This is a genomic window from Luteococcus japonicus (assembly GCF_003752415.1).
Lineage (GTDB): Bacteria > Actinomycetota > Actinomycetes > Propionibacteriales > Propionibacteriaceae > Luteococcus > Luteococcus japonicus.
The window spans coordinates 3109959-3222505 of record NZ_RKHG01000001.1; the positions used below are offsets into that span (position 1 = coordinate 3109959).

General features: G+C 68.3%; 110 protein-coding genes, 1 tRNA gene, 6 pseudogenes and 2 riboswitches (2 of these 119 cut by a window edge). Of the genes and pseudogenes, 82 read left to right on the forward strand and 35 right to left on the reverse strand.

The window, feature by feature from the left end:
* Together EDD41_RS14810 and EDD41_RS14815 are read right to left on the reverse strand one after the other, a co-directional pair.
* A protein-coding gene (locus EDD41_RS14810) for a carbohydrate ABC transporter permease (RefSeq protein WP_211336671.1) crosses the window boundary here: on the reverse strand, window positions 1-198 show its beginning. The gene continues 711 nt to the left of window position 1, outside the view; 198 of the gene's 909 nt are visible here — the first part of the coding sequence; its start codon is at window positions 196-198; the stop codon falls past the left edge of the window.
* Window positions 199-208: 10 nt separating this feature from the next.
* Window positions 209-1462, reverse strand: coding sequence for an ABC transporter substrate-binding protein (locus EDD41_RS14815; protein WP_123576431.1), 1254 nt, complete (start codon window positions 1460-1462; stop codon window positions 209-211).
* Window positions 1463-1631: 169 nt separating this feature from the next.
* Between EDD41_RS14815 and dxr the strand changes: the two genes are divergently transcribed.
* On the forward strand, window positions 1632-2867 hold the full coding sequence (gene dxr, locus EDD41_RS14820; RefSeq protein WP_123576432.1) for a 1-deoxy-D-xylulose-5-phosphate reductoisomerase: 1236 nt from the start codon (window positions 1632-1634) through the stop codon (window positions 2865-2867).
* Window positions 2864-4153 carry a M50 family metallopeptidase gene (locus EDD41_RS14825; RefSeq protein ID WP_094765442.1) on the forward strand — a complete coding sequence of 430 codons (1290 nt, stop codon included), beginning with the start codon at window positions 2864-2866 and terminating at the stop codon, window positions 4151-4153. The genes dxr and EDD41_RS14825 overlap by 4 nt, the downstream gene beginning before the upstream one ends.
* A 3-nt stretch (window positions 4154-4156) precedes the next feature.
* Here the strand turns inward: EDD41_RS14825 and EDD41_RS14830 are convergent, their stop codons facing one another.
* The 6 genes and pseudogenes from EDD41_RS14830 to cobI all read right to left on the reverse strand — a co-directional run bounded on the left by EDD41_RS14830 (window position 4157) and on the right by cobI (window position 10360).
* The gene (locus EDD41_RS14830) at window positions 4157-4849 is read right to left on the reverse strand and encodes a precorrin-8X methylmutase (protein WP_211336672.1); all 693 of its coding nucleotides are present in this window, start codon (window positions 4847-4849) and stop codon (window positions 4157-4159) included.
* Window positions 4830-6074, reverse strand: coding sequence for a CbiX/SirB N-terminal domain-containing protein (locus EDD41_RS14835; protein ID WP_094765444.1), 1245 nt, complete (start codon window positions 6072-6074; stop codon window positions 4830-4832). Before EDD41_RS14835 ends, EDD41_RS14830 begins: the two co-directional genes overlap by 20 nt.
* A pseudogene (gene cobJ, locus EDD41_RS14840) lies at window positions 6071-7910 on the reverse strand (precorrin-3B C(17)-methyltransferase); the annotation flags it as partial. The gene EDD41_RS14835 and the pseudogene cobJ, both read right to left, overlap by 4 nt.
* Window positions 7864-8733: a precorrin-6y C5,15-methyltransferase (decarboxylating) subunit CbiE gene (gene cbiE / locus EDD41_RS14845; protein ID WP_123576435.1), complete on the reverse strand. Its 870-nt coding sequence runs from the start codon at window positions 8731-8733 to the stop codon at window positions 7864-7866. The gene cbiE and the pseudogene cobJ, both read right to left, overlap by 47 nt.
* The gene (gene cobM / locus EDD41_RS14850) at window positions 8706-9596 is read right to left on the reverse strand and encodes a precorrin-4 C(11)-methyltransferase (protein ID WP_123576436.1); all 891 of its coding nucleotides are present in this window, start codon (window positions 9594-9596) and stop codon (window positions 8706-8708) included. The genes cbiE and cobM overlap by 28 nt, the downstream gene beginning before the upstream one ends.
* On the reverse strand, window positions 9593-10360 hold the full coding sequence (gene cobI, locus EDD41_RS14855; protein ID WP_245995669.1) for a precorrin-2 C(20)-methyltransferase: 768 nt from the start codon (window positions 10358-10360) through the stop codon (window positions 9593-9595). The genes cobM and cobI overlap by 4 nt, the downstream gene beginning before the upstream one ends.
* A gap of 50 nt (window positions 10361-10410) precedes the next feature.
* Window positions 10411-10480, reverse strand: a riboswitch (cobalamin riboswitch).
* Between the two features lie 254 nt (window positions 10481-10734).
* Between cobI and EDD41_RS14860 the strand changes: the two genes are divergently transcribed.
* From EDD41_RS14860 to EDD41_RS14890, 8 genes are all read left to right on the forward strand, one after another.
* Entirely contained in the window at window positions 10735-13647 is a 2913-nt protein-coding gene (locus tag EDD41_RS14860; protein ID WP_123576437.1) for an ExeM/NucH family extracellular endonuclease, read from the forward strand.
* A 75-nt stretch (window positions 13648-13722) separates the two neighbouring features.
* Window positions 13723-14865 carry a flavodoxin-dependent (E)-4-hydroxy-3-methylbut-2-enyl-diphosphate synthase gene (gene ispG, locus EDD41_RS14865; RefSeq protein WP_123576438.1) on the forward strand — a complete coding sequence of 381 codons (1143 nt, stop codon included), beginning with the start codon at window positions 13723-13725 and terminating at the stop codon, window positions 14863-14865.
* A gap of 79 nt (window positions 14866-14944) precedes the next feature.
* Window positions 14945-15733, forward strand: coding sequence for a GNAT family N-acetyltransferase (locus EDD41_RS14870; RefSeq protein WP_123577154.1), 789 nt, complete (start codon window positions 14945-14947; stop codon window positions 15731-15733).
* Window positions 15734-15932: 199 nt separating this feature from the next.
* Window positions 15933-17693: a proline--tRNA ligase gene (locus tag EDD41_RS14875; protein WP_123576439.1), complete on the forward strand. Its 1761-nt coding sequence runs from the start codon at window positions 15933-15935 to the stop codon at window positions 17691-17693.
* A 53-nt stretch (window positions 17694-17746) separates the two neighbouring features.
* The gene (locus EDD41_RS16960; protein WP_170165403.1) at window positions 17747-17896 is read left to right on the forward strand and encodes a VOC family protein; all 150 of its coding nucleotides are present in this window, start codon (window positions 17747-17749) and stop codon (window positions 17894-17896) included.
* A gap of 48 nt (window positions 17897-17944) precedes the next feature.
* Window positions 17945-18199: a type II toxin-antitoxin system Phd/YefM family antitoxin gene (locus EDD41_RS14880; protein WP_211336674.1), complete on the forward strand. Its 255-nt coding sequence runs from the start codon at window positions 17945-17947 to the stop codon at window positions 18197-18199.
* On the forward strand, window positions 18196-18600 hold the full coding sequence (locus tag EDD41_RS14885) for a type II toxin-antitoxin system VapC family toxin (protein WP_123576440.1): 405 nt from the start codon (window positions 18196-18198) through the stop codon (window positions 18598-18600). The genes EDD41_RS14880 and EDD41_RS14885 overlap by 4 nt, the downstream gene beginning before the upstream one ends.
* Entirely contained in the window at window positions 18597-19382 is a 786-nt protein-coding gene (locus tag EDD41_RS14890; RefSeq protein ID WP_123576441.1) for a sulfite exporter TauE/SafE family protein, read from the forward strand. The genes EDD41_RS14885 and EDD41_RS14890 overlap by 4 nt, the downstream gene beginning before the upstream one ends.
* A gap of 3 nt (window positions 19383-19385) precedes the next feature.
* On the opposite strand, the gene EDD41_RS14895 is transcribed toward EDD41_RS14890, so the two are convergent.
* Window positions 19386-20339: a DUF4439 domain-containing protein gene (locus EDD41_RS14895; protein WP_123576442.1), complete on the reverse strand. Its 954-nt coding sequence runs from the start codon at window positions 20337-20339 to the stop codon at window positions 19386-19388.
* 120 nt (window positions 20340-20459) lie between these two features.
* Between EDD41_RS14895 and EDD41_RS14900 the strand changes: the two genes are divergently transcribed.
* The gene (locus tag EDD41_RS14900; RefSeq protein WP_123576298.1) at window positions 20460-21428 is read left to right on the forward strand and encodes an IS481 family transposase; all 969 of its coding nucleotides are present in this window, start codon (window positions 20460-20462) and stop codon (window positions 21426-21428) included.
* A 334-nt stretch (window positions 21429-21762) separates the two neighbouring features.
* Here the strand turns inward: EDD41_RS14900 and EDD41_RS14905 are convergent, their stop codons facing one another.
* Window positions 21763-22845 (reverse strand): IS110 family RNA-guided transposase, encoded by a 1083-nt coding sequence (locus EDD41_RS14905; RefSeq protein ID WP_123574949.1) that lies wholly within the window; start codon window positions 22843-22845, stop codon window positions 21763-21765.
* Window positions 22846-23090: 245 nt separating this feature from the next.
* On the opposite strand from EDD41_RS14905, the gene rimP reads away from it, so the two are divergent.
* From rimP to rbfA, 5 genes are all read left to right on the forward strand, one after another.
* Window positions 23091-23669 carry a ribosome maturation factor RimP gene (gene rimP, locus EDD41_RS14910; RefSeq protein ID WP_094764174.1) on the forward strand — a complete coding sequence of 193 codons (579 nt, stop codon included), beginning with the start codon at window positions 23091-23093 and terminating at the stop codon, window positions 23667-23669.
* Entirely contained in the window at window positions 23669-24646 is a 978-nt protein-coding gene (gene nusA, locus EDD41_RS14915; RefSeq protein ID WP_094764175.1) for a transcription termination factor NusA, read from the forward strand. Before rimP ends, nusA begins: the two co-directional genes overlap by 1 nt.
* Window positions 24643-24897, forward strand: coding sequence for a YlxR family protein (locus EDD41_RS14920; protein ID WP_094764176.1), 255 nt, complete (start codon window positions 24643-24645; stop codon window positions 24895-24897). The genes nusA and EDD41_RS14920 overlap by 4 nt, the downstream gene beginning before the upstream one ends.
* Window positions 24898-25091: 194 nt before the next feature.
* Window positions 25092-28109, forward strand: coding sequence for a translation initiation factor IF-2 (infB, locus tag EDD41_RS14925; RefSeq protein ID WP_123576443.1), 3018 nt, complete (start codon window positions 25092-25094; stop codon window positions 28107-28109).
* An 81-nt stretch (window positions 28110-28190) separates the two neighbouring features.
* Window positions 28191-28622: a 30S ribosome-binding factor RbfA gene (gene rbfA / locus EDD41_RS14930; RefSeq protein WP_094764178.1), complete on the forward strand. Its 432-nt coding sequence runs from the start codon at window positions 28191-28193 to the stop codon at window positions 28620-28622.
* Between the two features lie 11 nt (window positions 28623-28633).
* On the opposite strand, the gene EDD41_RS14935 is transcribed toward rbfA, so the two are convergent.
* Window positions 28634-29992, reverse strand: a complete 1359-nt coding sequence (locus EDD41_RS14935) for a sn-glycerol-1-phosphate dehydrogenase (protein WP_123576444.1) — start codon at window positions 29990-29992, stop codon at window positions 28634-28636.
* Window positions 29993-30071: 79 nt separating this feature from the next.
* On the opposite strand from EDD41_RS14935, the gene truB reads away from it, so the two are divergent.
* Window positions 30072-30971, forward strand: coding sequence for a tRNA pseudouridine(55) synthase TruB (truB, locus tag EDD41_RS14940; RefSeq protein WP_123576445.1), 900 nt, complete (start codon window positions 30072-30074; stop codon window positions 30969-30971).
* Here truB and EDD41_RS16965 read toward each other — a convergent pair.
* Window positions 30965-31213 (reverse strand): HPr family phosphocarrier protein, encoded by a 249-nt coding sequence (locus EDD41_RS16965; RefSeq protein ID WP_170165404.1) that lies wholly within the window; start codon window positions 31211-31213, stop codon window positions 30965-30967. The genes truB and EDD41_RS16965 overlap by 7 nt on opposite strands.
* Window positions 31214-31391: 178 nt before the next feature.
* Between EDD41_RS16965 and EDD41_RS14950 the strand changes: the two genes are divergently transcribed.
* The 6 genes from EDD41_RS14950 to EDD41_RS14975 are packed head-to-tail and all read left to right on the forward strand — an operon-like array spanning window position 31392 to window position 36686.
* Complete coding sequence (locus EDD41_RS14950; protein WP_170165405.1) at window positions 31392-33296, forward strand: BglG family transcription antiterminator; 1905 nt, start codon at window positions 31392-31394, stop codon at window positions 33294-33296.
* A 1-nt stretch (window position 33297) separates the two neighbouring features.
* Window positions 33298-33744 carry a transcriptional regulator GutM gene (locus EDD41_RS14955; protein WP_123576447.1) on the forward strand — a complete coding sequence of 149 codons (447 nt, stop codon included), beginning with the start codon at window positions 33298-33300 and terminating at the stop codon, window positions 33742-33744.
* 31 nt (window positions 33745-33775) lie between these two features.
* The gene (gene srlA, locus EDD41_RS14960; RefSeq protein ID WP_123577158.1) at window positions 33776-34327 is read left to right on the forward strand and encodes a PTS glucitol/sorbitol transporter subunit IIC; all 552 of its coding nucleotides are present in this window, start codon (window positions 33776-33778) and stop codon (window positions 34325-34327) included.
* Window positions 34324-35337, forward strand: a complete 1014-nt coding sequence (srlE, locus tag EDD41_RS14965) for a PTS glucitol/sorbitol transporter subunit IIB (protein WP_094764184.1) — start codon at window positions 34324-34326, stop codon at window positions 35335-35337. The genes srlA and srlE overlap by 4 nt, the downstream gene beginning before the upstream one ends.
* 27 nt (window positions 35338-35364) lie before the next feature.
* The gene (locus tag EDD41_RS14970; protein WP_094764185.1) at window positions 35365-35730 is read left to right on the forward strand and encodes a PTS glucitol/sorbitol transporter subunit IIA; all 366 of its coding nucleotides are present in this window, start codon (window positions 35365-35367) and stop codon (window positions 35728-35730) included.
* Window positions 35727-36686, forward strand: a complete 960-nt coding sequence (locus EDD41_RS14975) for an SDR family NAD(P)-dependent oxidoreductase (protein ID WP_123576448.1) — start codon at window positions 35727-35729, stop codon at window positions 36684-36686. Before EDD41_RS14970 ends, EDD41_RS14975 begins: the two co-directional genes overlap by 4 nt.
* 10 nt (window positions 36687-36696) lie before the next feature.
* Here EDD41_RS14975 and EDD41_RS14980 read toward each other — a convergent pair whose 3' ends face one another.
* Complete coding sequence (locus EDD41_RS14980) at window positions 36697-37002, reverse strand: AzlD domain-containing protein (RefSeq protein ID WP_094764220.1); 306 nt, start codon at window positions 37000-37002, stop codon at window positions 36697-36699.
* Entirely contained in the window at window positions 36999-37661 is a 663-nt protein-coding gene (locus EDD41_RS14985) for an AzlC family ABC transporter permease (protein ID WP_094764187.1), read from the reverse strand. The genes EDD41_RS14980 and EDD41_RS14985 overlap by 4 nt, the downstream gene beginning before the upstream one ends.
* Window positions 37662-37774: 113 nt before the next feature.
* Between EDD41_RS14985 and EDD41_RS14990 the strand changes: the two genes are divergently transcribed.
* Complete coding sequence (locus tag EDD41_RS14990) at window positions 37775-38677, forward strand: bifunctional riboflavin kinase/FAD synthetase (RefSeq protein WP_094764188.1); 903 nt, start codon at window positions 37775-37777, stop codon at window positions 38675-38677.
* A 1-nt stretch (window position 38678) separates the two neighbouring features.
* Here the strand turns inward: EDD41_RS14990 and EDD41_RS14995 are convergent, their stop codons facing one another.
* The 5 genes from EDD41_RS14995 to EDD41_RS15015 all read right to left on the reverse strand — a co-directional run bounded on the left by EDD41_RS14995 (window position 38679) and on the right by EDD41_RS15015 (window position 42941).
* The gene (locus tag EDD41_RS14995) at window positions 38679-39797 is read right to left on the reverse strand and encodes a sodium ion-translocating decarboxylase subunit beta (RefSeq protein ID WP_094764189.1); all 1119 of its coding nucleotides are present in this window, start codon (window positions 39795-39797) and stop codon (window positions 38679-38681) included.
* Between the two features lie 8 nt (window positions 39798-39805).
* Window positions 39806-40318, reverse strand: a complete 513-nt coding sequence (locus tag EDD41_RS15000) for a biotin/lipoyl-containing protein (protein ID WP_123576449.1) — start codon at window positions 40316-40318, stop codon at window positions 39806-39808.
* 4 nt (window positions 40319-40322) lie between these two features.
* The gene (locus EDD41_RS15005; RefSeq protein ID WP_123576450.1) at window positions 40323-40718 is read right to left on the reverse strand and encodes an OadG family transporter subunit; all 396 of its coding nucleotides are present in this window, start codon (window positions 40716-40718) and stop codon (window positions 40323-40325) included.
* Window positions 40719-40729: 11 nt separating this feature from the next.
* Window positions 40730-42274: an acyl-CoA carboxylase subunit beta gene (locus EDD41_RS15010; protein ID WP_123576451.1), complete on the reverse strand. Its 1545-nt coding sequence runs from the start codon at window positions 42272-42274 to the stop codon at window positions 40730-40732.
* A gap of 184 nt (window positions 42275-42458) precedes the next feature.
* On the reverse strand, window positions 42459-42941 hold the full coding sequence (locus EDD41_RS15015) for a GNAT family N-acetyltransferase (RefSeq protein WP_094764193.1): 483 nt from the start codon (window positions 42939-42941) through the stop codon (window positions 42459-42461).
* A gap of 333 nt (window positions 42942-43274) precedes the next feature.
* Here EDD41_RS15015 and rpsO point away from each other — a divergent pair, with 333 nt between their 5' ends.
* The 7 genes and pseudogenes from rpsO to EDD41_RS15055 all read left to right on the forward strand — a co-directional run bounded on the left by rpsO (window position 43275) and on the right by EDD41_RS15055 (window position 53906).
* Window positions 43275-43538, forward strand: coding sequence for a 30S ribosomal protein S15 (gene rpsO / locus EDD41_RS15025; protein WP_094764194.1), 264 nt, complete (start codon window positions 43275-43277; stop codon window positions 43536-43538).
* A 341-nt stretch (window positions 43539-43879) separates the two neighbouring features.
* Window positions 43880-46087, forward strand: coding sequence for a polyribonucleotide nucleotidyltransferase (locus tag EDD41_RS15030; RefSeq protein ID WP_094764195.1), 2208 nt, complete (start codon window positions 43880-43882; stop codon window positions 46085-46087).
* A gap of 108 nt (window positions 46088-46195) precedes the next feature.
* Window positions 46196-47479: a M16 family metallopeptidase gene (locus tag EDD41_RS15035; RefSeq protein ID WP_123576453.1), complete on the forward strand. Its 1284-nt coding sequence runs from the start codon at window positions 46196-46198 to the stop codon at window positions 47477-47479.
* A gap of 195 nt (window positions 47480-47674) precedes the next feature.
* Window positions 47675-47848: pseudogene (locus EDD41_RS17645) on the forward strand (transporter substrate-binding domain-containing protein); the annotation flags it as partial.
* A gap of 43 nt (window positions 47849-47891) precedes the next feature.
* Window positions 47892-48545 carry an amino acid ABC transporter ATP-binding protein gene (locus EDD41_RS15045; RefSeq protein ID WP_425454338.1) on the forward strand — a complete coding sequence of 218 codons (654 nt, stop codon included), beginning with the start codon at window positions 47892-47894 and terminating at the stop codon, window positions 48543-48545.
* Between the two features lie 75 nt (window positions 48546-48620).
* Window positions 48621-52499 (forward strand): Pls/PosA family non-ribosomal peptide synthetase, encoded by a 3879-nt coding sequence (locus EDD41_RS15050; protein ID WP_123576455.1) that lies wholly within the window; start codon window positions 48621-48623, stop codon window positions 52497-52499.
* 81 nt (window positions 52500-52580) lie between these two features.
* Entirely contained in the window at window positions 52581-53906 is a 1326-nt protein-coding gene (locus tag EDD41_RS15055) for a M1 family metallopeptidase (protein WP_123576456.1), read from the forward strand.
* Here EDD41_RS15055 and EDD41_RS15060 read toward each other — a convergent pair.
* Window positions 53863-54399: a 4'-phosphopantetheinyl transferase family protein gene (locus EDD41_RS15060; protein ID WP_123576457.1), complete on the reverse strand. Its 537-nt coding sequence runs from the start codon at window positions 54397-54399 to the stop codon at window positions 53863-53865. The two genes, EDD41_RS15055 and EDD41_RS15060, sit on opposite strands and share 44 nt — an antisense overlap.
* 7 nt (window positions 54400-54406) lie before the next feature.
* Window positions 54407-57148: a pullulanase-type alpha-1,6-glucosidase gene (gene pulA / locus EDD41_RS15065; protein ID WP_123576458.1), complete on the reverse strand. Its 2742-nt coding sequence runs from the start codon at window positions 57146-57148 to the stop codon at window positions 54407-54409.
* A 120-nt stretch (window positions 57149-57268) separates the two neighbouring features.
* Here pulA and dapB point away from each other — a divergent pair, with 120 nt between their 5' ends.
* Window positions 57269-58009, forward strand: a complete 741-nt coding sequence (gene dapB / locus EDD41_RS15070) for a 4-hydroxy-tetrahydrodipicolinate reductase (protein ID WP_123576459.1) — start codon at window positions 57269-57271, stop codon at window positions 58007-58009.
* 3 nt (window positions 58010-58012) lie between these two features.
* Here the strand turns inward: dapB and EDD41_RS15075 are convergent, their stop codons facing one another.
* Window positions 58013-58642 carry a GNAT family N-acetyltransferase gene (locus EDD41_RS15075; RefSeq protein WP_123576460.1) on the reverse strand — a complete coding sequence of 210 codons (630 nt, stop codon included), beginning with the start codon at window positions 58640-58642 and terminating at the stop codon, window positions 58013-58015.
* 179 nt (window positions 58643-58821) lie between these two features.
* Here EDD41_RS15075 and EDD41_RS15080 point away from each other — a divergent pair, with 179 nt between their 5' ends.
* From EDD41_RS15080 to EDD41_RS15090, 3 genes are all read left to right on the forward strand, one after another.
* Window positions 58822-60507 (forward strand): ribonuclease J, encoded by a 1686-nt coding sequence (locus EDD41_RS15080; RefSeq protein ID WP_245995671.1) that lies wholly within the window; start codon window positions 58822-58824, stop codon window positions 60505-60507.
* A gap of 139 nt (window positions 60508-60646) precedes the next feature.
* Window positions 60647-60832, forward strand: a complete 186-nt coding sequence (gene rpmB / locus EDD41_RS15085; protein WP_094764205.1) for a 50S ribosomal protein L28 — start codon at window positions 60647-60649, stop codon at window positions 60830-60832.
* Window positions 60833-60935: 103 nt separating this feature from the next.
* Window positions 60936-63164 (forward strand): ATP-dependent DNA helicase RecG, encoded by a 2229-nt coding sequence (locus EDD41_RS15090; protein ID WP_123576461.1) that lies wholly within the window; start codon window positions 60936-60938, stop codon window positions 63162-63164.
* Window positions 63165-63302: 138 nt separating this feature from the next.
* On the opposite strand, the pseudogene EDD41_RS18235 reads toward EDD41_RS15090, so the two are convergent.
* Window positions 63303-63536 (reverse strand): annotated as a pseudogene (locus tag EDD41_RS18235) (FtsX-like permease family protein); the annotation flags it as partial.
* Here EDD41_RS18235 and EDD41_RS17650 point away from each other — a divergent pair.
* Window positions 63466-63627 carry a hypothetical protein gene (locus EDD41_RS17650; RefSeq protein WP_245995672.1) on the forward strand — a complete coding sequence of 54 codons (162 nt, stop codon included), beginning with the start codon at window positions 63466-63468 and terminating at the stop codon, window positions 63625-63627. The pseudogene EDD41_RS18235 and the gene EDD41_RS17650 sit on opposite strands and share 71 nt — an antisense overlap.
* A gap of 501 nt (window positions 63628-64128) precedes the next feature.
* Here EDD41_RS17650 and EDD41_RS18240 read toward each other — a convergent pair.
* The 4 genes and pseudogenes from EDD41_RS18240 to EDD41_RS15110 form a co-directional block, all read right to left on the reverse strand.
* Window positions 64129-64293, reverse strand: a pseudogene (locus EDD41_RS18240) (winged helix-turn-helix domain-containing protein); the annotation flags it as partial.
* Between the two features lie 106 nt (window positions 64294-64399).
* Window positions 64400-64678 (reverse strand): annotated as a pseudogene (locus EDD41_RS18245) (response regulator transcription factor); the annotation flags it as partial.
* 9 nt (window positions 64679-64687) lie between these two features.
* Window positions 64688-65191, reverse strand: coding sequence for a DedA family protein (locus tag EDD41_RS15105; RefSeq protein ID WP_148060585.1), 504 nt, complete (start codon window positions 65189-65191; stop codon window positions 64688-64690).
* A 78-nt stretch (window positions 65192-65269) separates the two neighbouring features.
* Complete coding sequence (locus EDD41_RS15110; RefSeq protein WP_094764209.1) at window positions 65270-65689, reverse strand: pyridoxamine 5'-phosphate oxidase family protein; 420 nt, start codon at window positions 65687-65689, stop codon at window positions 65270-65272.
* A gap of 74 nt (window positions 65690-65763) precedes the next feature.
* Between EDD41_RS15110 and EDD41_RS15115 the strand changes: the two genes are divergently transcribed.
* Window positions 65764-66351, forward strand: coding sequence for an RsmD family RNA methyltransferase (locus EDD41_RS15115; RefSeq protein ID WP_123576463.1), 588 nt, complete (start codon window positions 65764-65766; stop codon window positions 66349-66351).
* Window positions 66341-66871 carry a pantetheine-phosphate adenylyltransferase gene (gene coaD, locus EDD41_RS15120; protein ID WP_123576464.1) on the forward strand — a complete coding sequence of 177 codons (531 nt, stop codon included), beginning with the start codon at window positions 66341-66343 and terminating at the stop codon, window positions 66869-66871. The genes EDD41_RS15115 and coaD overlap by 11 nt, the downstream gene beginning before the upstream one ends.
* A gap of 25 nt (window positions 66872-66896) precedes the next feature.
* On the opposite strand, the gene EDD41_RS15125 is transcribed toward coaD, so the two are convergent.
* On the reverse strand, window positions 66897-67523 hold the full coding sequence (locus EDD41_RS15125; protein ID WP_123576465.1) for an IMPACT family protein: 627 nt from the start codon (window positions 67521-67523) through the stop codon (window positions 66897-66899).
* A gap of 110 nt (window positions 67524-67633) precedes the next feature.
* Here EDD41_RS15125 and EDD41_RS15130 point away from each other — a divergent pair, with 110 nt between their 5' ends.
* The 4 genes from EDD41_RS15130 (at window position 67634) to mutM (ending at window position 70063) form a co-directional block, all read left to right on the forward strand.
* Window positions 67634-68188 (forward strand): YceD family protein, encoded by a 555-nt coding sequence (locus EDD41_RS15130; RefSeq protein WP_123576466.1) that lies wholly within the window; start codon window positions 67634-67636, stop codon window positions 68186-68188.
* Between the two features lie 79 nt (window positions 68189-68267).
* Entirely contained in the window at window positions 68268-68459 is a 192-nt protein-coding gene (gene rpmF / locus EDD41_RS15135) for a 50S ribosomal protein L32 (RefSeq protein ID WP_094764214.1), read from the forward strand.
* A gap of 1 nt (window position 68460) precedes the next feature.
* Window positions 68461-69216 carry a ribonuclease III gene (gene rnc / locus EDD41_RS15140; RefSeq protein ID WP_123576467.1) on the forward strand — a complete coding sequence of 252 codons (756 nt, stop codon included), beginning with the start codon at window positions 68461-68463 and terminating at the stop codon, window positions 69214-69216.
* On the forward strand, window positions 69209-70063 hold the full coding sequence (gene mutM / locus EDD41_RS15145; protein WP_123576468.1) for a bifunctional DNA-formamidopyrimidine glycosylase/DNA-(apurinic or apyrimidinic site) lyase: 855 nt from the start codon (window positions 69209-69211) through the stop codon (window positions 70061-70063). The genes rnc and mutM overlap by 8 nt, the downstream gene beginning before the upstream one ends.
* Before the next feature lie 19 nt (window positions 70064-70082).
* Here mutM and EDD41_RS15150 read toward each other — a convergent pair whose 3' ends face one another.
* Together EDD41_RS15150 and EDD41_RS16970 are read right to left on the reverse strand one after the other, a co-directional pair.
* Window positions 70083-71051 carry an IS481 family transposase gene (locus EDD41_RS15150; protein ID WP_123576298.1) on the reverse strand — a complete coding sequence of 323 codons (969 nt, stop codon included), beginning with the start codon at window positions 71049-71051 and terminating at the stop codon, window positions 70083-70085.
* 262 nt (window positions 71052-71313) lie between these two features.
* Window positions 71314-71451 carry a hypothetical protein gene (locus EDD41_RS16970; RefSeq protein ID WP_170165406.1) on the reverse strand — a complete coding sequence of 46 codons (138 nt, stop codon included), beginning with the start codon at window positions 71449-71451 and terminating at the stop codon, window positions 71314-71316.
* A gap of 80 nt (window positions 71452-71531) precedes the next feature.
* Between EDD41_RS16970 and EDD41_RS15155 the strand changes: the two genes are divergently transcribed.
* From EDD41_RS15155 to EDD41_RS15210, 12 genes are all read left to right on the forward strand, one after another.
* Window positions 71532-71717, forward strand: coding sequence for a hypothetical protein (locus EDD41_RS15155; protein ID WP_148060586.1), 186 nt, complete (start codon window positions 71532-71534; stop codon window positions 71715-71717).
* Window positions 71718-71936: 219 nt separating this feature from the next.
* Window positions 71937-72515, forward strand: a complete 579-nt coding sequence (locus tag EDD41_RS15160) for a GtrA family protein (protein WP_123576470.1) — start codon at window positions 71937-71939, stop codon at window positions 72513-72515.
* Between the two features lie 4 nt (window positions 72516-72519).
* Window positions 72520-76074, forward strand: coding sequence for a chromosome segregation protein SMC (smc, locus tag EDD41_RS15165; RefSeq protein ID WP_123576471.1), 3555 nt, complete (start codon window positions 72520-72522; stop codon window positions 76072-76074).
* Window positions 76075-76186: 112 nt separating this feature from the next.
* On the forward strand, window positions 76187-76405 hold the full coding sequence (locus tag EDD41_RS15170) for a hypothetical protein (protein ID WP_123576472.1): 219 nt from the start codon (window positions 76187-76189) through the stop codon (window positions 76403-76405).
* Between the two features lie 20 nt (window positions 76406-76425).
* Complete coding sequence (gene ftsY, locus EDD41_RS15175) at window positions 76426-77550, forward strand: signal recognition particle-docking protein FtsY (protein ID WP_245995673.1); 1125 nt, start codon at window positions 76426-76428, stop codon at window positions 77548-77550.
* A 74-nt stretch (window positions 77551-77624) separates the two neighbouring features.
* Window positions 77625-78986: a sn-glycerol-1-phosphate dehydrogenase gene (locus tag EDD41_RS15180; RefSeq protein ID WP_123576473.1), complete on the forward strand. Its 1362-nt coding sequence runs from the start codon at window positions 77625-77627 to the stop codon at window positions 78984-78986.
* Window positions 78987-79187: 201 nt separating this feature from the next.
* Window positions 79188-80192 carry a glycosyltransferase family 2 protein gene (locus EDD41_RS15185; RefSeq protein WP_123576474.1) on the forward strand — a complete coding sequence of 335 codons (1005 nt, stop codon included), beginning with the start codon at window positions 79188-79190 and terminating at the stop codon, window positions 80190-80192.
* A complete protein-coding gene (locus EDD41_RS15190) occupies window positions 80192-80545 on the forward strand; it encodes an EamA family transporter (RefSeq protein ID WP_211336676.1) in 354 nt (117 codons plus the stop codon). The genes EDD41_RS15185 and EDD41_RS15190 overlap by 1 nt, the downstream gene beginning before the upstream one ends.
* A 1-nt stretch (window position 80546) precedes the next feature.
* Window positions 80547-80876, forward strand: coding sequence for an EamA family transporter (locus tag EDD41_RS15195; RefSeq protein WP_123576475.1), 330 nt, complete (start codon window positions 80547-80549; stop codon window positions 80874-80876).
* A 10-nt stretch (window positions 80877-80886) separates the two neighbouring features.
* On the forward strand, window positions 80887-82713 hold the full coding sequence (locus tag EDD41_RS15200) for a DUF6020 family protein (protein WP_148060587.1): 1827 nt from the start codon (window positions 80887-80889) through the stop codon (window positions 82711-82713).
* Window positions 82714-82780: 67 nt separating this feature from the next.
* Window positions 82781-84382, forward strand: coding sequence for a signal recognition particle protein (gene ffh, locus EDD41_RS15205; protein ID WP_094764448.1), 1602 nt, complete (start codon window positions 82781-82783; stop codon window positions 84380-84382).
* Window positions 84383-84420: 38 nt separating this feature from the next.
* A complete protein-coding gene (locus EDD41_RS15210; protein ID WP_245995674.1) occupies window positions 84421-85611 on the forward strand; it encodes an amidohydrolase family protein in 1191 nt (396 codons plus the stop codon).
* Here EDD41_RS15210 and EDD41_RS15215 read toward each other — a convergent pair.
* On the reverse strand, window positions 85577-86806 hold the full coding sequence (locus EDD41_RS15215; RefSeq protein WP_123576477.1) for an Nramp family divalent metal transporter: 1230 nt from the start codon (window positions 86804-86806) through the stop codon (window positions 85577-85579). The genes EDD41_RS15210 and EDD41_RS15215 overlap by 35 nt on opposite strands.
* Window positions 86807-87014: 208 nt before the next feature.
* Between EDD41_RS15215 and rpsP the strand changes: the two genes are divergently transcribed.
* The 7 genes from rpsP to EDD41_RS15250 all read left to right on the forward strand — a co-directional run bounded on the left by rpsP (window position 87015) and on the right by EDD41_RS15250 (window position 92747).
* Window positions 87015-87494 carry a 30S ribosomal protein S16 gene (rpsP, locus tag EDD41_RS15220; RefSeq protein ID WP_094764450.1) on the forward strand — a complete coding sequence of 160 codons (480 nt, stop codon included), beginning with the start codon at window positions 87015-87017 and terminating at the stop codon, window positions 87492-87494.
* 2 nt (window positions 87495-87496) lie between these two features.
* Entirely contained in the window at window positions 87497-87763 is a 267-nt protein-coding gene (locus EDD41_RS15225; protein ID WP_123576479.1) for an RNA-binding protein, read from the forward strand.
* Window positions 87764-87875: 112 nt separating this feature from the next.
* Window positions 87876-88412: a ribosome maturation factor RimM gene (gene rimM / locus EDD41_RS15230; protein WP_123576480.1), complete on the forward strand. Its 537-nt coding sequence runs from the start codon at window positions 87876-87878 to the stop codon at window positions 88410-88412.
* Entirely contained in the window at window positions 88412-89110 is a 699-nt protein-coding gene (trmD, locus tag EDD41_RS15235) for a tRNA (guanosine(37)-N1)-methyltransferase TrmD (RefSeq protein ID WP_123576482.1), read from the forward strand. The genes rimM and trmD overlap by 1 nt, the downstream gene beginning before the upstream one ends.
* Before the next feature lie 201 nt (window positions 89111-89311).
* The gene (locus tag EDD41_RS15240; RefSeq protein ID WP_123576484.1) at window positions 89312-89977 is read left to right on the forward strand and encodes a succinate dehydrogenase cytochrome b subunit; all 666 of its coding nucleotides are present in this window, start codon (window positions 89312-89314) and stop codon (window positions 89975-89977) included.
* Window positions 89974-92001 (forward strand): fumarate reductase/succinate dehydrogenase flavoprotein subunit, encoded by a 2028-nt coding sequence (locus EDD41_RS15245; protein ID WP_123576486.1) that lies wholly within the window; start codon window positions 89974-89976, stop codon window positions 91999-92001. The genes EDD41_RS15240 and EDD41_RS15245 overlap by 4 nt, the downstream gene beginning before the upstream one ends.
* A complete protein-coding gene (locus tag EDD41_RS15250; protein ID WP_094764456.1) occupies window positions 91998-92747 on the forward strand; it encodes a succinate dehydrogenase/fumarate reductase iron-sulfur subunit in 750 nt (249 codons plus the stop codon). The genes EDD41_RS15245 and EDD41_RS15250 overlap by 4 nt, the downstream gene beginning before the upstream one ends.
* A 95-nt stretch (window positions 92748-92842) precedes the next feature.
* Here the strand turns inward: EDD41_RS15250 and EDD41_RS15255 are convergent, their stop codons facing one another.
* Window positions 92843-93925: a hypothetical protein gene (locus EDD41_RS15255; RefSeq protein WP_123576488.1), complete on the reverse strand. Its 1083-nt coding sequence runs from the start codon at window positions 93923-93925 to the stop codon at window positions 92843-92845.
* 124 nt (window positions 93926-94049) lie between these two features.
* Window positions 94050-94535, reverse strand: a complete 486-nt coding sequence (locus tag EDD41_RS15260; protein WP_123576490.1) for an RNA polymerase sigma factor — start codon at window positions 94533-94535, stop codon at window positions 94050-94052.
* Between the two features lie 244 nt (window positions 94536-94779).
* Here EDD41_RS15260 and rplS point away from each other — a divergent pair, with 244 nt between their 5' ends.
* The 8 genes from rplS to EDD41_RS15300 all read left to right on the forward strand — a co-directional run bounded on the left by rplS (window position 94780) and on the right by EDD41_RS15300 (window position 100805).
* Window positions 94780-95127 (forward strand): 50S ribosomal protein L19, encoded by a 348-nt coding sequence (gene rplS, locus EDD41_RS15265; protein ID WP_123576492.1) that lies wholly within the window; start codon window positions 94780-94782, stop codon window positions 95125-95127.
* A 121-nt stretch (window positions 95128-95248) separates the two neighbouring features.
* Entirely contained in the window at window positions 95249-96043 is a 795-nt protein-coding gene (gene lepB, locus EDD41_RS15270) for a signal peptidase I (protein ID WP_245995675.1), read from the forward strand.
* Between the two features lie 6 nt (window positions 96044-96049).
* Entirely contained in the window at window positions 96050-96685 is a 636-nt protein-coding gene (locus EDD41_RS15275; RefSeq protein ID WP_123576494.1) for a ribonuclease HII, read from the forward strand.
* Window positions 96682-96996 (forward strand): DUF2469 domain-containing protein, encoded by a 315-nt coding sequence (locus EDD41_RS15280; protein WP_094764462.1) that lies wholly within the window; start codon window positions 96682-96684, stop codon window positions 96994-96996. The genes EDD41_RS15275 and EDD41_RS15280 overlap by 4 nt, the downstream gene beginning before the upstream one ends.
* 93 nt (window positions 96997-97089) lie before the next feature.
* A complete protein-coding gene (locus EDD41_RS15285) occupies window positions 97090-97500 on the forward strand; it encodes a YraN family protein (protein ID WP_094764463.1) in 411 nt (136 codons plus the stop codon).
* Window positions 97497-99023, forward strand: coding sequence for a YifB family Mg chelatase-like AAA ATPase (locus EDD41_RS15290; protein WP_123576496.1), 1527 nt, complete (start codon window positions 97497-97499; stop codon window positions 99021-99023). Before EDD41_RS15285 ends, EDD41_RS15290 begins: the two co-directional genes overlap by 4 nt.
* Window positions 99020-100165 (forward strand): DNA-processing protein DprA, encoded by a 1146-nt coding sequence (dprA, locus tag EDD41_RS15295; protein ID WP_094764465.1) that lies wholly within the window; start codon window positions 99020-99022, stop codon window positions 100163-100165. Before EDD41_RS15290 ends, dprA begins: the two co-directional genes overlap by 4 nt.
* A gap of 13 nt (window positions 100166-100178) precedes the next feature.
* Window positions 100179-100805, forward strand: coding sequence for a hypothetical protein (locus EDD41_RS15300; protein WP_123576498.1), 627 nt, complete (start codon window positions 100179-100181; stop codon window positions 100803-100805).
* Window position 100806: 1 nt separating this feature from the next.
* Here EDD41_RS15300 and EDD41_RS15305 read toward each other — a convergent pair whose 3' ends face one another.
* Window positions 100807-103017, reverse strand: a complete 2211-nt coding sequence (locus EDD41_RS15305) for an FG-GAP-like repeat-containing protein (protein WP_170165407.1) — start codon at window positions 103015-103017, stop codon at window positions 100807-100809.
* Window positions 103018-103376: 359 nt separating this feature from the next.
* Between EDD41_RS15305 and EDD41_RS15310 the strand changes: the two genes are divergently transcribed.
* From EDD41_RS15310 to EDD41_RS18250, 7 genes and pseudogenes are all read left to right on the forward strand, one after another.
* Window positions 103377-104174 (forward strand): phosphotransferase family protein, encoded by a 798-nt coding sequence (locus EDD41_RS15310; RefSeq protein WP_148060588.1) that lies wholly within the window; start codon window positions 103377-103379, stop codon window positions 104172-104174.
* Window positions 104175-104190: 16 nt separating this feature from the next.
* A tRNA-Leu gene (locus EDD41_RS15315) sits at window positions 104191-104274 on the forward strand.
* 106 nt (window positions 104275-104380) lie between these two features.
* A riboswitch (cobalamin riboswitch) is annotated at window positions 104381-104604 on the forward strand.
* A gap of 466 nt (window positions 104605-105070) precedes the next feature.
* Window positions 105071-105220: a class Ib ribonucleoside-diphosphate reductase assembly flavoprotein NrdI gene (locus EDD41_RS17660; RefSeq protein ID WP_245995782.1), complete on the forward strand. Its 150-nt coding sequence runs from the start codon at window positions 105071-105073 to the stop codon at window positions 105218-105220.
* Window positions 105202-105552, forward strand: coding sequence for a hypothetical protein (locus EDD41_RS17665; protein ID WP_170165160.1), 351 nt, complete (start codon window positions 105202-105204; stop codon window positions 105550-105552). The genes EDD41_RS17660 and EDD41_RS17665 overlap by 19 nt, the downstream gene beginning before the upstream one ends.
* 15 nt (window positions 105553-105567) lie before the next feature.
* Window positions 105568-105717 (forward strand): annotated as a pseudogene (locus EDD41_RS17900) (ribonucleotide reductase N-terminal alpha domain-containing protein); the annotation flags it as partial.
* Between the two features lie 36 nt (window positions 105718-105753).
* On the forward strand, window positions 105754-105918 hold the full coding sequence (locus EDD41_RS17905) for a hypothetical protein (RefSeq protein ID WP_281273186.1): 165 nt from the start codon (window positions 105754-105756) through the stop codon (window positions 105916-105918).
* 27 nt (window positions 105919-105945) lie between these two features.
* Entirely contained in the window at window positions 105946-107103 is a 1158-nt protein-coding gene (locus tag EDD41_RS18250) for a DUF5703 family protein (protein ID WP_245995676.1), read from the forward strand.
* Here the strand turns inward: EDD41_RS18250 and EDD41_RS15340 are convergent.
* The gene (locus tag EDD41_RS15340; protein WP_094764470.1) at window positions 107045-108034 is read right to left on the reverse strand and encodes an aldo/keto reductase; all 990 of its coding nucleotides are present in this window, start codon (window positions 108032-108034) and stop codon (window positions 107045-107047) included. The genes EDD41_RS18250 and EDD41_RS15340 overlap by 59 nt on opposite strands.
* A gap of 40 nt (window positions 108035-108074) precedes the next feature.
* On the opposite strand from EDD41_RS15340, the gene EDD41_RS15345 reads away from it, so the two are divergent.
* The 6 genes in view from EDD41_RS15345 to hisG are tightly spaced (at most 56 nt apart) and all read left to right on the forward strand, a layout consistent with a single transcriptional unit that may run on beyond the window.
* The gene (locus EDD41_RS15345; RefSeq protein ID WP_123576505.1) at window positions 108075-108794 is read left to right on the forward strand and encodes an MSMEG_4193 family putative phosphomutase; all 720 of its coding nucleotides are present in this window, start codon (window positions 108075-108077) and stop codon (window positions 108792-108794) included.
* 10 nt (window positions 108795-108804) lie between these two features.
* A complete protein-coding gene (locus tag EDD41_RS15350) occupies window positions 108805-109398 on the forward strand; it encodes a DUF3090 domain-containing protein (RefSeq protein WP_123577170.1) in 594 nt (197 codons plus the stop codon).
* A gap of 4 nt (window positions 109399-109402) precedes the next feature.
* Window positions 109403-110122 carry an SCO1664 family protein gene (locus EDD41_RS15355; RefSeq protein ID WP_094764472.1) on the forward strand — a complete coding sequence of 240 codons (720 nt, stop codon included), beginning with the start codon at window positions 109403-109405 and terminating at the stop codon, window positions 110120-110122.
* A gap of 56 nt (window positions 110123-110178) precedes the next feature.
* Complete coding sequence (gene mshC / locus EDD41_RS15360) at window positions 110179-111429, forward strand: cysteine--1-D-myo-inosityl 2-amino-2-deoxy-alpha-D-glucopyranoside ligase (RefSeq protein WP_094764473.1); 1251 nt, start codon at window positions 110179-110181, stop codon at window positions 111427-111429.
* Window positions 111430-111457: 28 nt separating this feature from the next.
* Complete coding sequence (locus EDD41_RS15365; RefSeq protein WP_123576507.1) at window positions 111458-111724, forward strand: phosphoribosyl-ATP diphosphatase; 267 nt, start codon at window positions 111458-111460, stop codon at window positions 111722-111724.
* A 50-nt stretch (window positions 111725-111774) separates the two neighbouring features.
* A protein-coding gene (gene hisG, locus EDD41_RS15370) for an ATP phosphoribosyltransferase (protein ID WP_094764475.1) crosses the window boundary here: on the forward strand, window positions 111775-112547 show its 5' portion. The gene runs 91 nt beyond the window's last position; only the first 773 of its 864 coding nucleotides appear in the window; the start codon lies at window positions 111775-111777; the stop codon falls past the right edge of the window.

A 112547-nucleotide genomic window follows, 5' to 3' on the forward strand; every position in this document is an offset into this window, starting at 1 on the left:
GCTCAGCCCGATCATGTGCCAGTCGCCGTAGCCCTTGAAATTGGTGAAGGTGTAGAACAGGCCGGTCAGGAAGGGCACCATGAGCAGGCCGGTGAAGAGCAGGAAGGCGGGGATCAGCATCGCCAGATAGGCGGGTTCGATCCGGCGACGGCCGCGCTCGGCGGTCATGTCCGGGGTGTCGGGTGCGATGGTGGACATCGACGTCTCCTTACTGGGTGCGCTGCAGGCGGGAGACGACCTTGTCCCACTGCTCGTCGAGGGTGGAGGCGAACTTCTTGGCGTCGCCGTCGATCAGGAACTGCTGCATATAGGCGTTCAGCGTGACCGCCTGTGGGAAGTTGTGGTCCGAGTAGGTGCTCACCTGGTTCCTGTCGAAGTAGGGGACCAGACCCTGCAGTGCCGGGTCGGTGGCCTTCATCCCCTTGAGCGTGGGGAAGGCGACCTGCTCGTCGCAGTAGGCCTTGAGGTTCGCGGGCTTCATCAGGTGCTCGATGAAGGCGAGCTGCTCCGCCTCGTGACGGGGCTCGACGCCCATGGTGAGGGCGACATCGACGCCGGAGACCACCTTGGTGTCCTTGGCATCCTCGGCCGGGGTCGCGAAGGTGCCCAGGTTGATCTCCTTGTTGTAGGAGCGGATCGCGGGGATGGCGTAGGTGCCGTGCAGGTACATGGCCGCCTCGCCCTTGGCGAAGGCCTGGTTGGCGTCGTTGTAGCCCAGTGCGTACCTGTTCTTGTTGCCGTAGCCGGCGAGCTTCTTCATCTTCTCCATGACGGGCAGGAGGTCGGTGAAGCTGTGCTCGCCCTTGGCTCGGGCCGCGTACCAGGCGGCGACACCGTCGGTCAGGTGGCCTGCGCTGATGGAGCTGAACATGGGGGCGCCGGTCCAGTTGTCCTTGAAGCCCCAGACGAAGGGGTCGATCTTCTTGGCGGTGAGCTCGTCACACAGCTCGACGAACTCGGCCCAGGTGGTGGGCGGCTTCACGCCGGCCTTGTCGAAGACGTCGACGTTGTAGATCACGCCGGAGCCGTTGTTGGCGAAGGGCAGGCCGTTGACCTGGCCCTCGCCGCCGGTGCCCAAGGTGGGAAGGATCTCCCCGATGCCGGGCTGGACGGCCTCCATCAGGGAGGTCTTGGAGAAGTCGTAGAAGACATTGGTCTTCGCCAGCGAGCCGTAGCCGTAGTCACCGTTGATGGTGATCAGGTCAGGGAAGTTGTCCTTGACCAGGCGGACGCGCAGGGCCGTGATGTTGTCGGCCTGGAAGTTCTGGTTCACCTGGGTGCCGGGATTGGCCGCGTTGAACTGTTCGCAGATCTTGTCGAAGAGCTTGATGGCTTCGGACTTGAACTGGAAGAGTTCGAGTTGCATCGGTCCGCCGGAACCAGACGAGCAGCCGCCGAGCGCAAGGCCTCCCGCGGCGCCCAGCGAGCCGAGGACCAGACCCCGGCGTGTGATGGATGACATGCCTTCTCCTTCGGAGGGATGGTGACGGGACGACATAGTCCAAATACTTTCGTCACAAAACTTAAATCCATCCCTCACGTTACACGAGGGGGTCCTGGCCATGGCACACCCGGGTGGTGGGTCAGCGAGCAGCTGGCCACCCCGGAAAGTGTCAGCGGGCTGTGTCAGGATGAATGACGTGGCAGAACATGAGACTCGCAATGTGGTGATCCTGGGCAGCACGGGATCGATCGGTACCCAGGCCCTGGAGGTCATCTCGACGCGTCGGGAGCGATTCCGGGTGGTGGGGCTGGCCGCGGGGGGCTCCGACGTGGCCCAGTTCGCCGCCCAGATCCTGGACTTCCAGCCGCGGGTGGTCGCGTTGGCGAAGGCCACGGCGGGTCAGGACCTGCAGTTGGCGCTCTACGCCGAGGCCAAGAAGCGTGGCTGGAGTGAGGGTGAGCTCACCCTGCCCAAGATCCTGCTGGGTCCCAATGCCGCCACCGAGCTGGCCGGCATGGAATGCGACGTCGTGCTCAACGGCATCACCGGCGCCGCGGGCCTGCAGCCGACGCTGGCGACGCTGTCCGCCGGGACGACCCTGGCGTTGGCCAACAAGGAGTCCCTGGTGATCGGCGGACGGCTGGTCACCGAGGCCGCCGCCCCCGGCCAGATGGTAGCCGTCGACTCCGAGCACTCGGCCTTCGCCCAGTGCCTGCGCGCCGGCACCGCCGACGAGGTCCGTCGACTCATCCTCACCTGTTCCGGCGGCCCCTTCCGTGGCCGCAGCCGAGAGGAACTCACCGACGTGACACCAGCCCAGGCCAGCGCCCACCCCAGCTGGGACATGGGACGGGTCATCACCATCAACTCCGCCACGCTGGTCAACAAGGGCCTCGAACTGCTGGAGGCCGGCCTGCTCTACGGCGTGGGCCTGGACGACATCACCGTCGTCGTCCACCCGGGCTCGATCGTGCACTCCATGGTGGAATTCCACGATGGTGCCACCATCGCCCAGGCCAGCCCGCCGGACATGAAGCTGCCCATCGCCCTCGGCCTGGACTGGCCACACCGCATCGCGGACGCCTCCAGGCCCAATGACTGGTCGAGCCCCGTGGACTGGCACTTCGAACCCGTCGACAACGACGCCTTCCCGGCCGTCGAGCTGGCCCGGCACTGCGGCAAGCTCGGCGGCTCCGCGCCGGCGGTCTACAACGCCGCCAACGAGGTGCTGGTCGACGCCTTCTGCGACGGACGGATCGGTTTCGTGGACATCGTCGACACCATCGCCGTCGTCGTGGAGGACCACATGAAGCTCACCGGCGAGCCCGGCGGACACCTCACCGATGAGGAGATGAGCGTCGAGGGTGTGCTGGCCGCGGACGCATGGGCCCGTCAACGTGCCGCGGAGGTAGTTGGGGCATGAGCCTGCTGGTGACCGTGCTGGCCGCGATCGGCTTCTTCGCGCTGATCATGGCCTCCATCGCGCTGCACGAGATCGGGCACCTGCTGCCCGCCAAGCTCTTCGGCGTCAAGGTCACCCAGTACTTCGTCGGTTTCGGCAAGAACCTGTGGCGCACTCGCCGCGGGGAGACCGAGTACGGCATCAAGCTGCTGCCTCTGGGTGGCTATGTCCGGCTGGTGGGGATGTACCCTCCACGGCGCGCCGGATCCACCGCGACCCCGGGGCTGCTGGCCCGGCTCGCCGATGAGGCGCGTGACGTGGAGTACGAGGACATCTCCCCGGCCGACGAGGGGCGGCTCTTCCATCAGAAGCCCGTCTGGCAGAAGGTCATCGTGATGGCCGGTGGACCCCTGATGAACCTGCTCTTGGCCTTCGTCATCCTGGGCGGCATCAATGGCATCCACGGCCAGTACCGCACCCAGCTGGTGGCGGACCAGGTCAGCGAGTGCGTCGTGCCCGTCACCCGCAGTGACCGCACCTGCCGCGAGGGAGACCCGGCGGCACCCTCCCGCGTCGCCGGCATCCAACCGGGAGACCGGATCCTTGCCTTCAACGGTGTCCAGACGCAGTCCTGGGACCAGCTCAGCGACATGATCCGGGCCAATGGAGCCGGGCCGGCGCAACTGGTCGTCGAGCGCGACGGCCAGCAGATCACGCTGCCCAGCACCCACACCATCGTCACCGGCATGAGGGGCCGGCTGGACCCGTCGAAGACCGTCGAGGCCGGCTTCCTGGGCGTCACGCCCCGCGCCGAACTCGAACGCGGCGGCCTGGTGGTCACCGCCCAGGACCTGTGGCTGCAGACCCGTCGTTCGGTGACCGCGTTGGCCACCTTCCCGGTGAAGGTCTGGAATGTGGCCACCGATCTGGCCACCGGCCAGCAGCGCGACGCGAACGGCCCGATCTCCATCATCGGTGCCAGCCGTGCCGCCGGTGAGATCGCCGGCACTCACCAGCTGACCACCGGGGACAAGATCGCCTCCTGGTTCGGAATGCTGGCCTCGGTGAACCTGTTCGTCTGCCTGCTCAACTGCATCCCCCTGCCGCCCCTCGACGGCGGACACATCGCAGGAGCCCTCTACGAGGGTCTCAAGCGTGGGGGAGCGCGACTGCTGGGCCGCCCGGACCCCGGCCACGTCGACACGGCCCGGATGCTGCCCGTGGCCTACGGCGTAGGCGGCTTCCTCGCGGTGGCCGGGGCGGTACTGATCCTCGCGGACCTGATCAGCCCCATCAAGCTCTTCTAGCGTTCAGCCGCGGATCCGGTCCAGCATCGCCTGGTTGGTGTGCTCGTCGGTGGAGGCGATCGCGTTCACCGCGCTCACCGCGATGGCCGAACCACCCCGCCGCCCCTTCAGGGTCAGGAATTCCAGCCCCAGGTCATTGTCCGCCAGGGCCTGTTTCGACTCCGCAGCCCCGACGAACCCGACAGGAATGCCCACCACGGCAGCCGGGCGGATCCCGGTGTCCCGCACGACCTCCAGCAGCCGGAACAGGGAGGTGGGAGCATTGCCGATCGCCACCACAGCGCCGTTCAGCAGCCCCTGCTGCGCCCACAGCTCCACGGCGGTCATCGTCTTGGTGATGCCCTTGGCCTTCGCCAGCTCCGCCACCTCCGGGTGCTGCAGCAGGCAGACCACCTGGTTGTCCTTCGGCAGGCGGGAGCGGATGATGCCGGTGGCCACCATCGTCGAGTCGCACAGGATCGGGGCGCCGTCCAGCAGCGCCTCACGGGCGGCGGAGACCACGCCGTCGCTCCAGGCCAGGTCATCGACGATGTCGGTCTGGGCGCTGGCGTGGATCATCCGCACCGCGACCGGGGCCAGGTCGTCGGGCAGCCGCACCAGATTGGCCTCCGCCCGGATGATCCGGAAGCTCTCGTCGTAGATCGCCGAGCCGTCGGTGATGTAGTCGTACTGCACGTCAGTCCTCCTCGGAGGCATGCGCCTCGCTGTCCAACAGGGTCATCACACGGTGGCGCAGCGCGATCGAACCGCGCGGGTCCCGCCGGCCCACCACGCCCAGCGTGAAGGCCCCGTGGCGGGCCGTCGCCGGGGTCCAGGCCGTTCCTGCCCGGGCGTCGTCAGCGCGCACACAGAACACGCCCTGCTCCTCGCAGGCATCGCTGACCAGGGCGTTCGCAGCAGCATCGTCACAGGCCGCCAGCACATACCAGGCGCCGTGCACGTCCTCTGCGGCCACCGGGCGCTGCTCCCAGCGCACGCGCCCGTCCGCGGCGAGGTCGGTGACCCGTGGCGACGCGACGGGGGCGACGACGGTGACATCGGCACCGGCATCCAGGAACTTGTCGATCCGACGGCTGGCGACCCGCCCGGCGCCGGCCACCAGCACCCGGCGTCCCGACAGGTCCAGACCGGCCAGGTAGACCGGCGACCCCTCGGCCTCCTCGGTGCTGGCCCGCAGTTCGGCCTCGCCCTCCCGGAAGCGTTCGGCCACCACGCGTGCCAACCCCTCGCAGGGCCCGATCACCCCGGCCACGCGGACCTGCACCTCGGGGTTTGCGGACTGCCAGGCTGCGGACTGTTCGGCCAGCCACTTCTCCAGCCGGCCGGTGAACAGGAAGTTGGGGGCCACCACGATCTGCGTCGCCCCGTGCTGCCGTGCCCGGTCAAGGGCACTGGCAAGGTCTGGCTGCACCACCTGGATGAATCCCGGCACCACGTCCGGCGCGCCACGGCGCTCCTGCACCAGGCGTGCCAGGGCACAGTGGTCCGCATTGGCCTGCGCCATCAGCGAACCGCGGCCCACCAGCACGACGGATGTCTCGGCCTGGCTCCAGGCCTCGTCGCCGTGGGCGAGGGCCTCCTCGATCCGGTCGTCGAGGACCGCAAGCAGGTGGCCGTGTGCGCCCAGGTGCGCGGTCTGCACCACGCGGCCGGGCCGTCCCTGTCCCGCGAGGATCTCGGCGGGGATGTCGTGCTGGACATGGGCTCCGGTGCCCACCATCAGCGGCACCACCACCACGGGGCCGGTGTCGGACAGTTCGGCGACGACCTCGTGGATGGAGGGCTCCACCAGCTCCACGAAACCCGCCTCGACCCGGGTGCCGGGCAGTTGGGCGCGGACCTGCGCCACCAGATCGTGGCACTGGCCGACGCCGGCACCGACCCGGGTGCCGTGCGCGGCGATCACCAGTGAGGTGCTCATGCGGAGGCTTCCGGATCCTGTGCGGTGGCGGGGGCGACCAGCCAGCCCCGGGCATCGCGCTCCCGAGTGTCCTCGCCACCCATCCATTGGTAGTCGCGCGGGGTGACGATGCGCTGCTCACCGTCGCCGGTGCTCACGAAGCGGGTCCGGGAGGACCCGACGACCACCAGCGAGTTCATGTCCACCCAGTCCGGTTGGAAGTTCGCCAGCGTGGAGGTGATGACCTTCTGCCGCTGGCGGGTGGCCTGCTGCACGACGGCCACTGGTGTGGTGGGCGGGCGGTGCGCACCCAGGATCTCCAGCGCGCGGGGCAGGTGCATCCGTCGGGTCCGGGAGCGCGGGTTGTACAGGGTGACGACGAAGTCACCGATGGCCGCCCCCTCCAGCCGCTGCTCGATCACGCGCCAGTCCGTGTGCAGGTCGCTCAGCGAGATCGTCGCGTGGTCGTGCCCGAGCGGCGCGCCCAGGATGGCTGAGACCGCCAGTTCCGCGGTGACGCCGGGAATGACCTCCAGGTCGATCCCGCCGGTGCCCTGCTCCAGCACGGGGGAGGCCATCGCGTAGATGGCCGGGTCCCCGCCGCAGACCAGCACGACACGCTTGCCGGCTCGGGCCTCGTCGATGGCCTGCGCGGTGCGCTGCGCCTCGGTGCCCATCTTCGACGACTGGACGGTGGCACCGGCCCGGGCCAGGTCACGGATCTGCTTCACATAGGGGCCGTAGCCGAGCACCAGGTTGGCCTGCTGGATGGCCTTGCGGGCCCGCGGGGCGAGCAGGTCCCGGGCACCGGGGCCGAGGCCGACGACCTGCAACAACCCGCGCACGGGAAGCCGGCCGATGGCGCAGGTGGCCTCCGGGGTCTTGTGCTTCTCGACCACCAGGCTGGCGCCGTGGGCCATCACCGACGCCTCGCTCACCGAGGGAGCGCCGACGGCGTCCAGGGCGTGCTGCGACGGGTTGGGTGCCTCGAAGCGGTTCAGTTCCTCACTGGTGTAGTCCACCAGCGGAACGCCCAGCTGGTGTGCCAGTTGCAACAGGCCCAGCTCGCCGGCCTTGGCCTCGTGTGTGGTGATGGCGACGACGCTCGCGGGGTGCAACCCGGCATCGGCCAGGGTGGCGTCGAAGAGCGCACGCAATGACTCGACGCTGGTGCCCTTGTTGCAGCCCATCCCGACGACCAGGGACTTGGGGTGCAGGGTCACGGTGGGCAGGCTCCCCGCCTCCGGCTCGTTCCCGTCGGTCACCACGATGCGCGCGACCGGGCCGACGGCATCCTCGCTGACGCTGGGCGCCAGCTGGGCGACGGGCCATCCGAGGCCGCGGTCCAGCAGCACCGGACGTCCGTCGAGCATGGCGCGGGTGACGGCGGCGACGTCGCCCTCGTGCGCCCAGTCCAGGGTGTCGAGGGCCTGCAGGCCGGTGGCGTCGGTGGCGGTGGTGAGCACCGCGGTGCCACCCAGCGCCTCGCTGATGGCGGCGGCCAGTTCGTTGGCGCCGCCGACGTGTCCGCCGACCAGGGGCACGGCGAAGCGGCCCGCCTCGTCGACGACCACGACACCGGGGTCGGTGTGCTTGTCCTCGAGCAGCGGGGCGATCAGCCGGGTGGTGGCGCCCAGGGCGAGGTGGGAGACGATCAGGTCCGCCTCCCGCCAGGCCTGCGGGAGCATCTCACCGGCGGGGCCGTCGAGGTGCGTGGAGCTGATGTCCAGCGCGGCGTCGATGGCCGCGGCATGGTCGCGGGCGGGCTGGGAATTGGTGACCTGGGCGATCCGGGCGCTGCTCCAGTTCCTCATGACAGGACTCCTTCGTCGATCGTCCAGGTGGGGGTGCCGGGGGGTGTGGGGTTCTCGTCGAGGTCGACGACGGCGGCCCCGTTGTGCCGGGCCAGTTCGCCCACCTGGCGGCCGGTGCCGCCGCGCACCCACAGGGTGTCGCCGAGCCGGGGGAGGAGGCGGCAGAAGATCCGCGCCGCCTCGTCGTCGACCTGCGGAAGGGGTGCCTCGGGGCGCGGTGCACCCAGCCGCCACCCGACGGAGCCGGTCAGCGCTGGGTCGAGCACCAGCACCACATTGGGCTGCGCGATGTCGTCGAGTTCCAGTGCCTCGGCCCCGGTGAGGCGCCGGACCCGCTGGTCGGTCTCGCCGAGGCGTTCGCACAACCAGTAGGTGCGCCGCAGGTCCGCCAGGCCGGCCGCGAGTTCGCGGATGCCCTGGTCCGGGCCGGTCATCACGGCCACCTTGCCCCAGGCACGGCACACGGCCAGACCGGGCGCGAGGTCGCGGCCGTGGACACTGACCACCTCCGCGTCGTCCCACGGCAGGCCCGCGGCGGCGAAGGCCGCGGCCACCGAACTGGGTTCGGGCACGACCTCAAGGTCCAGTCCGGCGGCACGCAGGCGTCGCACGATCCCGAACAGGCCGGGGTCTCCGGAGGCGATCACGACGATCCGGGCGTCGTCCCCGGCCTCGACGATCTTCGGCACCGCCGTCGAGAGCGCGCCGAGCACGATGCGTCGCTCCTCGGGCACCTCCAGAGCGTCGAGGTGGCGCCGGCCGCCCACCACCAGGTTCGCAGTGGCGGCCTCGTCGCGCAGGGCCTGGCTGGATTGGCCCAGGTAGCCATGGACGCGGATCATCGGGTCTCCTCGTGCGTCGAGCATGTCGAGGGGTCGGCCAGCGCCCCACGTCGGCGCAGCTCGTCCTGCGCCTGGGGGTCGGCGGGGCGGTACTCGTGACGGAAGCCCGGGTGGTAGAGGTGTGAGCGCTTGACCATCGGGCCCTCCGCCAGCGCCGGGCCCACCAGCACCACGGTGTGCTTCCACAGGTGGTGCTCCTTCATGGTGGCGTGCAGCTCCCCGAGGGTGCAGCGCAGCATCATCTCGTCGGGCCAGCTGACCTGGTGGCCGACGATGCACGGCGTCTGCGGCGGGTAGCCGCCGGCCAGCAGTTCCTCCTGGAGCACCTTGTTCCGGGCGGCGGAGAGGTAGAGGGCCATGGTGGCGCCGTGCTGGGCGAAGCCGCGCACCGTCTCCTTCGGCGGCATCGGCGTACGACCGCCCTCGAGCCGGGTCAGGATCAGCGACTGGCTGACCTCTGGCATGGTGATCTCGACGTCCATCCGGGCCGCCGCGGCGGAGAAGGCACTCACGCCGGGCACCGTCTCGTATGCGACGCCGAGCCGGTCGCACAACTGGCGCTGTTCGGCGGTGGCGCCGTAGATCGACGGGTCGCCGGTGTGCACGCGGGCGATGAGCTGACCGTCCAGGGCACGCCGGTAGTGCGGCTCCAGGTCTTCCAGCGGGATGCTGGCGGAGTCGATGACCTCCGCGCCCGGCTTGTGGTCTGCGACGATGCCGGGGTGTACCAGGGACGAGGCCCAGATGATCACGTCGGCCTGCGCGATGATGCGCGCGCCGCGCACGGTGATCAGGTCTGCGGCACCGGGGCCGGCACCGACGAAGACGACGCGTCCGGGGGCTTCCTGCACGTTCCCCGAGCTTGTCGAGGGGGCATTGGCGGTCACAGGGCACCTCCGGTGCTGGTTCGCTCCGGCGTGGTGAGCACGGCGGAGAAGTAGGGGGCGGTGGCCTCGGCGTCGAGGTCCGCGAGGTCTGCCAGGGTCTGCTCCGGCAGCGAGACATTGGTCCCGACGACGGCGCTTCGTCCGTGCTCGTCGAGGATGGCGCGCAGGGCCGGCAACTGTCGCCCGCCCTTGTAGATGCAGACCGAGTCGGCGACTTCGAGGACCTCGCCCAGACCTGTCAAGTCACGGGTGGCGGGGACCAGGGCGAGCACCTCGGTGCCCTCACACAGCGGAGTGCCGGAGTTCGCCGCGAGCGCCTGCATGGCGGTGATGCCGGGCGCCAACCGCACCTCGACGTCGGAGAGACGCTCCCTGACGGTGCCGGTCAGGTAGCTGAAGGTGGAGAAGACGCTGGGGTCGCCGACCGTCGCCATGGCCACCACGCCCGCGCCGGCCTCGAAGTGGGTGATGGCGGCATCGGCGGAGGCCTGCCAGGACTCGCGCCGCTTCTCGGTGACACCCTTGCGGTCTCCCATGGAGAAGGGGATCCGCTCGATGCGCGCCTCTGGTGCGACGGCGGTCACGATCTGTTCGGCGCGTCCGGGGCCGTCCCCGGAGGCTTCGGTGGCGGGCACCAGCACGACGTCGGCCTCGGCCAGCAGCCGCGCTGCCTGCAGGGTGACGAGTTCCGGGTCTCCCGGTCCAACTCCCACGCCGACGAGCACACGGCGGGGGCCATTGTCGGCATGCACGGTTCTGCTCACTGCTCCTCCTGGGGTCGCTCGCCCACATCACGGATTGCGAAGGACCGAGTGAGTTCCTGACTCCGCGCCCCTGGGGCGCTCACAGTGGCGGGACCGTGCCGGATTCACACCGACTTCCTCGCTCTCGATCGTCGACATCCTTGCATGGCCCGCAGCCAGCGCATGCACCGGGTGCCTTCTTGCGCGGAGAGCGGGCGGTCAGCAAGAAGGCCGGGCCGTCGGTTCGCGATCCCCGGAGATGGCTTGGGTGACATGTTCGTGAACTGTTTCACGCAACCCTTTCAGGGGCTTCTCAGGAACAGCCTCCGCGGGCTAGCGTGCAAGCAGATTCGACCCCCATGCCCGTTTCCTCATGAACCCCACGGAGAATTCCCATGTCTCAGCGCACATCGCCGCTGCGCCGGCGCGGCCTGGTGGCCGCCCTCGGCCTCGGTCTGGCGGCCTCAGGGCTCGGCACCGTGCCGGCCCTGGCAGCCACCGACCACGTCGTCGTCAACGAGGTCTACGGAGGGGGCGGCAATGCCGGAGCCACCCTGACGCATGACTTCGTCGAGCTCTTCAACCCCACCGCCTCGCCGGTCGACCTGAGTGGTCACCAGCTCCTCTACTACTCGGCCGCCGGAAACCCCGGCAACACCTGCACCCTGTCCGGCGTCGTCCAGCCCGGCCAGCACTTCCTGGTGCAGCAGGCCAAGGGGACCGCCGGCACCGAGGCCCTCCCGACGCCCGATGCCACCTGCACTGCCGCGATGAGCGCCACCGCCGGCACCGTCGAGCTGAAGGCCCCGGACGGCAGCACCGTGGACCTGGTGGGCTTCGGCACCGCCACCAAGGTGGAGGGCACCGCCGCACCCGCACCCTCGGCCACCCGCTCCATCAGCCGAACCGACGCCGCGGACACCGACGTCAACTCCGCGGACTTCACGGCCGGAACCCCCAGCCCCAGCAGCCAGGGCAGCGCGTCGACCCCCGACCCGACGCCCACCCCCACGCCGACGCCGACGCCTACCCCCGAGCCGGCCACCGAGGTCTCCATCGCGGACATCCAGGGCACCGGCAACGGCACCACGATGGCGGGCCAGACGGTCACCACCAAGGGTGTCGTCACCGCGAGCTACCCGACCGGCGGTTTCAACGGCTTCTACCTGCAGACCCCCGGCTCCGGCGGCACCACGAAGGCGGCCGGTCAGGCCTCCGACGGCATCTTCGTCCACACCGGGACCGCACCCACCGCGAAGGCGGGGGAGTGCTACAGCGTCACCGGTATCCCGGCCGAGTACAACGGCCTCACCCAGCTGACCAAGCCCGTGCTCACCCCCGCCACCGACTGCGCCGAGGTGAAGCCCACTGAGCTCGCCTCCCTGCCGGCCACGGATGCGGACAAGGAGCCCTACGAGGGCATGTTGGTGCTGCCCACCAACAAGTTCACCATCACCAACAACTACGCCTTGAACACCTACGGCCAGATGGGTCTGGCAGCCGGTGACGATCCGCTGTGGACGCCCACGGACCGGGTCGCGCCCGCGGGGGCGGCGGCCTACGAGGCGGAGCAGGTCAAGAAGTACATCACCCTTGACGACGGCTCCAGCTGGGACTACATGCGCAACACCACGGCGCAGAACAGCCCCCTGCCCTACCTGAGCCAGGACGAGCCGATGCGCACGGACTCGGCGGTCACCTTCGCCAAGCCGGTGATCCTGGACCACCGCTTCCAGTGGAACTTCCAGCCCGTCGGCCAGATCGTCGGCGCCACCGACTCCGATGACCCGGTGACCACCGAGAACACTCGTCCGACCGCAGCTCCCGCCGTCGGTGGCGAGCTGAAGGTGGGCGCGATGAATGTGCTCAACTACTTCACCGACCTGGGTCAGGACCAGACCGGCTGCGGTTCCTACAAGGACAAGGACGGCACGCCCGTCACGGCCAACGGTTGCACCGTGCGCGGCGCCTACACGCCGGCCGCGCTGGCGGACCAGCAGGCCAAGATCGTTGCCGCGCTGGAGATGCTGGACGCCGACGTCGTCAGCCTGATGGAGGTCGAGAACTCGGCCGCCTTCGGCCATGACCGTGACGCGGCGGTGAAGACCCTCGTCGATGCCCTGAATGCGAAGGTCGGTGCCGGAACCTACGCCTACGTGCCCAGCCCGACGGTGGTCCCGGACAGCGAGGACGTGATCCGTCTGGCCCAGATCTACAAGCCGGCCAAGGTCAAGCCCGTCGACTCCTCGGTGATCCTGATGGACCCGGCCTTCGCCAATGCCCGCCAGCCGCTGGGGCAGAAGTACGAGTCCGTCGCCACCGGCAAGAGCTTCGTGATGGTGGCCAACCACTTCAAGAGCAAGGGCTCCGGTGCGGACGACGGCACCGGCCAGGGCCTGTCCAATCCCTCGCGTGAGGCCCAGGCCAGGGCCCTGACCGCCTGGACCCAGCAGATGTGGCCCGGCCAGGCCGTCTTCCTGACCGGCGACTTCAACGCCTACACCGAGGAGACCCCCGCGGGCATCATCGAGGCAGCCGGATTCACGAACCTGGTGCGCAAGTTCAACCCGGAATCCGCCAGCTACCAGTTCGGCGGACGCCTCGGTTCGCTGGACCATGCCTTCGGCAATGCCAAGGCCCTCGAGCTGGTGACCGGCGCCGATGACCTCAACATCAACGGCGACGAGTCGGTGGCCATGCAGTACTCGCGTCGCAACTACAACGTGACCGACTTCCACGCCCCGACGCCCTATGCCTCCAGCGACCACGACCCGGTGCTGGTGGGTCTGTCCGACGCGGCACCTGCTGCCACGACGCCGGTGATCACGCCCAACCAGAAGTGCACCAGCTTCGGCTTCAAGGTGGCCGACGCGATGCCCGGCGACCAGCTGCGCATCGACGGCCACTGGAACGGCCAGGCCCAGTACACGACGGTGGGCATGACCGACGCCGGCTGGTGGAGCGGCAGCAAGCCGACCTGGAGCGATGCCACGGCCGTCGTCATCCGCGACGGCAAGGCCATGGAGGACACCCGGGTGAAGATCGCCCAGGCCGCCGAGTGCCTCCCGGTGATCACGGGCCACGCCACCAAGAAGAGCTTCGGCTTCTCGGTGGCGCCAGTGCAGCCGGGCGACCAGCTGCTGATCACCGGCAACTGGAATGGCCGTGACCAGTCGATCACGGTGGATGCCGCCGGTTATGGCTACGGCTCCGGCCGGCTGACCAGGTGGAGCACCGCGACCGCGGTCGTCGTGCGTGAGGGCGTCCAGCTGCCCTCCACCAAGGTGACGGTGACCAACGGGCGCTGAGTCCGTCCCCGCACCCGGCAAGGGCCGGCCCGCCTCCGCGGGCCGGCCCTTGCCGGTTCCACTAGTCTGGGATCCATGACCGTCGCACTTGGCATGCCGTCCGCTCCCGCACCCGTCCTGTCGCCCCGTCGCAAGACGCGGCAGATCCACGTCGGCAAGGTCGGCGTCGGCAGCGACCACCCCATCTCGGTGCAGTCGATGACCACCACCAAGACCACCGACATCAACGGCACGCTGCAGCAGATCGCCCAGCTGACCGCGGCCGGATGCGACATCGTGCGCGTCGCCTGCCCGAGCCAGGACGATGCCGAGGCGCTGCCCATCATCGCCAAGAAGAGCGCCATCCCGGTCATCGCGGACATCCATTTCCAGCCCAAGTACGTCTTCGCCGCCATCGACGCCGGCTGCGCGGCGGTGCGCGTGAACCCGGGCAACATCAAGAAGTTCGACGACAAGATCGCCGAGATCGCCAAGGCCGCCACCGACGCCGGGGTGAGCCTGCGGATCGGCGTCAACGCCGGCTCACTGGACCCGCGGCTGATGAAGAAGTACGGCTCCGCGACACCCGAGGCGCTGGTGGAGTCGGCGCTGTGGGAGGCCAGCCTGTTCGAGGAGGTCGGCTTCCGCGACTACAAGATCTCGGTCAAGCACAACGACCCGATCACCATGGTGCAGACCTACCGCCTGCTGGCGCAGCAGACCGACGTGCCACTGCACCTGGGTGTGACCGAGGCCGGCCCTGCCTTCCAGGGCACCATCAAGTCCACCGCTGCCTTCTCCATCCTGATGGCGGAGGGCATCGGCGACACCATCCGCGTCTCGCTCTCCGCGGACCCCGTCGAGGAGGTCAAGGTGGGCACCAAGATGCTGGAGGTGCTCAACTTGCGTCCCCGCAAGCTCGACGTCGTCTCCTGCCCCGGCTGTGGCCGTGCCCAGGTGGACATCTGGAGCCTGGCCGAGAAGGTCAGCGTGGGCCTGGAGGGCATGGAGGCGCCGCTGCGGGTGGCCGTGATGGGCTGCGTCGTCAATGGCCCAGGAGAGGCCCGTGAGGCCGATCTGGGCGTTGCCGCCGGCAATGGCAAGGGTCAGATCTTCATCCGTGGCGAGGTGGTCAAGACCGTGCCGGAGTCCGATATCGTCCAGACCCTGATCGAGGAGGCGAACCGTCTTGCTGCAGAGAGCACGGAGCTGGGTTCGCCCCAGGTCCAGGTCAGCTGACGTGGCGCCGGATCCCGCCCCCGCGCGCGAGCAGCGGGGCTCGATCCGGATCCTCGGCAATGACGACCTCGACGAGGTCATGGGGCTGCTACTCGGTAGTCCCCTGGAGAACATCTTCGTCGCCTCTCGCGTCGAGGCCGCAGGTCTGGACCCCTTCATGCTCGGCTGCCAGGTCATTGGCTACGAGCGCGACGAGCAGTTGGTCAGCCTGTGCCACGCCGGATCCAACCTGGTGCCCGTCAATGCCGATGACGAGGCGCTCGACGCCTACATCCGCTACTTGGGGCCTAGGCGTCGCGCCGCCTCCATCATGGGTGTGGCCAGGCCGACGATCCGGTTGTGGGAGGGGCTGAGCCAGGCCTACGGAGGCCAGTGGTCCGAGGTGCGTGACCTTCGCCCCGACCAGCCGCTGATGAGCATCAGTCAGACCTGCACGGTGTCGCCCGACGAGCGGGTCCAGCGGATCACGATGAAGGACTTCGACTCCTACTTTCGGGCGGCGGTGAAGATGTACACCGAGGAGGTGGGCATCAGCCCGCTGGAGGCCACCGGGAGTTACCGCCGGCACGTGCAACGCACCATCGAGCAGGGCCGGGCCTTCGGCATCGTCGAGGACGGCCGGGTGGTCTTCAAGTCCGACGTCGGCTGTCATCAGGGCATGTTCTGCCAGGTCCAGGGTGTCTGGATGGACCCCGCACTGCGCGGTCGGGGAAGGGCTGCCGCTGCCATGTCCGGAGTGGTGGAACTGTGCCGGGAGCGGTGGCCGGTGGTCAGCCTCTACGTCAACGACTACAACACCCCAGCCATCCGGCTCTACGAGCGGGTGGGCTTCCAGTCCGTCGGGAAGCTCGCCACGGTCCTGTACTGACAGGATTCCGGGCAAAGACGGGAGCACTTGCGAGGTCTCGGGGGTTACCTCGCAAGTGCTCTTGCTTCCATGATGGCCCACCGGGCCCAAAGTATTCAACTCAGCAAGACATTGCGATCGGCCGGTAGGCTTGGCGGGCATTCCCGACGCCAGGCTGAAGGGCAGCCGAGGGCGTTCGACGTGGGTGCAGGAAGAGACCATGATCACTCGTCTGAGTTCGCTGTTCGTCCGCACGCTGCGTGACGATCCTGCCGATGCCGAGGTGCCGAGCCACCGTTGGCTCGTGCGTGCCGGCTACATTCGCCGCGTCGCCCCCGGCATCTACTCCTGGCTGCCGCTGGGTCTGAAGGTGCTGCACAAGGTGGAGTCCATCGTCCGCGAGGAGATGGAGGCCATCGGCGCACAGGAAGTGCACTTCCCGGCGCTGCTGCCGCGCGAGCCCTACGAGGCGACCAGCCGATGGACCGAGTACGGGGACAACCTCTTCCGCCTCAAGGACCGCAAGGGTGCCGACCTGCTCCTGGGTCCCACCCATGAGGAGATGTTCACCCTCATGGTCAAGGACCTCTACAGCTCCTACAAGGACCTGCCATTGGCGCTGTACCAGATCCAGAACAAGTACCGCGACGAGGCACGGCCCCGCGCCGGGATCCTGCGCGGGCGCGAGTTCGTGATGAAGGACTCCTACTCCTTCGACATCGACGACGAGGCCCTGGAGGCCAGCTACCAGAAGCACCGCGAGGCCTACATCAGGATCTTCGACCGGTTGGGCTTCGACTACGTCATCGTGCAGGCCATGGCCGGCGCGATGGGTGGTTCCAAGTCCGAGGAGTTCCTGGCCGTCGCCCCCAATGGCGAGGACACCTTCGTGCGCTCGCCGGGTGGCTATGCCGCCAATGTGGAGGCGATTCGCATCCAGGCGCCCGAGTCGGTCGATTTCGCGGGAGCGCCCGAGGCCCACCGCGAGCAGACCCCCGATGCCGCGAGCATCGAGGACCTGGTGCGCGTCTCCAACGAGCTCTACCCTCGCGATGACCGCCCGTGGGAGGCCACCGACACGCTGAAGGCATTCATCTTCCGGGTGCGTCACCCCGACGGCACCGTCGAGCCCGTCGCCCTGGCCCTGCCGGGTGACCGCGAGGTGGACGCCAAGCGCCTGGAGGCCGCGATGGAGCCGGCCGAGGTGGTCGCCTTCGAGGAGGCTGACTTCGCGAAGTACCCGACGCTGGTCAAGGGCTACCTCGGACCGCAGGTGGTGGGTTCCGAGTCGGAGTCGAAGATCCGCAGTTACCTGGACCCACGCGTGGTCGAGGGCACCACCTGGATTGCCGGTGGCAATGAGTTCGGCACCCACTGGTACGGCCTGGTGGCCGGCCGCGACTTCACCGCGGACGGCGTCCTCGACGTCGCCGAGGTGCGCGAGGGCGACCCGGCCCCCGATGGATCCGGCCCGATGAGCCTGGCCCGCGGCATCGAGATGGGCCACATCTTCCAGCTGGGCCGCAAGTATGCGGAGTCGCTGGGCCTGAAGGTGCTGGACCAGAACGGAAAGCTCGTCACCGTCACGATGGGCTCCTATGGCATTGGCGTCTCGCGTGCCGTGGCCGCAGTCGCCGAGGGCACTTGCGACGAGAAGGGCCTGTGCTGGCCCCGCGCCCTGGCTCCCTTCGATGTCGAGATCGTCGCCACCGGCAAGGGGGAGGAGATCTTCGCGGCCGCGGAGAAGCTCGCCACCCAGCTGGACGAGGCCGGCGCCCAGGTCCTCTACGACGACCGCAAGGCCAGCCCTGGGGTGAAGTTCGCAGACACGGAGATCCTGGGCATGCCCACCGCCGTCGTGATCGGCCGTGACCTGGCCAACGGCCTGGTGGAGATCCGGGACCGCAGGAGCGGCGAGAAGTGCTCCGTGGCCGTCGAGGACGCCCTGGCCGAGGTGCTCAAGGAGATCCGCGGCCACTGAACCGGGCCACGATCCCCGGCCACTGCCCCCGATTCCTCGCGGCGTCGGGGGCAGTGCCATTCGAGACCTCGGAACCCTTGGCGCAGGTGCGTGACCGGCTGGTGGCTGCCGGACATCTGGCAAGGCTGGTCGAGGGTCCCGGGCGTGCCGTGCACGTCGCCGATCCCGACGGCCAGGAGATCCAGATCCACGAGCTGTCCTGATGGCTGCGCGCTCTGGTGGAAGAACTGGTCTGGGACTAGTCTGAATCCATGATGAGGACAGGCCGGTCCCAGATCGGCAGCTACGAGGCCAAGACCCACCTGCCCCGCCTCCTCGACGAGGTGGAGGCCGGTGCCAGTTACACCATCACCAAGCACGGGCGTCCCGTGGCCCGACTGGTCCCCATCCGGGGTGGAAAGCGCGCTCCAGAAGAGGTGCTGAAGTCCTTCGAGGAACTGCGCGCGATCATGCCCAGGGATCTCGGGGCCCCGATCAAGGAGTTGATCGAGGAGGGGCGCCGATGAGCATCGTGCTCGACGCTTCCATGGCCCTCGCCTGGTGCCTGGACGGGTCGTGGGATGACGGAATCGCAGCCGTGCTCCGCGAAACGGCCGAGGATGGGGCTCTCGTCATGCCGCTGTGGCACCTTGAGGTGTGCAATGCCTTCCTCATGGCGGAACGGCGGGGGAGGATCACGCGCTCACAAGCCACCCAGGCGCTGGCAAAGCTGGATGGGTTGCCCCTTGAACAACTGGAGCTGGACCCCGATCCCTCAGATCTGATGCAGTTGGCAAGGTCACACGGCCTCACCGCCTACGATGCCAGCTACGTCTGGGCAGCCAGTGTCACTGGCTGTCCGCTGGCGACTCGTGACGAGAGGGTGCGCGCCGCCGCCGTCGCCGAGGGGATTGCCCTGCTCGGATGACCCTTGCCACCCACGTCATGTTCGGCCTGGTGCTCGCGGCCTTCGTCGCGGGCTGGATCGACGCCGTGGTGGGCGGGGGAGGGCTGATCCAGCTGCCCGCCCTGTTGATCGGTCTGCCCGACGACACCCCGGTGGCCACCATCGCCGGCACCAACAAGCTGCCCGCGGCCTCCGGGACCCTGATGGCCACGCTGACCTACCTGCGCAGCGTTCGGGTGGACTGGCGCAGCGCCCTGCCGCTGATGGCGACTGCCTGGCTGGGCTCCACCGTCGGCGCCAATCTGGCCCACCACGTTCCGCGCCGCTGGTTCACGCCGATCGTCCTGGTCGTCATCCTCGTCGTCGGCAGTTACACCGTGCGGCGTCCCCAACTTGGCCTGCAACAGGACCTGCGCCATCATGGGGCCGCGCACTGGGGCCGGCTGCTGGCCCTTGGCGGCGGCGTCGGGCTCTACGACGGGATCCTGGGTCCGGGCACCGGCACCTTCTTCGTGATCGGCCTGGTCGCGGTGCTGGGCTACGGCTTCCTTGAGGCCTCCGCCCTGACCAAGTTGGCCAACCTGACCACCAATGTGGCCGCCATCACGGTCTTCACGCTGTCCGGGCACATCCTGTGGCCCGTCGCCCTGAGCATGGCGGTGGCGAACCTGTCCGGCGGCCTGTTGGGCGCTCGCATGGCCGTGCGCCGTGGCAGTGCCTTCGTGCGCAAGGTCTTCCTCGTCGTTGTCGGGGCCCTCGCGGTCAAGCTCGCCTGGGACACCGTGCTGCTCTTCGTCGGCTGAAGGTCACACCCAGCCGGGCCAGCGGGTCAGGGGAGCGCCCAGACCCAGCGCCGTCCGTGCCTGCGCCAGCATCGCGTCCAGTGCTCGGTTGCGGTCTGCCCCCGACGAGGCCGCGGCCACCCTTGCCCACGCGGCCGTCACGTCGTCCTCCAGGAGCGCCCATGTCGTGCGGGCCTGGGCGACGGACCCGAAGCCACCCGGCATCACATAGCCCAGCTCGGCCGGAGGAATCCCTTGGCCGGCCGCTCGCAGCTGGTCCTCGACGCGGTCCCGCGCAGCCCACACCTGGACGAGGTGCTTGCGCATCGGCTCGATGAGCTTGTCCGTGCTCGGTATCTGGCCCAGGCCGACCTCCAGCCCCTCCGCCAGGGCTCGCAGCCTGCTGAGCAGGACGAGCAGCGCGTCAGTGCGGGTACCCACCTCCACGGCGGCAGGGGAGGTCGTGTCATCGACCACCGGCCTTCCCGGCGACGTGTTGAGGGCGGTGAAGGTGGCCAGCGAGGCGAGGAGCAAGGCTTGCGAGGGGTCCGTGGCGGAGCCCGCTGCCGCGCGATGGGTCTGCCCGACGCGCGCCTCGAGGGCGCCGATCTTCTTGGACAGGGGCGCCCATGCGGACGCGTCGGCGGGTGGGGAGGGGGTGCCGATGGAGGGGATTCCACCCAGCCGGTCCAAGGTCTCGACATGTGCAGCGTGCGCGTCGCGGAGCTGCCTCAGCGCCGCGGCCTGGGCAGGGCTGCGCGGGGCCTTCGGCGCGGCCAGCGCCGCGTCCAGTGCCGCCACGAGCTCCGCCTCGCCCGCCCGTGCCCGCTCCAGGGCGGCGTCTGGGGTGCGGGAGGCGCCGGGGGCGGTACCTCCGCGGGGCCTGACGGTTGGGCCAGGGGTGCAGCCGGCCACGGCACCCGTCGTCGCGAGCGCCGCGAGGGCGAGGCCGCGTCGGGTCAGGTGGGGCTGGGGCATGCGCCCGATCCTAGTTGTTGGTGGCAGGGACGTTCATGACAGTTTGCGGGTTGACGTGAAGGGAGGACCCCCGTTGGGTTGTGGCTTGTCGAAGGTCACAGATGAACAACGGAGGTCCTCATGGCCCACTCTAAAGCCCGTCTGAACGTCAACGGTCGGCGTCTGCTGGTCCAGCGCGTCCGCGAGCAAGGCTGGAAGGTCGCCCACGCCGCCAAGGCGATGGGAATCTCACGCCAGTGCGCACACCACTGGCTCAAGCGCTACGACCAGCACGGCGAACCAGGTCTGCATGACCGCTCCAGCCGACCCCGAACCATGCCCCGGCGCACCAACCACCAGGTCGAGGTCCGGGTCCTGGCGCACCGCGCGCTGCACCGGCAGGGCCCAACCCACACCAGCGCCGCGACCGGTGTTCCCGCGCGCACCGTCTCGGCGATCTGGAAGCGTCATCACATGCCCCCGTTGGCCCACCTCGATCCGATCACCGGAGCAGTGATCCGCGGCAGCCAGGCCACCACCCGCCGCTACGAACGCGAACACCCCGGTGAGTTGATCCACCTCGATGTCAAGAAGATCGGCAAGATCCCCGACGGTGGAGGCTGGCGAAGCCGCGGACGGGCCGCGACCAGCGCCGAGAGGAACAAGCGGGCAAAGATCGGCTACGACTACGTCCACGCAGCGGTCGACGACCACACCCGGCTGGCCTACATCGAGATCCACGACGACGAGAAGGGACCCACCTGCGCTGGTTTCCTCACCCGCGCCGCGGCCTTCTTCGCAGACCACGGCATCACCCGTATCGAGCGGGTGATCACCGACAATGCCTTCGCCTACCGCAACAGCAGCGACTTCATCGCCGCGGTCGAAGCCCTCGACGCGAAACAGAAGTTCATCAAGCCCCACTGCCCCTGGCAAAACGGCAAGGTCGAGCGCCTCAACCGGACCCTGGCAACCGAATGGGCCTACCGACAGCCCTTCACCAGCAACCAAGCACGCCGCGACGCCCTTGCCGACTGGCTCACGTTCTACAACACTGAACGAGGCCACAGCGCCCTCGGCGGGAAAGCTCCCATCACCCGAGTGTCATGAACCTGTCTGCCACCAACACCTGATATGGGTGTGGGTTTTGTCAAGAGGGCAGGACGAGGCGCCGCCGGGCTGGATGCCTGGCGGCGCCTCTCCTGTGTTGACCTGAAGTGGATGTGGTCAGGGGTTTCGCGTGTCTATACGACGGCGATGTCAGTCTGATATTCGCGGGTTGGTTACCGCAGGACGGTGCTTTCGGCTCGGAACGTCACGCGTGTCTAGGATCGAGCGTCGCCGCCGGTCAGGGCGGCTGCTCATAGGTGTTTCGCGGGTCGTTCCGGTCGCTGCGTCACCCCATGACCGGCCGGTCTTCAGGTCAAGTTTGTGGGCCTCGACGTCAGTCGTCGAGGACGGCGAGGGACCAGCACCACCCGGCGAGTTCGCGGGCGATCGCGGCGTTGGCGATGTTGTTGGCCTTCTTGCGGGCTTTGAACTGGTTCCAGCGATGGTTCAACCGCCGGTTGCCCAGGTCACCGCGGGCCCGGGCAGCCGGGGACGCAAGATCCCAACGGTCACGGATCGTCTTGCCGGGAACGTAGCGGTGCTGGTGGTGCCAAGCGGCCTCGACCAGCAGCCGCCGGGCATGACCGTTGCCGGTCTTCGTGATCGGACCGAGTGAGCGTGACTGGCCGGATGAGTTCTCGGACGGGACGAGGCCGACGAAAGATCCGATGGAGTTCCCGGTGAACCGGGTCCAGTCGCCGATCTCGACCGCCAGACCGAACCCTGTCAGCGTCGAGATCCCCCGCAGACAGCCGAGCCGGTGGATGGTGTTGGTCCAAGGACTGTCGGCAGCCATGGCGGTGATGCGCTCGTCGAGACGATCACGGCGCGCCGTGATCGTGACAACACTGTCGTAGGCCTCATCGAAGGCGGCCTGGACCAAGGGCGAGTCGAAGTGCTGGCGTTTGAGCCAGGCGTCATGCGCGTTGCTCCAGGTCTGCCCGCCCGAATAGACGATCCCGTGACGCAGCAGCAGCTTCGACAACCGATGCCTGGCACGCATCAAGTCACTACGGCAGTCCTCGCGGGTCCTCACCAGGTCACGAGCAGCCTCGGTCAGCTCATCAGGAACCGCGACCGCAGTGAACGCGTCCAGCCGGAGCAGCATCGAGAGGTGTTCAGCGTCGATCGCATCAGTCTTCACCCTCGATCCGGCTGGCCTCTGGAGCTTGGACGGCGCGGCGACCACCGTTCGGATGTCATTGCCCAGCAGGGTCCGGGCCAGACCGTAACCGGTCGGGCCAGCCTCATAGATCGCCGCGGCCGGGCCGGGCAGGGCCTTGATCCAGGCCGTCACTTCCACAGGGTCGGGGCAGAGTCGGGCTTTGAAGATCTCGCCGGTCTGGACGTCCATCGCATGCGCCACCACGGAGCGGGCATGCACATCCAGACCAACACTCGTACGCTCGGTAAACAACCGGGGCCTCCCACGTATGTCGGAAAGGCCAGACAGGCCCACCCTGTCCGGCAACCCACGAATCGTTGCGCGGCGAGGCCCCGGCCTGCCAGAGCTCTCACCCCTGAATCGGGGTCACCCATACCGTCTAGTGGCAGCGCCGGTCCGCCATGATTCGCTAGGATTGTCCGGATCCCGGTGTCGCACAGGCTCCGGGTGGACAACCGATCACACAACTGGATCCACAACTGAAAGGTGGCTCGAACGTGAACGAACGCGTCGTGACGCCCCTCATCATGCCGGTCCTCGAGGCATACGGCCTCGAACTCGACCAGCTCGACATCATCCCGGCCGGCAAACGCAAGGTCTTGCGCATCGCGGTCGACGGCGACGGCCCCAAGGGCCGAGGACCGCTGCTCGACGACATTGCCCGCGCCACCCGTGACATCTCCGACGCTCTCGACGAGTCTCCCGAGATCGGCGACGCCCCCTTCACCCTCGAGGTGAGTTCGCGTGGCGTCGGCAAGCCACTGACCGAACCCAAGCACTACCGCCGCAATGTCGGCCGACTCGTGCTGGCCATCCTCGTCGACGGAAGTCAGCTGCGTGGCCGCCTCACCGAGGCCACCGACGATTCGATCACCATCACCGTCGAGGCAGAGCCGGGCAAGAAGCTGCCCAAGGGCACCGATCCGGTGCACGTGCTCGCCCACGACGAGATCAGCAAGGCCACCATCCAGGTGGAGATGAACCGCAAGCATGACCCGGAACTCGACGAGATCGGTGACGACTCCGACGAGCAGGCTGAGGACGACGACGAGTCGGCCCTCGAGGAGGAGAACTGATGGACATCGACATGGCTGCCCTGCGGGCGATCGAGCGTGAGAAGGAGATTCCACTGGACTACCTGATCGAGTCGCTCGAAGTGGCGATGCTGAATGCCTATGACAAGACCGAGAACCCCGTGCGCGGGGCCAAGGTGGAGCTGGATCGCAAGTCCGGCAAGTTCGCCGTCATGGTGCCGGAGCGCGACGAGGAGTCCCGCGAGATCGTCGGCTGGTACGACGGCACGCCGGCCGACTTCGGCCGCGTCGCCGCATCCACCGCTCGCCAGGTCATCTTCCAGCGCCTGCGCGAGGCCGAGGACGAGCAGAAGTTCGGCCACTTCGCCGCCAGCGAGGGTGACATCATCCTCGGCACCGTGCAGCAGGACCGTGACTCCCGCACCATCCGCCTCGACATCGGCAACAAGATGGAGGCGATCATGCCGCTGGCCGAGCAGGCCCCCGGCGAGCAGTACACCCACGGGAAGCGCCTGCGCGTCTTCGTGGTCAGCGTCCGCAAGGAGTCCAAGGGGCCCCAGGTCGTCGTCTCCCGCACCCACCCCGGGCTGGTGAAGAAGATGTTCGCCCTCGAGGTGCCGGAGATCGAGCAGGGCGTCGTCGAGATCAAGGAGATCGCCCGCGAGGCCGGTCACCGCACCAAGATCGCCATCGTGAGCCACAATCCCGACGTGTCCGCCAAGGGTGCCTGCATCGGCCCGATGGGGCAGCGGGTCCGTTCCGTGATGCGTGAGCTCAACGAGGAGAAGATCGACATCATCGACTGGTCCGAGGACCCGGCCGAGTTCGTCGCCCAGGCACTGAGCCCCGCGAAGGTCAGCAAGGTGACCGTCGTCGACGCCGCCGCGCGTGCCGCCCGCGTCGTGGTGCCCGACTACCAGCTCAGCCTCGCCATCGGGCGCGAGGGGCAGAACGCCCGGCTGGCCGCCCGTCTGACGGGCTGGCGGATCGACATCCGCTCGGATGCCGCACCGGAGTGAGTCCACAGCGCACGTGCATCGGCTGCCGCTTGGTCTGTGACCAAGCGGCGCTGGTGCGCTACGTCCTGGTGGACGGCGTCGTCACGCGCGATGCGCGACGACGACTGCCCGGCCGTGGGGTGTGGCTGCACGATGACCAGAAGTGCCGCGAACCGGCGCTCCGCAAGGGGGGCTTCGCGCGCGGCTTTCGTCGCCGGGTGAGTGTCCCCGAGGACCTCTTCGGGCCGGAACCGGTTCGACCTGAGGCGTGAACTCGCGGTAGGGTTGAGCCTGCGCGTTCGTCCGGAATCCCCGTGACGGATCTACCAAGGGCCCTCCAATTCATGGAGGGCGAACCAGAAAGTGGGCTAGCGCTCATGACCACTCGATGAGTAATCACCAATGAGCATCAACACCAACTAACTGGTCCGGTAGCCGCGAATAGGCCCGGACCTGAAGGAGAGTAGTGGCAAAGGTCCGTGTCTACGAGCTCGCGAAAGAGCTCGGACTCGAAAGCAAAGATGTCCTCAAGACGCTGAAGGACATGGGCGAATTCGTCCGGTCCGCGTCTTCCACCATTGAGGCGCCCGTCGTGCGTCGCCTGCGTGACAACCTCAGCAATGAGGCCGGCGCCGGCAAGCCCGCCGCGAGCGGACAGGCTGCTCCCGCGCAGTCTGCCGCCCCGCGTCCCGGCGCCCCCAAGCCGGGCCAGATGGCCCGCCCTGCAGCCAAGCCGGCCACCCCGGCTGCACCCGCCACGGCGGAGACCCCGGCCGCGCCGCAGGCTCCCGCGGAGACCCCGCAGCCCGCAGTCGTGAGGCCGGCCAGCCAGAAGCCGGCCGCGGCCGACAAGCCCGCTCCGGCTCCGGCGCCGGCCCCCGGTGCCCGTCCCGGTGCCCCGCGGCCCGGTCAGCAGTCGCGTCCCACGACGCCGCCGCCCACCTCGGGTCCCATCACCAGCAACACGCCGCCGGCTCCGGGCCCGCGTTCGTCGGCTCCCCGTCCGGGAGAACAGCGTCCTTCCGGCCAGACCCCGCGTCCGGCCGCCGCACGCCCCGGCCAGCAGGCACCTCGTCCCGGCGCACCCCGTCCGGGTGCCTCGGGTGGCCTGCCGTCGGGGGCTCCCGGCGGTGCCACTCCCGGCCAGCGTCGCCCCGGTGGCTCGCGCCCCGGCAACAACCCCTTCGCCTCCTCGCAGGGCATGGGCGCCCGTCGCCCCCGCCCCGAGGGACAGGGTGGCGGTGCGCCGCGTCCCGGTGCTCCCGCGGGTGCACGTCCCGGTGGTCCTCGCCCCGGTGCCCCGGCAGGTGGCGACAGCCGCATGCCTCGCCCCGGTGGTAGCGGTGGCTTGCCCGGCATGCCCCGTCCCAACCCGGCGATGATGCCCAAGCAGCAGAATGCAGCCGTCGGTGCGCCCGCTCGTGGCGGTCGCCCCGGTGGTGGCCCCGGCCGTGGTCGCCCCGGTGGCGGCGGCGGTGGCCGTCCCGGAATGGGTGGTGGCCCCGGTGGTCCGCCCACCGGTGGTGGCCGCGGTGGCCGCGGTGGCCGTGGCGGCTCCGGTACCCAGGGCGCCTTCGGACGCGGTGGCCAGGCCGGCCGCGGACGTCGCAAGAGCAAGAAGCAGCGCAGGCAAGAGTTCAACGAGATGGAGGCACCGTCGATTGGCGGTGTGCGCATCAGGCAGGGTGACGGCCAGATCGTGCGCCTGCGCCGTGGTGCATCCCTCACGGACCTGGCCGAGAAGATCAAGGTCGAGCCGGCACAGCTGGTGCAGGTGCTGTTCAACCTCGGTGAGATGGTCACGGCCACCCAGTCGGTGGCCGACGACACCCTCGAGGTGCTGGGCGCCGAGCTCAACTACAAGATCGAGGTCGTCTCCCCGGAGGACGAGGATCGTGAGCTGCTGGCCGGCTTCGACCTCGAGTTCGGCGAGGACGACGGCGACGACGAGGACCTCGCGCCCCGTCCGCCGGCCGTCACGGTCATGGGTCACGTCGACCACGGCAAGACCAAGCTGCTCGACGCGCTGCGAAGCGCGAATGTGCAGGGCGGCGAGGCCGGAGGCATCACCCAGGCCATCGGTGCCTACCAGGTCGAGACCACCGTCGACGAGGAGGATCGCAAGATCACCTTCATCGACACCCCCGGTCACGAGGCCTTCACGGCCATGCGTGCCCGTGGCGCCAAGGCCACGGACATCGCCGTGCTCGTGGTGGCCGCCGATGACGGCGTCATGCCGCAGACCATCGAGGCCCTCAACCACGCCAAGGCGGCCGAGCTGCCCGTCGTGGTGGCGGTCAACAAGGTCGACAAGGAAGGCGCGGACCCGTCCAAGGTCCGTGGCCAGCTGACCGAGTACGGCCTGGTGCCGGAGGAGTACGGCGGCGACACCATGTTCGTCGACGTCTCCGCCACCGCGAGGACCGGTCTGGACGAGCTGCTCGAGGCCATCGTGCTGACGGCCGACGCCGAACTGGACCTGCGCGCCAACCCGGACATGCCCGCCCAGGGCGTGGCCATTGAGGCGCACCTGGACCAGGGCCGCGGCCCCGTCGCGACAGTCCTCATCCAGCGCGGCACGCTGCGCAAGGGTGACTCGATCGTTGCCGGATCGGCCCATGGCCGTGTCCGCGCCATGATCAACGACAAGGGCGAGAACGTCACCGAGGCTCCGCCCTCGATGCCCGTCCAGGTGCTCGGTCTCACCTCCGTGCCCGGTGCCGGCGACAACTTCCTGGTCGTCGACGACGACCGGATGGCTCGCCAGATCGCCGACAAGCGCGAGGCCCGCATGCGTGCCGCAGCGCAGGCCAAGGGTTCGCGTCGCAAGACCCTCGACCAGCTCTTCGAGCAGCTGGAGAAGGGCGAGACGCAGGAGCTGCTGCTCATCCTCAAGGGCGACGGCGCTGGTTCCGTCGAGGCCCTGGAGGACGCCCTGTCGAAGATCGACGTCGGCGACGAGGTGGACCTGCGCGTCATCGACCGCGGTGTCGGTGCGATCACCGAGACCAATGTCTCGCTGGCCGCCGCCTCGAAGGCCGTCATCATCGGTTTCAACGTGCGGCCCACGCCGCACGCGACCAAGATGGCGGACAACGAGAACGTGGACGTGCGCTACTACTCGGTCATCTACGACGCGATCGACGAGATCGAGGCTGCCCTCAAGGGCATGCTCAAGCCGATCTACGAGGAGAAGGCGATGGGTACCGCGGAGATCCGCGAGATCTTCCGCAGCTCCAAGTTCGGCAACATCGCCGGCTGCATGGTGCTCGATGGCCACCTCAAGCGAAATGCCAAGGCTCGCCTGGTGCGCGACGGTGTCGTGGTCCGCGAGACCACCATCGCCTCGCTGCGTCGTGAGAAGGATGACGCCACCGAGGTCCGCGAGGGCTTCGAGTGTGGTCTGACGCTCTCGAACTTCAACGACATCCAGGTCGGTGACCACATCGAGACCTTCGAGATGGTCGAGAAGCCCAGGGACTGATCCCTGACAACGCAGTACCGTGGGCGGTGACCTCAGGTCGCCGCCCACGGCGCTGTCCGAGAACAACCGAAGGGAGCCACCATGACCAATCCTCGTGTGGCAAAGCTTGCCGACCAGATCAAGATGATCACGGCAGAGATGCTGGAGCGTCGGATCAAGGACCCGCGCCTGGGTTTCGTCACCGTCACCGACGTGCGGTTGACCGGTGACTCACGGGAGGCGACGGTCTTCTACACCGTCTTCACGGAGGAGGAGCCCGGTGGCACCGCCGCGGCGCTGGAATCCGCCAAGGGGCTGATCCGCTCGACGATCGGCAAGAAGCTCGGGCTGCGCTTCGCGCCCAGCATCGCCTTCATCCCGGATTCGACGCCGGAGGCGGCCGCCGCCATCGAGGACCTGCTGGCGCGTGTCCAGGCCGGCGATGCCGAGCTGGCCAAGCAGCGTGAGGGCAAGACCTTCGCGGGCGACGCCGACCCGTACAAGCACGACGACGAGGACTCCGAAGAGGACTGAGGGCCCAGACCTCAGCCCCAGATCCCTCCCGGGGCGAAGGTCTGCTCGACGAGCTCGTCGAACCAGCCGGCCTCGCGGGCGACGTCGAGCACCGTGTAGCGCGAGCGGTAGTACATGGCCTTGGGGAAGGTCTCGCGCAGTTGCTGCACGCTCAGGCCGATGTCCTGCGGGCGGCTGGGGGCACCTGCTGCGCGCAGCTGCGCCTGGAAGTCCGCGGCAGGCACCAGTTGGGCGGCCAGACGTTCGCGAGTGCGGGGCCAGGCGGCCTTGAGCGTCTCCAGCCGGGCCCGCAGCCCATCGGGGTCGACGTACTTGACCTTGGTCTCCTTCACGGCGTGGTCCGCCAGGGGGCCGGTGAAGGTGGCACGGATGTCGGCCTCCACCGCCTGCCAGCTGGGCCAGGCGTCGACGGCGGCGTCGACGTCCAGGTCCGCGAGGCCACGGGCCATGAAGGGTTCGTAGAAGGCCAGCATGGCCAGGGTGCCGATGGCCACCTTGAAGCCGTGGGACAGCGGCGGGTCGTCGTCGGCGCCCAGGTGGTCCAGCTCCCAGATGTGGCTGAAGTAGTGCTCCGCACCGGAGGCCGGCCGGGTGCCGCCGTGCACCTGCATGGCCAGCCCGGACAGCACCAGCCCGTTGACCAGGCCCTCGAAGGCCTCGGGGGCGCCCGCGGCCAGCTCCGTCGGATGGGCCAGGGCGTCGCGGACCCCGGACTGCACCAGGCTCCAGACATGCTCGTCGATGGGCTCGACGCCGGCGGCGTCGGCGAGGATCCAGTCAGCGCCGCCGGGGATCTTGGCGGCCAGGTCACCGTAACCGGATGCCACCATCCACTGCGGGGCGCGGGCCGTCACCTCGAGGTCGAAGACCACCACCTGCGGCGCCGTGCAGTTCACCGTGATCTTGACGCCATTGCTGCTCATCGGGGCGCCGGCCCCGGTGTAGCCGTCCATGCTGGCGGCCGTGCCCACCACGACATAGCGACGTTCCAGCTCGTGGGCGGCCATCTTGACCAGGTCGTTGAGGGTTCCGGCGCCGACTGCGACGGGTGTGACGCGCGTCCCGGTGGCTTGGTCGGCGGCGACGATGGCCTCCCGGATGCGTGCCGCATTGTCCAGCGACGCGTACAGGGTGGGGCTTCCGGGGAAGACCAGCGGCTCGGCCAGCGGGACGCCGGCCTCACGCAGCGACGCCTCGGTGCGGTCCCCGGCCGCGGCCCAGGTCTTCTCGTCGGCCACCAGGAGCGCGGCGGAGCCAGGCATCCACGTGGCCATCAGGGCACCCGTCTGGGCCAGGGCTCCACGGGCCACTGCCACCTCGTCGGTCTGGTCAGCGTCGGCCACGGCGCGCCGTACGGTCTCGTCCATCATCGATCCTCTCGAAGGCTGTTCCCTCACCCTAGGCTTGCGGTCGTTCGGAAGGCAGCCCCGCAGCCGTCACAATGGGTCCATGACTTTGCACTCCGGCCTGCTGATCTGCGACAAGCCTCAGGGCTGGACCTCCCACCAGGTAGTGGGCCGGGTCCGGCGGCTGATGGGAACCCGCAAGGTGGGGCATGCCGGCACCCTGGACCCGATGGCCACCGGAGTGCTGATCGTCGGGGTGAATCGGGCGACGCGGCTGCTGGGACACCTGGCCCTGCACGACAAGCGGTACGAGGCGACCATCCGGCTGGGCATGGCCACCACCACCGACGATGCCGAGGGCGAGCCGAGCGGGGGAGCCGACGCCGCACACCTGGACCGGGCGGCGGTGGAGGCGGAGCTGCCCGCCTTCCGCGGGGAGATCCAGCAGGTGCCGAGCTCGGTGAGTGCGATCAAGGTCAACGGGCAGCGTGCCTACAAGCTGGTGCGCGACGGGGAACAGGTGGAGCTCAAGAGCCGGGCCGTGACGGTCAGCCACTACGAGGTGCTGGACCTGCGCCACGTGACCGAGGGTGAGCGCACCTACTGTGACGTGGACGTGGAGGTGGAATGCAGCTCGGGCACCTACATCCGTGCCCTGGCCCGGGACCTGGGTGCGGCTCTGCGGGTGGGCGGACACCTGACGGCGCTGCGTCGCACCCGGATCGGTGGCTACAACCTGACCGACCTGCCCGTGGTGGAGCTGGACTCCGATGACCAGCCCGAGCTGTTGGGGATGGCGCGGGCCGCCGCACTGAGCTTCCCCGTAGTCACCCTCGACGAGGAACAGGTCCGCGACGTGGGCTTCGGCCGGAGCCTCAAGGGACTGGCCGTCCCGGGCAACCCGACGGGGGTGCTGTCCCCGGATGGTGAGCTGCTGGCGCTCTACCGTCCCGACGAGGAGGACCCGGCCATCGCACGGCCGGTGGCAGTGCTGGCTCAGTGACCCAGTAGGGCGACGACGGCGGCGAGGGCCTGCTCCTCGTCGCGCCCATCGGCAATCACCGTCACCTGCTCCCCGTGGGCGACCCCCAGGCCGAGCACCTCCCAGGAGCGGGCGAGGCTGGTCATCCGCCCGGCCATCAGGAAGACCGAGCTGGTGTGGGCAGCCACCACCGCCGCAAGTTCCGCGGCAATGCGGGCATGGATGCCGCCGGGGATGGTCACGGTCACCGTCTGCTGTCGCATGGTCTGTGCCTCTCCTGCGCTGGGTCCGCCCATCCTTCCACGGTCGGCCCGTCGCGCGACGCAGGGCGGGTGGTGTCGGAGACTTGCGCAGGTGCTCGCAAGGACCCGGCTCATTCCCGCGGGACTTTCACCACTCATCTCGCATAGCGTTCCAACGACCACCAACGAAGGGGGAGCGATGCAGCGGCCAGCCTTGATCCTGCACCAGCTGGAGACCAGCCTGTCGGTAGCGCCCGACGCACTGGCCCGGCTGCTGGGCGTGGGCATGCGCACCGTCGCCACGGAGGTCGCCAACCTCAACTCGATGCTCGCGGGCTCGGGCCAGGTGCGGCTGATCAATGGCCGCTACCGCCTGCGCGTGGTCGACAATGCGGCCTTCGAGGAGGCCCGACGCCAGGTCACCGGGGTGAAGGACTCCTTCAACGATCCGCAGCACCGCGTCAGCCACATCCTCGCCCAACTGGTGCTCAGCACCGGCCCGGTCCGCATCGAGACCCTGGCCCGCGGCATGAATGTGGGCCGCACCACCGTCACCGCAGACCTGGTGACGCTGCGCAGACTGCTGGCCGAGATGGACGTGCGGGTCCAGGGGCGGCCCCACGTCGGGCTGCAGCTGGAGGGCGATGAGCTGGCAATCCGGCTTGCCGTGCTGCGCCACGCCTACCGGCGGGCCTACGGCAGCTACCCGTTGGGTACCGCGCTGCTCGACATCCTCGACGAGGCATGCGCCGAGTTCAGCTTCGACGAGGGCGTGGCCATGGAGGTGGTGCGGTGGATGACCGTCGCGCTGGACCGCCGGCTGTCCGGCCACGGCCTGGACGAGCTGCCCCAGAGCCACGAGCAGCTGACCGGCACCGACGCCCACGCCTTCGCCATCCGCGTGGCACAGGGCATCGAGCGGGTCACGGGGGAGAGCCTGCCGTCGGCCGAGGTGCTCTACCTGGCCATTCCCGCCGCCGGACGCAGGACCCCGATGGGCACCGGCGTCGCCACCCGGGAGTCCGTCGAGGCCGAGACCCGGATGCTGGTCGACCAGGTCTTTGCCCGGATCGCGGACGTGCTGGAGATCGACGTGCAGCCCCGGGAGCTGCTGACGGAATTCACCCAGCACGTCGGCTTCATGGTGAACCGGATGCGCTACGGCCTCTCGGTGGAGGCGGACCTGGACGTGCCGGAACTGCGCGTCCGCTTCCCGCTGGCGGTCCGGATGGCTGAGCTCGCGAGTGACGTGGTGCGGGAGCAGGTGGGGTTGACGATGGACGAGACGGAGCTCGCCCTGGCCGCCACGTATTTCCAGGTCTTCCTCGATGACAGTGAACAGCAGGGCCGTCGGCCCTTCCGGATCGGGATCCACACCCGACGCGGGCCGGCCGCCGCCTCGCTGCTCAAGGGCCAGCTCGGCCGTGCCCTGTCCGTTCCCACCGAATACCTGCTGGTCAGCTCGGCGCAGGAGGTCACCGACAAGGGCGTGGACCTGTTGGTCACCGCCCCCGGCACCTCCCTGGATGTGGCCGTGCCCACCATCGAGCTCTCGGAGCTCTTCGACCGTGGTGAGTTGATCAACAAGCTGTCCAGGATGCACTTCCCGCACTTCGGCCCGCTGCTGAACGACCGCGCCGACGGGTCGATGCTGGTGCTGCTGCTGGGGCCGGACCGCATCGTCCAGCTGCCCGCCGGCTGCGGGCACGACGAGGCGGCAACCCGCCTGGCCCACCACCTGGCCGACCTCGGGCTGGTGGACGAGTTCTTCCTGGACGCGCTGGCCGAGCGGCTCGTCGAGACCGAACCGGTACTGGTGGGGGACCGCCTCGCCTTCCCCCACGCCAGCTCGCCCGGGCTGGCCAGCGTCAGCTGTGCACTCGGGCTGGTGGCTGCCACCGATGAGGAGCCGGCCCGGCTGGTCTTCCTGATGGCGGTCCCGGAGAAGGAGAACTACGACGACCAGGTGCTGATCCGCACCTACGAGGAATTGATCCGCGTCGGCACCAACCCGCGCCTGATGGACCGCCTGTGTGCCATCAGCACCTACCCAGACCTCCTCGGCCTGTTCGAGGACCTTCGAGACCACAACCAGGGGAACTGACATGTTCTGGCCCGTGATGATCGGCTTTGCCGTCTTCTACCTGTTGCAGACCGTCCTGGCCATGCGACAGGCCACCAACTACACCAAGCACTACGGCACGATGCGCCGCCAGGGACGCGTGGCCATCGGCAAGCAGAAGAACCTGGTGGCCAATGGCGCCATCGTGATGTTCCGGCTGGACGACCAGGACGTGGTCGTCGAGGGTGTGCGGCTCAGCGGGGTGACCGTCTTCTCCCGCTTCAAGCCCTTCACCACCTTCGACGGGCAGCGCCTGGCCGACGTCGACGCCAGCACCCACCGCGAACTCAACAAGAGCCTGCGGGCGGCCGTCGCGAATGCCCGCGACAACTTCCTGCTCGTCTCGGAGGGACGCATTCCCCCCGAGCCCCCGGGTCCGGTCACCAAGCTGTTCAGCCGCTTCGGCGGCAAGCAGCAGGCCATGGCCTGACGGATCCCTTCCACCTCTGAAAGGAATGACCATGAATTACTTTGCCGATGCAGCCACCTGGTTCATCGGGCTCTTCCGGGCTGGAGGCGAGACCTTCATCAGCTGGATGACGGGCATCGTCCCGCTGGTCCTGATGCTGCTCATCGCCATGAACTCGCTGATCCAGATGATTGGCGAGGACAAGATCAACAACCTGGCCCGCAAGGCCTCCGGAAACCCGGTCAGCCGCTACCTGGTCCTGCCCTTCCTGGGCTTCTTCATGCTGGCCAACCCGATGGGCTTCACCCTGGGCCGTTTCCTCCCGGAGAAGTACAAGCCCAGCTACTACGCCAGTGGCGCGCAGTTCTGCCACACCTCGAGCGGTATCTTCCCGCACATCAACGCCGGTGAGCTGTTCATCTGGCTGGGCATCGCCAAGGGCATCGAGCAGCTGGGCCTCAACTCCGCCGAGCTGGCCGTGCGCTACCTGATCCTGGGCGTTGTGCTCAACTTCATCGGTGGCTGGACCACCGACTTCATCACCCCCTGGGTCGCCAAGCAGCAGGGCGTCACCCTCAGCTCCGAAGTGAAGGTGTCGGCATGAGCGAGTACAGGTCCGTCGTCGTCGAGAAGGGGCAGGGTGGCTGGGGCGGCCCGCTGACCATCACCCCGACGCCCGAGAAGAACAAGATCGTCTACATCGTCGGTGGCGGCAGCAAGCCCGCCGTCGTCGACACCCTGGTGGAGCTGACCGGCTGCGAGGCCGTCAACGGTTTCCAGACCTCGGTTCCGGATGACCAGATCGCCATGGTGGTCATCGACTGCGGTGGCACCCTGCGTTGCGGCATCTACCCCAAGAAGAACATCCCAACGATCAACATCATCAACACCGGCAAGACCGGCCCCCTGGCCCAGTTCATCCACGAGGGCATCTACGTCTCCGCTGTCTCCTCGGACCAGGTCCGCCTGGCCGATGGTGCCGAGACCCAGGCCAAGGCCGCCGCCGTGGGCGCCGCCGACGAGGCCGCCAAGGTGAAGTTCACCGCGGACAAGAAGGTCTCCGAGACCCTGGCGGAGCAGAAGAAGCAGGGCCTGATGATGAAGATCGGCCTGGGGGCCGGCAAGGTCGTCGCCATCTTCTACCAGGCTGGCCGCGACGCGATCCAGACCATGATCAACACCATCCTGCCGTTCATGGCCTTCATCTCGATGCTGATCGGCATCATCAATGCCTCGGGCTTCGGCGAGTGGTTCACCCACTTCCTGACGCCGCTGGCCGGTTCCGGCTGGGGCCTGATGGTGCTGGGCTTCATCTGCTCGATCCCCTTCCTGTCGCCGCTGCTCGGCCCGGGAGCTGTGATCGGCCAGATCATCGGTACCCTCATCGGTGTCGAGATCGGCAAGGGCAATGTTGCTCCGCACCTGGCCCTGCCGGCCCTGTTCGCCATCAACACCCAGAACGCGTGCGACTTCATCCCCGTCGGCCTGGGCCTTGCCGAGGCCGAGCCGGAGACCGTCGAGGTCGGCGTGCCCGCAGTGCTCTACTCCCGCTTCCTGAACGGCGTCCCCCGCGTGGCGATCGCCTGGCTGGCAAGCATTGGCCTCTATTCCTGACCGTACGCACCAGAAACTGGAGCTGACATGACCGAGATCTTCCGTACCACCGTCCGCGACGCCGGCAGCATGGCCGCCGCCTTCATCTCCGACGGGCTGTTCGTCACCTTCGGTGAGAACGCCCCCGACGCCCTGAAGGACTATTGCTTCATCATCGACATGGGCCAGACCACCGCGGACCTGCAGGTGGGACAGGTCTTCACCGTCGATGGCAAGCCCTTCCCCATCACCGCCGTCGGGGAGGCGGCCCAGAAGAATCTCAACGGTCTGGGTCACATCACCGTCAACGTCGACGGCGGCCAGAAGGCCAGCCTGTCGGGTGCCATCCACATCCTGTGCGAGGACGGCACGCCCGAGGTCGCGGTGGGCAGCGTGCTCACCATCGAGGCATGAGCGATTCATCAGTGGCCAGCTGGCTCCCGCACCTGCGGGGCCGGCTGGCCGACGAGCGGGGCCTGCCCCGTCTCCGGGTGCTGCCCGGGGACGGGGCAGTCCTGCGCCTGGACGTGGAATGGCCCGCTTCCGGTGCCGTCCTGGGCCGGGTGGCGCTGGTCACCGGTGCGGCGCAGGGCTTCGGCCGTGAGATCGCCGAGCAGCTGGCGGACCTGGGCTGCTGGGTGGCCGTCGCCGACCTGAACCTGGCGGGAGCCCGAGAGGTTGCCCGCGGGATCAACGAACGGCACGGCACGGGCCGAAGCCTCGCCGTGGAGGTCGACGTGGCCGACGAGGCCAGTTTCGCGGCGGCCGTCGAGGACGTCGTGGCCTTCTTCGGCGGGATCGACCTGTTCGTCTCCAATGCCGGGATCGTGCGGGCCGGGTCCGTGGGGGAAATCACCCCCGAGGACTTCGACCTCGTGACCCGGGTGAACTACCGCGGCTATTTCGTCGGGGTGCGGGCCGTCGCACCCGTGTTGGCCGCCCAGCATGCCGCGGCGCCGGAGCACTGGTTCGACATCGTCGAGGTGAACTCCAAGTCCGGGCTGTCCGGTTCCCGGAAGAACTTCGCCTATGCGGGCAGCAAGTTCGGCGGGATCGGGCTCACCCAGTCCTTCGCGTTGGAACTCGTCGAGCAGGGGATCAAGGTGAACGCCGTCTGCCCCGGCAACTACCTGGACGGGCCGCTGTGGACGGATCCGGAGCTTGGGCTGCTGGTGCAGTACCTGGCCGCTGGCAAGGTCCCGGGCGCCACCACCGTCGACGACGTGCGTCGTCACTACGAGGCACAGGTGCCGATGGGCCGGGGCTGCCGGCCCGCAGACGTGGTGCGGGCCATCCGCTACTGCGTGGAGCAGGCCTACGAGACGGGTCAGGCAATTCCCGTCACCGGCGGCCAGACCATGCTCCACTGACTTCGGCGGGTCAACTGACCAACCGGGCAAGTGCCGCCGCGGCCGCCCCCAGCAGCACCACCACGAGGTAGGGGGCGCGCCGCCACAGCGCCACCCCGGCCACCACGAGGGCCACCAGCCGGGCATCCAGCACGAGCCGCTGCCCGTCGCCGACGGCATTGAGCATCACCAGGGAACCCAACAGGCCGATGGTCATAGCCGAGGTGACCTGCATCACCCGCGGCTTCTCCACCCAGTGTGTGGGCAGCAGGTAGCCGGCCAACTTGGTGCAGTAGCCCACCAGACAGGCGGTGAGAACCCATCCCCACAGGCTCATCGCGTCGCCCTCCGCCCCAGCCACAGGCTCATCCCTGCTGCGACGGCTGCAGCGGCCAGCAGCGGCAGGCCGGGGGCCAACACTGGGACCAGCAACAACGTGACGAAGGCCGAGGCCACCGCGATGGCCACCGTGTCCCGGTTGTGCAACCGCGGCCACAGCAGGCCCAGGAAGGCGGCCACCGCGGCACCGTCGAGACCCCAGGTCTTCGGGTCGCCCAGCGCATTGCCCAGCACGGCCCCCAGGAGGGTGAACAGGTTCCACAAGATGAACACGCCCAGCCCCGCGCTCCAGAAGCCGCGTCGCTGCTCGTCGGCAATGTCCTGAGCCACGGAGGTGGCCACCGACTCGTCGATGGTGACGTGTGCCTGCAGCAGGCGGGTGAGGCCGCGGGGTGCGAAGGCGGCATTCATCTGCGCGCCGTAGATCAGGTTGCGGATGCCCAGCAGGCTTGCTGAGACCAGGGCCGGGGCGCCGCCGCCGGCAATGGCCCCGACGAAGGCGAACTGGGAGCCGCCGGTGAACATCAGCGCACTGAGGGCCTGTGTCTGCAACACGGACAGGCCTGCGGCGATGCCCAGCGCGCCGAAGGAGATGCCGTACAGGCCCGTGGCCACGGAGACGGACAGGCCCATCCGCACTGCTGGTGTGATCTGCATGGTGACGGCGATGCTAGGCGCTGGCGGCGGCTCGGCATGACCGGGTCCGGTGGGCGAACTAGACTGCGGTGTCGTCGTCGCCACCGGTGCGACGCAGGGAACAGGGGCGGAACGTGACCAGGTCTGTAGTGGTGATCGGAAATTTCGACGGTGTGCACACCGGCCACGTCGAGGTGTTGCGGCACGCCCAGTCCCTGGCGCCGGACCAGCCCGTCGTCGTGGTGACCTTCTGGCCCCACCCCATGCACGTGCTGCGCCCCGAACAGGCCCCGCGACTGCTCACCGGGCTTGCCGACCGGATCAGCCTGCTCAAGCGCGCCGGAGCACAGCAGGTGCGTGTCGTGCAGTTCACCCGGGACGTGTCCACCTGGAGCCCGGAGGAGTTCGTCTCCCGGGTCATCACCCCGCTGGACCCCTCGCACGTCGTGGTGGGGGAGAACTTCCGCTTCGGCTACCGCGCCGCCGGCACCGTGGAGACGCTGCGCGAGCTGGGCAAGGAGCGCTTCGCGGTGGAGGCGATTGCCCTGGTCCGCGTCGACGGTGAGTCCACCTGCTCCACCCTGGTGCGCACCGCGCTGGACGCGGGCGACGTGGAGTTGGCCGCCAAGCACCTCGGACGCCTCTTCCGGGTGCAGGGCGTGGTGGTGATGGGTGACCAGCGCGGCCGCGAGTTGGGCTTCCCCACCGCCAACCTGCCCGTCCCCGCCGGGATGGCCGTCCCCGCCGACGGTGTCTACGCCGGCTGGTTGACCCGGCTGGACGATCCGGCGGCCGAGCCGCTGCCTGCCGCCATCTCGGTCGGTTCCAATCCCACCTTCCAGGGCCTGGAGCGGCGGGTGGAGACCTATGTACTGGACCGCACCGATCTGGAGCTCTACGGGGTGGAGATCGCCGTCGACTTCGTCGCCCGGTTGCGCGGACAGATCACCTTCACGGGCATTGAAGGCCTGATCACCCAGATGGACGCGGACGTGGCCCGCACCAGGGAAGTGCTGGCACGGGCCACGAAGGGCTGACTCAGGCGGCGCCCATCAGGGCCAGCAGCACACCACCGGCGACGGTGGAGGCCACCTGGCCGGCCGCATTGGCGCCCATGGCGTGCATCAGGATGAAGTTCTCGAAGTCCTCCCGCGCGGCCTCCTTCTGGACCACGCGGGCAGCCATCGGGAAGGCGGAGATGCCGGCGGCGCCGATCAACGGGTTGAACTTGCCGCCGGACAGGACATTCATCAATTTGCCGAAGAGCACGCCGGCGGCCGTGTCCAGGCAGAAGGCGACCAGGCCCAGCACCAGGATCATCAGCGTCGACCACTTCAGGAAGGACGTGCCGACCATCGTCGAACCGATGGCCAGGCCCAGGAAGAGGGTGACGGTGTTGGCGATCTCGTTGGAGGAGGCGCCGGTGAGGCGCTCGACGACGCCGGACTCCCGCATCAGGTTGCCGAACATCAGCATGCCAACCAGCGGTGTGGCGAAGGGCACCAGGATGCCCACCAGCAGCGTCACGACGATGGGGAACAAGATCCGGGTCCGCTTGCTGATCACTCGCGAGGAGTAGGGCATCCGGATCTGGCGTTCCTTCTGCGTGGTGAGTGCGCGCATGATCGGCGGCATGATGATCGGCACCAGCGACATGTAGGAGTAGGCCGCCACCGTGATCGGGGCCAGCAGCTGCGGTGCCAGCTGGCGTGAGACGTAGATCGACGTCGGCCCGTCGATGGCGCCGATGATGCCGATGCTGGCGGCCTCGTTGTGGCTGAAGCCCAGCAGCACGGCCAGCACCAGGGTGAGGAAGATGCCGAACTGGCCGGCGGCACCGAGCAGCACCATCTTGGGCATCTCCAGGAGTGGGCCGAAGTCGGTCATGCAGCCGATGCCGATGAAGATCAACAGCGGGAAGAGCTCATTGTCGACGCCGGCATGGCGCAGTACCGTCAGCATGCCGTCCTCGCCCACCAGCGGGGACAGCGGCAGGTTGGTCAGCAGGCAGCCGGCGCCGATCGGCAGCAGGAGCAGCGGCTCGTACTCCTTGGCGATGGCCAGCCAGATGAGCAGGCAGCCCACCGCGAGCATCACCACCGACTGCCACGTGACATTGGTGACGCCGCGCAGCAGGAGGTCGATGGTGGACTCCATCGCGGCATTCATTCGAACACCACCAGCTCATCACCGAACTTCACCTGGGCTCCCACCTCGGCGGGGATCGACGCAATGATGCCGTCGCGGGTGGCCCTGAGCTCGTTCTTCATCTTCATGGCCTCGAGCACCAGCAGGGCATCGCCCCGCTTGACGCTCTGGCCGGGCTGGGCACTGATGCTCAGCACGACACCGGGCATCGGGGCGGTCAGGGTGTTCACGCCGCTGGCCGCGCCGCCACCGGCGGGGGCAGCGGGGTGTGGCGAGGCGCCGGGCCCAGGAGTGCCGATGGCGGGCTGGGGAGCTGCCTGGTGGGGGAGCGCGGAGGGGGCGGCCGTGGCCACGACGCCGCGGCCCACCTCCACCTCCGGCGTGATCATGGCCTGGGCGAGGTCCTGGTGGTCACGCAGCCGGACGTCGACGCTCTTGCCAGCGATGTGCACCCGGAAGGTGTTGGCGGTGACTTCCTCGACGTCGACCTCGTGGTCGGACCCGTCGATCGAGATCGTGTAGCGGCGCATCAGGTCATCTCCTGTTCCAGGACTGGTTCTGCGCACCGCGGCCCACCGAAACCCACCGGCTCGTGTGGATCTGGCTTCCCGGTGCGTGGGTTCGCATCGCCGGGGCGGCCTGCTGGCGGCGCACCTCGGCGTGGGTGATCACGGCCAGCGCCACGGCTGTGGTCTGCTGGACCGTGAGCCCGGCGGTGAGGATCTCCACCGCCGGTTCGGTTGCTGGGACTGGCGTCGTGGCCAGCGGTGCGGGGGTCGCCTGGGGCGGTTCGGGCTCGTCGGCGGCGGGCTTGTCGGGGGAATCGAGGCGTGCTGTCAGGATCAGCACGCCCATCAGCAACAGCAGCAGGGCGAAGACGACGCCCATCCCCACCACGGTCATCTCCAGGCCCCATGCAAGGTCACTCATTGCCATGCCTCCTAGACGGGGAACAGTCCGTGCTTCTTGGGGATGTTGGTCTGCACCTTGGTGCGCAACACCTCCAGGGCACGGATCAGGCGGGGCCTGGTCTCGCAGGGTTCGATGACCTCGTCGATCTGTCCGACGTCGGCGGCGCGGTAGGGGTTGAAGAACTTCTCCCGGTACTCGTCGATGAACTTCTGCTCCACCGTCTTCGGATCCTCTGCGGCGGCGATCTCGCGTCGGTTGAGCAGCCGGGCGGCGCCCTCGGCGCCCATCACGGCGATCTGTGCGGTGGGCCAGGCAAAGGCGACGTCATTGCCCATCTGCTTGCTGGACAGTGCGACATAGGAGCCACCGATGGCCTTGCGGGTGACCACGCACAGCTTCGGCACGGTGGCCTGACAATAGGAGTAGATGACCTTGGCGCCGTGCCGGATGACTCCCGCGTACTCCTGCTGCACGCCGGGCAGGTAACCGGGGCAGTCGACGAAGGTGACGATCGGGATGTTGAACATGTCGCAGATGCGGATGTGGCGGCTGATCTTGTCCGACGAGTCGATGTCGAGGCAGCCGCTCATCACGGTGGGCTGGTTGGCGATGATGCCCGCCGCGTGCCCGTCGAGCCGTGCGAAGGCGCAGATCGCGTTGCCCGCCCACTGCTCGTGGACCTGCATCACCGAGCCGGCATCGAAGATCGCGTCCAGCACGTCGCGCATGTCGTAGGCGGCCGTGTCGTCCTCCGGGATGATCGAGTTCAGTGCCTCGTCCATCCGGTCCGGGGAGTCGTGCGGAACCACCTGTGGCGGGTCCTCGGTGTTGTTCTGCGGCAGGTAGCTGAGCAGCAGCTTGCACTTCTCGATGGCTGCCTGCTCGTTGGCGGCGTTGAACTGGGCCACGCCGGAGCGGGCATTGTGCACGAAGGCACCGCCGAGGTCCTCGGAGCTGACCTCCTCGCCGGTGACGGCCTTGATGATCTCCGGCCCGGTCAGGAACATGTTGGAGGTGGTCTCCACCATGACGGTGAAGTCGGTCAGGGCGGGGGAGTAGACCGCGCCACCGGCACAGGGGCCGAGGATCAGGCTGATCTGCGGGATGACGCCCGAGGCGGCGACATTGCGGTAGAAGACCTCGCCATAGGCGGCCAGGGAGCGCACGCCCTCCTGGACGCGGGCACCGCCGGAGTCGTTGAGACCGATCAGGGGGATGCCGGACTCGAGTGCCAGGTCCTGGATGCGACTGATCTTCTGGGCCTGCACCTCGCTGAAGGAGCCGCCCAGCACCGTGAAGTCCTGGGCGAAGACGGCCACGCGTCGGCCGTTGATCTTGCCGAAGCCGGTGATGACGCCATCGCCCGGGAAGCGCTGGTCGGCCATGCCGAAGTCGGTGTTGTGATGGGTGGCCAGGGCGCCCAGTTCCTGGAAGCTGGCCTCGTCCAGCAGGAAGGAGAGCCGCTCGCGGGCGGTCATCTTCCCCTTGGCGTGCTGGGCGTCGATCCTCTTGGGGCCACCGCCGGCCAGTGCCTGTTCGCGCATCTGGCGGAGGGTGTCGAGTCGTTGCGTCATTGCCTCGTCTCCGGTCGGGACATCGTTGTCGCCCTCAACCTATTTGAACGCGGGACTGCTTCCAATGGGAGATGTCGCCTGCTGGCTGTGAACAATCCGACACGATCAAATCGGCGAAAGGGCTTGTCAAAAAGAAAATCGCCCCACTCCATCAGGAGTGGGGCGAGAAGGCGAAGGAAGCGGCTCAGTAGGCGCGCAGGCTCTTGCGGTAGATCGCGTAGTGCATGCTCACCTGGTCCGGGTCCGCGACGACATGGGTGGAGGGGTTGTCGATGATCAGGTGGTCGCCGGTGGGGGCGTAGCCAAGCTGCAGGAACAGGGAGATGGCCTTGGCATTGTCCGGGGCCACCGAGAGGAAGACCTCGTCATAGCCCTTGTCCCTGGCCTGGACCTCCAACCAGGTCCACAGCGCCTGCCCGGCGCCGAGGCCCCGGTGCTCGGGGTAGATCCACAGGTTCTTGACCTCGGGCTGCAGGGCCTCGTCGACGAAGTCGAGGAAGCCGCTCCCGACGATCTGGCCCTCGTGCTCGGCCACGGCGAGGATGCCGGTCTCCTTCGCCATCTCCTCGAAACGCTGTCCGACCAGGTCGATCTCCGGGCGGGGCTGGTGGGCACGCAGGTCGTCCAGATCGCGCTCCTCTGCGCGGCGTGCGGTGACTTCGCTCATCGTGTGCTCCTTACGAACGGGGTGAAGGGGTGCGGGGTGACGCACCGATCACGGCCCACAGTAGTCGGCGCCCGGTCCGCCGGGGATCAGTCCACGGTCTGGTCTCGGGTGCTTCGGGTGCTTCGGGTGCCCCGGTTGCCCCGGTTGCCCCGGGTGCCCCGGGTGCCCCGGGTGCCCCGGGTGCCCCGGGTGGGCGGGGCCTCGATTGGTTGCCCGCAGGCTCGAGCTGCTATCGTTGACCGTTGCCGTTTGATCGGCCGCGGCCCACAAAGAGCCCCCACTGCACCGGCACGGGGGCGCCGCGCAACGGGAAACCGAGAGGAGAGCATCGTCATGGACGCTGCCGAGAAGAAGAAGACCATTGAAGAGTACGCAGTCGCTCCCGGCGACACCGGCTCTCCCGACGTGCAGATCGCGCTGCTCAGCAAGCGCATCTCCCACCTGACCGAGCACCTCAAGGAGCACAAGGGCGACCACCACAGCCGCCGTGGCCTGATGCTGATGGTCGGCCAGCGTCGCCGCCTGCTCAACTACGTGATGAAGCAGGACATCGAGCACTACCGTGAGCTCATCAAGCGCCTGGGTCTGCGTCGCTGATCGCAGACACCGTGTGAGGGGGAGTGGCCTTCGTGGCCACTCCCCCTCGTCGCATCCGGCCCGGTACGGGTTCGTCGCGACAGGCTCGGGGAGCGATTCGCCGGTTCTGTCGGCGGTCTTCGCTAGGCTGGGTCATACAACTGAACAGTTCGAGAAAGTATCCGCAGGACACCCAGACCGTCGGTCATCGTCGCCTGGTCCTCGGTAGTGGTTCTCGGGTCAGCGCGTCCACGTCGACGCCGACGCCCCGCGAGCCTCGATCGAAGACCGGCACATGTCGGCCGGCAGCACGAGGCTGCCACCTGGTGTGGGTGTTGCCTGCACAAGAGAAAGGAGTCCCCATGGAGGGACCCGACGTGAAGTTCGCAGAAGCCATCATCGACAACGGCAAGCACGGCAAGCACACCGTCCGCTTCGAGGCGGGCCTGCTCGCCCAGCAGGCCGACGGCGCCGCCGCCGTCTACCTCAACGGCGACACCATGCTGCTGAGTGCCACCACCGCGCAGAAGACCCCGCGCGACTCCATCGACTTCTTCCCCCTGACGGTGGACGTCGAGGAGCGGATGTACGCCGCCGGCCGCATCCCCGGAAGCTTCTTCCGCCGCGAGGGTCGCCCCAGCGAGGGCGCCATCCTCGCCTGTCGCCTGATCGACCGCCCGCTGCGCCCCTCCTTCGTGAAGGGTCTGCGCAACGAGGTCCAGGTCGTCGTGACCGTCATGGCCCTCAACCCCGAGGTCTACTACGACGTCATCGCCATCAATGCGGCCTCGATGTCCACCCAGATCGCCGGGCTGCCCTTCAGCGGCCCGATCGGTGGCGTGCGCGTCGCCCTGATCGACGACCAGTGGGTCTGCTTCCCGACCGTGGAGCAGATGAAGGACGCCACCTTCGGCATGGCCGTGGCCGGCCGCGTGCTGCCCGACGGTGACGTCGCCATCATGATGGTGGAGGCCGGCGGCACCGAGGCCACCTGGGAGCTCGTGCGCTCCGGCAAGACCGCTCCCACCGAGGAGGTCGTCGCCCAGGGCCTGGACGCCGCCAAGCCCTTCATCAAGGCGCTGTGCGATGCCCAGTCCGAGCTGGCCGCCCAGCTGCCCAAGGAGACCTACGACTTCCCGGTCTTCGCCGAGTACTCCGACGAGGCCTTCGCCGCCGTCCAGTCCGTCAAGGACGAGCTGGCCAAGGCGATGACCATCGCCAGCAAGCAGGAGCGCGACGATGCCACCCACGCCCTGCGCCAGCAGGTCATCGAAGCCCATCAGGAGCTCGAGCCCACTGACGTCTCGGCCGCCTTCAAGGCTCTGACCAAGAAGATCGTGCGTCACCGCACCCTCACCGAGCAGGTCCGCATCGACGGCCGTGGCGTGCGCGACATTCGCACCCTGTCCGCCGAGGTCGGCGTGATCCCGCGTGTGCACGGTTCGGCACTCTTCCAGCGTGGCGAGACCCAGATCCTGGGCGTCTCCACCCTGAACATGCTGGACATGGAGCAGAAGCTGGACACTCTGAACCCGGAGACCACCAAGCGCTACATGCACAACTACAACTTCCCGCCCTACTCGACTGGTGAGACCGGCCGTGTGGGTTCCCCCAAGCGTCGCGAGATCGGCCACGGAGCGCTCGCCGAGCGCGCCCTGGTGCCGGTCATCCCGCCGCGCGAGGAGTTCCCCTACGCCATCCGTCAGGTCTCCGAGGCGCTGGGCTCCAACGGCTCCACGTCGATGGGTTCCGTCTGCGCCTCCACCATGTCCCTGCTGAACGCCGGTGTGCCGCTGAAGGCCCCCGTCGCCGGCATCGCCATGGGCCTGATGAGCGAGGAGATCGACGGCCAGACCAAGTACGTCGCGCTGACCGACATCCTGGGCGCCGAGGACGCGCTGGGTGACATGGACTTCAAGGTCACCGGCACCAGCGAGTTCGTCACCGCCCTGCAGCTGGACACCAAGCTCAACGGCATCCCCGCCGATGTGCTGGCCGGTGCGCTGCTGCAGGCCCGTGAGGCCCGCCACACCCTCCTGGAGGTCATGGGCGAGGCCATCGAGGGTCCCGACGAGATGAACCCCTACGCTCCGCGCATCATCACGGTGAAGATCCCCGTCGACAAGATCGGCGAGGTCATCGGCCCGAAGGGCAAGATGATCAACCAGATGCAGGACGAGACCGGCGCCAACATCTCCATCGAGGACGACGGCACCATCTACATCGGTGCCGACAACGGCGAGGCGGCCGAGGCTGCGCGCAGCATGATCAACTCGATCGCCAACCCGACCATGCCGGAGAAGGGCGAGCGCTACCTGGGTACCGTCGTCAAGCTGACGGCCTTCGGCGCCTTCATCTCCCTGCTCCCCGGCAAGGACGGCCTGCTGCACATCTCCAAGCTGAAGCCGCTGAACAACAACCAGCGCGTCGAGTCCGTCGAGGACGTGCTGAGCGTCGGCCAGAAGCTGCAGGTGGAGATCAACGAGGTCGACGAGCGCGGCAAGCTCTCGCTGATCCCCGTTGTCGAGGAGAAGGCCGAGGAGTCCACCGAGGCTCCCGCCGCCGAGTGATCCCACTCGCCTGAGACAACCCCACGGCCACGCCACCCACCGGTGGCGTGGCCGTGGGCATTCCCGAACCTCACGATCCCCGGGCCTGTCGAGGGGACGAAGGAATCCATGAACCCGATCCGTCGAAGCACCTTGCCCCATGGCCTGCGCGTGGTCACCGAACACGTGCCGGGGGCCCGCGCCTTCAACATCGGCGTCTTCGTCGGTGTCGGCTCCCGCGACGAGGGCCCCGGAGAACACGGTGCCAGTCACTTCCTGGAGCACGTCCTGTTCAAGGGCACCCCGACGCGCACCGCGGAGGAGATCTCCGCCGCCGTCGAACGGTTCGGCGGAGACCTCAATGCCTACACCACCCGCGAGTACACCTGCTTCCACGCCCGGGTGCTCGACGACCAGGCCGTAACCGCCCTGGACGTGCTGACCGACATGCTCTCCCGCTCACTGGTCACCGCCACAGACCTGGGGACGGAGCGGGAGGTGATCCTCGACGAGATCGCCATGCACGACGACGACCCCTCCGAGGTGGCGATCGAGGGCGTCATCGCGGCCCTCTTCGACGGCACCATGCTGGCTCCCACGGTGATCGGATCATCCACGTCGATCCGTCGGATGAGCACCCAACGCGTGCGTGACTACTGGCGGCGCACCTACACCAGCGGGAGGATCGTGGTCTGCGCCGTCGGTGACGTCGACCACGACTCGCTGTGCGCCGCCCTGGCCGATTTCGACGAAGCCCTCACCGGCCCCCGCGAAGCGCACCGCACGCCCGCACGCCCGTCGGCCCGCCGGCCGGTCCGGGTGCGCAGCAATGACCTGTCCCAGACCTCCGTGGTGCTGGGTTTCGAGACCTTCGGCAACCGAGACCCCCGCCGGGAGGCGCTGGCCCTGCTGGCCGTCGCCCTGGGAGGAGGGATGAGCTCCCGCCTCTTCCTGGAGGTGCGGGAACGTCGCGCCCTGGCCTACACCATCGACTGCTCGGAGTCCGCCTGGAGTGATGCCGGGCTGATGACCATCGACTGGCAGGCACTGCCAGGACGCACCGCCGAGATCATGGACGTGGTGCGCACCATCGTCGTCGACGTGCGTGAGAACGGCATCACCGCCGACGAACTGGACGCTGCCAAGGGCCAACTGGTGGGGCAGAGTATCCTGCACTACGAGAATCCGGGTTCCCGGATGAGCCGTCTGGGTGCCGCGGAACTGGCCGGTGAACAGCGCACCCTTGACGAGATGCTCGAAGCCTTCCATGCCGTCACCCTCGACGAGGTCAACGCGCTGGCCCGCGACGTGCTGGCCCCGGCTCCCGTGATCAGCATGGCCGGTGCCGCGGCCCCGCGCGGTGCCGCCCACCGGCTGCGCGAAGGCTGGGCCCGGGGCGATATCGCCCACTGACACACCGCGGTGGAGGTTGGTTTCGGCCCCTAGTCTCGCCGTGTGAACAGCAATCCCGCCCGTCCACGGGCCCTCCTCCGGTGGTTCACCGGGCTCGCGCTGGCGCTGGCCGCCCTGCTCGCGGTGCCGGCCGTCGCCCAGACCGCCCGCGCCGAGTCCGACCCGCGCCCCGCCGAGCTTCCCAAGACCCTGAAGGTGGGAACTGAGGGGGTATACCCGCCCTTCAGCTTCCACGAGGGAAGCAAACTCACCGGCTATGACATCGAGTACTTCAACGAGGTGGCGCGCCGCCTCGGTGTCGAGGTGAGCTATGTCGAGACGCCGTGGGACTCGATCTTCGCCGCACTGGACTCTGGCCGGATCGACATCATCGCCAACCAGGTCACCAAGAATCCGGAACGCACGGCCCGCTATGACCTCTCCCGTCCACCTGCCCGACGAGGGCATCGTGCGGATCCAGGACACGACGGTCGACTTCGCCACGCTCAGGCGCGGGCGGCATGGTCACGCCGTGGGGGAGTCTGCCCGGGAGGTGGTCGTGCTGCGCGCCCACAGCGGCATGGTCTTCCAGCAGCACAACCTGTTCGGGCACCGCACCGTGCTTGAGAATGTCACCGAGGGCCCCGTTCTGGTGCAGGGCCACCCGCGCACGGAGGCGGAGCAGGAGGGGCGTGAACTGCTGGCCAAGGTGGGCCTGGCCGACCAGGCGGACAAGTATCCGCACCAGCTGTCCGGCGGGCAGCAGCAGCGCGTGGGCATCGCCCGGGCCCTGGCCCAGCGCCCAGACCTGCTCCTGTTCGACGAACCCACCAGTGCCCTTGACCCGGAACTGGTGGGCGAGGTCTTGGGCGTGATGCGGCAGTTGGCTGACGAGGGACGCACCATGCTGGTGGTCACCCATGAGATGCGCTTTGCCCGTGATGTGGCGGACCAGGTGCTCTTCATGGACGCCGGTGTGGTGGTGGAACAGGGCGCACCGGCCGACGTGATCGACCACCCGCAGCATCCCCGCACCCAGGCCTTCCTGCGACGGGTGCTGGACCCGTTGCATGGCCAGCACGGGTAGCTGCACACCGGGCATCATCCCGGTCGTTGGCATGTCGTCGAGCATTGTTCACCTGAGGTGGGCATACTGCGCGGGGTGAGTGCTGCAGAACCTCCCCAACCCACCGTCGTCGACCCACTGCTGCGGGGCCGCCGTGCCCCGGCCCCCCGCACGCTGGTGGAGTGCTTCGACGACGTCTGCGAACGCTTCGGTGACCAGCCCGCCCTGGATGCCGGTGGCCAGGTGCTGACCTACGACGAGTTCAGTGAGGCCGCCGGTGAGGTGGCCGCAGAACTGGCAGGTCTGGGGATCGGCCGTGGGGACAAGGTGGGGGTGCGGGTGCCGTCGGGCTCCGCAGACCTCTATGTCGCCATCATGGGCATCCTGCTGGCGGGAGCCGCCTACGTGCCGGTCGACGCCGATGACCCCGACGAACGTGCCCGCACCGTCTTCGAGGAGTCCGCGGCGGCCGCCGTGATCACCAAGGACCTGGTGGTCACGAGCCGTCTGACCGCAGTTCGTGAGCCCCACGAGGACACCGAACCTGGTCTGGCCGACGACTGCTGGGTGATCTTCACCTCCGGATCCACCGGAAAACCCAAGGGCGTGGCCGTCAGCCACCGCAGTGCCGCTGCCTTCGTCGACGCGGAGGCGCGCCTCTTCCTGCAGGGCAAGCCGCTGGGCCCCGGGGACCGGGTGATGGCCGGCCTCAGCGTGGCCTTCGACGCCAGCTGTGAGGAGATGTGGCTGGCCTGGGCCTACGGCGGCTGCCTGGTTCCCGCGCCCCGCAGCCTGGTGAAGTCGGGCGTGGACCTGGGGCCGTGGTTGATCGCCAACCGGATCACCGTCGTGTCCACCGTGCCCACGCTGGTCAGTCTGTGGCCCACCGAGGCAATGGACCGGGTCCGGCTGCTGATCGTCGGCGGCGAGGCCTGTCCGCCGGAACTGGGCGCCCGCTTCGCCACCGCGTCCCGCGAGGTGTGGAACACCTACGGCCCCACCGAGGCGACCGTCGTCGCCTGCGCCGCGCAGCTCGACGGCACACCGCCCGTACGGATCGGGCTTCCGCTCGACGGCTGGGACCTGGCCGTCGTCGACGCCGAGGGCAACCCGGTCCCAGAGGGCGGGGAGGGGGAGCTGATCATCGGCGGCGTCGGGCTGGCCCGCTACCTGGACCCCGAGAAGGACGCCGAGAAGTACGCCCCGATGCCCAGCCTGGGCTGGGAACGCGCCTACCGCTCCGGTGACGTGGTGGTCAACGACCCGGCCGGGCTGCTCTTCCGCGGCCGCGCCGATGACCAGGTGAAGGTGGGTGGCCGCCGGATCGAGCTGGGCGAGATCGACTCCGCCCTGCTCCAGCTGCCCGGCGTGCAGGGTGCCGCCGCCGCCGTGCGCAAGACCGCCAGCGGCAATGCACTGATCGTCGGCTACCTCACCGTCGACGAGACCTTCGACAAGGCTGCCAGCCTTGCCAAGCTTCGGGCCGACATGCCTGCTGCCCTGGTGCCGCGGCTCGCCGTCGTCGAGGACCTGCCCACCCGCACCAGCGGAAAGATCGATCGCGACGCACTGCCCTGGCCACTGCCCGACGCCGAAGGCGGAGACTCGGACCTCACAGAGACGGGCCGCTGGGTGGCCGGCATCTGGCGCGACGTGCTGGGCAGTCGCCCCGCCATGCCCGACGAGGACTTCTTCACCCTGGGCGGCGGCTCGCTGACCGCCGCGCAGATCGTGGCCCGGGTCCGCGAGCGCAACCCCAGCGTCACCGTCGCCGACGTCTACGAACACCCGGCCATCGGCTCCTTCGCCGACTGGTTCGACGCCCAGACCTCCCCGTCCGGGCGTCTGAACGAGCCCGTCCACCCGGTACCGCGCAAGACCCAGGCCGGCCAGCTGGCCGCCCTGCTGGGTCTGCGCACCATCAGTGGGCTGCGCTGGCTCTTCTGGCTGGCCCTGGGCTGTCGGCTGGCCGGGGAACTGGGCTGGGCTTTCCCGGTCACCGCGCTCCCGGTGGCACCGTGGTGGGCGCTGACGCTGGGCTGGGCGATGCTGGTCTTCCCGCCCGGCCGCCTCGCGCTGAGTGCACTGGCCGCTCGCACCATCCTGCGCGGCATCACACCCGGCAGCTATCCACGCGGCGGCAAGGTGCACCTCCGCGTCTGGCTGGCCGAACGCGTGGCCGACGAACTGGGAGCCGGCCTGATCTCCGGTGCCGGTCTGGTGCGTTGGTACGCCCGACTGCTGGGGTGCGACGTGGGCCGCGGCATCGACCTGCACGCCATGCCGCCCATCACCGGCCACCTGACGCTGGAGGACGGCTGCTCCATCGAGTCCGAGGTGGACCTGTCCGGGCACTGGATCGATGGCGCCACCCTTCACCTGGGGCACGTCCAGGTGGGGCGCGAGGCGCGGATCGGCGCCCGTTCCACCCTGGTGGGTGGGGCCCGGGTGGGTGCCGGTGCCGAGATCTCACCCGGCTCGGCGGTCTTCGGGAAGGTTCCGCCCGGTGAGCACTGGTCGGGTTCCCCGGCGGTGCGGATCGGGGAGGCCCGCGGTCCGTGGGAGGCCCGTCCGCCGGCCCGCCAGGCGTGGACCTGGCTCTACGGCCTGACCGGGATCGGCATCTCGCTGCTGCCGGTGCTCGCGATCGGCGTCGGGGCGGCCGTGGCCTGGCCCGCGATGTCCGCGACGACCAGCCTGACCGGCGCCCTGCGCGCCGCGCTGCTCTGGCTGCCGCTGGCGGGCCTGGCCGGATATGCGTCCCTGGTGGCGATGGTCTGGCTGTGGATCCGCGCCCTCGGCGTCGGCCTGCGTCCCGGTCACCACCCCGTCCAGGGCCGTCAGGCGCTGCAGGCGTGGGCGACGATGCGCCTGATGGACGAGGCCCGCACCTGGCTCTTCCCGCTCTACGCCGGGGCGGCCACCACCTGGTGGCTGCGCGCGCTGGGCGCAGACATGGGCAAGGACGCCGAGGCCTCCACCGTGCTGATGATCCCGTCGCTGACCAGCGTCGGTGCAGGGGCCTTCCTGGCCGACGACACCCTGATCGGCGGCTATGAGCTGGGCGGTGGCTGGCTGCGGATCGAGAAGGTGAAGATCGGCAAGGGCGCCTTCGTCGGGAACTCCGGCATGGCAGCCCCCGGACGCAAGGTGCCCAAGCGTTCCCTGGTGGCGGTGCTGTCCGCCGCGCCGCGTCGCAAGAAGGCCAAGGCGGGTGCCTCCTGGGTGGGTTCCCCGCCGGCGAAGCTACGACGGGTGGAGAACGACGTCGACGCTGAGCGCACGTACGCCCCGCCGCGCCGGCTGCGGGTGGCCCGCGGCCTCGTCGAGACCTGCCGGGTGCTGGCCCTGCTCACCCACCTGGGCATCCACCTGGCCGTTGCCGCCGCGCTGTTCTGGCTGGCGCACCGGATCGGCTGGTGGGCGCCGGCCCTGGCCAGTGGCGTCGTGCTGCTCGCCTGTGGTGCCGTGGCGGTCGGCTTCGCGGTGGCCGCCAAGTGGCTGCTGGTGGGCCGTTGGAAGCCCTCGGAACACCCGCTGTGGTCCGGCTTCGTGTGGCGCGGCGAACTGGCCGACACCTTCGTCGAGTCCGTCGCCGTGCCGTGGCTGCTGCGCTGGATCCCCGGTACCCCGCTGCTCAATGTCTACTTCCGCAGCATGGGTGCGAAGATTGGCCGTGGCGTGTGGTGCGAGACCTACTGGCTGCCCGAACACGACCTGATCCACCTCGCACAAGGGGCGACGGTCAACAAGGGGTGCGTGGTGCAGACCCACCTCTTCCACGACCGGGTGCTGTCCATGGACACCGTCACGCTGGGACGCGGCGCCACCCTGGGCCCCAACTCGGTGATCCTGCCGGCCTCGACGCTGGGCAAGCACGCCACGGTCGGACCGGTCTCGCTGGTGATGCGCGGCGAGTCCGTGCCGGACAAGACGCGCTGGATCGGCAATCCGATTGGACCGTGGGAGGACTGAGGGGCCTAGGCTGTATCCCTGTCCGCACGAAGAGTCCGCACGAAGAGTCCGCACGAAGACGACGAGCACGAGGAGACCCAGATGGCCGCGCCGGATCCGTACCTTTCCGGACACGGCGACGACCGCTACCGCGTGCGTCACTACGACCTGCGGCTGGACTACAAGGTCACCACGAATCGGCTCGACGAGGTCGCGGTGCTGGACGTGGAGATGGTGGCCGACGCCAAGCAGCTGGAGCTGGACCTGTCCGGCCTGCAGGTCTCCAAGGTGCTCGTCGACGGCACCAAGGCCCGCCACCGTACCCGCAATCGCAAGCTCCTGGTGGAGCTGGGCGCCGCCGAAGCGGGGGACCGCTTCCGGGTGACGGTGAACTGTGCCGGCAAGCCGCGCCCCGTGCCCGGCGTGCACGGCGCCGCCGGCTGGGAGGAACTGACCGACGGGGTCCTGGTCGGTTCCCAGCCGCAGGGCGCGCCCGGTTGGTTCCCGTGCAATGACGACGCCGCGGACAAGGCCACCTACCGGATCCAGCTCGACGTGGCCCAGAGCTACCACGTCGTCGCCAACGGCACCCTGGTGGACCAGGAGAACCGTGGCGGCAGCACGCGCTGGGTCTACGAGATGGACGCCCCGATGGCGCCCTACCTGGCCACCGTGCAGATCGGCCACTACGTCACCACCGATCTCTCGGGTGCTCCGGTGCCGGTGCAGATCGTCCACCCGCCGCACGTCGCCGTCGGTGCCGGCACCGCCTTCGAGCACCAGGCGGAGATGGTGCGCCACTTCGTCGACCTGTTCGGCCCCTACCCCTTCCGGCAGTACCGCGCCGTGGTGGCCAATGACGTGCTGGAGATCCCGCTGGAGGCCCAGGGGCTGAGCTCCTTCGGGCGCAACTTCGCCCGGCCCACCTGGGAGAACGAACGCCTGGTGGCCCATGAGCTGTCCCACCAGTGGTTCGGCAACAGCGTCACCGCAAGCCAGCTGGCAGACATCTGGCTGCACGAGGGATTCGCCTGCTATTCGGAATGGCTGTGGGCGGACCACCGCGCCGCCACGGATCCGCGGGTGCTGGACGTGCAGGCCCAGGCCGAACGCCACCACCGGGACCTGGCGCAGGAGAAGCAGGGGCTGGTGCTCACCGAACCCGGCATGCCCAACATGTTCGACGACTGGGTCTACAAGCGCGGCGCGCTGACCCTGCACGCGGTACGTGCCTGCCTCGGCGATGACGCCTTCTTCCGGATGCTGCAGTCCTGGACCGCCACCCACGCCGGCGGCATCGTGACCACCAAGATGTTCGTGGACCACTGCATCGAATTCGCCTCCGACGACGGTTTCGAGCTGGCAGCCACCCTCGACGCGTGGCTCAACCAGCCACGACTTCCAGGGCTACCGGTCCTTCGCCGCTGACGGCCTCGTCCCCCAGCGCGACTGCGCAGGCCCAGCCCGGCCCCAGGTCCACGTCGACGAGCCAGGCCAGCTCCTGCTGCACGGCAAGACTGCGCGGATCCACGGTGAGACCGGTGCCGCGGGCCTTCAGTGCCGCCTCCTTGCGGACCCACAGCCGGGTTCGTTCCGCCGCATCGCCGGCCGCTTCCGACGGGTGCAGCGCCACTGCGTCGAAGTCGGGAAAGTCAGCGGCTCCGGCTCCTTCCACGTCCACGCCCACCGGGCCGTCCAGGCAGGCGGCCACCACGGCCAGCCGGCCGGAGCTGTCCCGCGCCACGCTCGCGTGGACCGGGCGCGGGGTGCAGAGCACCACCGGGCGGCCGTGCGCATCGCTGCCGCACCGGCCGCAGGCGTGCACCAGCCGGGGCCGTCCCCCGGCCAGCTCGGCAGCCAGGGCGAGCACCAGCCGGTGGGCGTCCGCGGCGGGGCCACGGCGCAGCCAGACTCGGGTCACGGCGGGCTCAGGAGGGCATGTGGTTGAAGACCGCCACCGTACGGGCGGGCACCTCGAAGACCCCGCCGTCGAAGCGCGCCCGGCGCATCACGTCGGTGGGGCCGTCCAGCTGCACCGGGTTGATGACCAGCCGTTCGCCGGCCAGGCCGGAAATCTCCTGCCGCACGTCCTCACCCCGGGTGTTGAAGACCACCACGACGCCCAGCAGGTCCTGGTCGATCCGGGGTCCGAAGCGGTCGTCGATGTGCATGGTGATGACGCCGGGAACGGCACGCTCCGTGCCGGAGAGGGGGAAGGACAGCTTGGTGCGGACCAGCTCGGCGGTGCCGAGCCGGAAGAGCCGGGTGGATCGGCGCAGCCGCAGCAGCATCTCGGCCTGCCGGGCCGCCTCCATCACGTCCTCGGCCGTGGGCTTCAGGGAGCTCTCGCGCAGTAGGGGGCGCAGCCAGTGCCAGCGGGTCATGTTGTCGTCGGCGCTGGGCAGGCCGTGGCCGAAGCCGTTGTCCTCGCCGGTCCAGTCGAGCCGGTTGAACCAGTCGCCGGCATTGTAGGAATTGCGGTCCAGGGACTTGCTGCGCAGCAGGTCCGCCCCGGCATGCCACAGGAAGGGCGCCTGGCCGAGCGCAACGGTGGCCAGGCACAGCGTGTTCATCCGTATCCGGCTCCCCATGTCCATCCCCACCGGCAGCTTCAGCAGCAGGGCGTCCCACAGGGTCTCGTTGTCATGCGCGTCGACGTAGTTGATCACGTCGGTGGGCTCGATGGCGTAGCCGGCGGGGCGGCCGCCATAGTCGATGTCCGCTCCGCGGCGGGTGGTGCCGTCGGTGCACGGCACCAGGTAGTCGGCCAGGTTTCCGGTCAGCCCCAGCATCAGCAGGTCCGTGTCGTGGCCCAGCATCCGCTCCGGTTCGCGATTGCAGGCCGCGCCATTGGGATCGGTGGCCAGGCCGGTGCCGAAGCCCTGCCGTCGAGGGTCCTCGTCGAAGGGGCGCCCGCCGCGCACGGCGTCGCGGATCCGGTCGTTGAAGGTGGCGATCCGGGTGCCGGACAGCTGCCCCTGGACGGCCTGGGTGAACAGCGCATTGTCCGCCACCTCGCCGAAGTTCCAGCCCTCGCCGTAGAGGTAGACCCCGTGGCCGTCGACGCCGTCATCGGTGAGGGTCAGCTTGTCCAGCGCGGCCCGCACCCGGGCCATGTTGCGGACGCTGGAGTGGCCCATCAGGTCGAAGCGGAATCCGTCGACGTGGTAGTGCTTGGCCCAGCGCACGACCATGTCCACCATCAGCCGCTCGGTCATCAGCCGTTCGGTGGCGACATTGTTGGCCGCGGTGGAGCCCTCCGGCGCGCCACGTGCATCCAGCCGGTGGTGGTAGCCGGGCACGATCCGGTCCAGCACGCTGAACGGGTTCTGGCCGGAGGCGCCGGTGTGGGTGAAGACCTGGTCCATCACCACTCGCAGCCCCAGACCGTGCAGGGCGTGCACCATCTGGCGGAACTCGCGGGTCCGGCGGGCGCCATCGGCGGCCTCCGGTCGCGAGGTGTACGAGCCCTCCGGCGCGCCCCAGTGGTAGGGGTCATAGCCCCAGTTGAAGGCGTCGTGTGCGGCGCCGCGGGCCACCAGCTTCTGCTGCACCGGGCTGTCCGGGGCAAGCATCCGCAGTTCCTCTTCGGCGGGCTGCGGTTGGAGAGCCTGTTCGGGGATGCTCGTCACGTCGAAGCAGGGGAGCAGGTGGACGGTGTTCAGCCCGGCCCGGGCCAGCCGTCGCAGGTGCCGGGATCCATGGCCGTCGACGCCGAAGGCCAGGTAGCTGCCACGCAGGTCCTCCGGCACCAGGGCATCGGTCATGGAGAAGTCACGGACGTGCAGTTCGTAGACGGCAGCGTCGGCCAGGCTGACCAGCCGGGGGCCGACCGAGTTCGCCCAGTCATCGGGCATCCAGGCGGGATCCTCGAGGTCCACCAGCACGGAGCGCTGGGAATCCACGGTCAGCCCGGAGGAATAGGGATCGGTGACCAAGTTCGTCTCCAACCGGCCGGTGCTGGGGACATAGACGTGTACCTCGAAGAGGTACCGGGAGCCGACGGCCTCGCCGGCCAGGCGTGCGGTCCAGGTGCCGTGCGGGCCGCGCATCATGCTGCGACGGCGGGCGGTCTCCACCCGGGGCGCCGGCCCGGCATCGGGCTCCCAGAGCAGCAGGTCCACGCGACGGGCGGTGGGGGCCCACAGTCCCAGCTGGATCCGTCCGTCGTGGAAGGTCGGGCCCTGGGGGTCGGCATAGGCCTTGCGCCCGTAGACGGCGTCGATCACCGGGCCGAGCTGGAGGCCGGTCAGTTCGGCGATCCGCCCGTGGGTACGTCGGGCCACCAGCAGCTGCCCGGTGAGCATCTCCGCGACGCTGCGCTGCCACTGGTCGGGGACACGCAGCACGGTGTGACCCACCAGATGCGGGTGCAGGGCGCGCTGTCGGGTCTCCATCCCGGCGGCGTTCACGGCAAGGGGAATGGTGGTGAGGTCCCGGGCGTGGACGCCGCCCTCACCGATCGAGGTCTGCGCCGACGGGGACCACATCAACAGCCAGTCGGAGACGTCATCGCCGCGCCAGGTGCGGACCGCCCCGGAGGCGTCATCCATCTCTCGCGGCACCGCGATGGTGTGTTCGTCGATCCATACGGCACGGGCGCCGTCGATCTTCAGGCTGGGCACTGTCGCGAGGCGCGCGGCACTGGGCATGTCGAAGAGGGGAGGCACGCCTCCAAGATAGTCCCCCGTGAGTCGTGAGATTTGCCACAATGGCAGTGGAACCGGCCGGGGTTTGCCCGTCCGCCCGTGAGAGGGTCAGTCGCCCGCTCAACCGACCAAGGAGATGACGTGACGCGAGTCGCAGTTTTTGGTGCCAATGGACGCATGGGAGCGGAGGTGTGCCGTGCGGTGCAGAAGGCCTCTGGGCTGGAGCTGGTGGCGGCCGTCGACGTTGGTGATCCGCACGAGGAGGCGGAGAAGGCCGACGTCATCGTCGACTTCACGCACCCCGATGCGGTGATGGAGAACCTGAAGTGGTGCATCGACCACGGCAAGCACGCCGTCGTCGGCACGACGGGTTTCACCGACGAGCGCCTTGACCAGTTGCGCGGCTGGTTGTCCGAGAAGCCCGAGGTGGGAATCCTGATCGCCTCCAACTTCTCGATCGGTGCCGTGCTGATGATGCACTTCGCCAAGCAGGCCGCCCGGTACTACCCGAGCGTGGAGATCATCGAGTTGCACCACACCCAGAAGGCCGATGCTCCCTCCGGCACCGCCGACACCACCGCCGGGATGATCGCCGAGGCACGCGAAAAGGCAGGGCTGGGTGAGGTTCCCGACGCGACCACGATCGACCCCGATGGTGCCCGCGGCGCCGTCGTCGACGGCATCCACGTGCACTCGGTGCGCCTGCAGGGCCTGATCGCCCACCAGGAGGTGCTCTTCGGCCAGGACGGCGAGACGCTGACCATCCGGCATGACTCGATGAACCGAGCCTCCTACATGCCCGGGGTGATCATGGGCGTCGAGAATGTCGCCGAGCACCCGGGGCTGACCCTGGGAATCGAGGCGCTGCTCGGCCTGGCCTAGCCGCTACTCGTTCCCCGAGCCTGTCGAGGGGGAGATGTCGGTGTGCATGCGGATCTGCTTGACCCGCAGCACACCATCCGGGGTGCCCACCTCACGGTGGGCACCATCCGGCGCCCAACCCGCCTCGGTGAGCCAGGAACGCATCTGGTCGTCGGTGGACAGCAACCACCAGGTGGCGCGCAGGTAGCCGTCTGCCTGCATGGTGTTGACCGCGGCGTGCATCAGGCGGTCCTCGTGCCCCTGCCCCGCCAGCAGCGGGTCGACGCAGAATTCGGCCACCATCGAGTCCGTCGGGTCCGCATCCGGGTCATCACTGGGCCCCACGGCGGCGAAACCGCAGACGGAGGTGCGCTGGCGAGTGCTGCCGGGCTCGGTTCCCGGCTCGGCCGCGCCAAAGGCCTGCACGGCCACCAGGACGCGGAAGTGTGCCAAGGGGGGACGGGTGATGGCCCGGTGCCAGACCTCGGCCATCTGGTCGAGGTCCACCTCGTCGAGCATCCGACGCTGCAGGTCGTCGCGCGCCCAGGCACGGCGTTGTATCTCGGAGATCTGCAGGGCCTCGGCGGGCATCGCGAGGCGCACGCTGGGGGCCACGGGCGGGGTGGGCGTCTGGGGTGTCTCGGGACTGGACATGGCAGCCATCCTAGGGGCGCCCGAGAAGACCTCGACCACGCCGTGGAAGGACAATTTCTGAACCATGGCAGATGTGTGCAAGACTTCTTCCTGGCTGGAGTTGTCCGAACCCCCGAGCGGACAACTCCAGCTTTTTTCATGCCCTGACACGGTGCGCTGCCCCGGGCTAGTCTGGCGGCGTGTCAGCACACGTGACGATTCCCCCGGCCCTGGCTCCCGACACCCTGCGCATCATCCCGCTGGGCGGTCTTGGCGACGTGGGCCGCAACATGACCTGCTTCGAGATCAATGGCGAGATCCTGCTGGTGGACTGCGGCGTCTTCTTCCCCGACGACGACCACCCCGGCGTTGACCTGATCCTGCCCGGCCTGGACCGCCTGGACGACCGGCTCGACGACATCGTCGGCATGGTCCTCACCCACGGCCACGAGGACCACGTCGGGGCGGTGCCCTACCTGCTGCGGCGGCGCAGCGACATCCCGATCTGGGGCTCCAGGCTCACCTTGGCCCTGGTCGAGGGCAAGCTGCGCGAACACCGGATCCGCAACATGGACCTGCAGGAGGTGGCCGAGGGGGACCGGGCGAAGGTCAGCGAGCACTTCGACCTGGAATTCCTCGCCGTCAACCACTCGATCCCCGACGCCCTGGCCGTCTGCCTCCGGACTGCCGGCGGGACGGTGCTGCACACTGGCGACTTCAAGATGGACCAGCTGCCCCTCGACGGGAGGATCACGGACCTGCGCGGCTTCGCGCGCTTGGGTGAAGAGGGCGTCGACCTGTTCATGGCGGACTCCACCAATGCCGAGGTGCCCGGCTTCACCACGCCGGAGAAGGACCTCGTGCCCGCGCTGGAGCGGGTCTTCGAGCGGGCCGAGAACAAGCTGATCGTTGCCTGCTTCGCCTCCCACGTGCACCGCGTGCAGCAGGTGCTCGACCTGGCCGTGAAGCATGACCGCAAGGTGGTCTACGTGGGGCGATCCATGGTGCGCAACATGAGTGTGGCGAGGGACCTGGGCTTTCTGAAGGTGCCCGGCGACACCCTGATCGAGCTGAAGGACATTGACAACTACCGCGACGACCAGGTGGTGGTCATCTCCACCGGGTCGCAGGGCGAGCCGCTCAGCGCGCTCAGCCGGATCGCCAACCGGGAGCACCCGGTGATCGAGGTGGGGGATCATGACACGGTGCTGTTGGCCTCCAGCCTGATCCCCGGCAACGAGAATGCCGTCTATCGGGTGATCAACGGTCTGTCCCGGTTGGGCGCCACCGTGGTGCACAAGGGAAATGCACTGGTGCACGTCTCCGGGCATGCGTCGGCGGGCGAACTGCTCTACTGCTACAACGTGATCCGGCCCCGCAATGCGATGCCGATCCACGGTGAGATCCGCCACCTGATTGCCAATGCCAAGCTGGCGCAGGCCACCGGCATCCCCGCAGAGAGCACCCTGGTGGTGGAGGACGGCGCCGTGGTCGACCTGGCCGACGGGAGGGCCACGGTGGTGGGCGCGGTGGATGCCAGCTACATCTTCGTGGACGGCTCGACGGTGGGTGACATCACCACCAGCGAGCTGACCGACCGCAAGATCCTGGGCGAGGAGGGCTTCATCTCCGTCGTCGCGGCCGTGGACCTGCACTCGCAGAGCCTGGTCAGCGGCCCGGACATCCACGCCCGGGGTTTCAGTGAGAATGACGAGGCCTTCGCCCAGGTCAGGAAGCAGATTGCCTCGGAGCTCACCAAGGCGCTGACCGACGGCGTGGACGACACGCATCGCCTGCAGCAGGTGGTCCGACGCACCATCGGCCGGTGGGTCTCCAACACCTACCGTCGTCGTCCGATGATCGTGCCGGTGGTCATTGTCACCTGAGTGGTGGCCGCTGGGCTGCTTCGTCGTCCGGTTTGGACCTCGCGGCCCGGGCGGGCTATCATTCTCGGGTTGCCCGTTTTGGGCTGACCCACCGGGGACCTCGTCCCCACATCTGATCCATCTACCGAGGAGTACTCCAATGGCTGCCGTGTGCGACGTCTGCGCCAAGGGCCCGGGCTTCGGCCACAACGTGCCGTGGTCGAAGAAGAAGACCAACCGTCGTTGGAACCCGAACATCCAGCGTGTTCGCGCGGTTGTCAATGGCACCGCCAAGCGCGTCAACGTGTGCACCGCCTGCCTGAAGGCTGGCAAGGTCTCTCGCTGATCCCTTCCGGCTCCGGCTGGACACTTGCAGGCCATCGTCCTCCGGGACGGTGGCCTTCTTGCCTTCCCGGGTTTTGTCAGACCCGGTGGGTAGGCTCGCGAGCGTGGCAGTTCCCTCCAGCACCTGGCAGCCCCAGTGGCGCACCGAGACCTTCGCCGAGCTGAACCGTCCGCTCGGCCAGGTGATCGGTGCCCCCACCGCGAAGATCCTCGGCGAGAAGCTGCGCCTGCACACCGTCGGGGACCTGATGCGGCACCTGCCGCGCCGCTACCTGTCGGGCACGGAGAACTCGTCGCTGGCAGACCTGCCCATCGGCGAGGACGTCGCGGTGATGGCGACGGTGGGCAGTACCCGGATCGCCGGGCAGGTGCCCCGCCAGCGCCTCGAGGTCACGCTCACCGATGGCCAGGGGACGCTGGGCGTCACCTTCTTCGGCAAGGCGCACCTGATCAAGTACTGGTCCAGCCAGCTGGTGCGTGGCAGCCGCGGCATCTTCGTCGGCAAGGTGGGCACCTTCATGGACCGTCCCCAGCTGACCCACCCCAACTACGTCATCCTCGACGCGTCCGGCAAGGTCATCGGCAAGAAGGACGCCAAGGCCATGGTGCAGCAGGTCTCGCGCTCCGGCCTGGTGGGCATCTATCCGGCCACAGCCAAGATGCCCACCTGGGAGATCGGTGAGACGGTGCAGCTGGTGCACACCCAGATGGGTCGGGTCGCAGAACCGCTGCCCGACTGGCTGGTCACGCAGGAGGGGCTGATGGGGCTCGACGATGCCCTGGTGCAGGCACACCAGCCGATCAGCCGGGACCATGCCGAGGCCGCCGCGGACCGGCTGCTCTTCGACGAGGCCCTGCAGATGCAGCTCACGATGGCCTACCGCCGCCACGACAATGCCCACTTCCAGGCCCCGTCCCTGGCCGGCGTCGACGCGGGGCTGCTGGATGCCTTCGACGCCCGGCTGCCCTTCACCCTCACCGACGGTCAGCGATCGGTGGGGGAGGAGATCTTCGCCGACATCGCCACCGCGAGCCCCATGCAGCGCCTGCTGCAGGGCGAGGTGGGTTCGGGCAAGACGATGGTGGCCCTGCGCGCCATGCTGCGCGCCGTCGACTCCGGCAAACAGGCCGTCCTGCTCGCGCCGACGGAGGTCCTTGCCGGCCAGCACTTCGACTCCATCACCGCGCAACTGGGGGACCTGGCGGCCGGCCAGACTCTGGGTGCCCCGGAGGGTGCCACCGAGGTGGTCCTGCTCACCGGTTCGATGTCCGCCGTCGCCAAGCGCAATGCGATGCTCAAGATCGCCAGTGGCCAGGCGGGCATCGTGATCGGCACCCACGCGCTGCTGGCGGACAAGGTGAGCTTCGCGGACCTCGGCCTGGTGGTGGTCGATGAGCAGCACCGCTTCGGCGTCGAACAGCGCGCCGTGCTGAACGAGAAGGCGGAACTGCGGCCCCACGTCCTGGTGATGACCGCCACCCCGATCCCGCGTTCGGTGGCGATGACCGTCTTCGGTGACCTGGTGGTCTCCACCCTGACCGAGGTGCCAGCCGGCCGCCAGGAGGTGCAGACCAACCTGGTCAACACGCTGCAGCACCCGGCCTGGCTGCCGCGCGCCTGGCAGCGGATCCGCGAGGAGGTCGAGGCCGGCCACCAGGCCTTCGTGGTCTGCCCCCGGATCGACCCACAGGACAGCGAGGTGTTGCAGGATCCCGCCGCCAAGCCCAGCGCCACCGTCAACGACCTCTTCGACGAGCTGCGCACCGGGCCGCTGAAGGGATTGCGGTTGGAGATGCTGCACGGCCGGCTGACCCCGGAGCAGAAGGATGCGGTAATGAACCGCTTCGCCGCGGGGGAGGTGGACGTGCTGGTGTCCACGACGGTGATCGAGGTGGGCGTCGACGTGCCCAATGCCACCGTGATGGTGGTGATGGACGCGGACCGCTTCGGCATCAGCCAGCTGCACCAGCTGCGTGGCCGAATCGGCCGTGGTGGCCATGCGGGCCTGTGCCTGCTGATTACCCAGGCCCCACCGGACTCCGACGCGATGGTGCGGCTGCGGGCCGTTGAACAGACCCGCGACGGTTTCCAGCTGGCCGAACTGGACCTGGCCCAGCGACGGGAGGGCAATGTGCTGGGCGCCAACCAGTCGGGTGGCCGCAGCGCCCTGCGCCTGCTGAAGGTGATCGAACACGCGGACCTGATTGCCCACTGCCGTGACCTGGCGGAGCGGCTGGTGGCCGAGGATCCGGACCGGGTGAACCCCTATCTGGCAGACATGGTCACCCAGACCGAACTGTTGGCCGCGGGGGACTGGCTCGAGAAGGCTTGACCTTCTGCGAACCCCGAGCGATTCACCCGAACCCCGAGCCCGTCGAGGGGTCAGCCCAGCAGTTCCACCGGGCGCTGGCCGCAGGATGGGTAGTGCCACCAGCACGGTGATCAACGTCGCCAACAGCACCAGCAGTCCCACGAGTCCGCAGACCAGCCCCACCGACGTCGTGACGTCGAAGCGGGAGATGCCCAGATCGCCGAGGGCACTGGTCAGCAGTCGAGGCACCAGGGCCAGCCCCAGGACCGTCCCGATCGCGGAACCGAGCAGGACCAGCGGTAGGTAGGCACACAGCACGTGGGTGAGCAGCTGCCCCCGGGAATGGCCGTTCGCGGAAAGCACTCCCAGCCCGGCACGCTGCCGTCGCAGCATCGTGGTGGTCATCAGGCCCAGCACCAGCACCGTCACCACCGCACTGAGCAGCAGCACCCCGTCGGCCAGCTGGCCGATCATCCGTAGGTAGACCCCCAGCTGGGAGTCGATGGACTCGCGCTGGTCCTGCACATTGCTGAAGTGGTCGCCCGGCAGCCCGCGGATGGACTGTGTCACGGCATCCAGGTCCGCCTCCGAGGTGCCCAGCACCTCCAGGTCCGTCAGCCGGTGACCTGGCACCAGTCGCCGGTAGCCGTCGGTGGCCAGGTCCACCCGGTAGCCGCCGTACTGGATGGTGGACAGCTCGCCCACCACCAGGTACCGGGCAGTGCGGTTGCCGAAGTCGAGGGTGATCTCCTGACCGACGGCAAGGCCACTCGACTGCAGGACCTGGCTGCCGACGGCCACTTCGTTGGGTTGGCGGGGTTCCCTTCCGGTGTGCACGCTGGTGTGTGACTGCTGGGCGAAGTCGTCGGTCACCACGAAGGCGCTCTGTGGCCGGCGACACTGCCCGGCAGGTGGTCCGGTCCCGGAAGAGGTAGCCGCGGCCCCACAAGGTCTGGATGTAGCGCCGTTGGTCGAGGTCCGGTTCGATCCGGGTGCGCAGCCGACGGATGTGCACGCTCAGGGTGCCGTCGCCGGTGATGGAGTCTCCCCAGACCTGTTCGAAGAGCTCCTGCTTGGTGAGCACCCGCTCTGGGTTGGTGACCAGGTGGCGCAGCAGGCGGTGCTCCCTGGCGGTGAGATCCAGCGGAATTCCGTCGACGAAGAAGCGGTCCGCGGCCTCGTTCCAGGGTGCGGCGGACCTTGGCGAGCAGCACGCCCAGCGAGGAGGGCTTGCGCAGGTAGTCGTCGCCGCCCAGCATCAGCGCCATGATCTCGTCGTCCTCGCTGCTCCGGGCGCTGACGAAGATGATCGGGGTCTGGCTGGTGGCACGCAGGGTCCGGCAGAGCTCGAAGCCGCTGGCTCCCGGGAGGTTGACGTCCAGGAGCAGCAGTCGGGCGTCGTGGCTGACGAGCCAGGCCAGCGCCTCCTCCGCGCTGCCCAGTCCATGGCCGGTGACGCCGAAGGCGGCCAGGTACTCCAGGGTGCTGCTGACCAGCTCGGCCTCGTCGTCGATCATCAGCACGTCGGTGGACATGCGCCAAGCCTAGGACTCGTCGAGCTCGCTCGGGCGGGTTCGGTGGGTGGACACGAGCAGGGCCATCACGGCCATGAAGCCCACCAGCAGCAGGACCGCCAGCACCGGGTGCTGGCGCCAGGCCAGGGCCAGGGCCGCGAATCCGACGAAGCCGACCGAGGCGTAGATCATGCCCCACAGGGCACTGCCGACGGCCAGGGCCGGGAGGTAGCGCCACAAGGGCATCCGCAGGAATCCCGCCGCCAGGTTCACCATGGTCTGCACCCCGACGGTGAGGAAGGACAGGGAGACCACGGGTGCCCCGATCCGGTTCACGCGCTCGACGGCGCGCACGAAGCCGGGGCGTTCCATCATCTGGCCGGCCCGGGTCCGGCTGCCACCAGCCGCGATGAATCGGCCCACGAGGTAGGTCAGGCCGGCGCGCAGGAAAGCGATCATGGACAGCGCCGCGGCCACCACGGGAAAGGGCGCGTCCCATGACATCGGGTTCCACCAAGCCTCGGGCAGGTTCACGTCTCGACCCTAGTCATGCCGGGCAAGAAATGGGGGCGCCCGCCGGACCGGCGGGCGCCCCCATGGAAGCGATGGTGGTCAGTTCTTCGGTTCGGGGCCGAAGTAGAAGGAACGTCCGGACAGCTGGTCCGGGGTGACACGCACGTAGTGGCGCTTCACGGTGGGCACCCACGGCTTGAGCGGCATCTTGTCGGCCAGGGCCAGCTCCGCGGCGTTGGTGATCTCCTCGGCAACACCCTTGATCAGGATGCTCCAGCCGCCGTCAACGGTCCAGCCGTCCACCTCGAAGGCGACGTTGGCGTTCTCGGCGAGCTCCTGGAGCTTCGAGCCTCCGGCGGTGCGGAAGACGATCGACTGCCCGTCCACGCAGTAGTTGATCGGGAAGATCTCCGGCTTGCCGTCCTTGGCCGTGGCCAGGCGTCCAACCTCCTGGCTGGCGAGGTAGCCCCAGCAAGTGTCTTCTTCAATTTCGGTCATCGGGTTGTCCATGTCAGCCATGGCTACATTCTTGCCTACCCTCGGCAGCGCGCGTGCCCTGACCCCACCCAATGCCGCCAGTAGGGTGGGGCCCCATGAGCAGGATCATCGCCGGCAGCGCCGGGGGCATGCGGTTGGCCACGCCTCCGGGGGAGAAGACCCGCCCCACCACGGACCGGGTGCGTGAGGCGCTGTTCAGCACCCTCGCGACGTGGAATGGCAGCTCCGACGCGGGTGCCGACGCGCAACTGGCGGACATCGCCCTCTGTGACCTGTACGCGGGGTCCGGTGGGGTGGGGCTGGAGGCCGCCAGCCGTGGCGCCGCGCCGGTGGTGCTCGTCGAACAGGACCAGCCCACCGCCCGCATCATCAAGGCCAATGCCGGCAAGACCAAGCTGACGGCGGAGGTGGTCAGCGCGGGCGTGGACGCCTTCCTGTCCCGCGAGGGCGGGCAGCTCTTCGACGTGATCTGGCTGGATCCGCCCTATCCGTTCACCAATGAGCAGATCTCCCACACCTTGGCCCTGGCATTGCCCCGGCTGGTGCACAACGGGCTGATCGTGCTGGAACGCAGCGCCCGCAGTGGCGAGCCCGCCTTCCCGGGGGGGACGGAGCACTGGAGCCGCGGATACGGTGAGACCACCCTGCACTTCTGTCAGCGAGAGGCCGATGATGACCAGTGAAGACCTGACCGGGCAAGCCCGGGGACGCCACGTCAAGGCGATCGTGCCCGGCTCCTTCGATCCCATCACCAAGGGTCACCTCGACGTGATCGAGCGCGCCCACAAGGTCTTCGACGAGGTGCTGGTGGCCGTCGGGCGCAATTCCATGAAGCAGGGACAGATGTTCGACGGCGCCGAGCGGATGCAGCTGGTGCGCGAGGCCACCGCCCACATCCCGGGCGTCCAGGTGGGGATGATCGAGGGGCTGCTGGTGGACTACGCCAAGGCACAGGGCTGCGGCGTCATCGTCAAGGGTCTGCGCTTCGCCAGTGACTTCGACTACGAGCTGCAGATGGCCCACATCAACACCCATGTCAGCGGCATCGAGACGGTCTTCCTGCCTGCCGGTGGCCCGTACGCCACCATCTCGTCGACGATGATGCGCGAGATTGCCAACTACGGCGGTGACGTGAGCGAGTTCGTCACCCCCAATGTGGCCGAGGCCATCGCCCGCAAGGTGGCGCAACGGGGGGAGCGCTGAAGGACCGCCCTCCGGATGGCTGGGGTCAGGGCAGGTCGACCCATCGTTCGCCGACCCGTTCCGGGGCTGCGTCGCCATGGCTCAGCTCGGCCAGCACGGTCTCCAGCGCTGGGACTTCCACCTTCGGCACGCCCAGCCGCAGGGTGACCCGCTCGGCATAGCCGACGTCCAGCACGCTGAACCCGCGATTGCGCAGCTCGGATTCGGCGCGGGCGGCGAGGGCATGGTCCAGCACCACCTGTTGCTCGGTGACCAGGCGTCGCTCCAGGGTGCCGGCCGCCTGCAGACCGGCCGCGACCGCATCGGAATAGGCCCGCACCAGGCCTCCGGCGCCCAACAGGGTTCCGCCGAACCAGCGCGTGACCACGGCCACCACCTCGGTCAGTCCGGCACCCTTGAGCACCTCCAACATCGGGGCGCCCGCGGTTCCGGAGGGTTCGCCGTCGTCGGAGGAGCGGGACATGGATCCCGTCGTTGTCCAGATGAAGGCCGAGCAGTGGTGGCGGGCGTCACGGTGGGCACTGCGAGCTCGCTCGACGACGGCACGAGCCTGCTCCTCGTCGGTGATCCGCGCGATGTCACAGCGGAAGACCGAACGCTTGACCTCGATCTCGGCGACGGCGTCACGGGCGACGGTACGGTAACGGTCCACCCGGCCAGACTGGCACACGCGGCACGGTTTGGTTCGTGGGGAGTGCTCGGATAGAGTAGGCCCTCGGTCATGGCGCTGCCATGTCCACAGTGCGTTGAAGGGAATCCGTGATGAACTCGCATCACCACCTCGACCATCGCTCGCCCTTGGTCCTTGAGATCCATGAGCTGGCACGTCGGGCTGGAACGATGAAGGAGATCCATCGGGTTGCCGAGGCTCCTGCGGACCTGGGTATCGACATGATCGGAGTGCCCCAGGGTTCCGACATCCAACTCGATCTTCGGCTCGAGTCCGTGGTGGAGGGTGTCCTGGTCACCGGTACCGCCGACGTCACCCTCAAGGGCGAATGTGCACGCTGCCTGGTCGACTTCTCCGTGGAGGAGAGCTTCGACCTGCAGGAGCTGTACTTCTACCCCGAGAAGGAGGCCGAGGAGGAGGCCAGCCGGATCGAGGAAGAGATGATCGACCTGGATCCCGCGCTGCGCGATGCCGTGGTGCTCGACCTGCCCTTCACGCCCCTGTGTCGGGATGACTGTTTGGGACTGTGCCCCGATTGCGGGTTCGTGCTGAATGGTGATCCGGACCACAGCCACGGTGAGGAGATCGACCCCCGCTGGGGCAAGCTCTCCGAACTGGACGTGAGCGGCGCCGAAGACAAGAACTGACCGGTCTTCCGGTCCGTTCACCCCAAGACAGACAGATAGCCGAACCCGTCCAGGGCTCGGATGGCCCAAGGAGAAGATCGTGGCAGTCCCGAAGCGGAAGATGTCCCGGAGCAACACGCGCAGCCGTCGCGCGCAGTGGAAGGCGACCGCCGTCAACACGGTGACCTGCGTGAACCCGGCGTGCCGCCAGGCCCACCTGCAGCACACCGCGTGCCCCGCGTGCGGCCAGTACGGCCCCCGCGCGAGCCGCCGCCAGGTTCTCGACGCCTGACATGGCGGCTCAGCCGAGCCGTTTCCAGCAGCTTCTCGACGAGCTGGGTGTCCCCATGGGCGCCCAGCTCTTCGAGCTTGCGCTGACGCACCGGTCCTACGCCTATGAGAATGGCGGCATCCCGACCAACGAGCGCCTGGAATTCCTGGGCGATGCGGTGCTGGGCATCGTGGTCACCGAGCACCTCTACGGCACCTTCCCGGAGTATCCGGAGGGGCGTCTGGCGAAGCTTCGCGCGGCGGTGGTCAATGCCGTCACCCTGGCGGAGGTGGCCCGTGGGCTGGAGATCGGCCCCATGGTCAAGCTCGGACGTGGCGAGACCACGACCGGTGGCCATGACAAGACCTCCATCCTGGCCGACACCATGGAGGCCCTGATCGGTGCCATCTTCCTGACCGGGGGGATGGAGATGGCGGAGCGCTTCGTCCATCATCTGTTCGACCCCTTGGTCACGCAGGCCGACCACCTGGGCGCCGGGCTGGACTGGAAGACCTCCTTGCAGGAGGTCTGTGCCAATGCCGGCTTCCCGATGCCCACCTACCTCATCGAGGATTCGGGGCCGGACCACGACAAGCACTTCGTCGCGCGCGCCGTCGTGAACGGCGTCACCTATGGCAGCGGCGAAGGGCGCAACAAGAAGCAGGCCGAGCAGGAGGCCGCCGGCAAGGCCTTCACCGCCATCCAGGCGGCGCAGGCCGCCGAGGCCACCGCCCGCGAGGAGGTCGTCGAACAGACGGCCGACGCGCAGGATGCCTGAGCTTCCCGAGGTCGAAACCGTCCGCGCGGGTCTGGAGCCAATGCTCCGGGGCCGCGCGGTTTCACATGTCCGGGTCTTGCACCCCAGGCCGGTGCGCAAGCACGAGTTGGGGCCGCGGGACTTCGAGACCACGCTGGCCGGCCGCACCTTCTGCACTCCGCGGCGTCGCGGCAAGTACCTGTGGTTCCCCTTCGACGACGGTGACGCGATGCTTGCGCATCTGGGGATGAGCGGGCAGTTCCGGATGGATCGCGTCGCGGACCCACTGCTGCGCAACACTCGGGTGCTCTTCGACCTGGCGGACTCCGACGACCAGCTGCGCTTCGTGGACCAGCGAATGTTCGGCGGCCTGTCCCTGAGCATCGGGGGAGCGGAGATCCCGTTCGAGATCGCCCACATCGCCCCGGACCCCTTCGACGAGCACTTCGACCTCGGCGCCGTCGCCGAACGGATGCGCAAGAAGCGAACCACGGTGAAGCGTGCCCTGCTCGACCAGGCGCTGGTCAGCGGCATCGGCAACATCTACGCCGACGAGGCCCTCTGGCTCGCCCAGGTCCACCCCGAGCGCCCCACCCAGCGACTGACGCGCACGCAGGCCGTCGCCGTGCTGGAGGCGGCGCGCAGCGTGATGGCCGAGGCGCTCGAACAGGGTGGCACGAGCTTCGATGCCCTGTACGTCAAGGTGAACGGGGAGTCCGGCTACTTCGATCGATCGCTGAATGCCTATGGCCAGACCGACCGGCCGTGCCCGCGCTGCGGGGAGCCCATCGTGCGAGCCGAATTCATGAACCGCTCCAGCCACTTCTGTCCGAGCTGCCAGCGGCGCCCCCGTCCGGCGCGCGGCTAGTTGTTGGTGGCAGACAGGTTCATGACACTCGGGTGATGGGAGCTTTCCCGCCGAGGGCGCTGTGGCCTCGTTCAGTGTTGTAGAACGTGAGCCAGTCGGCAAGGGCGTCGCGGCGTGCTTGGTTGCTGGTGAAGGGCTGTCGGTAGGCCCATTCGGTTGCCAGGGTCCGGTTGAGGCGCTCGACCTTGCCGTTTTGCCAGGGGCAGTGGGGCTTGATGAACTTCTGTTTCGCGTCGAGGGCTTCGACCGCGGCGATGAAGTCGCTGCTGTTGCGGTAGGCGAAGGCATTGTCGGTGATCACCCGCTCGATACGGGTGATGCCGTGGTCTGCGAAGAAGGCCGCGGCGCGGGTGAGGAAACCAGCGCAGGTGGGTCCCTTCTCGTCGTCGTGGATCTCGATGTAGGCCAGCCGGGTGTGGTCGTCGACCGCTGCGTGGACGTAGTCGTAGCCGATCTTTGCCCGCTTGTTCCTCTCGGCGCTGGTCGCGGCCCGTCCGCGGCTTCGCCAGCCTCCACCGTCGGGGATCTTGCCGATCTTCTTGACATCGAGGTGGATCAACTCACCGGGGTGTTCGCGTTCGTAGCGGCGGGTGGTGGCCTGGCTGCCGCGGATCACTGCTCCGGTGATCGGATCGAGGTGGGCCAACGGGGGCATGTGATGACGCTTCCAGATCGCCGAGACGGTGCGCGCGGGAACACCGGTCGCGGCGCTGGTGTGGGTTGGGCCCTGCCGGTGCAGCGCGCGGTGCGCCAGGACCCGGACCTCGACCTGGTGGTTGGTGCGCCGGGGCATGGTTCGGGGTCGGCTGGAGCGGTCATGCAGACCTGGTTCGCCGTGCTGGTCGTAGCGCTTGAGCCAGTGGTGTGCGCACTGGCGTGAGATTCCCATCGCCTTGGCGGCGTGGGCGACCTTCCAGCCTTGCTCGCGGACGCGCTGGACCAGCAGACGCCGACCGTTGACGTTCAGACGGGCTTTAGAGTGGGCCATGAGGACCTCCGTTGTTCATCTGTGACCTTCGACAAGCCACAACCCAACGGGGGTCCTCCCTTCACGTCAACCCGCAAACTGTCATGAACGTCCCTGCCACCAACAGCTAGTCGCCCATCCGTCATCCCTGGTGGATTGACCACTGATCAGGGGACGGTGCACGTCGGACTTCGACAGTGCTGTCCCTGCAAGTAGTGCATCACGTGGTTTCGACGTGCACCGTCGGCTCCCCATGTCGAAGGGGCCACCCCAGCGGGAGCATTCAGCGCACGGTGCTCAGGGTCGCCGGCCCCTCGGGCGTCATCCGGTAGGTCCAGACGCGACGATCGCTGCGGATCTCGACGGTGTCGTCACTGGTCCACCGGGGCGCCGCGAAGTCCGGTGGGGGAGACCACCGCATCGCCGCGCGCGACCCCCATGGGGATGGAACCGACCAGGAGACAGAGCAAGAGCGCCGGTGACGACAGCAGGACCACCACGATGGGTGACCACGCGCCAGCGCCGCCACGCGGTGAGGGCGGCCAGTGCGGACAGCAGCGCGAGGGGCGCCCACAGATGGTCCATGTCCCAGGGCTGGGCATGCACGAAGCCGTGGTGCTCGTCGCCCGTCGCCCCCAGGGCCAGCCTCAGCAGAGCCAGACCCACCAGGGCCAGGAAGAAGCGTGACGTGGGCCGTGCCCAACGGTCGGATCGAGCGGATTTCCACGCAGGACGAGGCGCTGACATGTCTCCACCATCGTGCACCCGGGGGAGGAGGCCTCCCACCTAGGTCTTCGATGCGCCACACCACGGTGGCAGCCTGCCGATCTGTGGGCGAACGGCCGGTAAACTCCTGTGACTGTGAGCCACAACCCTGAGACCCGCGCGCAGCGCAGCAAGCGTCACATGCGCCAGTTCGTCAAGTTCGGCATGGTCGGGGGATCCGGTGTCGTGGTGAACATGGTCGTGGCCGTCATCATGACGAAGCTGCACGGTGGCACCTCCCACGACAACGACCCCATCTGGTATGTCACCGGTCGGCACGCGCTCCGCTACACACATGTGGTGTGGATCGGCGCCTTCATCGTGGCCAATTTCTGGAACTTCCAGCTGAACCGTTCCTGGACCTTCAAGCGCGAGCACCGGCGAGGCTGGTGGGCGGAGTTCTGGCCCTTCTTCGCCGTCGGCAGCATTGCCGCCCTTGTCGGTCTGGTCATCAAGACCTACCTGCGCAATCCAACGTCGCCGGTCTACCTTCCAGATTCGATCTTCAATGAGGACCAAGGCCTCCGCGCGCGGGCCTACTGGGCGCAATTGATCACCATCATCCTGACGCTGCCGATCAACTTCGTGGTCAACAAGCTGTGGACCTTCCGCGCCGTCAAGCATCCGCACGGCCAGGCTGAAGTGCCGCTCGTGGCGCCCGTGGTCGCGCCTGAGGCCCTGACTTCGGACAAGGTGCTCGACGCCGCCGAGACGGAGTGAACGGGTGTACCTCAAGAGCCTGACGCTGCGAGGCTTCAAGTCCTTCGCGTCGGCGACGACGCTGAACTTCGAGCCCGGCATCACCTGCGTCGTGGGCCCCAATGGCTCGGGCAAGTCCAATGTCGTGGACGCCCTGAGCTGGGTGATGGGCGAGCAGGGCGCCAAGAGCCTTCGTGGCGGCAAGATGGAGGACGTCATCTTCGCCGGCACCTCCGGCCGTTCGCCGCTGGGCCGCGCCGAGGTGAGCCTGACCATCGACAACACCGATGGTGCGCTGCCCATCGAGTACACCGAGGTGACCATCACCCGCACCATGTTCCGCAATGGCGGCAGTGACTACTCCATCAACGGCCACTCGGCCCGCCTGCTGGACGTGCAGGAACTGCTCAGCGACTCCGGCATCGGCCGGGAGATGCACGTCATCGTCGGGCAGGGGCAGCTGGACACCATCCTGCAGGCCACCCCGGAGATTCGTCGTGGCTTCATCGAGGAGGCGGCCGGTGTCCTGAAGCACCGCAAGCGCAAGGAGAAGGCGCTGCGCAAGCTGGACTCCACCCAGGGCAACCTGGACCGACTGCAGGACCTCGTCGCGGAGATCCGACGCCAGCTCAAGCCCCTGGGGCGTCAGGCTGCCGTCGCCCGCAAGGCCGCCGTCATCCAGGCCGAACTGCGCGATGCCAAGGCCCGGCTGCTGGCCGACGACCTCACCCAGGCCACCCTCGCGCTGGAGACGGACCTGGCCGACGAGAAGGCACTCAACGACGCCCGCGCGCGTGCCGAGGCCCGGTTGGAGGCCGCTCGGGAGGCGGAACTGGCCGCCGAGCTCGTCGTGGCCCAGGCCCAACCGCGCCTCAACCGGGCCCAGGACACCTGGTACGCCCTGGCCGCCCTGCGGGAACGTGTCACCACCACCCAGCAGATCGCCGCCGAACGCATGCGGCATGCGGATGCCCAGCCGGAACTGGGACGCCCCGGGCGCGACCCCGAACAGCTGGAGCGTGACGCCGAGACGGCCCGCACCGAGGAGAACGAGCTGCGGCAGGAGGTCGACGAGCTCACCCAGAAGCTCGCCGACGCGCAGTTGCGCCGCACCGCCGCGGAGAAGGCCCACGCCGAGGCGGACAAGGCCCATGCCGCCCAGCTGCGCGCCATCGCGGACCGTCGGGAGGGCCTGGCCCGACTGACGGGCCAGGTCAACTCACTGAAGTCCCGTCTCGACGCCAGCTCCGAGGAGGCCCAACGTCTGGCCGCCCAGCGCGACGAGGCGCTGGCCCGCGCCGAGAAGGCTGCAGCCGAACTCGCCGAGGCACAGCAGCGGGCCGACTCCCATCAGGGTGACGGTGGGGAACTCGTCGCCGCCCAGCAGCGCGCCACCGAGAAGGTCTCCGCGCTGGGGCAGGCCGTGCAGGAACTGCGCCGCACCGAGCAGCAGGCACAGCAGGAACGCGCCGGTCTGGCCGCACGCATCGAGGCCCTGGAGATGGGGCTGGACCGCACCGATGCCCCGGCGGCCCTGCTGGCGGCGCGGGACAGGTTCGGGGGAGTGCTGGGCCAGCTCGCCGAACTTCTGGGCATCGAGTCCGGCTGGGAGACGGCCATCGCCGCGGCCCTCGGCACGGCCACCGAGGCCATCGCCGTCGACTCCCTGGATGCCGCAGAGGATGCCCTGACCCACCTGAAGGAGGGGGACCTGGGCCGCGCCGGACTGCTGCTGGCCGGCGCCACCCGCAGCGGCACCACCGAGATCCCCGACGGACTGCACAGCGCCCTCGACGTGATCACGGTCGCCCAGCCACTGCTGCCCGCGTTGGAGCGGCTGCTCGGGCACGTCGTGCTGGTGGAGGACATCGAGCAGGCCACCGCCGTCGCCAGGCAGAATCCGGACCTGTCCGCCGTCACCCGCGAGGGCGACGTCGTCTCGGCGTGGTTCGTCACCGGTGGATCCGCCTCGAGATCCTCCCTGCTGGAGATCCAGGCCGCCGTCGACACCGCCCGCAGCGGCCTCGACGATGCCGTCGCCGCCATCGGGGAGCTGCAGTGCAGGATCAAGGAGCAGGACCGGCTGCTGGAAGCGGCCAATGCGGAGCGGATCGCTGTACGCCAGGCCGTCAAGGAGTCGGAACGCGAGGCCTCGGACCTGAACCGCCAGGTCAGCGTGCTGGCCCAGGCGGAGAAGTCCGCCCGCGGCGAGGCCGAGCGTCTCGAACGTTCCATCGCCACCGCCCAGGCCACCCGCGCCAAGGACGAGGCCGGGCTGGCCGAGTTGGAGGAGCGGCTGGCGCGCGCCTCCGACGAACAGGACATCGCCGAGCCGGACTCCTCCGAACGCGACCGGCATGCTGACGAGGCGCGTCGGGCCCGGACCGACGAGATGGATGCCCGGCTCGCGCTGCGCACCGCCGAGGAGAGGGTGCGCGCCCTGGCCGGCCGGGCCGATTCGCTGCGCCGCGCCGCGCTGGCAGAGCGTCAGGCCCGGGAGAAGGCCGCCGCCCGCGCCGCCCAGTTGCGACGCGAGGCCGAGGCCGCCACCGCCGTGCATGCCGCGGCCGGCTGGCTGCTCACCCGCGTCGATGCCTCCCGCGCCCTGGCCACCACCGAACGCAATGACGCCGAGGCCGCCCGCGTTTCCGCCGAGGGTGCGCTGGGTGTGGCCCGTCGGGAGACCCGCGAGCTGGCCAAGGAGGTGGAGAAGCTCGTCGAGGGCGCCCACCGTGACGAGATGGCCCGCATCGAGGTGAAGATGCGCATCGAGTCACTGGCAGAGCGAGTCATGAGCGAGCTGGGCATCGAGGCCGAGATCCTGATGAAGGAGTACGGCCCGGACCAGTTCGTCCCCGTCATCACCAGGCCCGACGGCACGGCCCTGGATGAGGACGACGAGGTTCCCGACCCCATTCCCTTCGTGCGTGAGCAGCAGGCCAAGCGACTGCGCACAGCCGAACGCAACCTGCAGGTGCTGGGCCGGGTCAATCCCTTGGCGCTGGAGGAGTTCGACGCCATGCAGGAGCGCCACGCCTTCCTCGCCGAGCAGTTGGAGGACCTGCGGCAGACCCGCAAGGACCTGATGGACATCGTCGACGAGGTGGACCGACGCGTCGAGGAGGTCTTCGCCCAGGCCTACGAGGACGTGGAGAAGACCTTCAACGACGTCTTCCCGCGCCTCTTTCCCGGCGGCGAGGGCCGGCTGGTGCTCACCGAACCCGGCCAGTGGCTCACCACCGGCGTCGACGTCGAGGCGCGGCCGGCCGGCAAGAAGGTCAAGCGGCTGTCGCTGCTCTCCGGTGGAGAGCGTTCCCTGGTGGCCGTGGCCTTCCTGGTCAGCCTGTTCATCGCCCGTCCCAGCCCCTTCTACATCCTCGACGAGGTGGAGGCGGCGCTGGACGACGCGAACCTGGGTCGTCTGCTGGGGATCTACGAGCAGCTGCGCGAGAACTCCCAGCTGCTGGTGATCACCCACCAGAAGCGGACCATGGAGATCGCCGATGCCCTCTACGGCGTCACCATGCGCGGTGACGGGGTCTCGACGGTGATCAGCCAGCGCTTGCATCACGAACAGTGAGGCGCAACTGAGTCTTTGCTGTGTGTTCACTCAGTGGTGGGCATGTTGCGTCGCTGTGATGCCCATCCGAGCGGCAGAATGGGGGTACCACCTCAGCAAGGAAGCAGCACCAGTGACCGCCTTCTTCATCGCCCTGTTCTTCATCCTCGTCATCGGCGTCGCCGTGATGGCCGTCGTCGCCGTCGGGATGGAGGGCAATTTCCGGGAACGCGCACCGCGGATGGCCAATGGCCTGGCCGAGGCCGCTCGGCACATGAACGGTGACGCGGAGCCCCCGCAGGCCCTGATCGACCTGCTTCCCGAGCAGCTGGTGGGCACCGCCAAGCGCTGAGCCCCCGGTAGGGTGGGCGCGTGAACCCATTCCTGGACCAATTCTTCTGGTGGATCATCGGCGGCGTCATCGCCTGCCTGCTTCTGGCGACGGGCATCATCTACGTCGGCAATCGTCGTGGTCTGGCACGCAAGGCGCAGACCCCCGAGGTCACACCGACCGTGCCGTCCGAGGGGACGGACCTCCAGCCGGTCGAACCGGAGACCGGGATCGAGGTCCCCGAGTCCGCTGGCTCGCGGCTGGCCCGTCTTCGCCGCCGCCTGGCCGGCAGCAACAATGTCCTGGCCCGTGGCCTGGCGGACCTGCTCTCGCGCGACCGTCTCGACGAGGACACTTGGGATGACTTCGAGGCGACGCTGATCTCGTCGGACCTCGGCGTCGGGCCGACGACGGAACTGGTCACCACACTGCGACGCGAACTGTCCATCTATGGTGTCAACGACTCCGGCCAGGCTGCCACCGTGCTGCGTCGCGAACTGGTCAAGATCGTCGACCCGACGATGGACCGCTCCCTGGACCTGACCGGCCGCGACGGGAAGCCCGCCGTCGTGATGGTGGTGGGTGTCAACGGCACCGGCAAGACCACCACGGTCGGCAAGCTGGCCCGCGTGCTGGTGGCCGAGAACAAGTCCGTCCTGCTCGGTGCGGCCGACACCTTCCGTGCCGCCGCCGCGGAGCAGTTGTCCACCTGGGGCGAGCGGGTCGGCGTCGAGACGGTGCGTGGTGAGGAAGGCGCGGATCCGGCGTCGGTGGCCTACCGCGCCGTGGAGAAGGGCATCGCCGACGGCGTCGACGTCGTGCTGATCGACACGGCAGGCCGTCTGCACACCAAGACCGGCCTGATGGACGAGCTGGGCAAGGTCAAGCGCGTCGTGGAGAAGATCGCCCCGGTGGGCGAGGTGCTCCTGGTACTGGACGCCACCACCGGTCAGAACGGCCTGGTGCAGGCCCGCATCTTCCGCGACGTCGTGGACGTCACTGGTCTGGTCCTCACCAAGCTTGACGGCTCCGCCAAGGGTGGCATCGTCGTCCAGGTACAGCGTGAGCTCGGGGTTCCCGTGAAGCTGATCGGTCTGGGTGAGGGAGTCGACGACCTGGCGCCCTTCGAGGCCGAGGGATTCGTCACCGGTCTGATGGGAGAATGACCAAGTTCACATCAATTGTGTGAATTTTTGCGACTGCGCCTGTTAATCGGGCGGAGTCGCGCCACAATGGAGGCATGACTTCCGAACTGATCACCAAGGCACTTGAGACGGCCACGGACACCAAGGCGATCATCGCCGGCAGTGGCGTGGTCACCCAGACCGGGCAGGTCTTCCGGGACTGCTTCGGCACCCAGCGCGCCATCGTCATCGCCGACGAGAACACCTGGGCCGTTGCTGGAGACGCGGTGCGCGACAGCCTGACCGCCGCCGGTATCGACCAGGCCGAGCCCTACGTCTTCCCGGGCACCCCCACCCTCTACGCGGGCTATGAGAACGTGGAGATCCTGCGCGAGCACCTGCGCGGCATCGACGCCGTCGCGGTCTCCATCGCGTCGGGCACCCTCAATGACCTCACCAAGCTGGCCTCCGGCGAACTGGGCCGGCCCTACATGAATGTCTGTACGGCTGCGAGCATGGACGGCTACGCGGCCTTCGGAGCCTCCATCACGCGCGACGGCTTCAAGATCACCCGAAACTGCCCCGCCCCCACCGCAGTGGTGGCTGACCTGGACATCATGGGCGCCGCACCCCAGCGCCTGACCGCCACCGGTTTCGGGGACCTGATCGAGAAGGTGCCCGGCGGTGCCGACTGGCTGCTGTCCGACGAGCTGGGCGTCGAGGAGGTCGACGACTACGTCTGGTCCTTGGTGCAGGACAACCTGCGCGGTGCGCTGTCCGATCCCACAGGTTGTGCGGCCGGAAACCCGAAGGCCATCGAGGGCCTGGCCGAGGGGCTCTTGATGTCCGGGCTGGCGATGCAGGCCCACCAGTCCTCGCGTCCTGCCTCCGGCGCTGGGCACAACTTCAGCCACCAGTGGGAGATGGAGGGGCACGGACTGGACTGGGAGCCGCCGCTGAGCCACGGCAACAAGGTGGGCCTGGGCACCGTGGCCGTCTGCGCCCTGTACGAGAAGGTGCTGCAGCTGGACATCGAGGCCGTCGACGTGGACGCCGCCGTGGCCGCGTGGCCGGACGAGCAGGCCAATGACGAGCGGGTTGCCGCACTGCAGCCCATCGAGGCCATCCGGGAGGCGGCACTGGGGCAGTCCCGCGCCAAGTACGTCGGCCCGGACAAGATCCGAGAGCGGATCGAACTGATCAAGGCCCACTGGCCGAAGATCATCGAGCGGGTCACCCCGCAGCTGGTCACCGCCGAGGAGGCGGCGCGGATGCTGAAGGAGGTCGGCGGGCCCTACCACCCGGCCCAGGTCGGCATCGACCAGGACAAGCTGAAGCTCACCTACTACCAGGCCCAGACCATCCGCAGCCGCTACACCATCCTGGACACCCTGCAGGAGCTCGGGCTGCTGGGCCAGGTCATCGACTCCCTCTTCGAGGGCGACGGCTACTGGGCCCAGCACCCCACGGCTGACTGAGCCTTCTGCCCGCCGATCGGAGCGGGTGCAGGGCGGCGAAGTCCGCCCGGGCCCGGAAGACCTGCTGCAGGGCGGGGTGGAGCCCGTCCTGCAGCTGGGTCGGCGAGGCGAGCGCGCCGGGAGTGGGTTCTGATCCCTGTCAGGGCTAGAATTGGTCTGTCCTGGACCCGGGCATCGGGTCGAGCAAGAGAAGGTCCGTCCATGCCCCGTACCGCAGTCCTCATCCCGTGCCACAACGAAGAGGTGACCGTCGCGAAGGTCGTCGCCGACTATCGCAGCGCCCTCCCGGACGCCGATGTCTACGTCTACGACAACAACTCGACGGACCGCACCAGCGAGATCGTCACCGAGATCGCCTTGCACGACCCCCGGGTCCACCTGCGGCACGAGTACCGTCAGGGCAAGGGCAATGTCATCCACTCGATGTTCCGGGAGATCGACGCCGACTGCTACCTGATGATCGACGGGGACGACACCTACCCGAGCGAGTACGCGGAACAGATGGTCTCCCTGGTGCTGGACCGCAAGGCGGACATGGTCATCGGTGACCGGTTGTCCACGACCTATGCGCAGGAGAACCAGCGGCCCTTCCACAACCTGGGCAACACGATGGTCCGTGGGCTGATCAACTGGCTGTTCAATGCCAACATCCGGGACATCATGACGGGCTACCGGGCCTTTTCGCGGACCTTCGTGAAGGGCTTCCCGGTGATGTCGCGAGGTTTCGAGATCGAGACCGAGATGTCCATCCATGCTGTGGACAAGAACATGCGGGTGGTGGAGGTCCCAATCTCCTATCGGGACCGGCCCGCCGGCTCGTCTTCCAAGCTGAACACCTATTCCGATGGTTTCAAGGTCTTGCGCACCATCTTCCGCCTGTTCAAGAACTACCGGCCGCTGGCCTTCTTCGGGTCCGTGGCCGCCGTCCTCGCGATGCTCGGTCTCGGCCTCTTCCTTCCCGTGCTGGTGGAATACCTGCACTCGCGCACGGTGCCTCGTTTCCCGACCTTGATCGTCTCTGTGACACTGGCCGCCTGTTCGTTGCTGTTCTGGAGTGTTGGTCTGGTCCTCGACGTGGAGGTGAAGAAGCATCGACAGCTCTACGAGGTGGTCACCAACTACCACGAGCACCTCGTGCGGATCGCGATGGGCAAGACGGAGCGGCCCGTCGAGGCCCCTCGCCCCGAGCCGGGCAAGGTGAACTGATGGTGGCAGGCGCCACGACGCAACCACGGGGCATTGCGCTGATGGTCGTGTCGTCGCTGTTCGCCTGTACCGGACAGCTGCTGTGGAAGCTCGGTGCGACCGACGGCGCCTGGCTGGTGCTGGTGGGCTTCGCGCTGTACGCACTCGGTGCCGTGCTGATGCTGGTGGCCTACCGCTTCGGTGAACTGTCGGTCCTGCAACCCATCCTCGGGCTCTCCTATGTGCTGAGTCTGGCGCTCGGGGCCTGGTGGCTGCACGAACAGGTGACCGCGGGACGGGTGCTGGGCGTCGTGGCCGTGGTTGCCGGTGTTGCCCTCGTCGCCGGCAGCCAGTCGAAGAGCTCGGAGGCCTGACGTGTTGTTGTGGAGCGCGGTCCTGCTGATGACGCTCTTGGGCTCGGTGGCCAGTCTGATGCTGAAGTTTGCTTCCGCGGACCTTCGGCCGACGAGCCTGCTGCGTGACTGGCACTTCTATGCCGGCGGGTTCGGCTATCTGCTCGCCGCGCTGTTCAACATCTGGGTGCTGCGTCACCTGGACCTGTCCGTGGTGCTGCCCCTGACGGCCCTGACCTATGTCTGGACCCTGGGCATCGCCCGGCTGGTGCTGGGTGAGTTGCTCACCTGGCGCAAGGTCCTCGGCGTGGCGCTCATCCTGGTGGGCGTCGTGCTGATTTCGGTGGCGTGAGGCGATGACCATGTCCCTGTCACCGTCCTGGCGCGGCCGCGAGGTGCCAGTGCTTGCCGTGCTGTGCGGACTGGCACTGGCCGTGGGCCACCACATGCTGAACCGTCCCCTTGACGGGGGCAGTCAGAACACGGGGCCCATGGTCTTCCCGTTGGTCTGGGCGCTGACCACCTGGGTCCTCTGTGGGATCCGGACCGCGCAGCCACGCAGGGAGTGGCTGGTGGCGGTCCCCGTGGCGGCGGTGATGGGGGCCTTGCGGCTCGTCGGCCATCACTTCACTCCACATGCCGAACAACCCTTCCGCCGCATCGGGTGGCAACAGCTGCCCGAGTTCCTGGTGGACTGGGCCGTGATGCTGGTCTGTTGGCTGGCCGTCCAGTCGTGGCTTCGTCGGCCGCGTGCAGCCGCCGCTGGTGCCCGTGGCCTTCATCGGTGGGTGTGGCCTGCCTCGGTGGTGCTGATGCTTGCCGTCTGGTCCGGTTACCTGTTGCTCTTCTGGCCCGGGATCCTGGTGCGGGACTCGTGGAGCTCGCTCTTTCTTGGCCAGGGGGAGTGGCCGATGAACAACCACCATCCCGTCCTGTTCAGCCTGTGGGTGGGCCAGTGTCTGCGGTTCGCCCATTGGGCGGGGGGCGGTACCTCGTTGGGCGTGGCCATCTTCTCGGTGGTCCAGGCGGTCGTCATGGCCTGCGTCCTGGCGACGGTCGTCAGCTGGTTGTGGGCACGCGTGGGGCGACGGGCCGCGGGCATGGCACTGCTCTTCTTCGCCCTGTCTCCCCAACTGGGCATGTGGTCCGTCACGATGCACAAGGACAGTTTGTTCGTCTGTTGGGTGGCACTGCTGGCGCTGCTGTTCACCCAGGCTGCGCTGCGGGGTCCGGGGTGGTTGACGCGGCCGTTGCCAATGCTGGGGCTCTTGGTCCTGCTGCTGGCCATCAGCTTCTCCCGGAACAATGGTCCCTACATCGCTGTCGGCATCGCTGCCCTGGTGGTGCTCTGGACGCTCCCCGGGTTGCGGGGGGCGTCGCGGGGGCGCACGGCCCTGGCCGTCCTGTGCCAGGTGGCGGTGCTGGCTTCGGTCTTCTGGGTGCAAGGCCCGCTGTACCGCCAGTGGGGGGTCGTTCCCGGCGAGTATGCCGAGACTGTCGGTCTGCCGCTGCACCAGGTATCCTGGAGCGTCGTGCATGGGCAGGCCACCTCGGAGCAGTTGCTCACCTACTGGTGGATGATTCCCCCGGACCGCGCCCGGGAGGTCTTCAATCCGGCGATCGTCGACTCGGTCAAGTTCGACCGGCAGTTCGACACGGCCTGGTTGAATGAGCATCCTGAGGAGTTCATGGGGCTGTGGCGCGACATGCGTGCGGCCAACCACCTCTCCTATGCCAGTGCCTGGTTCGGCCTGGCGGGCGGCTATGTGGACCCCGAACGATTCTTCACGCGGTTTGACGTGGGCACCGAACGCGGTGCCGGTCACTTCGCCGACGAGCTGCCCCGGACGAACCTGTTCGGAGAGCTCCGAAAGGAGAATTCGGACGCCGCCCGGCTGGCGCGGATCGCCGGCCACGTCGCCTCGTGGCCCGGTGTCAGCCTGCTGTTTGCGATGCCCCTGCTCTTCTGGCTCTGCCTGATGGCGGCCGCCCGTGCCCTCCTGGACCGCCGCTCGGCCTGGGTGCTCCCGTTCGCGCCCTTCCTGCTGTGCGTGGGCACACTGCTGTTGGCGGCGCCTGTCACGGACTTCCGCTATGTCGCAGCCGGACACGTGGCGCTGCCGGTGCTCGTGGCTGCCGCATGGCTGATGCGCCCGGTACGGGAAATGCGACCCGAGCACGCCGACTGAGTATTGTTGGCTCGATGGCTGCGCGCCCGACGGGTCTGCGTGGCACCCCAGATGCGAAGGACAAACAGTGTTCGACACACTCTCCGACCGGCTGGCAGCAACCTTCAAGGGTCTGCGTGGCAAGGGCCGGCTGACCGATGCCGACATCGACGCGACCGCGCGCGAGATCCGCATCGCCCTGCTCGAGGCCGACGTCAACCTGGCGGTGGTCAAGGAATTCGTCGCGAACCTCAAGGACCGCTGCCGCAGCGAAGAGGTCTCCGGGGCGCTGAACCCGACGCAGCAGATCATCAAGATCGTCAACGAGGAACTCGTCAACATCCTCGGTGGCGAGGATCGCACCATTCGTTATGCCAAGACCCCGCCCACCGTGATCATGCTGGCCGGCCTGCAGGGTGCCGGCAAGACCACCCTCGCGGGCAAGCTGGCCATGTGGCTGAAGTCCGAGGGTCACTCCCCGCTGCTGGTCGCCGCGGACCTGCAGCGCCCCAATGCCGTCAACCAGCTGCAGATCGTCGGTCAACGCGCTGGTGCTCACGTCTTCGCCCCGGAGCCGGGCAATGGCATCGGTGACCCGATCGCGGTGGCCCGTGCCTCCATCCTCGAGGCCCAGCGCAAGCTCTATGACGTCGTGATCGTCGACACCGCCGGCCGTCTGGGCATCGACGAGACCCTGATGCAGCAGGCCGCCGACATCAAGGCCGCCGTCACTCCGGACGAGACCCTCTTCGTCGTCGACGCGATGATCGGCCAGGACGCGGTCAACACGGCACTGGCCTTCGAGGAAGGGGTCGGCTTCGATGGCGTCGTGCTCACCAAGCTCGACGGTGACGCGCGCGGTGGTGCGGCTCTGTCCATCGCCCGCGTGATCGGCAAGCCGATCATGTTCGCCTCCAATGGCGAGGGCCTGAAGGACTTCGACGTCTTCCACCCGGACCGGATGGCCAGCCGCATCCTCGACATGGGTGACATGCTCACCCTGATCGAGCAGGCCGAGAAGCACTTCGACCAGGAGCAGAGCCGCAAGGCCGCCGAGAAGCTCATGTCCGGCAAGGGCAATGAGTTCGGTCTGGGTGACTTCCTGTCCCAGATGCAGCAGCTGCGCAAGATGGGCCCGATGAGCAAGATCTTCGGGATGCTGCCGGGCATGGGCCAGATGAAGGACCAGATCGCGAACATCGACGAGAAGGAGATCGACCGGATCGAGGCGATCATCTACTCGATGACCCCCGCGGAACGCGACGACGTCGCCATCCTCAATGGTTCTCGCCGTGCCCGCATCGCCAAGGGTGCCGGGGTCGAGGTCAGCGATGTCAACAACCTGGTCAACCGCTTCGTCGAGGCCCGCAAGATGATGCAGTCCATGGCCGGGATGATGGGCGGCAAGGGTGGCGGCATGCCGGGCATGCCGGGCATGGGCGGGCCCCGCAAGCAGGCGAAGTCCCAGGCCAAGAAGGGCAAGAAGGGTCAGAAGGTCTCCGGGAATCCCGCCAAGCGGGCGGCCCAGGGCAAGCCGACCGCCGGTGAGATCGTCGATGCGGGTGCCGCCTTCGGCGTCGGAGCCGGCGCCCAGCCCTCCGAGGCGGACATGGCGGCCGCGATGGAGAACTTCCAGTTGCCGCCGGAGATGCAGCGCATGTTCAACCAGAAGAACCAGGGACCCCGCTAGGTCTTCCGCGCACCGGCCGGGCCCGGCAGGATGGGCGCATGAGCGCACACCACGAGCACGACGCGATGCCGAGCCCGGTGCACACGCACACGCACGACGGGCACACCCACACCCACATCGGTGAGCATGTGGTTCCCGACGGACCGGAGGCACGCCTGCACCTGCGTGGCACCCTGCTGCCCGCTGGGGAACGGGTGGACCTGTGGGTCCACGACGGGGTGGTCACCTTCGAGCGGATCGATGATGCCGTGACGGTGGCCACCGACTGCTGGATCATGCCGGGGCTGGTGGACGCACATTGCCACATCGGCCTGGACACCAGCGGGGCCGTGGGCCCGGCGGAGGCCGAGCAGCAGGCCATCGCGGACCGGGATGCCGGCACGCTGCTGGTGCGCGATGCGGGCAGCCCCTCGGACACCCGCTGGATCGACGAGCGCGACGACCTCCCCGACGTGATCCGCGCCGGCCGCCACATCGCCCGGCCCAAGCGCTACCTGCGCAACTATGCCGACGAGGTGGAGCCCGAGGACCTGGTCACCACCGTCGAGAAGCAGGCGGCAGCGGGTGACGGTTGGGTGAAGCTGGTGGGGGACTGGATCGACCGGGACAAGGGGGACCTTGCTCCGCTGTGGCCGGTCGAGGTGGCTCGCGAGGCGATCGAGCGGGCACATCAGATGGGGGCCCGGGTGACGGCCCACTGCTTCGGTGAGGATTCGGTGGCCGAGCTCGTCGAGGCTGGCATCGACGGCATCGAGCACGGCACCGGGATCAGCGACGACGTGATCGACCGGATGGCCGAACGGCAGGTGGCCCTGGTCCCCACCCTCGTGAACCTGGAGAACTTCTACGACATCGCGGCCAGCGGTGAGCAGAAGTTCCCCACCTACGCGGCGCACATGCGTCGGCTCTACGACACCTGCCTGGAGCGCTTCCGCACGGCGCATGAGGCCGGCGTGCCGATCTTCGCCGGGACCGATGCCGGCGGTGTCATGCCGCACGGCATCCTGGGCGAGGAGATCGAGCTGTTGGGGCAGGTCGGTGGGCCGGACTTTGCGCTGGGCGCAGGCTCCTGGCGGGCCCGCGACTGGTTGGGCCGTCCCTGCCTCGAGGAGGGGGCCCCGGCTGACCTGGTGGTCTTCGACGAGGATCCCCGCGTGAACCTCGGCATCGCCCGGCACCCGCGTCTGGTGGTGCTCAAGGGACGGATTGTGCGATCAGTGCAAGGTTGAGCCCGACGACCAGCGCCACCAGGACCGCGCACAGCACCCGCATCGCGGGGCTGTCCCGGAACTCGCCCATCACCCGGCGGGATCCCGTGAGCAGGATCAGGGGAAGCAGGGCGAAGGCGATGCCGAAGCTGAGCACGAGCTGACTGGTGACCAACATCGTCGTCGGGTGCAGGCCGAGGGTGAGCAGCAGGACCGCGGGGACGATGGTCACGGCCCGCCGCACCTTGGGATGGACCTGCCACGGCACCAGATCGCGCATGATGCGTGCTCCCGCATGGGTTCCGACCAAGGCGGAGCCGAGCCCGGAGACGAGCAGGCCGAGGGCGAAGACGGTGGCACTGGCAGCTCCGACGGCACGGCGGATGGCGTCGTGGGCCGTCTCGATGGAATCGGTGGCGGGGTGTCCGGCCAGGGCGGACGCGGCGAACAGCAGCATCGCGATGTTCACGCTCCCGGCGACCGCCAGGGCCAGCACGACGTCGAGCCGCTGCGAGTGCAGCAGCTGTGGGATCGGCGTCTCGAGGCGTCCGCCGGGACGGTGCCGGTCGGCAGCGAGCGTCGAGTGCAGGTAGATGGCATGGGGCATGACCGTGGCGCCCAGCATGGCTGCGGAGAGGGAGACCGACCGCCCGTCGGGGAAGTCCGGGACCAGGCCACGCACAGCCATCGACGCGGACGGGGGAGCCCACAGGAGCCCGGCCATGAATCCGACGGCCACCAGGCCCAGCACCCCGGTCACCACCACTTCGAAGGCATGCTCACCCCGGCGACGCAGCGCCTCGAGCAGTAGCAGGGTGACCACGCCCACCAGGATCCCGCCGATCCACAGCGGTACCCCGAAGAGCAAGTTCAGCGCCAAGGCCCCGCCGATCACCTCGGCGATGTCCGTGGCGATGGCCATCGCCATCGCCTGCAGGGCATAGAGGCCACGCCACAGTCGTCCGGCGCGACGCCCCACCAGGTGCCGGGAGACCAAGGCGGACAGCGACTCGCCCGTGACCACGCCCAGCTTGGCCGACTGGTACTGCACGACGACGGCGATCAGGCTGGACAGCGCAAGCACCCACAGCAGGCGGTACTGGTACTCGGCGCCGGCGGTGAGATTGGCGGCCACATTGCCGGGATCGACATAGGCGACTGACGCCACGAAGGCAGGCCCGAGGAAGGCGAGCGAGGACAGGAGGCGGCGTAGCATCTGCCCATGTTAGGAGCTCAGGCGTCCGGATGGTCTTGGGCGCCGGAATCTGGCAGAATGGGGCGAGCGTCTGCGTCGTCGGCGCCCTCTAACTCTGGCGACACGGATTCATCCGACCCCAAGACCTGTGCCCCACACGGGATCCGACCGGTCACCCGCCTGGCCCAGGAGCAGTTCCCGGGCCATTCCCAACAGGAGAACCACACACGTGGCAACCAAGATTCGTCTGAAGCGTCTGGGCAAGATTCGCTCGCCTCACTACCGCATCGTCGTCATGGACTCGCGCACCAAGCGTGACGGCCGTGCGATCGAGGAGATCGGTCAGTACCACCCGAAGAATGATCCGTCGGTCATCAAGGTCAACTCCGAGCGCGTGCAGTACTGGCTCGGCGTCGGCGCCCAGCCGACCGAGGCCGTCGTCGCCATCCTGAAGCGCACCGGTGACTGGCAGCAGTTCTCGGGCGACACCAGCCCGTCCGGTGTCGATCCGCAGCCGGAGAAGGCCGACAAGCTGGCCCGCTTCAATGCCGCACTGGCGGAGGCCGACGACGCCCCCAAGAGCGAGGCCATCAGCAAGAAGAAGGCCAAGGATGAGGCCGAGGCTCCCGCAGAGGAGACCGAGGCCCCCGCCCAGGAGGCCAAGGCTGACGAGGCCAAGGCCGACGAGGCTCCCGCCGAAGAGGCCTGATCGTGCTCGCGGACGCGCTGGAGCACCTGGTGCGCGGCATCGTCACCAATCCTGACGACGTGGTCGTCAAGGACAAGGACCTGCGCCGCGGCAGGATGCTCGAGGTCAGGGTCAACCCCACCGACATCGGCAAGGTGATCGGCCGCCAGGGGCGTACTGCCTCGGCGCTGCGTACCGTGGTCGCAGCCCTGTCCGGGCAAGAGCAGGTGCGCGTCGACTTCGTCGACGTGGATCGTCGCTCCTCGGGCTCGCGCGGTTTTCGCCGCTGATCAACTGGTAGCCACGAACGCCCCACACCGCTGGTGTGGGGCGTTCGTGCGTGGGACAGCAGGGCGCCTTCGTGGCGCTGACATCTGGTACAGGAAGAGGACAGGACGGAACATGGCAGCATCGGTTGAGGTGGTGGTCGGCAGCATCGGACGCGCTCACGGCATTCGAGGTGACGTGGCGATCGACGTGCGAACCGACGAGCCGGAGCGTCGTTTCGCGCCCGGGGCGGTGCTGCGCATCGAGGGGACCCAACGGTGTCTCACGGTCGAGGCGCCCCGCTGGCACTCGGGCCGCTTCCTGGTGCACTTCGCCGAGCTGTCGGACCGCACCGCCGTCGAACAGGCGCGTGGCCAGGTATTGGTCGTCGACGTCGATCCCGACGAGCTGCCCGAGGAGGAGGACGAGTACTACGACCGCCAGTTGGTGGGTCTGATGGCGCTGAGGGCCGACGGCAGCGAGGCGGGCCCCGTGGTCGAGGTCGTCCACCTGCCTGCCCAGGACATGCTGTGCATCAGGACGGAGGCGGGAGAGCGTCTGGTGCCTTTCGTCAGTGAGTTGGTTCCCCGGGTGGACCTCGCTGCCGGCACCGTGTCACTCGCGGACCTTCCCGGCCTGCTCGACGACGACGAGGCAGAGGTGGCCGAGTGATGCGCTTGGATGTCGTGTCGATCTTTCCCGACTACTTCGCGCCGCTGCACCTGTCGTTGGTGGGCAAGGCCCTGGGCAAGGGCCTGCTGGAGCTCGGTGTGCACGACCTGCGCCAGTGGACCCATGACCGGCACAACACGGTGGACGACACCCCCTATGGCGGGGGCGCGGGCATGGTGATGAAGCCGGAGCCCTGGGGGGAGTGCTTCGACGCGCTGCTCGACGGACTGGAAGAGCCCCCGGTCCTGGTGGTGCCGACACCCTCCGGCATTCCCTTCAGTCAGCCGATCGCCTATGAGCTGAGTGAGAAGAGCCACTTGCTGTTCGCCTGTGGCCGGTATGAGGGAATTGACCGTCGGGTGATGGAGCATGCCGCCACCCGGATGGAGGTCCGGGAACTGAGTCTTGGTGACTACGTCCTCAATGGGGGAGAGGTGGCGACGCTGGCGATGGTCGAGGCCGTCGTGCGGCTCATCCCTGGGGTGATCGGCAACCCCGAGTCGTTGACCGAGGAGTCCCACTCCGACGGCCAGGACCAGCTGCTGGAATATCCCGTCTACACCAAGCCGCCGAGCTGGCGCGGTCTCGACGTGCCCGAGGTGCTGTTCAGCGGGCACCATGCGCGGATCGCCGAGTGGCGTCGCGAGCAGGCCGTCGAACTGACCCGTCGGCGGCGACCGGATCTGCTGCCGGAATGACCGAATTACGCATGCGCAATGTGCCGTAAATAGGCACTTGATGGGGGTCAAAGCCCAAGTCAGCGTGGGATTGATAACAATTCGGATATTTTGGCCCGCAAGGTGGCCCCCCGGTTCACACTGGCGAGCGAACTTGTCTAGGGTGAGCCTGTGGCGACAACTCTTAACAACCATCAGAGAGCAGCCCGATCCACAGTGGCGATGAAGGCCATCATGGCCGTCACCGGCCTGTGTCTGATCGGCTTCCTGCTCATGCACATGTTCGGCAACACCAAGTTGCTGCTTCCCGACAACGGCGCCGAGTTCAACGAGTACTCGCACTACCTGCGCCGCTTCCTCTACCCGATCGTGCCCCCGATGTGGTTCCTGTGGGCCTTCCGCGTCTTCCTGCTGGCGTGCATCGTCCTGCACATGTGGTCCGCGGCGCAGCTGACCGGCCGCAAGAGCCGCAACGTCGGCGGCGCTCGGTACGCCAACAAGAAGAACATGGAGAGCTCCTTCGCGGCTCGCACCATGATCTGGAGCGGCATCATCCTGGTCCTCGGCCTGGTCATGCACCTGCTGCACTACACCGCTCAGGTGCTGCGCCCCGGCTACGCCGCCGGCGTGACGGACCTCGATCCCTTCCACCGCGTGCTCGCCGGCTTCAGCGAATGGTGGGTCGTGCTGGCCTACCTGGTCTTCATGATCGCCGTGTGCACGCACATCTTCCACGGCTGCGCCAGCGCCTTCATGACCCTGGGCGCCAATGTGAGTGCCGGTTCCCGCAAGACCCTGAAGAGCCTGTCGGCGATCATCGCCATCCTGCTCTTCATCGGTTTCATGGTTCCGCCGGTGATGATCCTGACTGGAGTGATTGGACGATGACCGAGAACCTCATGGACCACCAGGCCCAGCTGGCGGCCGACTACTGGACCGTCGGCAACGAGATCGAGGACCAGAAGGCCCCCAAGGACCTGCCGATCGACAAGATCTGGAGCGAGCGCAAGTTCACCGCCAAGCTGGTGAACCCCGCCAACCGTCGCAAGATGAAGGTCATCATCGTGGGCACCGGCCTGGCCGGCGGCGCCGCTGCCGCCACGCTGGGTGAGGCTGGCTACCACGTCGAGAACTTCTGCTACCAGGACAGCCCGCGTCGTGCGCACTCGATTGCCGCCCAGGGTGGCATCAATGCGGCGAAGAACTACCGCAATGACAACGACTCGGTGTACCGACTGTTCTACGACACGGTCAAGGGCGGCGACTACCGCGCTCGCGAGACCAATGTCTACCGACTGGCCGAGGTCAGCGCGAACATCATCGACCAGTGCGTCGCCCAGGGCGTTCCGTTTGCCCGCGAGTACGGCGGCCTGCTGGACACCCGTTCCTTCGGTGGCGTCCAGGTGCAGCGCACCTTCTACGCACGTGGCCAGACGGGTCAGCAGCTGCTGATCGGCGCCTACCAGGCCCTGGAGCGCCAGGTTGCCGCTGGCACGGTGCACATGCACACCCGCCACGAGATGATCGAACTGATCACCGTCGACGGCGTGGCCAAGGGCATCGTCACCCGTGACATGGTCACCGGCAAGATCGAGGCCTGGACCGCCGACGCGGTCGTGCTGGCCACCGGTGGCTACGGCAACGTCTTCTTCCTGTCGACCAATGCCATGGGCTGCAATGTGACCGCTGGTTGGCGTGCGCACCGCAAGGGTGCCTACTTCGCCAACCCGTGCTACACGCAGATCCACCCCACCTGCATCCCGGTGCATGGTGAGACCCAGTCGAAGCTGACCCTGATGTCGGAGTCGCTGCGCAACGACGGTCGTATCTGGGTACCCAAGCGCGCCGAGGACTGCGACAAGGATCCCCGCCAGATTCCCGAGGAGGATCGCGACTACTACCTGGAGCGCATCTACCCGGCCTTCGGCAACCTTGTCCCGCGTGACATCGCGTCGCGTCAGGCCAAGAACATGTGCGACGAGGGCCGCGGTGTCGGCCCGGCCGTGCGCGAGGTCGACCCGGACACGGGCGCGGAGCGCATGGTCCGCCGTGGCGTCTACCTGGACTTCTCCGATGCGATCAACCGCATGGGCCAGAAGACGGTGGAGGCCAAGTACGGCAACCTCTTCGACATGTACAAGCAGATCACCGCGGAGAATCCCTACGAGACTCCGATGCGTATCTACCCGGCCGTCCACTACACCATGGGTGGCGTGTGGGTCGACTACGACCTGATGACCTCGATCGAGGGTCTGTACTGCACCGGTGAGGCCAACTTCTCCGACCACGGCGCCAACCGCCTGGGTGCCTCGGCGCTCATGCAGGGCCTGTCGGACGGTTACTTCGTCCTTCCGAACACGATCAATGACTACCTGGCCGACGCCCTCAAGCGCGAGCCGATCGGTCAGGATCACCCGGAGGTCGTCGCTGCCGTCAAGGAAGCCACCGACCGCATCAACACCATGCTGAGCATCAACGGCTCCCGCACGGTTGACTCCATCCACAAGGAGCTCGGCCTGATCATGTGGGAGTACTGCGGCATGGATCGTCGTGAGGAGGGCCTGAAGACCGCGATCGCCAAGATCCGCGAGCTGAAGAAGGTCTTCTGGAGCGACGTCAAGGTGACCGGCGTCAACGAGGACTTCAACCAGACCCTCGAGCGTGCCGGCCGTCTGGCCGACTTCCTGGAGCTCGGTGAGCTCATGTGCATCGATGCCCTGCACCGCCGCGAGTCCTGTGGTGGTCACTTCCGTGGTGAGAGCCAGACGGAAGAGGGCGAGGCCCTGCGCCACGACGACCAGTACGCCTACGTGGCGGCCTGGGAGTTCGCGGGCGACGGGAACAAGCCCGTCCTGCACAAGGAACCCCTGGTCTACAAGGCGATCGAGCTCAAGCAGAGGAGCTACAAGTGAAGGTCACACTCCGAATCTGGCGTCAGGCGAATGCCGATGCCAAGGGCCAGATGGTCACCTACCCGCTCGACGGCGTCTCCGAGGACATGTCCTTCCTCGAGATGCTCGACCTCCTCAACGAGGAGCTCACCCACAAGGGTGAGGAGCCGGTTGCCTTCGACCACGACTGCCGTGAGGGCATCTGTGGCATGTGTGGTGTCGTGATCAACGGCATCGCGCACGGCGGCCAGCACACCACCACCTGCCAGCTGCACATGCGGTCCTTCGCCGACGGTGCGGTCATCGACATCGAGCCCTGGAAGGCCGGAGCATTCCCGGTCATCAAGGACCTCGTCGTGGACCGCGATGCCTTCGATCGGATCATCCAGGCCGGTGGATACATCTCGGTGAACACCGGCTCGGCACCTGATGCCCACGCCACCCCCGCGCCCAAGCGCGAGGCTGACAAGGCATTCGACAATGCCACCTGCATCGGCTGTGGCGCCTGCGTCGCGGCCTGCCCGAATGGCTCGGCGATGCTGTTCACCTCGGCGAAGATCACCCACCTGGCCATGCTCCCGCAGGGCCAGCCCGAGCGGTACAGCCGCGTCAAGGGCATGGTGGCGCAGCACGACGAAGAGGGCTTCGGCGGTTGCACCAACATCGGTGAGTGCGCTCAGGTCTGCCCGAAGGGCATTCCGCTGGAGAGCATCTCCCAGCTGAACCGTGACCTGATCAAGTCGCTGTTCAAGGGCGACGGCAAGTGAGCTGAGTCGTCACACGCGTGCGAGGCGCCGACCGGATCTTCCGGTCGGCGCCTCGTCGTCTGTCCGCGGTCGGTGGGTCCGTCGTGGTGCGCAGTTCAGGAGAGGAGCGTCTCCGCCCAGACCTGGGCATTGGACGTGGAGCCCATGTCGGTGCGATCGGTGACGTTGTGGACCACCCACAGCAGACGGTTGTCGGCCTGGATGATGGTGGCCTGTTCCTCGATGGGGGTCGTGCCGGCGGATCCCCAAGTCACCGTGCGGTAGCTGGCGCCGTCCACCGGGTCAATGGTGGAGGCGGCGGACCCGCCGATTGCCAGCGGGAGGGCCTTGGTCTGGGTGGCCTCATTGCCGTCTGCCTGGAGTCGTGCGGCGCAGCCGGTGTACCAGCCGCGCATGATTCGACGGGCGGACACGGCCTGGTCCTTGTTCTCGTAGCCGAAGACCACGGCATAGGAGTTGACCCGGCCATCTCCCGAGGTGAAGTGCCGGACCAGTCGGGACTGGGCAGCAATGTCGTTGATGTCCACCTGACAGATGCTGAATGGTTCCTGCGGCAGGTCGGTTGACTGTGCGTCCTGCTGCACACCGGCCCCGACATTGGTGGGAACGGTCTGCCACGTCGGTTGTCCACCCGTGGTGCCGGCGGGCGACGGGCTGCTGCTCTGGGCTGGCGTCTGTGCAGTGGCGCTGGGGCCGGCGGGTTCGTTCGGCCTGCTGCTGACGCTTGTCGCGCTGCTGGGCGCAACGGGGGCGGGAGTGCCGGGGGCGGCGGTCCTGTTCGCGGGGGCGACGCTTGCCGCGGTGGGGGCCGGCTGCGCGCTCCGGGTCGCCGTGGCGATGGGTGTCGGGAGCAAGGCACTGGGCGTGGCGCTGGGCGTCGGCCCGGGTGCGGTGGTGGAGTGCTGGGCGGGAGCGGGCGCCGTTGCGGCCGCGTCCACCACGGGATTGCCCTGCATCGGCCCATTGCGCAGGGCCAGGCCGCCGGCAGTCGCGAGCACGGCGATGCCGAGGGCGCCGGCGGTGTAACCGGTGCGGCGGATCGTGCGGCGCCGTTCTCCCAACCGACGGATCTCACTGGGGGACGGTGAGTCCACCAGCAGTCCTTCGGTCTCGCGCGAGAGCTGCGCGAAGAGTTCTGCGGTACGCGGGTCCAGCCGTTCGGGGTCCTGGTCACCCATGGGCGCACCTCCTGTCGGTCATGTCGGCGGTCTCGGGTGGGGGTGGCGGACCGCCGCTCACCTCGTATACGCGCGAGGGGTCATCCTGGTTGCATGGTTGCTGGGGAAAATTCTGGGCGGCCTGTCAGCTGGGCTGGTCCTGGTCGGCGAGCAGGCGGGCGAGCGTGGCTCGGCCGCGCGACAGGCGGGCCTTGACGGTTCCCGCCGGCGTACCGGTTTCCTGGGCGATGTCGTTGACACCCATGTCGCACAGGTGGTGCAGCACGATCGCTCGCCGCTGTTCCTCGGGCAACTGGGCCAGGGCCCAGTCAAGGGCCAAGCGGTCCGGGCTCGGCTGGGGCACTGGACGGTCCTCAAGGGCTCGGTCCGGCTGCCGGAAGGCGCGCCGGGCCTTGCGCCACCGGCTCACTGCGAGACGGTAGGCCACCGTCCGCACCCACGCCTCGGGGGACGCGTTGGTGTCCAGCTGGCCACGTCGGTCCCAGGCCCGCACGAATGCCTCCTGGGTGCAGTCCTGCGCTTCCGCGAAGTTGCCGCACATGGCATGGATCTGGGCCACCACGCGGGAGAAGGACGCAAGATAGAAGGCGTCGAACTCCTCCGGTGTCATCCGATCTCCTCGTGCTCTCCCGTCATCGGTCCCTCCACGTCAGCAGTCTTGCCTGTCAGGGGGCCAAGCGGAAGGACAGCGCGCCCTTGGGGCAGGATTTCCCCTTGGGTGTGCGCTGTGGAAGAATGATCTGCTGTTGCTCTACGTCGTTCGGCTCCTGCCACAGGGGGATCGTCCGAAGGCGCGGAGATCCCAAGACGAAACCATCAGCATGGTGACCTGTGGCACTGGCGAGGAAGAGACAATGAGCAAGCTCATCCAGGAGATCGACAAGGCCTCCCTGCGCGACGACCTCCCCGATTTTCGGGCCGGCGACACCATCAAGGTGCACGTCAAGGTCGTCGAGGGCAACCGTTCGCGTGTGCAGGTCTTCACCGGCGTCGTGATCGCCCGCAATGCCGGCGGCATCCAGGAAGCCTTCACCGTCCGCAAGGTCAGCTTCGGCACCGGCGTGGAGCGTACCTTCCCGCTGCACTCCCCGATCATCGACAAGATCGAGGTCGAGCGTCGTGGCGACGTGCGTCGCGCCAAGCTGTACTACCTGCGTGGTCTGCGCGGCAAGGCCGCCAAGATCAAGGAGAAGCGTTCCTGACGCCTCCCAGCTGTCAAGGACAGGGCCCCTCACCTCGGTGAGGGGCCCTGTCCTTTGTCGTGGAGCACCTAGACTGTGCTGGGCGACGTGCGGTGCGTCGCGTTTGCGGAAGGTGGGCACGGTGGGCGAACAGACTCCTGGGCACGACGAGAACACGGGCTCGACGAGCACCGGCACCTCCCGTGGTCTGGGGGCGCGGATCCGCTCTGGACTCCTCGAGCTCCTGGTCGTGGTCGTCGGCGCCTTGGTCATCTCGGCGCTCCTGCGGGCCTTCGTCGGACAGATGTTCATCATTCCCTCGGGGTCCATGCAGACGACCCTGGAGATCGACGACCGGGTGGTCGTCTCCAAGCTCACCGATTTCGAGCGGGGTGACATCGTCGTCTTCGAGGACCCCGACAACTGGATCGTCTCCCGCCCGGCGGAGCGTTCGCAGCTGGGCAAGGTGGGGGAGACCATCGGCGTGCTGCCCGCCACGGGAACCAACCACCTGGTCAAGCGGGTGATCGGCATGCCCGGTGACCGGGTGAAGTGCTGCGATGCGCAGGGGCGGATGAGTGTCAACGGGGCCGCACTGGACGAGACCGCCTACCTCTACTCGGGTCCCGACGGCAGCCAGGTGCGCCCCTCGGACAATGACTTCGAGGTGGTCGTCCCCAAGGACCGGCTGTTCATGATGGGTGACCACCGTGACGAGTCCGGTGACTCCCGGATCCACCTGCAGGAGGGCACGCCGAAGGGGATGCGCGCCTTCGTCCCGGTATCCAAGGTGGTCGGGCCCGTGGTGGCGGTTGCTGCCCCGCTGGACCGGATCACCACCTTCTCCACGCCGGACACCTTCGCTGCGGTGCCTGAACCCACCCAGCCAGCACCGGACGCGCCCACCGTCGTGACCGGCGCCGGCACGGGGCGCTGAGCTGGTGTGATCCGTCCTGGCAAGGGCATCTATGGCTATGAACGTGCCCTGGCCCGCGCTGGTCTGGCACCCGTCGCCGGAGCCGACGAGGCGGGCCGGGGAGCCTGCGCCGGCCCTCTGGTGGCGGCCGCCGTCATCCTGGGCGACACCCCCAGCCGCCGTATCCAGGGATTGGCAGACTCCAAGCTCCTGACCGCCCGAGCTCGCGAGCGCGTCTACGGCGAGGTGATGGCCAAGGCGCTCAGCGTCGCCTGGGTCAGGGTCGAGGCAGCCGAGTGTGACCAGCTGGGGATGCATGAGGCCGACATCCAGGGCCTGCGCCGGGCCCTGTTGCGGCTGGACCAGCCGGCCTCCTACGTCCTGACCGATGGATTCCCGGTGGACGGGCTTGGGGTACCGGGTCTGGCGGTCTGGAAGGGGGATCGAGTCGCCGCCTGCGTGGCGGCGGCGTCAGTGGTGGCGAAGGTGACGCGTGACCGGATCATGGCGGGCTATGCCGACGCCTACCCGGACTATGCCTTCGACGTGCACAAGGGCTATGTCACGAAGCTGCACCAACAGCGCCTCGACGAGTTCGGTCCGTGTGAGATCCATCGGTTCAGCTATGCCAACGTCGCGCGCGCTAAGGTGGTCGCACCATGAGCGCCGAAGACCTTGAGCAGTACGAGAGCAAGCTGGAACTGGACCTGTACCGCGAGTACAAGGACGTCGTCGGCATCTTCACCTATGCCGTCGAGACCGAGCGGCGCTTCTACCTGTGCAATGCCGTGGACCTCAAGGTCCGCACCGAGGGCGGGGACGTCTACTACGAGGTGAGCATGGGAGATGCCTGGGTCTGGGACATGTACCGGCCGGCGCGCTTCGTGAAGTCCGCGAAGGTCCTGACCTTCCGCGACGTGTCGATCGAGGAGATCGCCCATTCGGACCTGCAGGTCCCGGACGACGAGGGTTGAGTTCTCCACAGCCACAGTGGGACAAGCGTCCCTGTGGATGACTGACAATTTCAGGGCCGCCGCGCACACACTGCAGTGTGGAGGTGGTTTCGAATGGACACGCGCACACCGACGCGCAGTCACGACCAACGCGTGGGGCGGCTGGGGGAAGACCTTGCCGACGCCCATCTGCGGGGCCTGGGATGGCAGATCATCGAGCGCAACTGGCGCTGCCGCGAGGGAGAGCTCGACATCATCGCGCGGGATCCAGACCCGGCCAGCCGGGGGACGCTGGTCTTCGTCGAAGTGAAGTACCGCTCCGGGCTGGGCTTCGGGGATCCTCTGGAGGCAGTCACGCGGGCGAAGGTGGCGAAGCTGCGCCAGCTCGGGCTGACCTGGCTGCGACAGCAGCGTGACCGCGGCAGGCCGCCCCTGACGGAAGACATCCGGATCGACGCGATTGGTGTCCTGCGCCGCGCCGGACAGCCGCACGAGGTCACACATGTGCGGGGGATCACGCGATGAACGCGGCGACGTCCTGGTCCGTCGCGCTCGTCGGGATGGAGGGCACGATGATCGAGGTGGAGGCCGCCATCGGCAGCGGGCTTCCAAAGACGGTGCTGGTGGGCCTGCCGGACACGGCGCTGTATGAGGCACGGGACCGCTGTCATGCGGCTGTCGGCAGCGTAGGGCTGAGTTGGCCGAGCCAGGTGGTCACCATCAACCTGACGCCGGCGAGCCTGCCCAAGGCCGGAACCCATTACGACCTGAGCATTGTCACTGCGGTCCTGGCCGCTGCCGGCACCGTGCCGGCCGACCGGGCAGCGCGTGTGGTTACGATGGGCGAACTGGGTCTGGATGGCCGGGTACGCCCCGTTCGGGGCGTGCTGCCGGCGCTGCTGGCGGCGCAGTCGGCTGGATTCGACATGGCCGTGGTGCCGGCGAACCAGGTGGGTGAGGCCGGTCTCGTCGAGGGGTTGACCATCTGGGGCGTGAGTTCACTGGTTGACCTGGTCGAGGTCTTGCACGGGCGGCCCGTGCTGGTGCCTGCCGCAGGGCGGCCCTCAGCGGCCCCGGAGCCGCACCAGTTGGATCTGGCCGACATCGTGGGTCAGGAGGATGCCAAGTACGCCCTGGAGGTGGCAGCGGCCGGCAGGCACCACATCTTCCTGTCAGGGCCGCCGGGGGTGGGCAAGACGATGCTCGCGGAGCGTCTGCCAGGCCTGCTCCCGCCCCTGACCCGCGGTGAGTCGCTGGAGGTCTCGGCAATCCATTCCCTGGCTGGGCATGACCTGAACGACGGGCTGATCAGCCGGCCCCCCTACGCGGACCCACATCACACCGTGTCCCCAGCAGCCATGCTGGGATCGGGATCGCGGGTGCCCAAACCCGGAGCCATTTCCCTGGCCCATCGGGGCGTGCTCTTCATGGACGAGGCACCACAGTTCGGCCGAGCCCTGCTCGATGCATTGCGGACTCCACTGGAATCTGGCTGGGTGACCATCAGCCGTGCGCAGGTGACGGCGCGTTTCCCATCGCGTTTCCAGCTGGTCATTGCGGCCAATCCATGCCCGTGCGGAAACCACGGCACCGTCGGCGTCGCCTGCCGCTGCACGCCGATGGAGGTGCGTCGGTATGCGGACAGGCTCAGTGGTCCGGTGCTGGACCGGATTGACCTCACGCAGCACCTCGTTCCGGTGCGCAAGGCATATCTCCAAAAGCAGTTCGGGTTGGGGGAGAGCACCGCGACGGTGGCCGGCCGGGTCGCCGGGGCGCGCGCGAGGCAGGCGGCGCGGTTGTCCGGCACGCCATGGCTGACCAATGGCGAGGTGCCTGGCCCCTTCCTGCGCAACAACCTGCCCACCGCGGAGGGACTGGATCTGGTGGACCATGCCCTCGTGACCGGGCGCCTGAGTTCCCGGGGTGCCGACAAGGTGATGCGGGTGGCGTGGACGCTCGCAGACCTTGAGGGGCATGACCGCGTCCTGCGTGATGACGTGGCCGCGGCGTTGGCGATGCGCAGTGGAGTGGCGGGGGTGGCGGCGTGAGTTCGGTCTGGGATGACGAACGGTTGGCCCGAGCCGCCCTGACCTCGGTCTGCGAGGCAGCATCGCCACCGCTGTGCCAGCAGGTGGCGATGCGTGGTGCGCAGGAGGTCTGGGAGGCCCTGCGGCACGGTGGTGGTGACGGCCGGTGGACCCGCCGCGCCAGGTCCCTCCGGGTCGAGGAGCTGTTGGAAGGCGCGCAGCGGCACGACGTGCGGTTCATCATGCCCACGGACGGCGAATGGCCGGTCCAGCTGGACGTGCTGGACCAGACCACGGTCGCCGCGCTGGGTGGCGCTCCCTTGGGACTGTGGCTTCGCGGGCCGGGCCGGCTGGGGCCCTGGGCCGAGCAGTCGGTGGCCCTGGTCGGGTCGCGGGCCAGCAGTCAGTACGGGGATCACGTGGCCACGGAGCTGGCCATGGACCTGGGGGAGCCGGCTCCGGGTGGGGCAGGGTGGACCATCATCTCGGGCGGGGCCTACGGCATCGACGGAGCGGCTCACCGTGGGGCGATCGCCGCCTCGGGGCGAACCATCGCGGTACTCGCAGGGGGACTCGACGAGCCATATCCGCGGGGCAACCAGGTGGTCTTCGATCGGCTCGCGAGTGAGCACCTCCTGGTCAGCGAGGTGCCGTGCGGCATCCGTCCCACGCGTCTGGCCTTCCTGGCACGCAACCGGCTGATCGCCGCACTTGCCGTGGGAACGGTGGTGGTCGAGGCGGCTGCTCGCTCGGGAGCCGCCAACACGGCGAACTGGGCCGCGGAATGCGGCCGCGTCCTGATGGCGGTTCCGGGCCCCGCCACCTCGTCCTTGAGCGTCACACCGCACCGCCTGGTCCGCGACGGGAGGGCGACGCTGGTCACCAACAGCCAGGACGTCCTTGCCCTGGTGGCGCCGCTTGCGTTGGCACCCCAACTCCCCGTCGGCGGTGAGTCGAGACCTCTGGACCGCGTCCCTCCGGAGCTGATGGCCATCCGTGAGGTGCTGCCGGCCCGCGGGAGCATGCCCGTCTCGCAGGTCGCCAGGCGAGCTGGGGTTGGCATGGCGGTGGCGCTGGCATCATTGGCCCAGTTGGAACAGATGCGGCTGGCCGGTCAGGACGAGATGGGCCAGTGGCGCGTCACGATGCCCGCGAGGACCTGACCAGGAGAAGGCCATGAAGTTGTATGCGAAGCCCGGCTGGCGGATGGCCCGACAGCTGACCGGAGATCTGGTGGTGCTCACCGCCATCGTCTGTTGGGCCATCGCCGCCCGCATCCTGGGGCGGGCGGTGGACCGGCTGGCCGCACCCGCGCGCAGCACGGGAGAGGCGGCACACTCCATGTCCGAACAGATGCGTCAGGCAGGGGAGCGGGTGGGAGGCGTCCCCGGCGTCGGGGACACACTGGCCTCGCCCTTCGGTTCGATGGCCGACGGGCTCGAGCAGATCAGCGCCCAGACGGCAGAGCAGGTGACCCAGGTGCACCAGCTGGCCACGATCACCTCGCTGGTCGTCTTCCTCCTCCCGACCCTGACCCTGCTCGTCCTCTGGTTGCCCCGACGAATCCGGTTCGTGCGCCAGGCGGCTGCTGCCAGAGCCTTCATCGACGCCGACGCGGACCTGGACCTCTTCGCACTACGGGCGATGGCCAATGTGCCGATGGCGAGCCTGGCCCGGATCACTCCGGACCCGGTGGGCGAGTGGCGGCGGGGCAACCAGGAGGTCGTGCGGCGGCTCGCGGAGCTGGAACTGGAACGCACCGGCCTGGCACTGCCAGAACCGGTGCGTCCACCTGGTCAGTGACTCAGGCAAACGTTCCGAGCACGGAGACGTCGGGCACCATGGCAACCGTGACGCCCCAGGCGCCGGTCCCACTCGCGGTGTTATACATCGTGCCGGTCGAGCGGCTCTTGGTCAGGTCCCAGCGGCCGTCGCCATTCGTGTCACCAATCGACCGAAGCCGTGTCCATCCACCCCATCCGCTACCGAGCAGCTTGTTCCCGGAGATCTTGCCGTCCGGGCTGCCGTAGTAGTCGAGCATGCGGCCATCGCTGGTGACGGCGAGGATGTCCACCACGCCAGCCTTGCGGAAGTCCCCGACGCTGGTCATCTTGGTGATGATGCTCCAGTTCGTGCCGATCTGGGTGCGCAGGTGCAGGCCACCATTGCTGGCGATGGAGTAGCGCCACAGCTGCTGGGAAGAGCCGATGGTGATGATCTCGGGCAGCCCGTCCTTGTTCATGTCGGGCGCGACATTGGGCTGACGCATGTACTGCCAACCGGTGCTCACCTGCCGCGCGTTCACGAATTGCCCATTGCCTCGGCCGTCCCATGCCCACATGGTCCCGTCCTTGCGGATGGCCATCAGCTCGGTCTGGCCGTCGCCATTGATGTCCGGGACCTGGGAGACCCAGGTGAACGGAGCCCCGGCCAGGAGGCTGCCCGTGGTTGCCGCTCCCGACGTGCCGTTCGTCTGGGTGGGGTACCACGTGACCTGGCCGGCACTGTTGACGCCCAGCACGTCGGCACGGCCGTCACCGTTCAGGTCCCCCTGCTTGCCTCCTACCTTGAGTGTGACGGTGGCGCGGCCATCCGTGATGCGCAGGGTGCCGTTCTCGAAGCGCTGCTCGACATTGGTCGAGCTGCTCCAGACAGCCTCCGCGATGGGGTAGCCGAGCCGAGTGAACTGCGTCGGATTGGCCTTGAGCCAGCTGTCGATGGATCCGGTGGTGGCCCGTGCTCCACCCACCGACGAAACGTGGATCGTCCCCTTCTGGAAGCGGACGAAGCTCTTGGAGGTGCTCGCGACAGTGGTCCCGCTGGTGGGCCAGCCAAGCCGGCTGAATCCATCTCCCGATCGATAGCGAGCATCTGCTGCCTTGTTCAGCTGGCGCGTGACATTCTCGGGCGTCTGGTAGATGCCGCCATTGGTGAAAGTGGTGGTGCGGCCGCCATTCCAGGGCCGCTCCATGACATGGACCGGGCCGAGCTTTGCCTCGCCTCCCGCTCCGACGTAGGCCTTGTAGATCAGGCTGTTCTGCCATCCCGACATCCGGTTGGCGACGTCCTGGCGCAGCGTGGGCATGTAGGCGGTGATGTTGGTGCCGGGGCAGCTGGTGCTCATCACATCACCGTGCCGTGCGATCCGGTTGATGCTCTTGCCAGCGAGGGTGAGCGTGCTGGTGGGGGTGCGGTAGTTGCCGGCCAGCTTCCAGGCCAGGATCCGGGACACGGCGCTCATCGCCTCCGGGCTCTGCTTGGCCTGCGAGGAGTTCATCATCACGCTGACACCGACGGTGTCGGTGTTCCAGCTCGTGGCGTGCGCCCCGTGCACCGGGTTCACGACGCCACCGTGACGTCCTTCGAAGATGGTGCCGTACTTGTCGACCAGGATGTTGTAGCCGATGTCACACCAGCCACGATCCTTGACGTGGTAGGCGTAGATGCCGCGCATGATCGAGGCGGACTGGCTGGCCGTGTAGCTGTTCGTGCCCGCGGTGTGGTGGACGATGGCGGCCTTGATGGTGGTGTCGATGCTGGCCGGCACGCAGCCGGCTCCGTTGTAGCTCAGCAGGCTCTCGTCGGCTCCCCACTCGGCGCGGGTCACCATCGAAGGCTGGGCGGGGACGGCGCTGCTCGTGGCAGCGGCCTGGACCGTGGCCCGGCTCGCGCCGTCTCCTTCGAGCACGCGTGAGTCGATCAAGGACAGGCGTGCGCCGGTGGACCGGACGGTGGTCGTGGCGGGCGCCACGATGCGGGCCTCGGCCGCGATGGCGTCGCCAACGTGGACTGCCTCGGTTCCCTGCCGGCCACCCTCGTTGCTGGTGGCCTCGTTCTGGAGGGTCTGCCAGGCCTGCCAACCGGCAGCTGTGCGGACCCTGACCTGGGCACTGGCTCCAGCCGGCATGGTCTGCCAGGTGACGCCCAGCATGGTGAATTCTCGGCTCGTCGTGGGGGTGGCCGCCAGGATCCTCTGGGTTGTGCCCGGGACGGTCGTCGCCGTGGTGCTGGGCACCAGGTCCACTGTGCTGCGGGCCGGCGTCGTCGGATCGACGGCGGGTGCCTTCGGGGCGGGCCCGCTGGGGGAGGGTGCCGCGTGGGCGAGTGGGGTGGTGAGGCAGCCGCCGAGGAGAGTAGCGGCAGCGAGTCCGGACGTGAGTTGGCGCAAGTGGTGACGTCGCAAGGCGGTCTCCGATGTGTTGGAATCGTGGTCACAGGTGGCGGCCCCCCGGCCCGTCCCTACGCATGAGAGCACCGCCATTGAAGCCATCTCGGACCATGACCGGCAAGTCGTACGTCATATTCCTGCACCATGGGATGAGTCTTCAATCACCTGCTCGCGAGCGGCTGCCGGGAGGAGGACAGGGGATGGGCATGATCAATCTGCAGGACCTGGAGTGGGGCGACGTCATCCACCAGGGCGACGGCGTGGTGGTCTGTGAGGCCGAGTTCGAGGGCGACGGGGTTGTCGTGAAGCGTTGGCAGCAAGGAGTTCTGGATGACGAGCTCGTCGCCCGCCGGCTGCTGCACGCGGTGGGGATCCCCTCTCGTGAGCTGCTGGGCTGCGGCGACGGATGGATGGTGCTGGAGGACCTCTCCCAGAGCATGTGGCGCCCCGTGGGGGACGGCGATCTGGCCAGTGCTCGAGTGGTGGAGGCTCTCGCCGCCTGGCTGGTCCAAGTCCATGGCATCGCGCCGGAGGGCTTGTCCGGATCCGTCGAGGAGGACCTCCTGTCGCCGGTGATGCTGGCGCTGGCGGCCGAGGCGGGGGAGGTCTCGGCGGATGAGCTGGCCCGGCTGCGGCGGCACCTCACGCAATGCCTAGGGCCGGGGGAAGCGCTCGCACTGGGCGGTGACGTGTTGGCCAACCTGTGGGTGCTCGGGGATGGGCTACGCGCCATGTCCGACGGGTTGCAGGCCAGTCACCGAGGTCATCCGGCGACGGACCTCGTGCTGATCAGCGAGGAACTGGGCGTCCTGTCGGACCACTTCCTGGCTGCCTACTGCCGCCATGCCGGTCTTGGCCGTCGGCAGGCCGACGCCTGGGTGGAGGCAGCCGGTGCGCGGGCCGTGCTGGTCCGTTGGGTGGCAACGGTTGTCTCCGGGGGAGCCGTGGATCCCGAGTTGGCGGCGCAGCTGCAGACTGCTATTGTTCATTGCTGTTGCCGGTGACCCCGGTGCTCACCCTGTCCGGGTGGCGGAATGGTAGACGCGCTAGCTTGAGGTGCTAGTGCCCGTAAAGGGCGTGGAGGTTCAAGTCCTCTTCCGGACACACTCTCAAAACCCCGGTTGACCAGGCAAGACGGTCAGGCGGGGTTTCTCTTTGCCCTCATTCTTCCCGCTGGCGCGTCATGTTGACGCTGGCCGTGGCATCACCCACTGCCCCTAGTGCTGGTTCCCTGCAGTTGCCACTGCATCTGGTGGTTGGTGCAGGGAGACAACAGGGAACCCGGTGAAAATCCGGGACTGCCCCGCAGCGGTATGGAGGAACGACCGACGACATCAGCACTGGCCCTTGGCTGGGAAGCGTCGTCCACTAGGAACACACCCCACTGGGTGCCCGCCTCCGAGTCCGAATACCTGCCAGCACTCCGGGCGGCACGCCCGGAGCAACCGACCGTCGGTCTCGTGGGAGGACCGGGTGCGTCTTGAAGCTCCCTGCCTGCGCGGCCCTGTGTGCTTCGAGGAGAGAGCATGTCGATCATCGTCTACATCAAGCCTGCCTGCGTGCAGTGCACTGCCACCTACAAGGCCTGACCAAGCACGGACTGGACTACGAGTCGTGGATCTCAGCCGGGACGAACAGGCCCTGCGCACAGTGACCGCGATGGGTCACCTGCAGGCCCCCGTCGTCGTCGACGGCGACGAGAGTTGGTCGGGTTTCCGTCCGGACCTGATCAAGCAGGCGGCCCTGCGGAGTGCCGCAGGGCGCGCATCCCCGTGCGCCTCGTCTACTTCTCCTCCGCCTCCCCGAACACCCATCGCTTCGTGCGCAAGCTGGGCCTGGAAGCCCAGCGCATCCCGCTCCACAGCCACGAGCCCGCCCTGCAGGTCACACACAGCCCTTCGTGCTCGTGGTGCCCACCTATGGCGGTGGCGAGGCGGGCGGTGCCGTTCCCAATGTCCCGCTGATCGACCGTTTCGAACTCAAGGGCACACCCGACGACGTCGAGCGAGTGCTGGAAAGGCTCACCACCTCATGGCCACCACCTTGCTGACCGACACGGGCGCCGAGACCATTCGCCGCGACCAGACCGATCATCACGCCCTCAACGCGATGCTGAACCTCTACGACGAGCAGGGCCACCTGCAACTCGATGCCGACAGGCAGGCGGCACACCAGTACTTCCGCCAGCACGTGAACCAGAACACCGTCTTCTTCCACTCGTTGGAGGAGAAGCTGGACTACCTGGTGGCGGAGGGCTACTACGAGGCCCCGGTGCTGGCAGCCTACGACTCGGCCTTCGTGATGTCGCTGTTCATGCTCGCCCACGCCGTGGAATTCCGCTTCCCGACCTTCATGGGCGCCTTCAAGTACTACACCTCCTAAACGCTCAAGACCTTCGACGGAAGCCGCTACCTGGAGCGCTTCGAGGACCGGGTGTGCATGGTGGCGCTGACCTTTGCTGCGGGAGACACGCAGTTGGCCGAGGCCGTCGTGGACGAGGTGATGGTCGGCATGTTCCAGCCCGCGACCCCGACCTTCCTCAATGCTGGCAAGGCACAGCGAGGGGAGCTTGTCTCCTGCTTCCTGCTGCGCGTCGAGGACAACATGGAGTCCATCTCCCGTGCGATCAATGCCTTCCTGAAGCTGTCCAAGCGTGGCGGCGGGGTGGCGCTGTCCCTGACCCTGTCCCTCGGGGTCGTGGTCCCGGACATCACCTTCCAGCTCGCCCGCGACAACGAGGACATGTAACTGTTCAGCCCCAACGACGTCGAACGGGTGTACGGGAAGGCCTTCAGCGAGGGCAATGTCACGGACTCCTACCGCGAGATGGTCACGATGCTCGACACCATCCAGGGCGCCGTGGGCGCCGTCTCGCTGATCCCCGACGCCCGGACCCCGCACGAGGAGGCCGTCTACACCAACATCGCCTTCATGGAGTCGGTGCACGCCGAGAGCTACAGTTCGATCTTCTCCACGCTCATCTCCACCGCGGAGATCGACGAGGCCTTCCGCTGGAGCGAGGAGAACCGGAACCTGCAGCGCAAGGCACGGATCGTCCTCGACAACTACTACGGCGACGATCCCGAGATGCGCAAGATGGCCTCCACCGTGCTGGAGTCCTTCCTGTTCTACTCGGGCTTCCATGCACCGATGTACTGGGCCAGCCGGGCACGGCTGACCAATGCCGCCGACCTGATCCGCCTGATCATCCGCGACGAGGCCGTCCACGGCTACTACATCGGCTACAAGTACCAGCAAGCGCTCAAGGACGCCTCGCCCGAGCGCCGGGAGGAGCTGAAGGAGTACACCTTCAGCCTGCTCTACGAGCTCCACGACAACGAGGAGGACTACACCGCAGACCTCTACGACCCACTCGGCCTCACCGAGGACGTCAAGATGTTCCTGCGCCACAACGCCAACAGGGCCCTGATGAACCTGGGCTACGAGGCGATGTTCCCCAAGGACGCCACGGCGGTCTTGCCCGCGATCCTTGGCCGCGTTGTCGCCGGGCGCCGACGAGAACCACGACTTCTTCTCCGGATCGGGCTCGTCCTATGTGATGGGCAAGAGTGTCAACACCGACGACGAGGACTGGGACTTCTGAGCTGCGGGCTCCTCGGCTCGCGGGGGCCGTGCCATCATGGCGGCGTGGGAATCGAGGAGCGGATCGGCTACATCGCGCAGCGCGTGGTCCACGTCGAGCACCAGCACGGCGCGGACTTCGAGGTGCAGACCATCACCCTGCCGCACACGGCCACCCGCAACCAGGTCCGCAAGCTGCTCACCGAGGAGGCCGAGTACGGCCACTGGGAGCTCCAGCGGCTGCGTCGCTACCGGGACGGCTCGACCCAGGCGTGGCTGCGCCGCAAGGTGATCAAGGTGCGTTCGACGCTGGCCGGTCCCGCTCCCGCAGCTGGTTCGGGCCACCCGTGACGTCGTCGAGGGCGGCGACGATGGGCTGCGGCAGCTCGGTCTCGTCGAGGTCCAGGTAGGGCTGCAACTGCTCCAGGGTGCGGGCACCCAGCAGCGGTGCCGTCACGACCGGGGCATCGCGCACCCACAGCATCGCCACCTGTTCCGGGCTCAGGTCGAGTCCCTCCGCGGCTCGGACCACAGCTTCGGTGATGGCGCGGGACTTGCTCTCAAGGTAGGGCTCCACGAACCACGCGAAGTGGTCGCTGGCAGCGCGGGAAGCCCGCGGTGTGCCGGTGCGGTACTTGCCGGTCAGCACACCCCGGCCGATCGGGGACCAGGGGAACAGGCCCATGTCGTGGGCGCGCAGCGCCGGCAGCACCTCGAGCTCCGCCCGTCGGGCCAACAGGGAGTACTCCACCTGCCCGCTGGCCAGCGGCGTGCGTCCGGGCACGGCCTGCTGCCATGTGGCCGCCCGCGCGGTCTGCCAGCCGATGTAGTTGCAGACCCCCACATAGCGGGCCATTCCGGTACTCACGGCGTGGTCGAGGGCCGCCAGGGTCTCCTCCAGCGGGGCATCGCCCCAGGCGTGCACCTGCCAGAGGTCGACGTGGTCGGTGTGCAGCCGCCGCAGCGAGGCCGTCAGGTCGTCGAGCAGGGCGCCACGCGAGGTGTCGACGCTACGTCTGCCGTTGTGGATGCCGAATCCACCCTTGGTGGCGATCACCAGGTCCTCGCGGCGCACATCGGTGTGGATCAGCTTGCCGATGACCTTCTCGGCCACCCCGTGACCGTAGGCAGGGGCCGTGTCCACCAGCGATCCGCCGGCCTCGACGAAGGCGCGCAGCATGGCGCGGGCGTCGCTGGTGGGAGTGTCCCCACCCCAGGTCATGGTCCCCAGGCCCAGCCGGGAGACGGTCAGGCCGGTGCGGCCAACTCGTCGGGTCTGCATTCCTCGAGAATATCGTCGGGCGCCGCGTAGGCTCGTCGGCATGAGTCTTGTTGTCCTCGTCCGCCATGGGCGAAGCACGTCCAACACGGCGGGCACGCTGTCCGGCCGCAGTCCGGGCCTCACCCTCGACGCACGTGGCGAGTCCCAGGCAATGGCCGTCGGGGAGCGATTGCGCGGGGTCCCGCTCGCGGCTGCGGTCCGGTCCCCGATGCTGCGGTGCGAGCAGACCCTTGGCCTGGCACTGTCCAGCGCGGGGATCACACCACCGGTGCACGTCGACGATCGACTCACCGAGTGCGACTACGGACGGTGGACGGGCCGATCACTGGCCGAACTCACCCAGGAGAGCCTGTGGCAGCAGGTGCAGGAGCATCCCTCGATGGTCGTCTTCCCGGAGGGGGAGTCGATGACTGCCATGGCCGGGCGGACGGTGGCGGCAGTGCAGGACTGGAATGCCAGGTTGGCGGTGCCGCAGGGTGAGCCCGAGCCCGTCTGGCTCTTGGTGAGCCACGGCGACCCGATCAAGGCGGTACTGTCCCACGCCCTCGGGCAACAGCTCGACGACTTCCAACGGATCGTCGTGGACCCGGCCTCGATCAGCCTGGTGCGCTTCCCACCACCCGGCGGCCAGGGGATGCCCACGGTCATCGCCATGAACACCAGCGCGGGGCAGATCACGGACCGGCTGGCCGGCGCGGGGCACGGACCCCAGCTCGGGGGAGGACTGGGCAGTCAGGCCGACAACGGCAACACGACCTAGAGTGGACGCCATGCCGCGCATCACGCATCGCTTCGAGTTCCCAGACCGTTTCGTCGCCGGGACAGTGGGTGAACCGGGCCAGCGCACCTTCTTCGTCCAGGCCCGCCAGCAGAACCAACTGGTCAGTGTCGTGTGCGAGAAGCAGCAGGTGGAGGTCCTGGCCGACCATCTGGAGCGCATCCTCGACGAGCTGGCCAAGCTCGCGGCCGGGAGCACTGCCATCCCGGCCAGCCGCGTCGTGGCACGTGACCTGGACCCGCTGGATGCCCCGCTGGAGGAAGACTTCCGGGCCGGCACCATGACCATCGCGTGGGACGGCCAGTTGGATGCGGTGCAGGTGGAACTGTTCAGCGTCGTGGACGCCGAGGACCTGGACACGCCGCGGGACCCGGTGGACTTCCTGGAGGAACTCGACGAGGTGAGCCATGCCGCCGAATGCCTCAGCGTCACCCTGAGTCCGGAGCAGGCCCGGGAATTCACGGCGCGTGCCCGTGCGCTGGTTCACGCGGGCCGTCCCGCCTGCCCCTTCTGCGCCCAGCCGATCAACCCGGAGGGGCACATCTGCCCGCGCGCCAACGGTTATCGACGTCCGCTGTTCGCCTGACGCCATGGAACTGCTCGGGCGTCTGGTCGAGGCATCCAATGCCACCTTCCTGGCCGAACTCGACGGCCGGCACGTGGTCTACAAGCCGACGGCGGGGGAGGCCCCGCTGTGGGACTTCCCCGCACACACCCTGGGGCGACGAGAGGTGGCGGCCCACCGCCTGAGCAGCGCCGCCGGCTTCGACGTCGTGCCCACCACCGCCTGGGTGGAGGAGGCACCCCTGGGTCCGGGCTCCGTGCAGGACTGGGTGGAGACCGATGGTGACGAGCTGGCGGACCTGGTGGGGCTGGATGCCGTGCCGGAGAACTGGTTCGCCATCGTCGTGGGAGTGGACGATGAAGAGCGCGAGGTCGCGTTGGCGCACGCGGACCACCCGGCCCTTCGTCGCCTCGCCCTGTTCGATGTGCTGGCGAACAATGCCGACCGCAAGGCGGGCCACATCCTGCGCGTCGGCGAGCAGGTCCGGGGCGTCGACCACGGGGTGAGCTTCCATGTGGAGCCCAAGCTGCGCACCATCCTGTGGGGCTGGTCCGACGCGGAACTCACCCCCGCTGAGCTCCAGCTGGTGGCGCAGGCCCACGACGTGGCTCCCGAAGCGCTCTCCGGCTGGCTGTCGCCCGAGGAGGTCAGTGCCTGTCAGGCCCGGGCCACAGCCCTGCTGGTCACGGGCAGCTTCCCGTCCGTGGGCGAGGACTGGCGCTGCATCCCCTGGCCGCCGATCTGATCAAGCCGATCTGATCAAGGTGCCAAGGATTTCCCGCTGCCGATACCGTTGTGCGCATGAAGGCTTGGTCTGCACCCGTCGTCCCGTCGCTCACACTGCCCACGCCGGCCGCCCCGGCGCGGCTGTCCGTGCACGACACCGCCCGCCAGGAGAATGTGGAGGCGGGCCCGGAACAGGGCACCGCACGGCTCTATGTCTGCGGGATCACCCCCTACGACGCCACCCACCTCGGGCACGCCAACACCTATGTGACCTTCGACCTGCTCAACCGCGTCTGGCGTGACCTGGGCCTCCAGGTCAGGTACGCACAGAACGTCACCGACGTCGACGACCCGCTGCTGGAGCGAGCCGCCGCCACCGGCCAGGACTGGACCGAACTCGCCCAGGACCAGACCCAGCTCTTCCGCACCGACATGGAGGCGCTGCGGGTGCTGCCGCCCGACGCCTATGTCGGTGCCGTGGAGTCCATTCCGCAGGTGGTCGCGCTCCTGGAGTCGATGAAGGACAGCGCAACCCTGTACCAGGTGGACGACCCCGACTACCCGGACTGGTACTTCCGCTGCGAGATGGCCCCGGGCTTCGGGCAGGTGGGCAACCTGGACGAGCAGCAGATGGTGACCCGGTTCACCGAGATGGGCGGGGATCCGCAGCGCCCAGGCAAGCACCATCCGCTGGACTGTCTGGTCTGGCGGATGGAGCGCCCGGGGGAGCCCGCCTGGGAGTCCTCGCTGGGCCGTGGCCGCCCCGGGTGGCACATCGAGTGCACCGCGATCGCGCTGGATGCCCTGGGCAAGCACTTCGACGTGCAGGGAGGCGGCTCCGACCTCGCCTTCCCGCACCACGAGATGTGCGCCGCCGAGGGCAGCGTCGCGACGGGGGAGCCCTTCGCGCAGGTCTATCTGCACTCGGGCATGGTCGCGCTCGACGGCGAGAAGATGAGCAAGTCCAAGGGCAACCTGGAACTGGTCAGCCGGCTGCGCGCCCAGGGACATGACCCGATGGCGATCCGCCTGGCCCTGCTGGGGCACCACTACCGCAGCAATTGGGAGTGGACGGCAGAGGACCTTGCCACGGCCGAACAGCGGCTGGCGATCTGGCGCGAGGCCGTCGGGCTCGACGCCGCCCTCGACGCCCGGCCGGTCATCGAGCAGGCTCGCACCGCGCTGCGTACGGACATGGACGCGCCGGCTGCCCTGGCGGCCATCGATGCCTGGGCCCAGGCCAGTCTGGCGCTCGATGGTGACGACCACGAGGCCCCCGGGCACATCGCAGCCTTCGCCGACGCGGTGCTGGGCATCGCGCTGTAGCCCCGCGCAGGGCGGATAGGGTGTGCGGGTGAGCAAGTCATTCGAAGAACTCTTCGCCCAGCTGACCGAGACCGCACGTACCCGCCCCGAGGGGTCGGGCACCGTCAAGCGGCTGGACGGCGGCGTGCACACCATCGGCAAGAAGATCGTCGAGGAGGCGGCCGAGGTGTGGATGGCCTCCGAATTCCAGTCGCGTGAGGAGGCCGCGGAGGAGATGAGCCAGCTCATCTACCACGTGCAGGTCATGATGATCGCCCTGGGTCTGGAGCTCGAGGACGTCTACCGCTACCTCTGAACCACCCCGTCTGCAGAACCAGCCAGCAGAAAGACCAAGGAGACACGTCAATGTCGCAGGACCAGCTGCTCAAGATCGCGGTGCCCAACAAGGGGGCGCTCAGCGAGGCCGCGGCGCAGATGCTGCGCGAGGCCGGCTACCGGCAGCGCAATGACAGCAAGGAACTCGTTCTGGTGGACGAGGACAACCACGTCGAGTTCTACTACCTGCGGCCGCGTGACATCGCGGTCTACGTCGGGGAGGGCACGCTGGACGTCGGTGTCACCGGCCGCGACATGTTGCTGGACTCCGGTGCCGATGCCGACGAGGTGATGGCCTTGGGCTTCGGCCGTTCCCGCTTCCGCTTCGCGGCCCCGGGCGGAGCCCAGATGGGTGTGGATTCCCTGGCCGGCAAGCGCATCGCCACCTCCTACCCGGGCCTGCTCCAGGGTTACCTGTCCGAGCGCGGCGTCGAGGCACGGATGATCAAGCTCGACGGTGCCGTGGAGTCGGCCATCCGGCTGGGCGTGGCCGATGCCATCGCCGACGTGGTGGAGACCGGTACGACGCTGCGCAAGGCGGGGCTGGAACTCTTCGGTGACGTGATCTGCCACTCCGAGGGCATCCTGATCCAGCGTCGTGGGGATGATGTGCCCTCCGACGTGCTGGACCTGCTGAAGCGGCGCCTGTCCGGCGTCCTGGTGGCGCGCAACTACGTGATGGTGGACTACGACGTCTCCCAGGAGAACCTGGACGAGGCCACCGCCATCACCCCGGGGCTCGAGGGCCCGACGGTCTCCGGTCTGGCCAAGGACGGCTGGTTCGCGGTGCGGGCCATGGTGCC

Bases quoted from the DNA above. Each gene is read 5' to 3' on its own strand.
- EDD41_RS15210 (WP_245995674.1), top strand. From the start codon at position 84,421: ATGAGCGCACACCACGAGCACGACGCGATGCCGAGCCCGGTGCACACG.
- EDD41_RS15055 (WP_123576456.1), top strand. From the start codon at position 52,581: ATGGCCGCGCCGGATCCGTACCTTTCCGGACACGGCGACGACCGCTAC.
- EDD41_RS14880 (WP_211336674.1), top strand. From the start codon at position 17,945: ATGATGAGGACAGGCCGGTCCCAGATCGGCAGCTACGAGGCCAAGACC.
- EDD41_RS14935 (WP_123576444.1), bottom strand. From the start codon at position 29,992: ATGATGGACGAGACCGTACGGCGCGCCGTGGCCGACGCTGACCAGACC.
- EDD41_RS15190 (WP_211336676.1), top strand. From the start codon at position 80,192: ATGGTGGCAGGCGCCACGACGCAACCACGGGGCATTGCGCTGATGGTC.
- EDD41_RS14950 (WP_170165405.1), top strand. From the start codon at position 31,392: ATGCAGCGGCCAGCCTTGATCCTGCACCAGCTGGAGACCAGCCTGTCG.
- EDD41_RS14955 (WP_123576447.1), top strand. From the start codon at position 33,298: ATGTTCTGGCCCGTGATGATCGGCTTTGCCGTCTTCTACCTGTTGCAG.
- EDD41_RS15245 (WP_123576486.1), top strand. From the start codon at position 89,974: ATGACCGAGAACCTCATGGACCACCAGGCCCAGCTGGCGGCCGACTAC.
- rplS (WP_123576492.1), top strand. From the start codon at position 94,780: ATGAGCAAGCTCATCCAGGAGATCGACAAGGCCTCCCTGCGCGACGAC.
- ispG (WP_123576438.1), top strand. From the start codon at position 13,723: ATGACCGTCGCACTTGGCATGCCGTCCGCTCCCGCACCCGTCCTGTCG.
- EDD41_RS15030 (WP_094764195.1), top strand. From the start codon at position 43,880: ATGGAGGGACCCGACGTGAAGTTCGCAGAAGCCATCATCGACAACGGC.
- rpmB (WP_094764205.1), top strand. From the start codon at position 60,647: ATGGCTGCCGTGTGCGACGTCTGCGCCAAGGGCCCGGGCTTCGGCCAC.
- EDD41_RS14890 (WP_123576441.1), top strand. From the start codon at position 18,597: ATGACCCTTGCCACCCACGTCATGTTCGGCCTGGTGCTCGCGGCCTTC.
- EDD41_RS14975 (WP_123576448.1), top strand. From the start codon at position 35,727: ATGAGCGATTCATCAGTGGCCAGCTGGCTCCCGCACCTGCGGGGCCGG.
- EDD41_RS14815 (WP_123576431.1), bottom strand. From the start codon at position 1,462: ATGTCATCCATCACACGCCGGGGTCTGGTCCTCGGCTCGCTGGGCGCC.
- EDD41_RS14980 (WP_094764220.1), bottom strand. From the start codon at position 37,002: ATGAGCCTGTGGGGATGGGTTCTCACCGCCTGTCTGGTGGGCTACTGC.
- EDD41_RS14870 (WP_123577154.1), top strand. From the start codon at position 14,945: ATGGGGCTGCTACTCGGTAGTCCCCTGGAGAACATCTTCGTCGCCTCT.
- EDD41_RS14985 (WP_094764187.1), bottom strand. From the start codon at position 37,661: ATGCAGATCACACCAGCAGTGCGGATGGGCCTGTCCGTCTCCGTGGCC.
- EDD41_RS15155 (WP_148060586.1), top strand. From the start codon at position 71,532: ATGGGTGACCACGCGCCAGCGCCGCCACGCGGTGAGGGCGGCCAGTGC.
- EDD41_RS16965 (WP_170165404.1), bottom strand. From the start codon at position 31,213: ATGCGACAGCAGACGGTGACCGTGACCATCCCCGGCGGCATCCATGCC.
- EDD41_RS15010 (WP_123576451.1), bottom strand. From the start codon at position 42,274: ATGACGCAACGACTCGACACCCTCCGCCAGATGCGCGAACAGGCACTG.
- EDD41_RS14830 (WP_211336672.1), bottom strand. From the start codon at position 4,849: ATGCCTCCGAGGAGGACTGACGTGCAGTACGACTACATCACCGACGGC.
- EDD41_RS15255 (WP_123576488.1), bottom strand. From the start codon at position 93,925: ATGGGTGACCAGGACCCCGAACGGCTGGACCCGCGTACCGCAGAACTC.
- EDD41_RS15290 (WP_123576496.1), top strand. From the start codon at position 97,497: ATGAACGCGGCGACGTCCTGGTCCGTCGCGCTCGTCGGGATGGAGGGC.
- EDD41_RS14895 (WP_123576442.1), bottom strand. From the start codon at position 20,339: ATGCCCCAGCCCCACCTGACCCGACGCGGCCTCGCCCTCGCGGCGCTC.
- EDD41_RS14825 (WP_094765442.1), top strand. From the start codon at position 2,864: ATGAGCCTGCTGGTGACCGTGCTGGCCGCGATCGGCTTCTTCGCGCTG.
- EDD41_RS14860 (WP_123576437.1), top strand. From the start codon at position 10,735: ATGTCTCAGCGCACATCGCCGCTGCGCCGGCGCGGCCTGGTGGCCGCC.
- EDD41_RS15075 (WP_123576460.1), bottom strand. From the start codon at position 58,642: ATGTCCAGTCCCGAGACACCCCAGACGCCCACCCCGCCCGTGGCCCCC.
- EDD41_RS15200 (WP_148060587.1), top strand. From the start codon at position 80,887: ATGTCCCTGTCACCGTCCTGGCGCGGCCGCGAGGTGCCAGTGCTTGCC.
- rpsO (WP_094764194.1), top strand. From the start codon at position 43,275: ATGGACGCTGCCGAGAAGAAGAAGACCATTGAAGAGTACGCAGTCGCT.
- EDD41_RS15240 (WP_123576484.1), top strand. From the start codon at position 89,312: ATGAAGGCCATCATGGCCGTCACCGGCCTGTGTCTGATCGGCTTCCTG.
- EDD41_RS15110 (WP_094764209.1), bottom strand. From the start codon at position 65,689: ATGGCTGACATGGACAACCCGATGACCGAAATTGAAGAAGACACTTGC.
- rbfA (WP_094764178.1), top strand. From the start codon at position 28,191: ATGACCAATCCTCGTGTGGCAAAGCTTGCCGACCAGATCAAGATGATC.
- EDD41_RS14875 (WP_123576439.1), top strand. From the start codon at position 15,933: ATGATCACTCGTCTGAGTTCGCTGTTCGTCCGCACGCTGCGTGACGAT.
- EDD41_RS15160 (WP_123576470.1), top strand. From the start codon at position 71,937: ATGCGCCAGTTCGTCAAGTTCGGCATGGTCGGGGGATCCGGTGTCGTG.
- EDD41_RS15115 (WP_123576463.1), top strand. From the start codon at position 65,764: ATGAGCAGGATCATCGCCGGCAGCGCCGGGGGCATGCGGTTGGCCACG.
- EDD41_RS14900 (WP_123576298.1), top strand. From the start codon at position 20,460: ATGGCCCACTCTAAAGCCCGTCTGAACGTCAACGGTCGGCGTCTGCTG.
- EDD41_RS15045 (WP_425454338.1), top strand. From the start codon at position 47,892: ATGACCTCTCCCGTCCACCTGCCCGACGAGGGCATCGTGCGGATCCAG.
- EDD41_RS14835 (WP_094765444.1), bottom strand. From the start codon at position 6,074: ATGAGCACCTCACTGGTGATCGCCGCGCACGGCACCCGGGTCGGTGCC.
- EDD41_RS14995 (WP_094764189.1), bottom strand. From the start codon at position 39,797: ATGGAGTCCACCATCGACCTCCTGCTGCGCGGCGTCACCAATGTCACG.
- EDD41_RS15345 (WP_123576505.1), top strand. From the start codon at position 108,075: ATGAGTCTTGTTGTCCTCGTCCGCCATGGGCGAAGCACGTCCAACACG.
- truB (WP_123576445.1), top strand. From the start codon at position 30,072: ATGACTTTGCACTCCGGCCTGCTGATCTGCGACAAGCCTCAGGGCTGG.
- EDD41_RS16970 (WP_170165406.1), bottom strand. From the start codon at position 71,451: ATGCGGTGGTCTCCCCCACCGGACTTCGCGGCGCCCCGGTGGACCAGT.
- EDD41_RS15285 (WP_094764463.1), top strand. From the start codon at position 97,090: ATGGACACGCGCACACCGACGCGCAGTCACGACCAACGCGTGGGGCGG.
- EDD41_RS15280 (WP_094764462.1), top strand. From the start codon at position 96,682: ATGAGCGCCGAAGACCTTGAGCAGTACGAGAGCAAGCTGGAACTGGAC.
- EDD41_RS15000 (WP_123576449.1), bottom strand. From the start codon at position 40,318: ATGCGCCGCTACACGATCTCGATCGACGGGTCCGACCACGAGGTCGAC.
- trmD (WP_123576482.1), top strand. From the start codon at position 88,412: ATGCGCTTGGATGTCGTGTCGATCTTTCCCGACTACTTCGCGCCGCTG.
- EDD41_RS15180 (WP_123576473.1), top strand. From the start codon at position 77,625: ATGACTTCCGAACTGATCACCAAGGCACTTGAGACGGCCACGGACACC.
- coaD (WP_123576464.1), top strand. From the start codon at position 66,341: ATGACCAGTGAAGACCTGACCGGGCAAGCCCGGGGACGCCACGTCAAG.
- EDD41_RS15355 (WP_094764472.1), top strand. From the start codon at position 109,403: ATGGAACTGCTCGGGCGTCTGGTCGAGGCATCCAATGCCACCTTCCTG.
- EDD41_RS15300 (WP_123576498.1), top strand. From the start codon at position 100,179: ATGAAGTTGTATGCGAAGCCCGGCTGGCGGATGGCCCGACAGCTGACC.
- cbiE (WP_123576435.1), bottom strand. From the start codon at position 8,733: ATGCTCGACGCACGAGGAGACCCGATGATCCGCGTCCATGGCTACCTG.
- EDD41_RS17665 (WP_170165160.1), top strand. From the start codon at position 105,202: ATGGCCACCACCTTGCTGACCGACACGGGCGCCGAGACCATTCGCCGC.
- EDD41_RS15035 (WP_123576453.1), top strand. From the start codon at position 46,196: ATGAACCCGATCCGTCGAAGCACCTTGCCCCATGGCCTGCGCGTGGTC.
- rnc (WP_123576467.1), top strand. From the start codon at position 68,461: ATGGCGGCTCAGCCGAGCCGTTTCCAGCAGCTTCTCGACGAGCTGGGT.
- EDD41_RS14885 (WP_123576440.1), top strand. From the start codon at position 18,196: ATGAGCATCGTGCTCGACGCTTCCATGGCCCTCGCCTGGTGCCTGGAC.
- EDD41_RS15340 (WP_094764470.1), bottom strand. From the start codon at position 108,034: ATGCAGACCCGACGAGTTGGCCGCACCGGCCTGACCGTCTCCCGGCTG.
- EDD41_RS15005 (WP_123576450.1), bottom strand. From the start codon at position 40,718: ATGAGTGACCTTGCATGGGGCCTGGAGATGACCGTGGTGGGGATGGGC.
- EDD41_RS15015 (WP_094764193.1), bottom strand. From the start codon at position 42,941: ATGAGCGAAGTCACCGCACGCCGCGCAGAGGAGCGCGATCTGGACGAC.
- mutM (WP_123576468.1), top strand. From the start codon at position 69,209: ATGCCTGAGCTTCCCGAGGTCGAAACCGTCCGCGCGGGTCTGGAGCCA.
- EDD41_RS15150 (WP_123576298.1), bottom strand. From the start codon at position 71,051: ATGGCCCACTCTAAAGCCCGTCTGAACGTCAACGGTCGGCGTCTGCTG.
- EDD41_RS14970 (WP_094764185.1), top strand. From the start codon at position 35,365: ATGACCGAGATCTTCCGTACCACCGTCCGCGACGCCGGCAGCATGGCC.
- dxr (WP_123576432.1), top strand. From the start codon at position 1,632: ATGAATGACGTGGCAGAACATGAGACTCGCAATGTGGTGATCCTGGGC.
- rimM (WP_123576480.1), top strand. From the start codon at position 87,876: ATGGCAGCATCGGTTGAGGTGGTGGTCGGCAGCATCGGACGCGCTCAC.
- EDD41_RS15215 (WP_123576477.1), bottom strand. From the start codon at position 86,806: ATGCTACGCCGCCTCCTGTCCTCGCTCGCCTTCCTCGGGCCTGCCTTC.
- srlE (WP_094764184.1), top strand. From the start codon at position 34,324: ATGAGCGAGTACAGGTCCGTCGTCGTCGAGAAGGGGCAGGGTGGCTGG.
- EDD41_RS15260 (WP_123576490.1), bottom strand. From the start codon at position 94,535: ATGACACCGGAGGAGTTCGACGCCTTCTATCTTGCGTCCTTCTCCCGC.
- EDD41_RS15130 (WP_123576466.1), top strand. From the start codon at position 67,634: ATGAACTCGCATCACCACCTCGACCATCGCTCGCCCTTGGTCCTTGAG.
- srlA (WP_123577158.1), top strand. From the start codon at position 33,776: ATGAATTACTTTGCCGATGCAGCCACCTGGTTCATCGGGCTCTTCCGG.
- mshC (WP_094764473.1), top strand. From the start codon at position 110,179: ATGAAGGCTTGGTCTGCACCCGTCGTCCCGTCGCTCACACTGCCCACG.
- nusA (WP_094764175.1), top strand. From the start codon at position 23,669: ATGGACATCGACATGGCTGCCCTGCGGGCGATCGAGCGTGAGAAGGAG.
- EDD41_RS15350 (WP_123577170.1), top strand. From the start codon at position 108,805: ATGCCGCGCATCACGCATCGCTTCGAGTTCCCAGACCGTTTCGTCGCC.
- EDD41_RS15310 (WP_148060588.1), top strand. From the start codon at position 103,377: ATGATCAATCTGCAGGACCTGGAGTGGGGCGACGTCATCCACCAGGGC.
- EDD41_RS15185 (WP_123576474.1), top strand. From the start codon at position 79,188: ATGCCCCGTACCGCAGTCCTCATCCCGTGCCACAACGAAGAGGTGACC.